This window comes from Sneathiella sedimenti (assembly GCF_017313765.1).
Taxonomy (GTDB): domain Bacteria; phylum Pseudomonadota; class Alphaproteobacteria; order Sneathiellales; family Sneathiellaceae; genus Sneathiella; species Sneathiella sedimenti.
In genome coordinates this window covers 684,864-800,206 of the sequence record NZ_JAFLNC010000001.1, presented here as the reverse complement: position 1 = coordinate 800,206, position 115,343 = coordinate 684,864, and the positions used below count along the sequence as shown (strand labels likewise).

The window sequence follows — 115,343 nt, the reverse complement described above, 5'->3', positions numbered from 1 at the left end:
GACAATCTTCTCTTTCTTGGACGTTCCGCTGGCGGTCGCATATTGGTTGATGCAACGGGTCAGCGCGGCGCGGAAGCCTGCCAGATGGGTCCCGCCATCGCGCTGTGGAATATTGTTGGTGAAACAGAGCACATTTTCATGATAGCTGTCGTTCCATTCAAGCGACGCCTCGACCGTCACACCTTCCTTTTCCGCCGAAAGGTCAATGGTTTCCGTGATCAGTGGGCTTTTTGACCGGTCGAGATATTTCACAAAGGCGGAAATGCCCCCTTCATAATGCAGGTCGACCGTAACCGGCTCGGCAGAGCGCAAATCGTTGATCTGGATATATACGCCGGAATTGAGGAAGGCGAGTTCGCGCAAGCGATGTTCCAGCGTCGCGAAGTCAAACTTGATATTGGTAAAGGTCTCCGGTGACGGGGTGAAGGTGATTTCCGTCCCGCTCTTGCCCACGGCATCCCCAACGATTTCAAGGGCGCCGACAGGTTCCCCATGCTCGAAACTGAGCCGATGTTCCTTGTCATTGCGCCAGATGGTCATGTCGAGACGGGTGGACAGGGCGTTCACCACGGAGACACCCACACCATGCAGGCCGCCGGAAACCTTATAGGAGTTCTGGTCAAACTTCCCGCCGGCATGAAGCTGGGTCATGATAACTTCGGCGGCGGAGACCCCTTCCTCATGCATGTCGACCGGAATACCACGACCGTTATCGCGGACCGTTACCGACCCTTCGGGATTTAGCGCGACATAAATCAGGTCGCAATGACCGGCCAGGGCCTCATCGATGGCGTTATCCACGACCTCATAGACCATATGATGCAGACCCGAACCATCATCTGTATCGCCGATATACATGCCCGGGCGTTTGCGTACCGCATCAAGTCCTTTCAGGACCTTGATCGACTCCGCGCCATATTCCTCAGCTTCCACATGACCTTCTGTGTTACTCATTACGTCGTCTTTCCTTCTAGCTAACGGCCGTCCGGCGAATAGCGCCATCGTCGACCGTTAAAAACTGCGCCCGGTTTCCAAGCTCGGAAAACAGGGCATAATCGGTGCCTGTCATCCAGGCCTGTGTTTTCATTTCCTCAATCTCGTCAAACAACGCCACCCGCCGTTTTGCATCGAGATGTGCCGTAATCTCATCCAACAGCAAAATCGGGGCCTGCCCCTGCATTCCGGCCTGCAATCGCGCATCCCCGAGGATGATCGAGATCAGCAGGGCTTTCTGTTCACCCGTCGAGCAGAGACCTGCCGGAACGCCCTTATCCTTGTGCAGGACACCCAGATCACTCCGGTGTGGGCCGAGCTGCGTACTTCCCGCCAAAGCATCCCGGCGCCGTGACGCCTCCAGCTCTTCGCGATATCTGTCTTCCACCGCCAGCGCGCTCATCTCCCCGAGCCAACCCTCCAGCAAGCCGTCCACACTGACCTCGGCTTTGGGAAAGGCGCTTCTTCCGGCCATTTCCATGGCACCGTTCAGCCGTGCCGTCGTTTCCCGTCGTGCCGCCGCGATGGCTGTTCCGGTTTCCGCGAGTGACCGTTCCAGCGAGGAGAGCCAATGACGGTCATACCGTCCGTCCTTCAACAGCCGGTTCCGGTCCCGCATGACTTTCTCGAATGCCGTCATCCGCTTGCCATGGGCCGGATCGAAGCCGAATGTCAGCCGATCGAGAAACCGCCGTCTGCCCCCGGCTCCTTCCTGAAACAGGCGATCCATCTGCGGGGTCAGCCAGCTGACTTTTATATACTCCGCGAGGGCCGAAGAGCCGCCCATCGTCTGTCCGTCTATTTTAACCGAACGGCGCTCTGCCGTCTCTTTATTTTCCGTTTTATCAGCGGCACCCATCACGCCGGTGCCGAGGGTACTCATCCCGGCGTCGGAGGTAACGTCCGCCGCCACCGCCCAGCCACCGCTGCCCTTGGTATTTGACGCTTCCGTCAGTTTCGCCCGACGCAATCCCCGCCCCGGTGTGAGGAAGGAAATCGCCTCCAGAAGGTTGGTTTTCCCACTGCCGTTGGCGCCCGTCAGGACGACAGGACGGTCATCTGCTTCAACCTTCAAATGCGTATAGTTGCGAAAATCTGTCAAAATCAGGCGCGTAATAACGTAGGCGGACACAAATGGCTCCTCAATGGCGACACCCATCGTTCCGGGCCGATGACTCACGGTGTTGAATTGATCGCCAATTTAGACCCGCATCGGCATCAGGACATAGAGCGCTCCTTCATCAGCGCTGTCCCGAACGATGGTTGGTGATCCCGCGTCGGCGAACAGGAACCGGGCATTCTCCCCGTCGATCTGGCCGGTGATATCCAGCAGATATTTCGAGTTGAAGCCGATCTCCATTTCATCGGCGCTATAGGTCGCCGCAACTTCCTCCGTGGCGCTTCCCGCTTCCGCTCCCGTTGCGGAGAGAGTAATCAGATCATTGCTGAGCGACAGCTTGATCGCACGGGTTTTCTCGGTTGCAACCGTGGACACGCGGTCAACGGCCTGGGCGAAGGACTTGCCATCCAATTCGAGAACCTTGTCATTGCCCGCCGGGATCACCCGCTCATAGTCGGGGAAGGTGCCGTCGATCAGCTTCGACGTCAGGATCGTGTCACCGAAGGAAAAGCAGATTTTAGTCTCCGACAGGGATATCGAAACGGGCTCGTCCCGTTCGTCAATCAGGCGGAGAACCTCGCTCACCGCCTTGCGCGGGACAATAACGCCCGGCATGCCTTCAGCATCAGAGGGGACCGGCGTCTCGACCCGGGCGAGACGATGACCGTCGGTCGCCACTGCGCGCAGCATGGGAACGCCTTCCGTTTCCGCTGTATGCAGGTAGATACCATTCAGGTAATAGCGGGTCTCTTCCGTTGAGATGGCAAACCGTGTCTTGTCGATCAGCCGCTTGAGGATATTACCCGACAGCACAAAATTATGCGGCAGCTGATTGGTTTCCATAACCGGGAAATCATCCTGCGGCAGGCAGGCCAGGGCAAATTTCGATTGTCCGCTGCGCACATAGATCCGTTCTTCCGCCGCTTTGTAGTCCAGCTCCACCTGGCTGCCTTCGGGCAGCTTGCGGATGATGTCATACAGCAGATGGGCCGGAATGGTCGTGGCGCCTTCGGCGTCGATGTTCGCCGCGACCTTTTCATTGATCGCTATGTCAAGATCTGTTGCCGTCAGGCCAAGAAATCCGTCTCGTGCGTCCATCAGGATATTGGCAAGGATCGGGATTGTGTTGCGGCGTTCGACAACGCTTTGCACATGGCTCAGGGACGTCAGCAAAGCGGTGCGTTCTATTGTCAGTTTCATTGGCTCAATCAGGCTTCAAATAGGTTACTCAAAAAGGGCTGTCATTATGCCCGATAAAGGCCGGCTACTTCAATATAATTCTCCCCGGGACCAGCAAATCCGCCGACTACCTAAGAATTTGATTCATAACCTTGAATCGAATTTCGAGCCGGTATGGGAGACCGTGCGCCACTATAGCAGAGTGAGACCAGGAAACCTAGGGTTTTCGCGTGCGCGAGCCAGGCGTAAAATGACCCGAAATTGCCAGTAATATCAGGGCGTTGCGCCGCCCGACCGTCGCCGGGTAAATTGGTAGGTTGCAACCAGCCCAATTGCCGCCGCGGGCAGGCTGGCAAGTGGCAGCAGCCAGGCGACAACATGAATGGTCGAGATGTCCGCCTGTTCCGACAGGCCCGCCGCATTGGCAAGAATGCCGGCATAGGCCGCCCCAAGGGCGAACCCTACCCGCTGAAGGGTCGGAATGGCGCTGGAGACGCGCTCATATTCGTTCGCGGGCGCAAGTTTCATGGCGCGCCGCAGGATGAAGGTCCAGGCCATCCCGAACCCACCGCCCTGTATCGCGGCAAAAACGCCGATCAGCCAGACCGGCCCATTTGGCAGGCTGTAGGCATAACCGGGAAGACTGGCTGTGATGACCAGCATGCCGCTGAAAATCATTCTGGCATCATGCTTTTCCGCTACGCCTGAGGCCAGGAAAGCGACTATCGACCAGCCGATAGACAGGCAGGCCATGACATATCCACCGACGATGGGCGGCTCATGATGAATGACGGTGATCAGATAGGGTCCATAGACCGTAATGGCGATGGTGGTTGTCGAAAAGGCGAGGACCAGGACAAGGGCGGCGCCAAGCGGTGTCAGTAAATTCAGGGGATTGTGGGGAAGCAGGCGGTTCTCCGATTTTTTGCCGTCCAGAAATAGAAAAATAACCAGCGCCATGACGCCAAGGCCCACAAACAGGCTGGTTTGCAGGACAGAAACCTCGATCCCGCCATAGGCAATCAGGAAGACGCCGAGGGAAAGCCAGCTAAGGCGCCAGAAAGGAAACCGGATATGGGGTCTATCTTCCTGCTTTTTGCTTTTCCGAAGGGTAAACTGGATCCAGATCGCCATCAGGATCGCCTGGATGGCAAAAAACCAGAACCCGCCCTGCCAGGTGCCATATTCGACGAAAAGGCCACCCACGAGCGGCCCGATAAAGGCGGAAACGCCCCATAATGTGCTGATGGCCCCCATGGCGCGCGCCGTAAGGCGCCGCGGAAACAGCGAACTTACCGCGACAAACGCCATCGCCATCAATCCGCCGCCGCCCAACCCCTGAAACAAACGACCGACCAGCACCACCCACATTTCGGGCGCAAGCGCACTGACGCCGCAGCCCAGCGCGAATAATAGCGCCGCGAACGTCATTGGTCCGCGCAGGCCATAGTGGAGGGTTAGCAGGCCACTGGAGGCGCCCGCAATGATGGACCCTATGCCATAGAGCGCAACCGTCCAGGCGATCAACTCGGCGCCGCCGATTTCCGCGACAATCTGCGGCACCATGGTGGCGACCAGCAGGCTGTCTGCCGCATGCAGCCAGATGCCGAGGCAGACCAGCGCCAAAGCCAGCCCGTATTGTCGATTGAGGATTTCGCGCCAGCGGACAGTGCCGGTTGGTTGAGGTTGATCCATGAAACGGCCCCTTTTTAATGGAACGAACGGGGTCAGAACCCTTCGGGAGCGAGGCGGCAAACAGTGCGATCTTGCAAATTATGCCGTTTGACGGATCAAAGCTCCCTCTCCCGCTTTTACTCCAGCATCCGCATCAACAGGTCGATATCCTCCGACAGGGCGATATCTTCCTGACGCAGTTCATCGATTTTCTTGAGCGCATGCATGACGGTTGTGTGATCGCGACCGCCAAACTTCCGGCCGATCTCCGGTAACGAGCGGGACGTCAGATGCTTGGCGAGATACATCGCCACCTGGCGCGGGCGGGCAACGGCACGGGCGCGGCGGGCGGAATGCATGTCCGACATGCGGATATTGAAATGCTCGGCGACCTTTTTCTGGATTTCCTCGATCGTGATGCGCCGGTCGTTGGCACGCAGTAGATCGCGCAGCACTTCCTGGGTGCTCTCCAGCGTTACCGCTCGACCCACTAGATCGGAATAGGCCAGCACGCGGTTGAGTGCGCCTTCCAGCTCCCGCACGTTGGAAGTAATGCGATGGGCAAGAAATTCCAGGATGCGGGGTTCGATTTCGAGCTTACCCTGCTCGACCTTCGATTGCAGGATGCCGAGGCGAAGTTCGTAATCGGTCGGGTGAATATCCGCAACCAAGCCCCAGCCAAGGCGGGAGCGCATCCGCTCCTCCATCCCTTCCAGGTCGGTGGGAGAACGGTCGCCGGAAATAATGATCTGGTGGTTCTGGTCGACCAGCGCGTTGAAGGTATGGAAAAATTCCTCCTGTGTGCTGTCCTTGCCGGCAATAAACTGCACATCATCGATCATCAGCACATCGACAGAGCGGAACTGATCCTTGAAGTTCATCGTATCCTTGAACCGGAGCGCTCGGATAAAGCGATACATGAATTTTTCGGCAGAAAGATAGAGAACCTTCTTCTCCGGGCTGTTGGCGGCAATGGCATGGCCGATCGCATGCATCAGGTGGGTCTTGCCAAGCCCGACGCCGCCATAAAGATAGAGCGGGTTGAAGGGAACGGAATCTTTGGCCTCGGCGACGCGACGGGCGGCGGCATGGGCAAGCTCGTTCGATTTGCCGACAACGAAGTTCTCAAAGGTAAAGCGCGGATCAAGCGGCGCCATCAGGGACGGGTCAGGATGAGCCGACTCGGCAATGGTGGCCGTCTTGCTTTTGAACGGTTCGCTCGTGTCAGCCAGGCCGAAACTCGGTTTACTAGCGGCCCCATTTTTCTTGTCGAGAGGTTTGACCCGGATATCGACAGCCGTGACTGATTGATCTATCGCGCTCCAGAGTTGACGAATACGGTTGGCGTAGTTGTTTAGAACCCAGTCGCGTAGAAATCGCGTCGGCAAGGTCATCGAAACCATATTGCCGTCGATTTTGTCCAATTCGATATTCTTCAGCCAGGAATTAAATGTCGCGGCGCCGTATTCGCTACGAAGCTGCTCCCTAATCTGTTCCCATTGCGCATTTCTTGTCATTACAGAAGCCCCTGGTTCCGTCTGCGCTGTCATCAGTTTTGTTTCCAGTCGAGACCGGCGACTTTCCAGCCGCCAACAGTTCCCCGGTGACCGTTGGGATCCGCTGCGCCCTCAAATCCCTCAAGGACATTATAGGCGCGGCTGTATCCTGCCCGTGTGGCGGCCTCGGCAGCGGCGATAGAACGCACCCCCGACCGGCAGAGAAATATCATCGGCGCGTCCTTGTTCGGCTGCAGGGCCGAAATCTCGTCGATAAAATTTTCATTCTTGGACATATCGGGAAATAGGACCCAAGAGACGGGTTGGACTGTTTTACCGAGCGAAGACAGATCGGGCATTCCCACATAAGCCCATTCTGCTGTTGTTCTGACATCTATAAGGACCGCGTTCGGGTCACTTGCAAGTAATTCCCATGATTCCTGAACTGTCATATCACCGGCATAGGTTGCGTTGGTGCCGGGCGTTCCCCCATTCGTCATTCAAATATATCCTTCGTTCCAATATGCAGAGCTTTATCCGGTGAGGTCCGAACATCAGCGCCAAAGAATTTCCGGTGTTCCCCCCTGGAATCACCTCTAAACTGATACACAACGCAAAACTACATTAAACGCGCACGCTACTGGACACAGCATTTCCCAGGCGGTATTTCGCCCCTTCATCAGCTCTTAATCCACTCGATATAAGGATTGGGAGTGCTCCTTTGAGACCGGGCAGAGTAAACTTATCCACACCCCCCATGCAAGGAAAGGGTGACGGGAGACCCGAAATTTATTTCATGAATTGACTGAACAATTTCTTGACCTACAAGATGTTGTAAGCTGTTCCATAGCGGGGAAGTTAACTGGTAAAACGCCGCGAGAAATCACAATCAACGGCACGCCTATAAAGCGCAATGGCACATAAAAAAGCCGCGATCCTTTTCAGGCCGCGGCTTGATTCTGAATCGATTCTCGTCTTATGCGGAGAGTGCTTTTACTTTCGCATTCAGACGGGAGATCTTGCGGGAGGCCGTATTCTTCTTGTATACGCCCTTTACCACGCCACGGGTTAGTTCAGACTGGGCAGCGCGAAGCGCCTCGTTGGCTTTCGCCTGATCCCCTTCTGTTACCGCCAGCTCGACCTTTTTCACATAGGTGCGAATGCGGCTGCGACGGGCCCGGTTACGTTCGGTCCGGACGTCTGTCTGCCGGATGCGTTTCAATGCAGATTTATGATGCGCCATGACAATCCTGTCTTTTAGCTTCGAAATTCGGAAGCCGGGTTATAACCAGCGGGAAATACGCAGTCAACAGAAGAATGGGTATAATTGGCGGGAATTCGTAAATTTCCGCCAATTATGTTGATGTTGCCGGTAAATCCCCGGAAATTCGTCCTGAATTAGCGGTTCTTGAACTCCGGTGTGCGTTTTTCGGCGAAGGCAGACATCCCCTCTTTCTGGTCTTCGGTCGAAAATGTCGAATGAAACAGCCGCCGCTCGAACATGATTCCTTCGCGCAGGGTCGTCTCATAGGCCTTGTTGACGCTTTCCTTGCACATCATGACGATCGGTTGTGAAAGATCGGCAATTTCGCCGGCAACCTTCACCGCCTCATCCATCAGGTCGTCAAGTGGGATGATCCGGCTGACCAGTCCAGAACTTTCCGCTTCCTCTGCGCTCATCATCCGGCCGGTCAGGCACATTTCCATGGCCTTGGATTTACCGACTGCACGGGTCAGGCGCTGGGTACCGCCAAGACCGGGGATGGTGCCAAGCTTTATTTCGGGCTGGCCGAACTGCGCGTTATCGGCGGCAAGGATAAAGTCGCACATCATGGCAAGTTCGCAGCCACCGCCGAGCGCGTATCCCGCCACGGCAGCGATCACAGGCTTGCGAAAAGTGGAAAGCCGTTCTGAATTGTGGCTCAGGAAGTCGCTCTTATAGACATCCATATAGGTTTTCGGCTGCATTTCGAGAATGTCGGCGCCTGCGGCAAACGCCTTTTCCGAGCCCGTAAGGACAACGGCGCCGATATTTTCATCGGCCTCGAACTTATCAAGGGCGTCGGCCAGTTCCTCAAACAGCTCGGCACAGAGGGCGTTGAGGGCTTTCGGCCGATCAAGGCGGATGATGCCGACGGCGCCTTTCGTATCGGTGACAATATTATTATAGGCCATGGGAGTATCCTGTTATTGGTTTCGTTGGGTCATTTGCGCTCATTATCTTCATGGAATATTCTTTGTCCAGCCTAGCGCTGACATTTCGGACAGTAAAAAGTAGAGCGCCCGGATTGCGTGATTCTCCGGATGATGCCGGTGCAGCCCACAGTCGGGCAGGGTGCGTTCTCCTTGTCGTAGGCGAGGAATCGGTGCTGGAAATAACCGAGTTCCCCATCGGTGTGGCTGTAATTTCGCAGCGTTGATCCGCCGGAGGCAATCGCTTCTTCCAGGACGGTTCGAATGGCGGCGGCGAGCAGGTCAGCCCGGCGGCCCTTCACATTCGCCGCCTGGCGTTTGGGCGATATCCCGCTGCGGTGCAGGGCCTCACAGGCATATATGTTGCCGACCCCGGCCACGACCCTCTGGTCGAGAAGCGCGATCTTGATCGGCGTCTTTCGTCCTGCCAGCCGCTCTGCGAGCACGGGCCCATTGAATTCATTGCCGAGCGGTTCCGGACCGATCCCGGCGAGTTGAGGGTGGCTGTCCAGCACCTCCGCCCGTGTCAGCAGCATGAAGCCGAACCGGCGCGGATCGTGATAGCGCACACGAAGGCCGCGCGCTGTCTCGAAAATAACATGGTCATGCTTGTCAAACGGCCTCATTGGATCAGGATCGGGTTCGATTCGAAAGCTTCCCGACATCCCAAGATGGCCGATCATCACGTCCCCACCTTCCAGGCTCATCAGGATATACTTCGCGCGGCGCCGGATGGCCTCGATCCTCCGGCCGGTCAGTGTCTCCGCGAATCCGTCAGCGAAGGGAAAACGCAGGTTCTCGCGCCGCAGCGTGACGGTAGTAAACTGGTCGCCGATCAAGGCCTGTTCCAGACCACGGCAGACGGTTTCGACTTCTGGTAATTCGGGCATGGCGGGACAGTAGCCTTATTTTAAGCCTTGCGCTATGCTCTTATTTCGACCAAACAGGGCGATCAACTCAGTCAATTGACGGAAAGTGCGATGGCAGCTTCGGATAACGCATCGGATAGCACCCATTTCGGGTTTCGCGAGGTCCCAAAGGATGACAAAGCCGGGCTTGTGCGCGGCGTTTTTGACAGCGTTGCCGAAAATTACGACCTGATGAATGATTTGATGAGCGGCGGGGTCCACCGGCTCTGGAAGTCGGCGATGATCGACTGGCTGATGCCGCGCAAGGGGCAGCATCTTCTGGATGTGGCGGGTGGCACAGGCGATATTGCCTTTCGCTTCCTGGATGCCGTGGAAAATGACGGCCGGGTTACGGTACTCGATATCAATCACGCCATGCTGAGCGTCGGACAGGATCGCGCCATCGATCACGCTCGTCTCGCCGGGCTTGACTGGGTGAACGGTGACGCGCAATCCCTCCCCCTTCCCGATAAGTCGGTTGATGCCTACACCATTGCCTTCGGTATTCGCAATGTGACGGATATCCCCAAGGCCCTGCGCGAGGCCTACCGTGTTCTGAAGCCGGGCGGCCGGTTTCTCTGCCTAGAGTTCAGCAAGGTGGAGGCGCCGGTATTGAAGGAGTTTTATGACTTCTATTCCTTCAAGTTGCTGCCCGAGATCGGTGGCGTGGTGGCGAAGGACAAGGCGTCGTATCAGTATCTGGTGGAAAGCATCCGCCAGTTTCCGGATGCCGATCGTTTCGTCGACATGCTGCGCGAGGCGGGCTTCGGGCAGGTCAAGTACCGCCGTCTTTCCGGCGGCATTGCCGCCATGCATTCAGGCTGGCGGTTATAAGGCGGGACCTTTTTAGGAGCGACATTCTGTGATCCGGATCTTCAACAATGCCCTGCGACTGCTCTTCGTTGCCCGGACGCTGGCGCGCCATGACGCCCTGTTCTTCCTCGATAATTTCGAACGGCTGCCTCTATATCTTGTGCTGCTTCGGAAAATTATGCCGCTATTCGCCCTCGGCGCCACCCGAAGCAAGGACTTGCGTGACGGTGAACGGCTCGCCAACGCGCTGCAGGACCTGGGCCCCAGTTTTATCAAGCTGGGTCAGGCGCTCTCCGTACGCGCCGATCTAATCGGCGAGGAAATGGTGCTGGACCTCGGCAACCTGCGTGACCGTCTGCCGCCCTTCCCGTTCGAGCAGGCACGCGATACCGTCGAATACGAACTTCGCAAGCCTTTGGCAGAATTATTTGCCGAGTTCAATCCGGAACCTGTCGCGGCCGCCTCCATCGCGCAAGTGCATTTTGCAACAGTGCGGGAAATGGTCCCTGCCCCGACGGATGACGATCCCGCGGCAACCGAGGAAGTTCTCCGCGATGTTGCCGTGAAGATCCTGCGACCGGGTATTGAGAATGCGTTCGAGCGCGATCTGCGGCTCTTTTACTGGCTGGCCGAACTGGTGGAACGCTATCAGCCGAACATGCGCCGTCTGCGGTTGACCAAGATCGTCGACACCATGGCCGATTCCGTGGAGTTGGAGATGGATTTACGGCTGGAGGCGGCCGCGGCGTCGGAAATGGCGGAGAATTTTGCCGAGGATGCGGAATTTGACGTGCCGGAGATCGATTGGCAGCGAACGGCTCAGCGGGTGATGACCCAGAGCCGCATTGACGGGATCAGTATTTCAAAGAAGGACGAGTTGGTTGCCGCCGGGCATGACCTCAAGGCGCTTGCCGACAATGTCATCCGCGTTTTCCTGCACCAGGTGCTGCGCGATGGCTTTTTCCATGCGGATATGCATCACGGCAACCTGTTCGTGACAGATGACGGACGACTGGTTGCCGTCGATTTCGGAATCATGGGTCGGATGAGCCGGGAAACTCGGCTGTTCATGGCGGAAATGTTGCATGCCTTCCTGACCCGCGATTACTGGCGGGCGGCTGAAATCCATTTCGAGGCGGGCTATGTGCCGAAGCACAAGTCGCTGGCCAACTTCGCGCAGGCCTGCCGGTCGATCGGAGAACCTATTCTTGGTCGTCCGGTGAATGAAATCTCCATCGCCCGGCTGCTGGTGCAGCTTTTCCAGATTACCGAAACCTTCGAGATGGAAACCCAGCCGCAACTCCTTCTGCTGCAAAAAACCATGGTCACGGCGGAAGGCGTGGCCCAGAGCCTGAACACTGAAATCAACTTCTGGGAATCTGCCACCCCGACTGTTGCCCATTGGATGCGGGAAAACATGGGTGTGGAGGCACAGGCCGCCGATGTGGTGAAGGACGGGATCGCACTGCTGCGCAAGATCCCGGCGATCGTTACCAAGGCCGATGACCTGCTGACAGACCTAGAAACGCGCGAGAAGACGCTCCGGCAGGAAATGGACGACGAAAATGCCGCGACGGAGCAGCGTCTCCGTACCGGTTATCTGGCGGGTGGGGTGTTTCTTGGCGCCCTCGCGGCCTATTTACTGATGCTTGCGGTCTGATCTGACCTCAAATCCCGCCTTTATCATGATGCCGGCAAGAAATAGCTTGCGGGATGCCGGGGGAATTATTATTTTTTACAGAAAAGATCAGTAAAATATAGGGAATGGAATATTTTGGGCGCAAATATCGAAAATAAGTCGGTTCTGCTGATCATTGGCGGTGGAATTGCGGCCTATAAGTCCCTCGAGCTTATCCGCCTTCTTTCGAAGCAGGGAATTCGAACCCGCGCGATCCTGACCAAGGCCGCGAAAGAGTTTGTAACCCCTCTCTCTGTTGCCTCACTGACTGGGGAGAAAGTCTATGACGATCTCTTCTCTCTTACCGATGAAGCTGAAATGGGCCATATCCAGCTCTCGCGCAGCGCCGATCTTCTGGTTGTCGCCCCGGCGACCGCCGATTTGATGGCAAAAATGACAACAGGTCAAGCGACCGACCTGGCAACGACAGCCCTTCTCGCAACGGACAAGCCGGTGTTGATCGCGCCCGCCATGAATGTCCGCATGTGGGGGCATCCGGCGACGCAACGTAACCTGAACACCTTAAAAGGCGATGGCATTATGACCATCGGTCCTGATGACGGCGATATGGCCTGCGGCGAATACGGGCCGGGCCGTATGTCGGAACCGGAGGCGATCTGCGGTGCGATTGTCGATTTTTTTCAAGGTAGCGCCAAAAAGCCCCTCCGGGGGCGGAAGATGCTTGTGACCGCCGGGCCGACCCATGAACCGATCGACCCTGTGCGCTATATCGCCAACCGGTCTTCCGGCAAGCAAGGCTACGCGATCGCCGCCGCTCTCGCCGATCTGGGCGCAGAGGTGACTCTTGTTTCGGGTCCGACCCGTCTGGATACGCCGCGAGGGGTGACGCGGAAATCGATCGAATCCGCGAAAGACATGCTGGCCGCCTGCGAGGCCGCCCTGCCCGTTGAGGCCGCCATTTTCGCCGCCGCCGTTGCCGACTGGCGGGTCGAAGCGGAATCGGACCAGAAAATCAAGAAGCGCGAGGGGCAGCTTCCCAGCCTGTCACTCGCGGAAAACCCCGATATCCTGGCAACGGTAAGCGCCCGTAAGAGCGACCGCCCCTCTTTGGTGATTGGTTTCGCCGCTGAAACCGAAACGATAATTGAGAACGGCAAGGCCAAGCTTGCCAAGAAGGGTTGTGACTGGATCCTTGCCAATGATGTCGGCACCGGAACCGGCACCTTCGGGGGTGATGACAACCAGGTATTCCTGTTGACGCGGGACTCGGTCGAGGATTGGCCAAAGCAGAGCAAGGAGGCCGTGGCACGGACGCTGGCGGACAGAATTGCGAAGTATTTTCAAGAGGTTGACGCATGTCTGACGTAACCATCTCCATCACCCGCCTTTCCCACGGTGAAAGCCTTCCACTGCCGTCTTATGAAACTGCGGATAGTGCCGGGATGGACATTCGCGCCGCGGTCGAAACGGTGCTCGAAATTCCGCCCGGCGGCAGGGCGTTGATCCCGACAGGCTTCAAGATAGCCTTGCCACGCGGGTATGAGGCTCAAATCCGCCCCCGCTCCGGCCTGGCATTAAAAAAGGGGATTACCTTGCCCAATAGCCCCGGTACCATTGATGCAGATTATCGCGGTGAGGTTGGCGTCATCCTGATGAACGCGGGCGAGGAAACTTTTGTGGTAGAGCGAGGGGACCGGATCGCGCAGATGGTGGTTGCACCGGTACTGCAGGCAGGCTGGCGCGAAGTGGAAAGCCTTGATGAAACAGTGCGCGGCGAAGGCGGATTCGGGTCCACCGGCGTTGCGGAAGTGGAGGAGGCGGGTTAGCAATGTTACATCTGCCGAAGAAAATGCTGTATGCGCTGGAGGCGGTGGTCGATATTGCCTTTAATGCGCGGCCCGACCCAGTGCAATCCAAGGAAATCACCAAGCGGCAAGGCATTCCCCTGCGTTATCTGGAGCAGGTGATGCAACAGCTGGTTCATGGGGGTATTTTAAAAGGGGTGCGCGGTCCTCGCGGTGGTTATCGTCTCGCACGGGAACGGCGCCGGATCACGGCAGGCGACGTCATTCGGGTGATCAGTGCGGCAGAAGCGGAGGAAGATGCGCAGATATTCACCTCTGAAATCGGGCAGAATGTTGTCGGGCCGCTGTGGAACGAGGCACAGGCCTGCTTGCTGGCAGAGCTGGATAGCGTGACCCTCGAGGATCTCTGCCAACGGGCCATGGCAAAGGGCGAGGTTGAGGCGCCGAGCGACGGCTCGTATTTCGAAATTTAATCGATAAAACAATAAGTTGAGCATAAAATGAAAAATGATGCGCCTCGTGGCAAAATCTATGAGTCCATTGTCGATACCATCGGGGCGACCCCGCTCGTCAGGGCCCGGAGGATCGGAGGAGACTGCCGAAGCAAGGTTGATATCCTGCTGAAGCTGGAATTTTTCAATCCACTGGCCTCTGTGAAGGATCGTATCGCCGCGGCGATGATTGAGTCGATGGAGGAAGCGGGCCTGATCCGGGAAAATACTGCGATTATCGAGCCCACGTCCGGTAATACCGGCATTGGCCTCGCGTTTGTGTGTGCAGCGAAGGGATACCACCTGACCCTGGTGATGCCCGAAAGCATGTCGATGGAGCGGCGCAAGATGCTGAAACTTCTCGGTGCCAATCTCGAACTGACCGATGCGGCGAAAGGCATGAACGGCGCCATCGCCCGCGCGGAGGAGATGAAAGCTGAAATCGGTGATGCCGTTATCCCGCAGCAGTTCGAGAATCCCGCCAATCCTGCCGTCCATAAGGTAACAACAGCAGAAGAAATACTCGCAGATACGGGTGGCAAGGTCGATGTGGTGGTGATGGGCGTTGGCACCGGCGGAACTCTGACGGGTGTAGGGACGGTACTGAAGGCGAAAAAACCCGACGTTCGCATTGTCGCGGTGGAGCCTGAGGATAGCCCCGTCTTATCTGGCGGACAGCCAGGACCGCACAAGATTCAGGGGATCGGCGCCGGATTTTCGCCGAAAAACCTGGATGAAAGCCTGATCGATGAAGTCCTCACGATCGGTAATGAAACCGCGTTTGAGACAGCACGGGAAGTCGCCCGGCTTGAAGGTATTCCTGTTGGCATTTCCTCCGGCGCGGCTGTGGCGGCGGCGCTGGAAATTGCTGACCGGCCCGAAATGGACGGCAAGACCATCGTCGTAATCATCCCGTCCTTCGCCGAGAGATACCTTACCACCGCGCTGTTTGACGGCCTTTAGGTCATGGCGCTCAGCGACGATCAACTCGACCGTTACGCCCGTCATATCATCTTGCGCGAAATCGGCGGCGCGGGGCAGCAGAAACTGCTGCGCTCAAAGGTGTTGATCGTCGGGGCAGGGGGGCTGGGTTCGCCCATGCTGCTCTATCTCGCGGCAGCGGGGGTCGGCACCATCGGGATCATCGATGACGATGTGGTGGATCTGTCCAATCTGCAGCGGCAAATCGCCCATGGCACCGCGGATATCGGCGTGGCGAAGGTGAGAAGCGCAGCAGAGGCGGCGGCGGAGATCAACCCGGATGTCAAGGTTATAGAATATCACGCGCGCCTGACCGCGGAAAATATCGAGGAAATAATTGCTGATTATGATCTCGTGACCGACGGCACCGATAATTTCGAGATCCGCTTTCTGCTTAACGATGCCTGTTATTTTGCGAAAAAGCCTCTTGTTTCGGGCGCTATTTTGCAGTTTGACGGACAGATCACAACTTTCAAACCCTATGAGGAAGGGGCAAACCCCTGCTATCGCTGCCTGTTTCCGGTGCCGCCTCCACCTGATGTGGCGCAGACCTGTGGCGAGGCCGGAGTTCTCGGCGCGCTTGCCGGTGTGGTCGGAACCCTGCAGGCGGTCGAGGTGGTGAAGGAACTGCTCACTATCGGCGAAGGACTCTCAGGCCGTCTTCTTCTTTATGATGCGCTCGCCGCCGAGGTGCGTAAAATCAAAATTCCCCGTGATCCAGCTTGCCCACTTTGTAGTAATAATCCGACAATCACGGACTTATCCGCTCATCGTCACATGAAATAGGCGGCGGCGACGGTAAGGGAGAGCGGCAGGGAGATCATGGAGATCATGGTTTGAATGGTAATGATCCCCGCCATAACCTCAGCGTCTGCGCCGAGCAGCTTGGCAAGGGCATAGCCCGAACTCGCCGTCGGGATGGTGCCATAGATAATCAGGATCATCGCGGCGACCCCCTCCAGCCCGGTTGCGATGGCGACCCCTGTGATTACCAGCGGGAACAGGAGGAGTTTTAGCACGGTGGAGATCAGGACATAGGTTGCACCGGTATGGATGGACTTGATCTTCAGGCCAGCCCCAACACAGAGCAACGCGAAGGGCAGGGACGCCTTGGAGAGCAGACCTGCGAAGTCACTAATGACGGGCAGGGGCCCAATGCCTGTAAAATTAAGGAACGCCCCGGCAGCAATGGCCATAATCAGCGGATTACGGGCAATTTCGCCCACTAACCGTCGCTTGAGAGAATGGGTGCCGGAAGGTCCCTGATAGGCGACCAGTACCGTCACGCAGAAGAGGTTGGTAACGGGGACCAGCACGGCGGTGGCAACCGCGGCGAGCAATAGACCCTCCGCGCCAAAGAGGTAGTCGGCGACGGCAAAGGCGATAAAGGTGTTGTGACGCGCGGCACCCTGAAAGACGGAGCCACCGATACGTGGATCGATCCTGAATATCTTGACGGCCAGCAGGGACGCCAGTCCCGTCACGATAAGTCCGCCAAGCAAGGCAAGGGAGTAGCTGCCGACCAGTTCGTTACTGAAAGGCGCGGTCGTCGTATTATAGAAAAGCAGCGCAGGAAATAGCACCCAATAAACGACCCTGTCCGCATGGTGCCAGAAATCGCCGCCCGGAAAGCCGTTCCGCCGGAGCAGATTGCCGAGCACCAGCAATAAGAATATCGGCAGCACGGAAAGCGATATCGCCCACATGTTCGAATGTCCTTTATTATTATTGGTACAGGCCGGGAAGTTCGCCTGCTTTGTGGTTGATATTGATCCGTTTGACCAGCGGAAATACCTCTGGACTTATTGTTTCGTGTTTTTTGGTATCACGAAAGCTTTCTCCTTGGGGTCATATAACTCCGGGTTGGGATGATATCCGGGACCGATGGTCAACGCAACACCCGGCATGTCCGACTGGTTGATGCTGGATCTATATTCTTTTGAATAGGTGGCGAGAGGCGTAACCGTACCGGGCCTTTGCAGGGTAATGGTGACTTTGTATGGGCGATCCCTGACCACTCCGGAAACCCCCGGTGTCCGCAGCATATATTGCAGCTGGGCAGAATTTGCGGTCGCGGTGACGATCAGCGGCTCTCCTCCTACGGGGTTCTCGAATTCTGCGATGATTTCCGTGCCCTCCGGGATATCGCGAAGGGGTCTTGCAACAAATCCATAGAACGCCTCCCCGATCCGGTAGTTGAAGATAAAGCCACCGCCGGTGAATTCCAGATAGGGCGCGTCTTTGTCCTCACCACAGCCGGACAACAGCATCCCGAAGATCAGTAGACTGGCAGCAAACGCCTTCAATTGAATTCTCCCTGACCAAATTCAGGCCATATGATACGCTTCCCCTCGATTGCTGTCCATTTTCCGGAAGGGAGTGAGGAGTGTCGCTGCTATACGCCTTGCAACAACTGATGAACGCGGTACAGGTGACGGCAATTTATGCGTTGCTGTCCGTGGCCTTCGTGCTGTTCTACGGCGTGACAAACCGCCTTAATCTCGCCTTTGGCGCCATCGCCATGTGGGCGGCCTATGTAACGATCCTGATGATATCCCTGCTGGAAGGCGTAACTTTCTGGCCGCTGTTACTCGTGGTTATGGCAGGAATGGGGATTGCCCTCGCCAATAGCGCGCTGCTGGGATTTTCGCTGCATCATCTGGCGCTTCGGCATCTGGTCAACCGTCGACCGCAGGCGATGCTGATTGCGACTGTCGCTATCGCCATCACCCTCGAAGAAATAATGCGGCTTATCAACAGCTCGCGGGAACTATGGCAGCGGCCGTTTTTTTCTGATCCAATCCGCCTTATTGAGTCTCAGAGCTTCCCCATTCAGGTCACTCCGTTGCAGATCGCCGCGGTGTTGGTCGCCTTCTGCGTTGTCGGGCTGCTGATCATGCTAGTGAAATGGAACCGTTTCGGCATCTACTGGCGCGCCTGTTCTGAGGATCTGCCGATGGCGGCGCTATGCGGTGTGAATATCCCGCTCATCCTTGCGGCGTCCTTTATTCTTGCCAGCCTTTGTGCGGCCCTTGCCGGCTCTCTCATCGCGATGTTGTATGGCAGCGCAAGTTTTGTCATGGGAACGGTCATTGGCCTGAAAACCATGTTTATTGCGGTGATCGGCGGGCTGAGGTCGCTTTCAGGGGCGGTGCTGGCATCGGCCTTGCTGGCGTTGTTTGAGACCTACTGGTCCGCTTATCTCGATCTCGCCTACCGCGATGTTGCCGCGTTTTGCATCCTCACCCTGGTTCTGGTCCTGAAGCCGGAAGGAATGCGGGCACGGACATAAAAAAACCGGCCGGAACAATCAAGCTCCGGCCGGCGGTTCAGGTCTTGACGAGTTGGGTGCTTACGCGATTTTTGGCGCGGATTTCAGCACGTCATCCTCGACATAGTCGGTGAACTGCTCGAAATTCTCGATAAAGCGGGCCACAAGGTCTTTCGCCTTGGTGTCATAAGCCGCCTTGTCCGCCCAGGTGTTGCGCGGGTTGAGAATGTCCGAAGGAACGCCCGGGCAGGAGGTCGGCATGGCCAGACCAAAGAAGGGGTCCTTCTCCGTTTCAACATTGGCAAGCGTGCCATCGAGAGCCGCGTTCACGAGCGCGCGGGTGTGGCCAATGGGCATGCGGTGGCCGATGCCATATTCGCCGCCGGTCCATCCGGTGTTCACCAGCCAGCAGTTGACGCCGTGTTTGGCGATTTTTTCGCCGAGCAACTTGGCATAAACGGCGGGGTGCCGCGGCATGAACGGGGCGCCGAAGCAGGTGGAGAAGGTCGCCTGGGGCTCGTTGCCGAGGCCTTTTTCCGTGCCGGCCAGTTTTGCGGTATAGCCGGAGAGGAAGTGATACATCGCCTGCTCTGGTGTCAGCTTCGAGATCGGGGGCAGGACGCCGAAGGCATCGGCGGTCAGCATCACGACATTGGTTGGATTGCCCGCAACGCCTGTTTCGGAGGCATTAGGGATAAACTCGATAGGGTAGGACGCGCGCGTGTTTTCCGTCAGGCTGTTGTCATCGAGATCAAGCTCGCCGGTGTCCGGGTCCATTACGACATTTTCAAGGACCGTACCAAAACGGCGCGTGGTTTCATAGATTTCGGGCTCGGCTTCCTTGGAGAGATTGATCACCTTGGCATAACAGCCGCCCTCGAAGTTAAAGACGCCGTCGTCTGACCAGCCATGCTCGTCATCGCCGATCAGCATTTTGCTGGCGTCAGCGGAGAGGGTGGTTTTACCGGTGCCGGACAGGCCGAAGAAGACGCTGGAGTTACCTTCCTTGCTGACATTGACCGAGCAATGCATTGGCAGGATGTCTTTTTCCGGGAGGAGGTAGTTAAGGATGGAGAAGACAGACTTCTTGATTTCACCGGCATAGGAGGTGCCACCGATAATCACAAGTTTTTCCGCAAAATTGGGAAGGACGAACACTTCGGAGCGGGTGCCGTCAACGGCAGGGTCGGCCTCGAAGGAAGGAATCTGCAGGATCGTGAATTCGGGCTCGAAATTCTCAAGCTCATTCAGTGCGGGCTGGATGAACATGTTGCGGGCAAATAGATTGTGCCAGGCGCATTCGGTAATGATCCGCACCCGGAGGCGATTATTGGCGTCGGCCCCTGCATAGCAATCTTGCACGAATACTTCTTTTCCGGTGAGATAGTCGCGCATTTTCTTATGCAGACCGGTGAATTTGTCAGCGTCGATCGGCTTGTTGACCGCGCCCCACCAGATATTCTTCTCGCTGCTAGGCTCTTTCACGATGAATTTGTCGTTAGCGGAACGGCCCGTGTGCTGGCCGGTAAGGGCAACAAGGGGGCCACCGGCGGCAAGTGAGGCTTCTCCGCGCAAGAGGGATTCGCGGTAAAGAGCCGGCGTCGATAAATTCCAATATGCTTTGCCCACGTTGCCCAGGCCATTCTTTTCCAGCCCATAGCTGCTTTTACGGGGTCCAATCTGCTCCACTATCATTCTCCAGTGTTGTAAAAGAGATGCCCGGTTCCGGGCTTTTCATTTTAGAATAAGGCGCATGTATAAGGCGCGCAATACAACTGTCACCAAAAAAGCGACTTAAAATCTTTCATTTTTTGCGACTGTTTCATTTTTCCATTGGATTAGTTCCACTTAAATCAGAACAGCTGAATTTTCTATTAATTTCTTGCGTTTTTTAACAGACCGATAATCTGCCGTCGGACGTCATCCGCACTCGTCGCAGGGGTAAAAAAGAGAATCCGTTCATATCGCCAGCCCTGCCGGAGGTCCATTCCCTCTCTATCAATGCCGCAAATTTCCCAGCCATCGGCGGGGGTGCCCGTTGCCGCGGTAACCAGTTCCTGCACCGCGTCCGCGTGATCCGTATTCATGTGATTGACGATATCGGACTCTGCCTTGCCAGTTTGCAGAAATCCCGGATCAATGAGGAACTTTTCCGGATCGAGCCAATGAATTTCGCCAAATCCGGCGACCAGATGGGCGCGGGCAATAGTCATTCGATAAAAGTTGAAATCGGAAAATTCCGCAAAATCGCGTGCTGAGGGGAAACGGCGCAGATAGCGCGCCTTCAGGTTCTTGTCATCAACCACCTGCAAATGGCCTTCCACTGAGATGCGGGGCAGGGTGAGCGGATCGCGATCTCCCGGTTGTTCCGAAATCAACAGCGAGACAGATGCATTACGGGCAATATTCCGGCTGTGCACCGCGAGGTCGGAAAGAAGAAGAAGCGGCTGTCCCGCAGGATCGGTTGCCATCAGCACCAGGGATGCATAAGGGGTCGCGTCAGTTGCCATGCTGGTCGCGAGGGAGGCCGTCGTCGCCTGCCGTAGAAGCCGACGCACCGTTTCCGCTCGGCTGTCGGTATGGGATGAATCTGTCATCGGTCTGTTTTGCGAAAAATTCGAACAAATGCAAAGAAAAATTAAATTCCTGCGGCTAATTCCGCATTTTAGACGGTTTTTGGCGCCTCGAGAGCGGTAATTTCATCTTGGACATTCTGTTGCCTTAATTTGACTAAATGTAGATGGCAATTAGATGCGACAGATCATACAATAAGGTGATGACATGAATCTGGGGACTGATATGGCCACGAAAGTAGCCTTGGTCGATGACGACCAAAATATCCTGACGACCGTTTCGATCCTTCTGGAGAGCGAAGGGTTCGAGGTGGCTAAATATTCGGACGGGGAAGAGGCCCTGAAAGGTCTCGCCGACAACCCGCCGGATCTCGCGGTGCTGGATATCAAGATGCCGCGCATGGACGGAATGGAACTATTGAACCGCCTGCGCCGGACGAGCAGCCTGCCGGTCATTTTCCTGACCTCGAAGGATGACGAGATTGACGAATTTCTCGGCCTCAAGATGGGTGCCGACGACTATATCCGTAAGCCTTTCTCACAGCGCCTGCTGGTGGAACGTATCCGTACAGTCCTCAGGCGCCATGGCTCCGCAAAAGAAAGCGAGAGCGAGAGCGAGGAAGATATTATGTTGCGGGGCAAGCTAAAGCTCGACAGCATCCGCCATGCCTGCTTCTGGGATGGCAAGGAAGTGACACTCACAGTGACAGAGTTTATGCTGTTGCACGCGCTGGCGCTGCGCCCGGGTCATGTAAAAAGCCGTGATCAGCTGATGGACGCGGCATATGACGACAATATATATGTGGATGATCGCACGATTGACAGCCATATCAAACGGCTGCGCAAGAAGATCAAGGCAACGGACCCCGACTTTTCTGCCATCGAAACTCTGTATGGCGTCGGGTATCGGTTCAAGGAAAAATAGTACCGAAACGGTTCAGACTGAATGAATGTGGATCCTAATCTCCATGTAGGAGAGTCAGTTCCTGACGGAAAAAAATCGGAGAACCGGGAGAAAAAGGTAAGGCGAGGCCCCTTTTCCTCTCTTGGACGCCGGATTATGGCGATCAATCTGTTCTCTGTTGTTTTTCTGGCGGGCGGAATTCTGTACCTTGATCAGTTCCGTGATGGCCTGATCGAGGCGCGGTTCCAGGCGCTGACGACCAATGGCCGGATGATAGCGGGCGCCCTTGGTGAGGCGGCGCTGCAAGAGGTCTCGCTTGACGGGCAGGTTCAATATCTGACGCTCGATTCCCTTCCCATTAAACGCGTTCTGAGACGGCTTTCCATCGTGACCAATACCCCGGCGCTCCTGTTCGATCGGGAAGGGGTGCTGATTGCCGACAGCCGCCGCCTGATTTCCGCCGGTCGTAATATCGTGTCGGAAGAGCTTCCCCCACCGGAAGTGAAAAGTCCCGTGCGTCTTTTCTTTGAGGAGCTCTATGACGGCTGGGAAAAGCTGTTCCCGGCAAAATATGACTATCCGCTCTTCCCGACGAACCCGATCCCGAGCGCAGCGGATTTCCAGGAAATTGGCTCCGCCATCAATGGTGACAACGGGCGTATGACCCGCCAGACCTATAAGGGCGAGCTTGTCCTTTCCGTTTCCGTGCCCGTTCAGGGGTTCAAGCATATCCTCGGCGGATTGCTGCTGACGGAAAGTGGAAGCAGTATTGATGACGCCGTCCGCTCAGCGCAGGTGACGACCCTGATTGTCTTCGCGGTCACGTTGGTTATCACGCTGCTCCTTTCCCTCTTCCTAGCGCGTACCATTGCGGCTCCGATCCATGTGCTTGCGGAGGCAGCGGACAAGGTGCGCCGTGGAATCGGGCGGCGCATGGTCATACCCGACTTCTCGGACAGAAAGGACGAGATCGGCGATCTCTCCGTCTCCTTCCGGGCAATGACCACGGCTCTTTACGACCGGCTCGACGCGATTGAGGCTTTTGCCGCTGACGTTGCCCATGAATTGAAGAACCCGCTGACTTCCCTCGGGACGGCAGTACAGGCGTTCGAGCGGGTAAAGGATGAGGAAACGCGCGAAAAACTCCGCGTCGTTATCGCCAGTGATGTAAAGCGGCTCGACCGGTTGATCACCGACATCTCGGCCGCGAGCCGCCTGGATGCGGAACTCTCCCGTGCGGAGGGTGAACCGGTGGACCTGATCAAGCTGGTGGAAGGGGTGCTTGATGGCTATCGCACGACCCAGATGTTCACTGCGATTTCCTTTGATTTCAAGCGGCCTGGAAAAGCGGTTAAGGTCACCGGCCTCCCGGGTCGGTTGGGCCAGGTCCTCAGAAACCTCATAGACAACGCCGTCTCTTTCTCTCCGGAAGATGGCCAGGTTCTGATCCGCCTCAAGGAGGACGACAAATTTGTCGAACTCAGCGTTGAAGATGAAGGGCCCGGCATTCCCGAGAACAAGCTCGATGCCATTTTCAGCCGCTTCTATACGGAAAGACCCAAAGCAGAGGGCTTTGGCCGACATTCGGGGCTCGGGCTCAGCATTTCCCGGCTGATCATTGACGCCCATGGCGGGACAATTACTGCCCGAAACCGGACGGATGAAACGGGTAAGGTGCTGGGCGCCATATTCCTAATAAAGTTGCCAAAATAGGAAGGTCTGGCATAGGGTCGGAATTATGATCACTTGTCATGCCAGTTCAGTCGAGATTGAGGGCAAGGGCGTCCTGTTGCGGGGCCCTTCAGGGTCCGGCAAGTCCGATCTTGCGCTGCGGCTGGTTGATGGCGGCGGCACATTAATATCCGACGATTATACCGAAATTCACATGCGCGATGGCCGGCTTTATCTAAAGGCGCCCGTCGAAATCTCCGGCAGGATCGAGGTGCGAGGTCTCGGGCTGATGCCGTTGCCTGTGACAGGGGATATTCCGCTTGCGCTTGTCTTCGATCTGATGCCCTATAGCCAGATTGATCGGGCGCCGGCAGATGACGTTGCCGTATTTGATGACGTGGAAGTCCCGCGTCGTGCGCTTGATCCGTTTACGGCGTCGTCGGAAGCGGTTGTGCGTCTGGCGCTCCGTCAAAACCCATTACGGACAGGGTATGAGTAAAATGGACCCCGAAGGTCGTCCTCGGAACCAGGTAGTTATTGTCTCCGGCCTCTCCGGTGCGGGCAAAAGTACAGCCCTGCGCCAGTTTGAGGATATGGGATGGGAAGTCGCGGACAACATCCCGCTTTCCCTGCTGCCGGCAATGGTGAATGAGACCGGAGAAGGGGGCATTGCAAACCTGGCGGTCGGTATTGATTTCAGGACACGGGGCTTTTCAACAGAACTGGTGCTGGAAGTGATCGCGTCCCTGCGCGCGAAAGGCCATGACCCGGTCCGTCTTTTGTTCATGGATTGTGACGACGCGGTGCTGCAGCGGCGCTTTACCGAGACCCGTCGCCGGCACCCGCTCGCCACCGACCGTCCGGTAGGTGACGGGATACGCCTGGAAAAACAGCGACTTGCCGGTCTTAAAAATGCAGCCGATCTCCGGATCGACAGCACAAATCTCTCCCAGCCGGAACTTAAACGCCTTCTGACGGGGCATTTCAGCCTGCAGCGGGCGTCCCGTCTTTCCGTGACGGTGATGTCCTTTTCCTATGTCCACGGAATCCCCCGCGAGTCTGACCTGATGTTTGATGTCCGGTTTTTGCAGAACCCTTTCTACGACAACCGTTTGAGGCCGATGACCGGGCGGGATCAGGAGGTGGCGGATTTCGTTGGGCGGGACCCGGCCTATGCTGACTTCATGGATCAGGTGGAAAAGCTGCTGTTATTGTTATTGCCGCGTTATGTCGAGGAGGGGAAATCCTACCTCACCATTGCATTCGGCTGTACGGGCGGTCGTCATCGCTCTGTGTGCGTTGCGGAAAAAATTCATGACCTGGTGGTAAAATCCGGTTATTTTGCTAATTTGGTGCATCGCGATCTGGCAGATGCCGAAATAACAACCAGATAGGAAAAGATACGTCTTTTCAACAAGGAATGAGGGGAAAATGATCGGAATGGTTTTGGTGACCCACGGCCGGTTGGCGGAGGAATTCGTCAATGCGACAGAACATGTGGTGGGCCCGCAAACCCAGGTGCGTGCCATATCGATTGGTCCGGACGATGATATGGAACAACGACGCCAGGACATTCTCGCCGCCGTGGCCGAGGTGGAAAGCGGCGCCGGTGTGATAATCCTGACCGACATGTTCGGCGGGACACCGTCCAATCTCGCCATATCTGTAATGGAAAAGGCAAATGTCGAGGTGATTGCCGGCATCAACCTGCCGATGCTGATCAAGCTGGCAAGTGTTCGCGGGGAGGATAATATGGCCAATGCGGTTGCCGCTGCGCAAGAATCAGGTCGGAAATATATCAATGTTGCCTCTCACCTTTTGGCTGACAAATCCTGAAATGACCGACAGGAGCGCTGATTTTGCGAAGGGCGCGTGGACATGAAACGCGACCTTGTGATTAGCAATGCCCGTGGCCTGCATGCCCGCGCGGCGGCCAAATTTGTCAAATGCGCTGAGAAATACAACGCTGATATCCACGTCATAAAGGGTGAGTACAAGGTTTCCGGCAGCTCGATCATGGGGCTGATGATGCTCGCCGCCTCAAATGGCACGACAATTTCAGTGGAAGTTACCGGGCCGGACGCCACCGCCGCCATCGAGGCATTGTCAGGGCTGGTTGCCGACAAGTTCGGTGAAGAGTGAAAAGCCGACAAAATTCGTCGTTATAACGATATAAATATTTCTTTATATGTATATTGATTAAGCAGGTAAGGGTTGCTATACAGATGGCAATCGGAGCTGGTTCCCGTTCTTACGAGCGCGACCTGACTATTTAGAATTTTATGCGAAAGAGCAAAAAATGACGAAATTTGAAGATTTCAAGGTCGCGGATATGTCGCTGGCCGACTGGGGCCGCAAGGAAATTGCCATTGCGGAAACCGAGATGCCGGGCCTGATGGCACTGCGCGAGGAATTTGGCGACAAGAAGCCGCTGAAAGGCGCGCGGATTGCCGGTTGCCTGCATATGACCATCCAGACGGCCGTTCTGATTGAAACGCTGACAGCCCTTGGTGCGGAAGTACGCTGGTCGTCATGCAATATCTTCTCGACCCAGGATCAGGCGGCGGCGGCGATGGCGGCGGCGGGCATCCCGGTTTTTGCCTGGAAGGGTGAAACCGAAGAAGAAGCCCATTGGTGCATCATCCAGACGATCGAGGGACCCAACGGCTGGCGTCCGAACCTTATCCTTGATGACGGCGGCGACCTCACCCAGGTAATGCATGATGATTACCCGGAACTGATGAAAGACGTTCTGGGCCTGTCCGAGGAAACGACAACCGGCGTGCACCGGCTTTATGAAATGGCCAAAGCCGGCACATTGAAGGTTCCGGCGATCAACGTCAACGACTCGGTGACCAAATCAAAGTTCGACAATCTCTATGGCTGCCGTGAAAGCCTTGTTGATGGCATCAAGCGCGCCACCGACGTGATGATTGCGGGTAAAGTTGCCGTGGTTTGCGGCTATGGCGATGTCGGCAAGGGATCCTCCGCCTCGCTCCGGAGCCAGGGCGCACGTGTCCTGGTCACGGAAATTGATCCAATTTGCGCTCTGCAGGCGGCGATGGAAGGCTATGAAGTCGTTACCCTCGATGAAGCGGCGAAATTTGGCGATATTTTTGTGACGACTACCGGTAATATCGACGTCATCACGCTCGATCATATGCGGGAAATGAAAGATCGCGCGATCGTCTGCAATATTGGTCATTTCGATTCCGAAATTCAGATCAATGCGCTTCGCAACTATGCCTGGCACAATGTAAAGCCGCAGGTCGATGAGGTTGAGTTTCCCGATGGCAAGCGCCTGATCGTGCTGGCCGAAGGACGGCTGGTCAACCTTGGTTGTGCAACGGGTCATCCAAGCTTCGTGATGAGCGCCTCCTTCACCAATCAGGTGCTGGCGCAAATCGAACTTTGGGAACGCCACGACAACTACAAGAATGAAGTCTATGTTCTGCCGAAGCATCTGGATGAGAAGGTTGCGCGGTTGCATCTCGACAAGCTTGGCGCGCGGCTCACGGAACTGAGCCCGGAACAGGCAAAATATATCAGCGTCCCGCAGGCCGGTCCGTTCAAGCCGGATCACTATCGGTATTGATCCTATCCTCAGGCGGGATACTTCCTGATTGAAGAGAATTGACCGGTAGGGCTATCCCTCCGGTCTTTTTTTTTCTATTCTCTGGTAGATGCCGCCGAGCTAGGGGGGTGGCACCATGAGCATCGACACCACCATGGTGTAATAGTTAGGCAAAAGTTTTGAGCCGGCAAGAATGATAGAAGATTTTACCTCAACACAGTTGACGCTTGTTTGGTTGCTATCGCTGGCCGTCATCGGCTTGCTGATGGCATTTTTCGTCATGCGCAAAAAGGCCTTATCCCTTCTCGGTCAGCTCGATCGGGAAACTGAAAAACTACACGGCTATGAAGAAACAATCGATTCCCTAAAATCGGACCAGGAACGGGTGCAATCGGAAATCATTTCGTTGAAATCCTCCCTTGCGACAGCACGCCAGGAACGGGATGATTTCATCGAGCTGCTACATGCTGCGCCAATCCCGATCTGGCGGCGCGACCAGAGTTCGAAGATTATCTGGCGCAACAGGAAATATTCGGAAATTGTCGGTATTGATGATGACGAGGAGACGGCAGTGCCAGAACTGGCGTCGAGCCGGGACCCGGACCAGGCCCGCAAGCTGGCGACGAAGGCGCGGGTTACGGGTATGACCCAGAGCGAGACCCGGCGCTATATTGTCGATGGGGACCGGCTCAGCTTCAAGATTGTGGAAACGCCGCTGGAATTTGATAACCAGTTGGCGGGCTTTGCCATTGATACCACTGGGGAGGCCGAACTCTCCGCTGAACTTAAACGCCATATCGACGGTCACGCTGACGTTTTGGAGAATATGGCAAGCGCCATCGCCATTTACGGTCCCGATCAACGCCTGGAGTTTTTTAATCAGACCTATGCAAAACTGTGGCGAATGAGCGATGACTTCCTCTATGGCAAGCCAACCATCAGCGAGGTGCTGGACAAGCAGCGGGAACTGCGGCGTTTGCCGGAACAGGCGGATTTCGCGTCCTACAAAGAAAAGCGCCGGTCTCTCTTTACCAATGTGATCGAGATGCGGGAGGAACTGGTGCAGCTCCCCGACGAGACAGTGCTGCGCAACATCATCACCCCGCATCCTTTCGGCGGCTTGCTTTTTCTGTCGGAAGATGTGACCGACAAGGTCGTCCTGGAGCGGGCGCGCAACACCCAGATCGCGGTTCAGCGTGCGACGCTCGATAATCTTTACGAAGGTGTTGCTGTATTCGGCTCCGATGCCCGGCTTAAGCTCTTTAACGCGGCTTATTGCGCGATTTGGGAGCTTGAAGAAGAGTTTTTGCAGGAAGATATCCATATATCGCAAATAATTGACCATTATCTGCAAAAGACGAATATCGACTGGGCGAACGATCTTCGGGAAAAATATGTCGCCAATGTGACCCGCCGGGACGCTTCCAGCGGGCGCATCGAGCATCCGGGCGGCAATATAATCGACTTTAATCGTGTGCCGTTGCCGGATGGTAATGTGCTTTTCACCTATATCGATGTCACCCATGAGCTGCGGGCCCAACGGGCACTACAGGAACGTAACGAAGCTCTTGAAGCTGCGGACAAGATGAAAACCGAGTTTGTTGCCAGCGTGAGCCACGAGCTCCGCACTCCGCTCAATACCATAATCGGATTTGCCGAAATTCTGGTGAAGGAATTCTTCGGGCCGCTTAACGATAAGCAGGTGGAATATGGCCAGGGGATCCTGGACAGTTCCGATCATTTGTTGCTGCTGATCAATGATATCCTTGATATGGCGAATATTCAGGCGGGCAAAATGGAACTTGAGAAAGCGCCCGTTGATCTCGCGGCAATGCTCCAGAATGTCGTTGCCATGGTTCAGGACCGCGCGAAAAAGCGCCATCTGGAGATCAAGACGGAAATTGCCGGTGACCTTGGTATTGTCGAGGTGGATGAGCGGCGCATCAAGCAGGTGATCTTCAACCTCTTCAGTAATGCCATCAAATTCACGCCATCAAAGGGCGAAATTATTCTCGGTGCGCAGAAAATCAACGACGGCTACGTGTTGACGGTCCGCGATAACGGTAAGGGCATTGCCGATGATCAGGTTGACCATATTTTTAAGCGGTTCACCAAGGGCGATAGCACGAAGCAGAATGCTGGGGCGGGTCTCGGACTGTCGTTGGTGAAAAGCTTTGTCGAGCTGCATGGCGGTCATGTTGAGCTCACGTCGCAGGAAAATATCGGCACAACCGTCTTCTGCTACCTTCCGGCGACTGTTGCTGCGCAATCGACGCAGCTAGTTGAAAACTCCTGACGGGCGCCATGACACATTCCCTTATTTTCGACAGGCGGGTACCCTCTCTCGCCGCGACAGCGATACTGGCGGGCGAGGTCGCCGATCTTCTCAGGCCTGGCGATATTATTGCCCTTGGCGGCACGCTGGGTGCAGGTAAGACCGCCTTTGCCCGGGCGCTGGTGCGGCATCTCGCACAAGAGGAAATCGATGTGCCGAGCCCGACTTATAATCTCCTGCTGACCTATGATTTTGATGATTTCTGCCTCTATCATTACGATCTCTATCGTCTTGAAACCCCGGAAGAGGCGTTCGAGCTGGATATCGATGAGGCCTTCGATACGGGCGTTTCCCTGATCGAATGGCCGGACCGGTTGGGCAAATACCTGCCTGCGGGCCACCTTTTGATTGAAATTACGTCAGAGGAGGGTGCAAGTGAAGAAGCGCGGATCATCCGCTTTTACGGCAATGCCTCCTGGAAGCAACGACTGACAGCCTTATCGGGGGCGTATGATGCGTGACACGGCATTAACCGCGTTTTTAGAACGTAACGGTCTTGAGGGAGCGTCGCGGTACCCACTCGCCGGGGATGCTTCCGCCCGCCGCTATGAACGGATTGTGGGGTCCGAAAAATCCCTGATCCTGATGGATGCGCCGCCGCCCGAAAATGTGACCAGCTTCGTCGTCATTGCCAGAGAATTGACCCGGCGCGGTTACAGCGCGCCAGAAATCCTCGCCGAAGATGTTGACCGGGGGTTTTTGCTGCTGGAAGATCTGGGAGATGATCTTTTCGCGCGGCTGTTTGAATCTGGCACAGCGGAAACACCACTCTACCGCCTTGCTGTCGATTTTCTTATTGATTTGGCCAAGACACCGCCGCCTTCTTTCCTGCCGGCATTCTCCGACGACTATGTCAGGGCACAAAATGAGATGTTTCTCGATTTTTACGTGACCGATAAGCTTGGTGAGCCGGTTTCGGGAGAGCCGCGCGAATTTTATCAGGATATCTGGGAAAACCTGCTCCCGAGAATGCGCATCGGCCCGGAAGTTATGTTACTTCGGGACTTTCACTCTGAAAACCTGTTGTACTTGAAAGACCAGGAGGGGCTAAAATCTCTTGGCCTGCTGGATTTTCAGGACGCGTTAAGAGGCCCCGCGGCCTATGACCTTGTGTCCCTTCTACAGGATGCCCGGCGGGATGTGGATGAGACAATGGCGGCGGAGATGGTGTATCACTATCTTGATGAAACTGGGTTGGATGAAGCGGATTTTCGGGAATCTTTCGCCATTCTTGGCACGCACCGGGCGCTCCGCATCATGGGCATCTTCTCTCGGCTTGCGCAGGTCGAGGGTAAAAGGCGGTATCTCGAGATGATCCCTCGGATGCAGCAACATCTTGCCGGGAACCTGGCTCATCCGGTTCTCACCGGGCTGCGCAACTGGCTGATGCTTACTGTCGGAGAAGGGAAATCGTGAAACGCCTGCCGGTACTTTCAGACATGCGGGCGATGATCCTGGCGGCGGGACTGGGCACCCGCCTGCGCCCGATCACCGATATAACGCCGAAACCGCTTGTCAAGGTCGCAGGCCGCGCCCTGATTGACTACTGCTTCGATCTGTTACGCCGCGCAAATATCCGTTCTGTTGTGGTGAACAAGCATCATCTGGCGGCGCAGATATCCGACTATGTCGAAACTATCAACGACCTTGAGATTGCGGTTTCCGATGAAACCGCGGCGCTGCTGGAGACCGGCGGCGGGGTGAAAAAAGCTTTATCCCTGTTGGGTGAAACCCCCTTTTTCGTGCTCAACTCCGATGTTATTGTCCTTGATAGCGGGGAAAGCTCCCTTCGGAAGATGCATGATCTTTGGAGGTTCGAAAAAATGGATGCACTATTACTGCTGCATCCGGTGGAAACTGCTGTCGGCTATGCGGGTAATGGTGATTTTCATCTGGACGCCGATGGCCGGCTGACCCGACGCCGGAAAGGAGAGGGGGCGCCTTATCTTTTCACCGGCATTCAGCTCTTGAACCCGGTGCTTTTTAACGGAACGCCGGAGGGGGCGTTTTCACTCAACCTTCTCTATGACAGGGCGCTGGAGAGCGGGCGGCTTTTTGGTCTTGTTCACTATGGACACTGGATCCATGTTGGCACGCCGGAAGCCGTGATTGAAGCAGGGGACAGGATAGGAAGGTTGACATGATTGCGCCCCTGAAGTCGCCGAATGTCCTCAATATTCCGCCGGAATATGCCTTTGTTGATGTGCTGGCGCGGGAACTTTTACGGCGGCACGGCGCATCACTCAGCGAGATTACTGTTCTCACGACCACACGTCGCGCAGCGCGCGCCCTACAAAGTGCGTTCCTGCGGGAAACAGCGGGCAAACCGTTGATGTTGCCGCGCATGCGCCCCATTGGCGACGTGGAAGAGGACGAGTTGCTGCTGGAAGGCGACATTGGAATCGGCGGTCCGGGCAAAAAACTGCTGTCCCTGCCGCCGGCGATTGATCCGCTGCGGCGGCAGTTGCTGTTGAGCCGCCTTATACAGGCGCGCAGTGATCATGCAGGTGGCATCGCGGAGGCAGCGGGGCTAGCGACTGCGCTCGCCCGTTTTCTCGATCAGGTACAGACAGAGGGGCTGGACCTTGCGGATTTGAAAAAACTGGTCCCGGCCGAATATGCCGCCCACTGGCAAATCACGCTGGAATTTCTGGAAATCCTCAGCCTGAACTGGCCGGCAATCCTCTCTGAGGAGGGTGCGATCGATCCGGCCCTGCGCCGGGATTTGCTTCTGCGCGCGCAGGTCGCCCATTGGCAGGAAATACCCCCGGTCGCGCCGATTTACGCTGTGGGCTCCACCGGTTCCATCCCGGCAACGGCATTGCTGCTAAAAACAGTCGCCAACCTGCCCAATGGGACAGTTGTCCTGCCCGGTCTCGATCGTCATCTCGATGCTGACAGCTGGCAGACCTTGCCGCGTGATCCGGCGCATCCGCAACATGGCCTCGCCCTGCTTCTGGACAAGCTTGGGATTACCCGTGAGGACGTGGAGGATCTCACTGATGAAGAATTTCGCACCTCTACCTCGGCGCGGGCGGCTTTGCTTGCTGAAGCCCTGCGACCCGCCACAACCAGTGATCGGTGGCAACAGGCCGCCGCCCCCGCTGAGGCGGCACTCGACGGTATACGCCAGCTGGACTGCCTGGATGCCCAGAGCGAAGCACAATCTATTGCCCTGCTGATGCGGGAGGCGCTGGAAACAGATGGCAAGACGGCGGTTCTGATCACGCCCGATCGTGACCTTTCCCGCCGGGTCGGGTCGGAACTGCGCCGCTGGAACATCGATGTGGATGACAGTGCGGGCATTAGCCTTGATCAATCTCCGCCCGGCGTCTTTTTGCGTCTTCTCGCCCGGCTGATAGAAAGTGAGGCGGAACCGGTCGCCCTTCTCGCCGCCCTCAAACATCCGCTGGCGGCAGGAGGCGTTGCACCGGACGTGTTTCGCCGTCATGTGCGCGCGCTGGAACTGGCCATCCTGCGGGGTCCGCGCCCTGCATCCGGTTTTGCCGGCATCAACCGGGCGCTCGCTACAAGTTCAGCCGACGAATCCGGGAAAAGCTGGTTCCAGGAGTTGGTTGACCTTGCGGCTCCGCTTGAAGACATGGTCAGCTATGGCGACGTGGATTTTTCGGAGTTCCTCAAATGCTTTACCCAGTTTGCAGAAAAGCTGTCGACCCCGGCTGGAGCGGAGGGCTCGGCGCTCTGGCGTGGGAATTTTGGCGACGCGGCGGCAGGCTTCCTTTCTGAGTTGTTGCGCGCGGCCGATGTGATCGACTCGTTCGATCCCAACAGCTGGCCGGCGCTGCTTGACAACCTGATGCGCGGGCGCATGGTGCGTCCGCAATATGGCCTGCACCCGCGATTGCAGATATGGGGCCCGATCGAAGGCCGGCTTGGTCGCGCCGATCTGGTCATCCTGGGCGGGCTGAATGAGGGAAGCTGGCCCCCGGATGCCGGAAATGATCCGTGGATGAGCCGGCCGATGCGCGAGAAATTTGGCCTTCCGCTCCCTGAACAGAAGATCGGCCTCTCTGCCCATGATTTCCAGCAGGCCTTCGGCGCTGCGGAAGTGGTTATGACACGTGCCGAGAAGATTGACGGCACGCCAACGGTTCCATCCCGCTGGTTGCTGCGCCTTGAGACCTTCCTGAAAAAATTCGGAATGGCGCTGGACAAGGGCGCCGCCAGGCCCACTTTCGACTGGCAGCAGCAGCTTGACCAACCCGCAGCAGTGGAGCCGGTTCTGGCACCGCGCCCCACGCCGCCCGTTACCGCGCGCCCGCGCCGACTCTCGGTTACGCGTATAGAGAAATGGATCAAGGATCCCTATTCCATATTTGCCGAGCAAATCCTGAAACTTTCACCGCTCGATGACATCTCAACCGACCCCTCGGCGGCGGACAAGGGGACATTCATTCATGCCGCGTTAGAGCAATTCATAAACCATTACCCCGATGTGCTGCCGCCCGATGCGCGGGACAAGCTGCTGGAACTCGGGCGCGAAGCCTTTGGCGATGTGCTGTCCTATCCCACCGTCTGGGCCTTCTGGTGGCCAAGGTTCGAGCGGATTGCGGACTGGTTTGTCGCCTTCGAGACGGCGCGACGGAAAAAGTTCAGGACCCTGGAGACAGAGGTAAAGGGGACCATAAAAATCCCGGCGCCGCATGCGGAATTTGTCTTGAGCGGTACTGCCGACCGGATCGACATTTCTAAAACGGACGGCAGCCTCTCCATTATTGATTACAAGACCGGTGCGCCACCCTCGATCACTGAGGTGGAAACCGGTGTGTCGCCGCAGCTCGCGCTGGAGGCGGCGATGCTGACCCGCAGCGGCTTCTCCGATATAGCCGCCGCACCGGTGGAGGAGTTGGCCTACATCCGGCTGAGTGGGGGCGATCCGGCGGGCGAGTTCCGCTCGGCAGGTGGAAAGAAGTCACCACCACCGGAAATGCTGGCGGAGGAAGCCTATGACGGGCTGCTTCGCCTGATTGCCCAGTTTGACCGGCAGGCGACCCCCTATTTAAGCTGTCCTCGTCCGGATTTGCCCTACCGTTTCAATGATTATGAACATCTGGCGCGGGTCAAGGAATGGTCGAGCGGGGAGGATCCGGAATGAGCTTAACCGAGCTGGTTAATAGCGGCATTGCGCGGCAGAAGCTGGCGGCTGATCCCGCGAAATCCGTGTGGGTTTCCGCGTCCGCCGGGTCGGGCAAGACGCGGGTCCTGGTGGAACGGAGCCTGCGGTTGATGCTGGCGGGAACACCGCCGGAGAAAATTCTCTGTATTACGTTCACCAAGGCAGCCGCGGCGGAAATGGCGAACCGCCTGAACGCCATGCTTGGCGATTGGTCGGTGATGGATGATACCCGCCTCGCCAAGAGCTTGCGGGAATTGATGGGACGGCCTGCGACGGATGGGGAAACGATCTGGGCCCGGCGGCTGTTCGCCAGCGTCCTTGATGCGCCGGGTGGACTCAAAATCCAGACTATTCATTCCTTTTGTGAATCAGTCCTCGGCCGCTTCCCGCTGGAGGCGCGACTATCGCCCAATTTCGAGGTAATGGATGAACGCAGCGCCGGGGAGATTATGCAGAACGCCCGCGATGAGACGCTGCTTGAATGCCAGAGACCGGAGAATGCCTCTCTTGGTGCTGCGCTGCGGCTGGTCAGTGAAAAGGTGAATGAGGAAGGATTTTCCAAGCTGCTGAAAGACCTCGGCGACAAGCGGAGCAATTTGCTGCGCCTGCGTGCGGAGTTTGGCGGGCCCAATGGGGTAATTACGGCTTTGGCAGCGCGGATCGGCATAGATGCGGAGTTGACGGAAGAACATATCATCTCCCGTGCTTGCCGGGAGACGACCTTCGACGGCCCGGCCCTCCGTCGCGCTGTGGACCGGCTGCTCATGGGCACGCCTACAGATGTCAAGAAGGCTGAAAAGATGGCGCCATGGCTCCTGCAACCGGACCGCCGCCCTGCATTGTTCGAAGATTATGTTTCGGCTTTCTTTACCCAGAAGGGGGACATCGTTGCGCGACTGGCGACCAATGCGGTCGTCGAGGCGATGCCGGAGATACTGGATGTCATGCTCAAAGAGGCGGAACGGCTACAGAAGGTCCTTGAGAGGGTCCGGAAGGCGCGGGTTCTGGCCTCAACCTCGGCTTTGATCCGGTTGGGACTGGCGCTGGTTGATAGATATGAGGCTGAAAAGGCGCGGCGTGGACGGCTTGACTATGATGACCTGATCCTGAAAACCCGTGATCTACTGACCGGTGACGGTGTGGCGCCCTGGGTGATGTACAAGCTCGACGGCGGGATCGAGCATATTCTTGTGGACGAGGCGCAGGATACGAGTGCGGAGCAATGGCAGGTGATTGCCGCGCTCGCGGAGGAGTTTTTTACGGGCGACGGCGCGGTAGAGGCGAAACGGACCCTTTTCGTTGTCGGCGATGAAAAACAGTCGATCTATTCCTTTCAAGGCGCTGATCCTGCGACCTTTGACGTGATGCGACGCCAGTTCGAAGAGCGGGCCAAGGCCGCTAGAAAAGACTGGCGCAATATTCCGCTCGATCTCTCCTTTCGGTCTACGGAGAGTGTCCTCGATCTTGTGGACAGGGTATTTGAGGAGGAAGGCGCCCGCAAGGGGCTGACCGCTTCAGGTGATCTGGTTAAGCATCTGGTTCGCCGGGCGGGAGAGGCGGGTCTTGTGGAAATCTGGCCGACAGTGAAGCCGCCGGAAATCGAAGCGACCGACCCCTGGGATATGCCAATGGCTCAGAACCTCGACATGAACCCGGCGGCCGGCCTTGCCAAGTATATCGCCCTGCAGATCAGGAAATGGCTCGATAATGGTGAGATATTGAGTGCGACCGGGCGGCCAATTGCGCCGAAGGACATCATGATCCTCGTGCAGAGCCGGAATGCCTTTTTCGGCCATGTGGTACGCGCACTCAAGCTCGCGGATATCCCGGTAGCCGGCACAGATCGGATGGTTTTGACCGAGCAGTTAGCTGTGATGGACCTGCTGGCCCTCGCCCGTTTTGTTCTGCTGCCCGAAGATGACCTTAACCTCGCCGTTATTCTGAAAAGCCCGTTCGTCGGCTGCGATGACAATCAGCTGTTCGAACTCGCCTTTGGACGAAAGGGCAGTCTATGGCGCGCCCTTCGTGATAACAAGACAGGATTACCCGTCTTTGATCAGGCCCGGTTGTTCCTTGGCGAATTGCTGGCGCGGGCGGATTTCGTACCTGTTTACGAATTTTTCGCGGATATTCTTGGACGTCTCGGCGGTCGAAAGAAGCTGCTCGGTCGTCTCGGGCAGGAGGCAACGGACCCGATTGAGGAGTTTCTCTCCCTTGCGCTAAATTTCCAGCGGACGGAAGCGAGCGCCCTGCAAGCCTTCCTGCACTGGATTGACGCGGGCGCATCGGAGGTCAAGCGTGATATGGAGCAGGGTCGTAATGAGGTGAGGGTGCTGACTGTCCATGGATCGAAGGGCCTTCAGGCGCCAATTGTGTTCCTGCCTGATACCTGTCAGGGGACACGGTCACAGCCGTCTATTTTCTGGACGGACGAGGAAGCACCCTTTCCACTCTGGCCGGTGAAGACCGAAAATGACGATCCGCTGACCGCCCAGGCCCGCCAGCTCGCAAAGGACCGACAGCTGGAGGAGAAGAAGCGGCTCCTCTATGTCGCACTCACCCGGGCGGAAGATCGTCTCTACATCTGTGGCTGGGAAGGGAAGAAGAGTCGTCCTGCGGATTGCTGGTATGAGCTGATCAATCCTGCCTTCGGTGAAGGGGTGGAAGAGGTTGAGCTCCCTTGGGGAGAGGTGGCGCGCCGTTGGTCGAGCGGCACCGTAACCGAGCAACAGGTCACTCCGGAGAGGGGCCCCACTCAGCCTGTGCCCTTGCCGGGCTGGATCCATCGCCCTGCCCCCGACGAGCCGACCCCGCCCCGGCCACTGGTCCCATCGCGTGATGAGGATGAAACGATTGCGTCTTCGCCGCTGGGGCTGGATGAGGGACGGCGATTCCATCGCGGCCTTCTCGTGCATCGGTTGCTGGAAACCTTGCCGTCGATTGATCCGGCGGAGCGGGAACGCGCCGCCAAAGCCTGGCTTGCCCGGCCAATCCACAGTCTCGAGTTGGCACGGCAGGAAGAAATCCTGCGAGAAACCCTCAACGTGATTGATGATCCGGACTTTTCCGCGATCTTCGGGCCCAACAGCCAGGCGGAAGTCCCTATCAGCGGTGTCATCGATGGCCGGGTTCTCTCCGGACAGATAGATCGTTTGCTGGTCAGTGAAAATGAGATTCTCATCATCGATTACAAGACAAACCGGCCCTCGCCCACGGAAATCGGGGCTGTTTCCGCCTTATATATAAGACAGATGTCGCTCTACCGGCGCGCGTTGATGGCCATGTATCCCGGAAAAGCCGTGAAATGCGCCCTTCTCTGGACAGAAGGTCCGCATCTTATGGAATTACCGGAGGCACTTCTGTGATGTTGTTCACTTGACGATCGGTCAGGGGATACGTAATTATAGGGATAAGAAGTTTCCGCCGGGGTGCCGGAGAGCTTTTAATTTTTTGCCTGAAATGAGGATACTATGACCACTACGAAAGTCACCGACGCTTCTTTTAAAGAGGATGTCCTGGATAGTTCTGGCCTGGTGCTGGTCGATTTCTGGGCCGAATGGTGCGGTCCTTGTAAGCAGATTGCCCCGGCTCTTGACGAAATCTCCCAGGAAATGGGCGATAATCTGAAAATCGCCAAAATCAATATCGATGAGAATCCGAATACGCCGACGAAATACGGCGTGCGCGGTATTCCGACGCTGATGCTGTTCAAGGATGGCCAGATCGCGGCGACGAAAGTCGGCGCCTCGCCGAAAAGCGCCATTGAAGACTGGATCAAGTCAGCGGGCTAACGGAAAAGTCCAGACGAAACACAGAAAAGCGGATCTTTTGGGTCCGCTTTTTTCATAAGAAACGAGGGATATCAAAATGGCCAAGATCATCAGCAATAACCTCTCGCTGGAATATGAGACCTTCGGGACGCCGTCCGATCCAGCGGTAATCCTGATTGCCGGGCTGGGGTTTCAGCTGGTCGATTGGCCTGCGTCCTTCTGCGAAGCGATTGCGGCGCAGAATTTCCATGTGATCCGTTTTGATAACCGGGATATCGGACTGTCCCAGAAACTCGACGAGAAGGGCCTGCCCGACATGGCGCACATCATGCAGCGCGTTCAGGCGGGCGAAGCGCCGACAGTGCCCTATCACTTGAGTGATATGGCGGCCGATGTGGCGGGCCTGATGGACGGGCTGAAGATTGACACTGCGCATATGGTCGGCATGTCGATGGGGGGCATGATCGCGCAGCTGATGGCGATTTTTTACCCCGAGAAGCTGCACTCCCTCACTTCCATCATGTCGTCGAGCGGGAACCGCCATTTACCGCCGTCGACCCCGGCGGCCACCTCCGTGTTGATGTCGGCACCGGCGAGCCAGAGCATCGATGACGTGGTTGAGTTCGGGCTTGAGGTAAATGATGTGATCGGCAGTCCTGGATATCGCTGGAACCGCGATGCACTGAAAGAACATATCCGTTTTTGCGTCACACGTAGTTACTCGCCTGCCGGATATCTGCGCCAATATGCGGCGGTCATGGCCTCAAACCCGCGGGTGTCTGAACTTCCTGGCGTCACGGCGCCAACGTTGGTAATTCACGGTAAGGATGATCCGCTCATCCCTTACGCAGCTGGTGAGGATACGGCGCGGCTGATCCCCGGCGCAAGGCTGGAGCTGGTAGACGGCATGGGTCATGATCTTTCGCCTGCTCTATGTGAACATCTGGCAGGCCTTCTCCTCCCGCATCTTTCCGCCAATCGGTAAGCCCTAGCGGAACGCCGGTTCGTCGAAGCTGCGTAATTTGCGCGAATGCAGGCTTTCGACACCCTGGCGACGAAGCTGTTGCAGGGTGTCGATACTGATATGCAGATGCTTGGCGGTTCGATCCTCATAAAACTTATTGGCCATTCCGGGTAGTTTGATCTCCCCGTGGATCGGCTTGTCGGATACGCAGAGAAGCGTGCCGTAGGGCACGCGAAAGCGAAAGCCGTTGGCAGCAATGGTCGAGGATTCCATGTCCACAGCAATGGCGCGAGTCTGGTTGAACCGGATGGCCAGTTCCTTATGGCGTAATTCCCAGTCCCGGTCATCGGTCGTGTAAACGGTTCCGGTGCGAAAATGCTCCTTGATATCCGCCGTGCCACCCAATCCGTCGGCGGCACGGGCCACCGCCTCGGTCAGCGCGACCTGGATCTCGGCGATTGCGGGAAGTGGGACGGAGGGATGGATATCCTCATCCAGCACATGATCTTCCCGCACATAGGCATGGGCCAGGACAAAATCGCCGAGCCGCTGGGTATGCCGCAGGCCGCCGCAATGACCAACCATCAACCAGCAATGCGGCCGGAGAACCGCAATATGATCGGTGATTGTCTTGGCGTTGGAGGGTCCGACGCCGATATTGACCAGGGTAATGCCCATATGCCGGTCAGCGACAAGATGATAGGCGGGCATCTGCGGCAGATGGTTGGGCGCCGTGCCGGTTGGTGGTGCATCCGTCAGGCGCGGGTTGGGTGTAACGACATTTCCCGGCTCGACAAAAGCGCGGTATTCCTCACCTTCCAACACCTGTTTCTTGCCGTAATCGATGAACTCATCGACATAGCGCTGATAGTTGGTGAACAGCACGAACCGCTGGAAATGCGCCGGCACGGTGCCGGTATAATGCGCCAGTCGCGCCAAAGAGTAGTCCACGCGTTCCGCAGTGAAAAGTGAGAGTGGGCGGGGCTGGCCGTCAATGGGGACATAGGTGCCGTTGGCGATGCTGTCGTTGATATTGGAAAGTTCCGGCATGGTGAATATGGCCTGCAATGCAGGCATATCATTGGCCGAGACATCGGAGGAGGCCGCCTCGATCACGAAGGGAAGGGGCATCTGGCGCATACTCAGCCCGACATAAACCGGCCGCTGATGGTTCTTGAGGATGAGCCGTATTTGCTCCTTGTAATAGCTCTCGAAAAGCTCAGGTTGGGTTATCGTCGTCCCGAAGGTGCCCGCCGCGTCAATCTTGCCGTAGGATCGCTTGCCTGTCCGGTTGATGTCCGTGGATTCGACACTGAGGCCGAGATAGGGATAATAGGCCGGATCGGCGGGGCTGGTTTTATCTCCGGCCTCAAATTCGGTGAAGCGGTTTTTTACCTTTGCGACATTCTCATCATAAAGAAGCCTGATCCGTTCAAAAGCCGCGTTCTCATCAGTGAATTCCTGGAGATCCGTTACATTTCCGTGTGGACCACCTGTGTCGAACAGAAATTCACTCATATTAAGTCTTCCTTTTGCGATGAACTGCCCCTATGACAGTTCCCTGATTTCTATCTTTGTCTTTAAAATTATTTTACCATTAAAATATGACAAGGAAAATAGAGGATAAGGGACCTTGGCAACGGTAACGCTGGCCCCCATGGAGGGGGTAGTCGACGTCTATATGCGCGATATTCTGACACGGATCGGGGGGTTTGACCTGTGTGTTTCCGAATTCGTGCGCGTCAGCCAGCATCTTTATCCGGCTTCAGTTTTTTATTCGCTCTGCCCGGAGCTGAGACAGGACGGGAAAACCGTGGCAGGTGTCCCGGTACATGTGCAGATCATGGGCGGTGAAACGCATGTCATGGCAGAAAATGCAGGATTTGTCGCTGAACTTGGTGCGCCGGGTGTCGATATCAATTTCGGCTGTCCCGCCAAGACCGTGAACCGTCATGACGCCGGGGCAACACTGCTACAATGGCCGGAACGGCTCCATGATATTGTCTCTGCGGTGCGCCGGGCGGTGCCGGACACTATCCCGGTCAGCGCCAAGATGCGCCTTGGCTTTGCGGAGAAATCCCTGGCGCTGGAGAACGCTCTCGCCATCGCCGAGGCCGGCGCAGGCAAGCTTACCATTCATGCCCGCACGAAGATGGAAGGGTATCGTCCACCAGCCCATTGGGAATATCTTCGACCAATTGCCGAAAGGCTCGATATACCGGTTGTTGCCAATGGCGAAATCTGGACGCCAGAGGATTATGATCTCTGCCGGGAGGCGAGTGGGTGCGAGGATATTATGATCGGTCGGGGAGTTATTGCTCGTCCGAGCCTTGGCTGGGAAATTGCCCAAAGACGTGGGGAGTCGACGGGGATGACTGCCTTCAATTGGTCACAAATCCTTGGCACCCTTGCGGAATATCACGACCTTATCGAAGGCATGGCTAATCCGCCGCGGCAGGCAGGACGATTGAAGCAATGGATAAAGCTGCTTGCACGCAGCTATGGGGAGGCCGGGGAACTGTTCACACGGATTCGCCGGCTTGAGGATCCGCGAAGTATTCTGGCGGAAGTCGAGGTAACGAAAGAGCGGGTTCTGGACGTCGCGTAAGAGGGTTATTCGAGTGGGGGACATAAAATTTGGAAGGCGGTTGACCGCGCAAGGGTCATTTGTCCTTGCCGTTGTTGCGGCGATGCTTGTGCTGTTATCCAGCTGCGTCATGCCGCCACCGGTGCCGTCCCTTCATGAGGCGCTACTTCAGGAAACCGGCTATCAACTCGGTGAGAAAAGCGCGAACCTTAATGAAGAGCGGGCGGAGTGCGCGGCAGAGAGCCGGTATGACGGACCAACGGGTCCGGTTCTTGTTCTCGTTTGCGTTGCGCCCCAGAACGGAAATGACAGGCGTATTCGCTATCGCGTCAGCTATACGCCGCCGGAAGCCGGTCACCGGATTTGGAAAATCGATGCTTCCCTTCCCGGCGCGACCTATCAGGATACTGATATTTTGAAGGCGCTAGCGGAGAAATATGGTCCGGGCCGCAAACTGAAGGCGAGTGAAACAAGGCGCTGGACCTTTGACGCGGCGCATCTTGAGGTCAGGGAGGATCAGTACGGCGTGCATTTGATGCTGTGGGACCGCAGTCTGAGGCAAGGCTAGAGGCGAAATTTTCGTGCACGGTAGCGGAAAGTGAGAGCAGCCAAGCCCATTCCTGCAAGGGTACCAGATAAATTTGCAACAATGTCCAAAAGTTCGAAATTCCGGCCTGTAAAGGGTTGCAGAATTTCGATAAGGAGGCTTACGATAAACGTCACGATACACAGCAATAGCCGTTGCTGCCAATTATGGCCCGCATGGCATGCAGCCAAGGCAAGCAGCGCATAGGCAGTGAAGTGCCGAACCTTGTCATTGACCAGATCTGAGAAGGACGGTTCATTGCCAGGCGGCAAAAGGGAGAAGATAGTAATGGCGACCAAGCCAGCTCCCCAAAGGAATAACGCAACTCGGTACCTGTTTTGATTATGATGGCTAGATAGGGTCATAGGTATTATTACGGGCCTGCGGTTTAGGAAAAATTAACGATAAGCGATGTAAATTGCACCCAAGAGATGTATGATTAGTAATATTTTCTGCGGGTGCAGTCGAGACAAGCTTTACCAACCAATTTTTTGAATATCGGTTTTGAAGCAGGATTTACGAGCGCCTGTCGTCGGAGAAATTCGTTGAACAAGATTTCGGAAAGCGGACTGAGCAGCAAAAAAATACCTGCCGAAAAGGGTTCCGCATATAGTGGAGGATACCCTCTTTCCTCGCGTGTACTATCCCCGATTTTCACGGCCCTCGACCTTTTCTGGCTGTTTCTCGCGGGCTATCTCAGCCATTATTTTGTGATCGGCGGCAACCTGATCGCCCATGAAAACTATATGTATGCGGTCGTTCTCGCGTTGATCATATTTTTCTTTTTGGGACATTATGCACGGATTTACTCCTTCTCGACATTGTTGTCACCACTTACCAACCTGCCAAATCTCGCGATTGTCTGCCTGACGACCTTTATGTTGCTTCTGGCGGTAGCCTTCTCGTTGAAGGTATCCGAGGAATATTCGCGGATCTGGATGTACAGCTTCGCCTTCGCCTCCTTTTTTGTCATTCTGATTTACCGGCTTGTTGCCTTTATCATCATCAACTATCTGGCTAGCCGGGGGATATGTACACGGAAGGTCGTCGTTCTTGGTGGCGGAAAACAGACGGAACAGCTTCTACGCCAGCTTGAAAACGAAAAACCGGCGGTCAACAAGGTCGTGGGCATCTTCGATGACCGGATCGGCCGTATGGGGCCAACGGTTGCCGGCTATACCCTGCTTGGGAATATGGAGGCCCTGATAAAGTTCGTCCGCGAAAATCATGTCGACGATATCATTGTCGCGCTCCCCTGGAACGCGGATGAACGCCAGCTGGAAATCGTTAGCCGTCTGCGCGAACTCCCGGCCCATGTCCATTTGGTCTCTGATCTGGTGGGCTTTCGTTTTCCACACCGACCGTCCCCCAACCATTTCGGCGGCCTGCCGATGATCGAGGTGGTGGATTCGCCCTTGTCCGGGTTCAAGGTCGTGGTGAAGGCGCTGGAGGACCGTATTCTGGGCTGGCTGGCCCTGATTTTGTTCTCTCCGCTCCTGCTTGCGGTTGCCATTGCGATCAAGCTGGAAAGCAAGGGGCCGGTGTTGTTCAAGCAGAAACGCTATGGCTATAACAACAAGATATTTGAAATTTATAAGTTCCGCTCCATGTATCATGACGGGGCGGAACGAAAAAAGACTGTCCAGGCGTCGAAAGATGATCCGCGTATAACCCGGGTCGGTAAATTTATCCGCCGGACCAGCCTGGATGAGTTGCCGCAGCTTTTCAACGTGGTTAACGGGACAATGTCGCTGGTCGGCCCACGTCCCCATGCAATCGATCACAATGAAGAGTATTCTGAGCTGATTGAAGGATATTTTGCCCGCCATAAGGTCAAGCCGGGGATTACCGGCTGGGCGCAGGTAAAGGGCTATCGCGGAGAAACGGACACCCTGGAAAAAATGGAAGCCAGGGTGAATTATGATACATATTATGTCGAGAACTGGTCGCTGTTTTTTGACCTGCAAATTCTGGTGATGACAGTCTTTGTTGGCTTTGTAAATAAAAACGCCTATTGATCGTATCAATCCTTGACATTTACCCTCGTGATGCGGAGAAAGAGGGGCGAGATCTATTGATTTCCTCCTATTTTGACTTGCGCGTGGAGGGCGCTGCCTGACCGTGCCGATCGTTGCAGGAACCCTTAAAATTTAGCGCAATGTTGCCAATATATATCAGTTACCAACCATTCCTTAACTCTTTGGGCCTAAAAAGGCAGGTGGCATTTGTTGATCGGCTTGGATGGTTGTAAAATTTTAACCATAAGGACGGGTTACAAGGCGTCCGATATAAACTGATTAAATCGACTGAATTGAAGAAATTCGAGCATTAGTATGAACCAAGATTTTACACTTCCCGAAGAAGAAGGTTCGCCGATTAATTTTGAGCGGATCATTTCAGCCGCTAAGAGACGGTTTCTATTCTTTTTGATCCCGTTTGTGCTGGTTCTTGTGGGCAGCGTAGCTGTCATCTTGATTTTGCCGCCGCATTATACGTCCTTTGGTACCATTCTCGTTGAAACACAGCAAATCTCTCCCGATCTTATTGAATCAACAGTAAACACCGACCCCGATCAGCGGATCAGGATGATCCAGCAGCGGGTAATGACCCGGGAAAATCTTCTAAAAATCATCGACAAATTCAACGTCTATGGTGAAGACCGGAAATTTATGACGGTTTCTGAACTTGTATATAAAATGCAGGAGGAAATCGGGATTGAGGTTATTACATCGTCTTTTTCCGGCAGCAGGCGAGGGGATACGACAATCGCCTTCCTGGTCGCCTTCAGTCATGAGAACCCGCAGATTGCGACCGACGTTGCGAATGAATTGGTTACGCTGTTCCTGAGCGAGAATGTGCGAACGCGGACCGAACGGGCCTCCGAGGCCACGGCTTTCCTGGCAGATGAAGCAAACAAGGTGCGCCGCGAACTGACCAAGATCGAAACCGAGATTGTCGCGTACAAGCAAAAATATGGAAATGCCCTGCCCGAGCATCTTGGCCTGCGCCAGAGTATGCTGGAGAGGTCGGAAGAGCAAATTCGCGATCTCCGCCGGGATTTGCGAGCGCTTGAAGAAGACAAACGCTATCTCCAGATTGAACTGACTTCCGCCCGGTCTGGCCTTACCGCCAGCGGCGGCGAGCAATCCGAACTGGCACAAAACCTGGCTACCTTGAAGGATAGCTTGCTGGATGCCTCCACCCGACTGACGGATTCGCACCCGGATATCATTGCGCTTAAGAAGCGCATTGCGGCTCTCGAAAAGCAGGTGGAGCAGGAAACCTCATCTGCACTCGCGGCAGCGGCTCAGGAACAGTCCGCGTCAAGCGGTGTCTACAACCCTGTTGTTGAGAAGCTCCAGATCCGTATCGCTGCGACGGATGATAAAATTGCGGAAACGCGCCGCCAGATTGCCGCAACGAGCAAGAAGATTGCGGACCTGGAGGGAATCATTCTTGAAATCCCGCAAGTCGAGCGCGGCCTGACTGTTCTGGACCGGACCTATAACGACTTGCTGGAAAAGTTGAATTCACTTGAGTCCAAGCAGGCTCAGGCACAGCTGTCACAGAATCTTGAGGAAGAGAAGAAGGCGGAACGCTTTGTACTTCTGGAGCCGCCGATCGTACCGACGGAACCGGTTTCCCCGGATAGGAAGAAAATTCTTGGTATTGGCGGATTTCTTGCGCTTGTCATCGGCGTGGTCTGTGTTTTCCTGATCGAGCTGATCGACCGCCGAATTCATAGTGCCTCTGAACTGGAAGCAGTGCTCAAGCACCCGCCCATTGTGTCTATACCTTACATTCACACACGTCAGGAAAATGTACAGCATCGGATGAAAATCTTCCTGTACTTCCTCATTCCGATTGTCTTGTTTGCTCTGTTGCTGGTGGCTGTGCACTTTTTATACCAGCCGTTGGATGATCTGTTTTACAAGGTGTGGGTAGCTGTCGATAGACTATTGGTCTCATTTTAAGAGAGGACTGACGTGGAACGTATTAAGGAAGCCATTGCCAAGGCCAAGGAGAAAAAGTCTGGTGGTCTTTCGGAGCATACGAGCACCGCAAAAAAGGCTGCTCGTAACGCGGAGATCGTCGAAGGCCCGATCGTTTATAACCAGACTCGTGTTGTTGATCTCGACATGGCGCATCTGGAAGAAAACAGAATCATTACGCTGGATAGTGAAGACCCCAATTCAATCAGCTTCGATATTCTGAGAACACAGGTTCTCGCGAAGATGGAAGCCAATAACTGGCGGACCCTCGCTATCACGTCGCCAACACCGGCCTGCGGGAAAACGGTTGTCGCAATCAACCTGGCGCTCAGTATTGCCAAACAAACCGACTATACGGCTCTTCTCGTGGATTTCGATTTGCGTCGTCCTCAGGTGGCGGCCTATCTGGGGCTCCCGAAAGATAACTGCTTTGCAGATTTTCTCGACGGCAAGATCGAGTTTAACGACGTACTGATCAATCCCGGCATTCCCCGTTTTGTGGTTTTGCCAAACCGTCGGCCGATCAAGAATTCAACTGAAATTCTGACGTCGCGGAAAGTAAAAGCCGTGGTGGAGGATCTTCGAAACAGGTACGAGAAACGCATCTGTATTTTCGATTTACCGCCCCTGAAAGCGACCGATGACGCCATTGCTTTCCTTCCGCAGGTAGACTGCGTTTTGATGGTAGTAGCGAGTGGGGAGACCAAGCCGAGCGACGTCAAGGACTGCCGCCGCCAACTGCAATCGAACAACCTCTTGGGTGTCGTTCTAAACAAATCACAGGATGTCGCCAAAACTTACTATTACTAGATTTCGATGGCGACCCTGATTGCGGCAAGTTTGTCCGTCGCACGTTGACGTCAGAATTGAGTAAAGGAAGAATAGCGAGAGGATGAATGGAACTGGCCTTACAACGGATTGACCGAACGCGACTGTTGTTGCCAGCCCTCCTGTGCCTGGTTTTCCTGATCTATATACCCGATGGCATGCTGCTATGGGATGCATGGATGAATGTTGAGGAGTTCAGTCATGGCCCGTTGATGCTGGCCGTGGCACTGTATCTCCTCTGGGCGCGACGAGAACTTCTTTCTTCCTTCGATATCCGCGGTAACTGGATCGGTGTTGTTTTTTGCCTGATCGCGGTCGCGGTCTATGGATTGGCGGTCAAGGCAGGGATAGAAAATGTCCGTCACCTCAGCCTTTTTCTGTTGATCCTCGGCCTGTTCGTTGTGTTTGGGGGAGTTACCTATGGCCGCTATGTGCTGCCGTCCCTTATTTTACTGCCGTTTGTGGTGCCACCGCCCGCCTTTCTGAATGCCAACCTGACCTACGGCCTGCAGCTCCTTTCCACGGATATGAGTGTTGTATTGTTGCGTTTCGCAGGACTTTCCGTCTTTCAGGACGGAAATATCATCGATATGGGAACCATCAAGCTGGCAGTTGTCGAAGCCTGTGCCGGCCTTCGATATCTCTACCCGATGATCGGCCTGGGGGTTCTCCTGGCGATGCTGTTCGATATTCCGTTCTGGAAGCGGGCGCTTTTTGTTGCCATTGCCGGCATCGTGTCGATCATCATGAACAGCGTCCGGATATTTCTGACCGGCGCGTTTGCGGAATGGACGGATACGGCGGTGTCGGACGGATTCTTCCATCTTTTCGAAGGCTGGGTTTTCTTTCTGTTTTCTTTTGCGGTCATGTTGGCGGTTTGCTACCTCACGCTCAGCAAACGAGAAAAAGCGACGATCGGGGGCGGTGTCCTCAAGGTTTCCGTTCCTGCCGCACAGCAGTCGGAGAAGCCGGTGCGTCTGGGGCCAATTGTTGGTGCGCTGCTGATTTGCGTCGTGTTTGCCCCCGCCATCATAATGTTCCGGGGGATTGAGCCTGAAATACCCGAACGGCGGATGTTCAACAGCTTTCCCCTGAAAATCAATGACATGATCGCCGAGGAGGATGTGCTTCCCGGGGTGGAGCAAACCATCCTCAATATGAGCGACTATTTCCTCGGTCATTACCGCGGGGGCGAGATTCTGCCGATTACCCTGTTTATTGGGTATTATGATCAGCAATCCGCTGGCAGCACGCCGCATTCGCCGCGCGTCTGCATTCCGTCAGGTGGCTGGCAGATAGAAGAGCTGACAGAGATCTCGCTGAAAAATGGGGCACAGAGTGTGCCGGTCAACCGGGTGCTCGTTACCCATGGCGAAGACCGGTTGCTGGTGTACTACTGGTTTAAGCAGCGCGGGAAATATATTGCGAACGAGTATAAGGCGAAATTCAACCTGCTGTGGGGCGGGCTGTCGTCTGCACGGACAGATGGAGCCCTCATTCGGCTGTCGATGCCGATAATGGCAACAATGCCCGAAGCGCAGGCGGATGCGGAACTTTCTGCTTTTTCTGAAGAGTTGTTTAAGGTTCTCCCGGCATATGTACCGGACTAGACGATCAAGTGAATAACAATTGGTAAGTACAAAGTAATGTCGGATAACAACAGATCAAAAATCAACATCGGGTTGTTCGGTGCGGCGCCGGATACATCGAACATGGGCGTTTCTGCTCTTTTTGCGTCGACTGTTGAAGGGATCACAGAACGGCTGCCCAATGCCCGATTTTCCGTCTTTGACAATGAGCTCGGTAAACGGTCCAAAACCCACCAATTCTCGGACGGGAATTATTTTGACGTAGAGCATATCGGCATTCGCGCCGGCCATCGCTATTATCTGCCAGAAAATATCGTCACCGTTTCGGTAGCGTCCCGATTGGGTGCGTTTGGTGCAATGATGAACTCTGTCGTGCGGGATATTGACGGTTTTGATGTTGTTCTCGATATTTCTGGTGGCGATAGCTTTAGCGACATTTATGGGGTGAAACGTTTTATGAGCGTTGTCCGCCCCAAGCTGATTTCCCTTAAAAGGAATGTGCCGCTCATTCTGTTGCCCCAAACCTATGGACCTTATTTCGATTCAAAGTTGAACCGGATTGCAATTGAGGCGGTGAAGGGGGCGGATATGGCCTGGGCGCGTGATCCCCACAGCTTCGTGATCCTGAAGGACATGCTGGGGGATGATTATGATGCAACAAGGCACAGAAGCGGTGTCGATTTCGCCTTCGCCCTTGGCATTCGCAGTGCGGTGGACCTGATCGACGACGCTCTTCGTCAGGCGGTACTGGAGAAAAAGCCGGAAAAACCGGTTGTCGGCCTGAATGTGAGCGGTCTTATATATAATGATCCCAATGCCGCAGTGTCCCAATATGGTTTTAAGGCAGACTATAACGACATTATTCACGCATTTTGCGACTGGTTGCTTGCGGAAACAGATGCAAACCTGGTTCTTATCCCGCATGTTATGAGCGACCGCCAGTATACGGAATCGGACTTTGCAGCCTGCGAAAAGGTGGCCATGAGGGTTGAAGAGAAGCATAAAGACCGGGTATTTGTCTCGCCTGACACGCTTGACCAGAACCAGGTGAAATGGCTGATCTCCAAAATGGACTGGTTTTGTGGAACCCGCATGCACTCAACAATCGCGGCACTTTCAAGGGGGGTTCCCACGTCCGCCATCGCGTATAGTGACAAAACCAAGGGGGTATTCGAAACCTGCGGTCAGGGCGATGAAGTCTTCGACCCTCGCACGCTGGACACCCAGGCTGTCATCGAGGGACTGAAAGATTCGTACCTGCGGCGTGGCGATCTTCTTGCCTCGCTGGAAAAATCCCTTCCTGAAGTGAAGCAACGGGTTGATGACCAATTGTCGATTATCTCGAATTGCATTCTGGATATTGTAGCCAACAAAAATAATTAGCTCGAAAGGCCAACCGAATTGTTGATTAAGGGCCATCTAAGAAGCGGACTGTTTCTCTCGTTCGGTGGCGCCGTCGGCGCTTTAAGCACGTTTGCGCGTAACATCATCATTGCACGCCTGATCAGTGTGGAAGATTTTGGTATCGCGGCTACATTCGGGATCACGATGGCGCTGGTGCAGATGTCGACCGGCCTCGGGGTTGATCGGCTGATTGTACAGGCGACTGACGGGAACGAGCCTAAACTCCAGGGAACTGTGCAGGCGTTCAATATTCTGCGCGGGGTGGTGCTGGCGGTCATTATGTATGCGGTGGCAAGCCCGATCGCTCATCTTTTTGACCTGCCGGAGCTTATCTGGGCGTTTCAGTGGCTGGCCGTTCTGCCGTTGATAACCGGGTTTGTTCATATGGACGCTGCCCGTTTCCAGAGGGAAATGAAGTTCGGTCCCTCGGTCCTGGTTGAGAGCGTACCGCAAATAATCGCAGTCGCATTGTCTGCGCCGCTTGCGCTTTATTTCAAGGACTACCGGGTCATGCTGTGGATCATCACTGTGCAGGCGGCTTCCACGGTCGTTCTTTCCTTTCTTGTTGCGAAGCGGCGGTATTCCGTAGCGGTTGACCGGGAATTCCTGAACAGGATCTTGTCCTTCGGCTGGCCCCTGATGCTGAACGGAATATTGCTGTTCGGAATTTTCCAGGCAGACCGCGGCATCGTCGGTATCGCCTACAGCATGGAAGATCTCGGCTGGTTCAGTGCCGCCTTCACCCTGACCCTGTTTCCATCGATGGTATTCGCCAACGCCGCGCAGTCCTTCTTTATGCCGATGCTCTCCAAGGTGCAGGATGATCCGGAAAAACTGGAGGCCGGTTCTATCGCGACAATCAAGGCCTGCCTGATGATCGGGATCACCATCAGTGTCGGGTTGTCGCTCGCGGGACCGGCGTTCCTTCTCCTTTTGTTCGGAAATGACTACATCGGAGGGGTGCAGATTATCGCCTGGCTCGCCCTGATGCAGGGCATCCGGATGGCCAAGGCGGGCCCGACGATCGTTGCCATATCCTGCGGGAAAACCAAACTTCCCCTTTATGCGAATATTGTCCGGAGCTTTGCGCTTGTTTTCGCCCTTGTGGCGGTATGGCAGGGTTGGGGCGTGCTGGGCATCGTCATCGGTGGCATTATTGGCGAGACGATGGCAGTCGTTTACTTCCTGTTCCTGCTGACGCGAAAATTTGGCATTGATTTATCTTTGCTTTACAAATCTGTCGTAGTTTCAATGGTCCTTGTCGCAACGGCAATTTTTCTGTCGGCCAATTTTGCTACGGGTCAGGACCCCGTTTTCGAGATTGTCGGATCGATTTTGCTGACGCTGGCTGCGCTGGGCATATTTTTGCTATCGGCGCTGGATCTTGTGAAATGGCTCAAGCAGTCTGGCCATGGAAAAGTCGAGGCGCAGGTCTAGAATGTTAAACTCATTAATCAGAGTGGATTGTGGTATATGAAGGACAGATTTTCAGCCGAGAAGATCAGATGGGCGGAGCGTCAGCATGACCGGTCCCTCAGCTCTTTATCAACCCTGATCCTCCGCGCCTACAAATTTCGCGCATTACGTCGGGTTTGTCTATCCTTGTGCGACCGGCTTGAAGGCGGGTTTTTCTATTCTCAGACACGCCGGGAAATCATGAAGCAATATTATGGCGTCACGGTCGGCCGGTACAGCTACGGTCCCTGTCTTGATCCCGGTGTTTTTCCCTATGGGTCTGAAATCGGCGCTTATTGTTCCTTCGGTAGCGAGTTGATGGTTTTCCGGCGGAACCATCCGGCCGAAACCCTGACGCAACATCCGTTTTTCTATAATCGGTATCTCAATATCGTTGACCAAGACACCATACCGCTTGATCAAGACAACCCCCTCTCTATCGGGAACGATGTCTGGATTGGTAGCCGGACCACAATATTGCCGGGGTGCAAAAGGATTGGGGACGGTGCGATCATCGGAGCCAATTCCGTCGTTACAAAAGACGTCGATGATTTCGCGATTGTCGCCGGCAACCCGGCGAAAGAATTCCGCCGGCGTTTTACGCCCGAGGTGGCGGAACTGGTTAAGAAATCCGAATGGTGGAATCTCAGTCTTCCCGAGCTCATGAAAGCCAACGATCTTCTTTTCGATCCGGTCACAAAAGACGGGATAGCGCTGTTTATCCAGAATATGGAGAATACGGATAGGACTATGCCGCCGGAAGTAACCTTGAAAATGGCTGAACGCGAAAATGCAAGGGTTTGAGTTGTGAGTAAGAGTATCAAGGAAATTACTGACGTTACCAGCCGACAACTGTGTACTGGTTGTGGCGTTTGCGCGTTCATGGAGCCGGAGCGGTTTCAAATGGGTGATGCGCTGGAACTCGGGCGACGGCCTTTTGTCCGCGCAGATGCGGCGGCGGAAACCGGGAAGGCGCTTCAATCCTGCCCCGGCACAAACCTGACACATGCTTTTGACAAGAACGCTCCGGGCCTCAAGGTGGAACTCGCGGATGGATGGGGCCCTGTCCTCGACGTCTGGGAAGGATTTTCCGCAGATGAGAGCATCCGCAAGGGCGGCTCCAGCGGGGGCGCGGCAACGACCCTTGCCGTTTTTGGGATTGAGAAAAAGAGCTATGCCGGTGCCTTGCACATAAAAGCCCGCGGGGATATTCCTTATCTCAACGAGACCACCTTAAGCCGCAGCCGCGAAGAACTTGCGGCGGCCACCGGATCGCGTTACGCCCCGGCCAGCCCCTGTGACAGACTGGACCTGATGCTGAAAGAAGACGCGCCATCGGTTTTTATTGGCAAACCCTGCGATGTCGCCGCGGTCCAGAAGGCTCGTAAGCTGGACCCTGAACTTGATAAGAAGATCGGTGTGACGATCGCGTTTTTCTGCGCCGGGACGCCGTCGACAAAGGGAACTCTGGATTTGCTGAAAAGAGAGGGCGTTCCCGATCCGGCAAACCTCAAGAGCTTGCGGTTTCGTGGAAACGGCTGGCCCGGCATGTGGACAGCCGTTTATAATGATGACGCAGGTGAAGAAAAGTCTGTCGAGATGACCTATGCGGACTCATGGGGCTTTTTGCAGAAATACCGGCAATGGCGCTGCTACATCTGTCCGGATCATACGGGGGAATTTGCGGATATTGCAGTGGGTGATCCCTGGTACCGGCCGATCGAGGAAGGGGAACCAGGCAAATCCCTGATCGTTGCAAGAACTGAAAAAGGACGGCAATATATACTCGATGCGGCTGCTGCAGGCTATATCACGCTCGAAAATCACGATCTGTCGCTTTTTCCGCGTTCCCAGCCAAATTTGCTTGGGTCTAGAGGGAGCGTCTGGGCAAGATTACATATGCTGCGCCTGTTTGGGGCGGCCGTTCCCAAATATATTGGGTTCAAGATGGCGCGCTTCTGGTGGAGCGATTTAAGCCTGAACGAAAAAAGACAATCGATTACCGGGACAATTCTCAGGATTTTCAGAAAGCGCCTGAACAAGCGGATTGATGTGGAAAGCTGGACCCCGCCAGCAAAGGAAAAGGGATAATGGTCGGTATAACCGCCTTTGTTACTGTTGCCCTGGGCCTGCTTGCACTATTTGTGCGGCCGGGTACGGCCATCGGCGTCCTAATCGTTTCCATGCTGATTTGGCCGGAATTTCTCCGTGTGCCCATAGGGCCGGCGGATATGTCGGCGCCCCGCCTGATCGCCCTTGCATTGTTGGTTCGCTTTATTATTCAGGGCCGACATATAAAGATGAATGTCTGCTCGGTTGATTACCTGGTGTTCTTTCTCTGGGCCTGGACCGTCTTGGCTACCGTTCTTAGCGGTGCAGAATCCGGTAAAACCATCGAAATGATCGGTTATGGATTTGATACCGTCCTGATGTATTTTGTCGCAAGGCTGGGCATTCGGTCCATTCAGGATGCCGGTGGTATGGCGTTTCCCTTATTTTGCATTGCCGTCTTTATGTGCATCATGGGCTGGCAGGAATCCTATACTACCAATTCACCCTATGTCGGGCTGGACAGCTACCGGACCTGGGTCTGGATCGCGAAGGAACCGGAATTTCGTCTTGGCATGATGCGGGCGAAGGTCAGCACCTCCGTGCATATCTATTTTGGCATGGCAATGATGCTGATCGCCGGAATTGCCTGGGCGATCCGGAGCAATCCGCGGGTACGCAAGATGAGCACATTCACGGCCCTCTTCGCGGCGGTAGGTGGCCTCGCCTCCATGTCCAGCGGTCCCTGGCTTGCGATTGTTACACTTATCATCTGCAATATGTATATTTTGCGTCCGAGTTTGATCAAGCCAACGCTTTATGTGATGTTGGCGTTCGCCATATTCCTGGAGTTGGCTTCGAACCGTCATTTTTACAATCTCATCGACTATCTCGCACTTAACTCGACGACGGCTTGGTACCGGACCCGGTTGCTAGAGGTCGCAGTGGCGCAGTGGCGTGACTACTGGCTTGTTGGCTCCAGCGGAATAGACATTAACTACTGGGGCGGCCTGCTGGATGGTCGGCGCCATATCGATCTGGTCAATCATTTTGTGATTGTGGCTGTTAATGGCGGCATTCCGGCCTTCCTGATGTATATTTTCTCCCACGTCAATGCCGTGCGTTACGCGGCAAAGGCCAGGAAAACGTCGAAGGACCCTTATCGTCGGAAGCTGATTTTCTTCCTGATTTCCGCGCTTATTGCGCTGGATGTTTCCAGTATGTCAGTCGGATTGTATGAGCAGCCGTTGCTGCTGACCAATATCCTTCTGGGCATGCTGGTGAGTGCTGCTGTCGGGTGGAACGAAGTCACGGTAAGGGCGCGGCCCGCAGCTGCGTCGCAAATGCCGCAGGAAACGGCCCAAACGGCCCAACAATCGTCGAATGTGTCTAAGCCGTTATAACTGAATGAATTTTGAGGCCTAAAACTGGCGTGCCTTTTAATAAAAATTAACTCGAGATGATCTAGGTTTGCATCGAAGGGGATTTAGGCCGAAATGGAAGAACTCGAGCTAAGCGTCGTTATACCGCATTATAATGATCCGGCCGGCCTGGCGGCATGCCTGGCAACGCTGGAAGCGCAGACCTATGACAAGAGCCGGTTCGAGGTTATTGTCTGTGACAATAACTCTGTCGATGCGGTTACTGGTCTGGATGCGTATGATTTGAATGTTACCCTCGTCGTCGAGACCGCCCGCGGTGCCGGGCCCGCCCGCAATGCCGGCGCAAAGCTTGCCAAAGGAAAATTTCTCGCCTTTACGGATTGTGACTGCCTCCTGGATCCCGATTTTGTGAAAAACGGCCTCAAGCACATGCAGGACGAGGGCGAACGCAGTGTGATGGCCGGGGAAATCATCATCTATCCCGAACATGACCGTCCTAACGCCGTTGAGGCCTTCGAGATTACCTATTCCATGGATCAGGAAGGCTATACCAAGAAAGGTGATGCGGCGACCGGTAATATGTGGACGAGCCGTGTGCTTTTTGAAGAAGTCGGCCCCTTCCACGCGGATGTTGCCGAGGATACGGATTGGTGCCAGCGCGCCTACGCTATTGGCGCGAAATTCCATTTCGGCGGCGATTGCATTGCCAAGCATCCGGCACGCGCCACGCTGGAGGAATTGCGGGCAAAATGGAAACGCCAATCGGCGATGACATTCAATATGTGGAAGAAGGAGTCGGGTTTCGCGCTTAAATGGCCCGCGCTATGTGTGGCGACGGCGGCCTCCGCCGCACCGCATAGTATCCGCGCCTTAAAGGACCGGAAGCTTCCATATTTTTCAGACAAGCTGAAGTCGATTTTGATATTGTTTTGGTGTCGGTTCTTTCGCGCGAAGATCATGCTGGGATTTTACTTCAGTGGACTTGACCATATAGATCCCAATAAATATTGGACCAACACGTAAATTTACTCAGCGATACGCTGATTTTAGGATTTTAGCCATGTGCGGTTTAGCCGGATTCTTGAATTTCCCGAACCATGTTGATCATGCGAAAGCCGCATCTGTTATCCAGCAGCATCGCGGACCGGACTCACAGGATGTCTGGTCTGAGGAGAATATTTCGCTTGCTCATCAGCGGCTGTCGATCATCGACGTTGATCCGCGGTCGGACCAGCCGATGCAGAAGGATAAATATGTCATCGTCTATAATGGCGAGATCTATAACTATAAAGAGCTTAAAAAGACGCTTGAGACGCAATATGGGGTCCAGTTCAAGACGAATTCCGATACCGAGGTGGTCCTGGAGCTGTTCCGACTGAAGGGGCCGAAATGCCTTGAAGAGTTTATTGGCATGTTCGCCTTCGCGATCTATGACCGTGAGAAAAAGGAACTTTTTCTGGCCCGTGATCATTTCGGCATCAAACCCCTGTTTTTCTTTAAAAAGGGGAAGAATTTCTGTTTCTCCTCCGAGCTGAAGACAATTGCGAAAATCATTGATGAACCGTTCGCGGTGAATTTTTCGGCCCTTGCCGCCAGCATGCAGCTCCTCTGGCTGCCGGATCATTTCTGCATTTTGGAGGGCGTTCAAAAGGTACAGCCCGGGCAATATCTGGTTGTCGATACGGATGGGAGTATCAAGGAGACCACTTATTGGGAGCTGCCGGATTATCAAGCAGGCCCGATAGATGAGCGGGATGCGGTGGAAGAGCTGACAAAAAGCTTCGAGAGTTCCATCGACCGGCATCTGGTGTCCGATGTTGAGGTCGGCAGTTTCCTGAGTGGCGGCCTTGATTCATCACTGGTCAGCACCATCGCGCGGCGCAAGCTGGGTAAGCTGAAAACTTTCACTATCGGCATGTCGGAAGCGGACAAACGCGTTGAGCAGATGGCCGATGACCAGAAATATGCGGAAATGCTAGCCGAAAAAGAAGGGTTCGATCACGAGTCAATTGTCGTCAATCCCGACCTGATGTCGCTGCTTCCAAAAGTCATCTACAGCCTGGATGAGCCCATTGGTGATCCTGCCGCGCTCAATACCAAGTTGATCTGCCAGTCGGCGAAAGATATGGGAATCAAGGTTCTTTTGTCCGGTATGGGTGCCGATGAATTGCATTTCGGGTATCGCCGGCAGAAGGCCTGGCTGATGGCGGAAAAATACCGCAAACTGCCAGGAATTATACGCGGTCCCATTCGTGCAGTGACGGATGCCCTGCCGGTTCAGGTCGGCGGGCGGGGTTTTCGCCTTGGACGCTGGGCGAAGAAATTCCTCTCCTTCGCAGAGCTTCCTTCCAATGAAGCCTATCTCAGGAGTTATGCGCAGTATGACCAGCAGTCCCTGTCCGCGCTTATGCCGGATGTCGCGGAGAGTTCACTCGGCGCGCTCGCCGACTATCATGATGGCGTGATGGAATCCGCCTATCAGGACGACCCTTATAACAAGCTTTGTCAGACAGATATCAAGCTCTTTATGTGCGGCCTTAACCTCACCTATACGGACCGTTCCTCGATGTCGGAATCAGTAGAGGTGCGGGTGCCTTTCATTGACAGGGAATTTGTCGCCAGCAGCATGAACCTGCCGGGGCATATGAAATACACCAACGGCACCTCAAAATACCTGCTGAAGAAAGTGGCGGAAAAATACCTGCCGCAGGAGATTATTTACCGTCCCAAATCAAACTTCGCCGTTCCGATCCGCAGCTGGATTTCCGGCGAACTATCAGAAATGGTGGGAGATATGTTAAGCCCGGCGCGGCTGAAGGCTCGCGGCTGGTTTGATGCCGACTATGTGCAGCAGCTCATCAAGGACCATAAATCAGGGCGTCTTGATAATTCCGCACGGATCTATCAACTTCTCACTGCCGAGATATGGGCAGAACAGATGATGGACGGATAGGTTCCCGATGCCTATGGACTGGTAATTACGCGGGGGCCAATGGGCCGCGCCTCTTTCCAATAGCTGAAGTCATAGGCCTTGAACTGATCGACGGGCAGGAGGTCATAAATATTGTCGCCCATCCCGCGCGCGACGTTCGCCTGTTTTTTGGAGAAGAAGCCCCAGACCTCGTCCGGAATACCCTTATTGATATCGCCGCCGGGTTCCAGGCTCCAGCCATATTTCGAGGATTGCAGCCAGCTCAGGCCCGAATAGATATTGTGCGAGAAAACCCAGTCTTCCGGCGCCGGGGCAACGATCAGTCCGTCTATAATATTGTTTTTGATGATCGTTGACGGTTCTTCGCCGGGAATCTGTATGGATTTACCGGGCTCCACTTCCGCCAGCATCATGTTATGTAGGAAGTGCATGGAGCCGAACTGGCTTCCCCAGCTGCGAACGCGCCCAAGAAAGATATTGCTCAGGAGCCACATGCTGTTGGCTTCGTCAATATTCCCTGTGCCGTGGTAGGTAAAGGCGAAGGGGACATTATCGAACATATTCTCGGCGACAAGGATTGTCTTGTTCTTCAAGTAAACGGACATGCCGTTGCCATGGACGCCGAGAATGTCGGACAGCGTGTTGCCGGTAACCTGGATATTCTCCGTCTCGATAAGCCGGATACCAGTCCGCCCGATCTTGTGAATGACGTTGTCGCGAATGATGATGTCTTTCGAATACCCGAACCGGATGCCGGAGCTTTTCTGGCTATTGGTGATCGTATTATTGCTGACAATTACATTTTGGGCCTTATGAAGCTGTATGGCGCCTATCCCCTCAACCGACCGGAGGTGATCAATATAGTTATCGCGAATGGTAATATTTCGAACCGGATGTTCTGAATTGATGATGGCAGTTCCGCTGGCCCAGCCGTCATGGTCGCCAAAATAGTGTTTGATATGAAACCCCTCGATGACGAGGTTGCTTTGTCCGTTGATATTAAAGCCCGCCGGCAATTCGTTGATATAAAGGCGGCTATTCGCCATCGCCCCAGGGTTTTCGGGCCAGATCAAAATCTGTCCTGCTTCGTTATCGATAAAATACTCACCGGGCTGGTCGACATCCGATGGCCGGTTAAACAGTGCATAGTATGATTCGCGGTCGGTATAGGGGTCGTTGCCGGGCGGGTTAAACTTTATCGTACCCGTTGTTTTGTCAATCCCGGTCACTTCCGTCAACAATACCAGATTAGGTTTCATCCAGACCGCAATTCTCGCGTTCCACCAGTTGGACTCGTCTGTGTTATCGAGGCCACTGCCCAAGGTGATATAATCCCGACCCATGACAGAGGCGGCTCCGTCCCCGCCGACCACATTGTAATGCTCATAATCGTCAAACCAGAAGGGATCGGGCTGATTCGGTTCGCGCGCAATCCATACGCGTTCCTTGGAGAGGAACATGGGCGTAAACGGATTGACGTCGTCCTCCAGGCTGGACTTGAACAGTTTTTTCCAGTTGGGGTTATTGTAACAGTCACTGGCGGACGCGCAGGGCTTGAAGGCGGTTTTCAGTTCCTTGGCGCCACTCAGGATGGCGCGTTCCTTCCCCCAGCCATTGCCCCTGTAGGTGACGGGTTGGGTCTCCGAGCCACCCGCCGGAACAAAGATCTGGCCAAAATATTCACTCCCGCCCTTGAAATTGACGACGTCTCCCGCGCGCAGCTTGTAACTGCCGGCTTTTGATCCTGCGTTCGGGTCGCCGGGTGCGTGCTGCCAGGGGGTCTCCTTTGAAAGACCACTGTTGGCGTCGCTGCCCGTTTCAAAATCGACAAACAGGTCCTGCGCGACGGCAAGGTTCGCTGAAATGCAAACAACCGCGGTGAATGAATATATCAGATGCCGAATGCCCACGTTCCTGCTGCCCTCCCGTAATATGAATTGATGTTATTATAGTGCACGCTTGGCACAATTCCTTAGAAATTTGAGTGGCGGAACAGGTGGCCTTATCCTTAGTCGCTCACATTTGTCCAGATATTCCGTCGATCCCAGACACTCTTCCAGACCGCAACCGAGTCTCTTGAGCTTTGCCGACCGATCTTGCTAAGAACAAGATGTGCCATATACCGTGACAGCGGCCAGAGTTTCATCAACCACATGGCCATGCCCCGCGTAGCGGCGGGAAAATGCTTGTAGATGAGTGTCATTTTTGCCTTGATCAGGCGAACGAGTTTATCCGACTGCACGGTTTCAGATGCGCCGCCATGGTGAATGATTGTCGCGGCTGAAGTGACCATGGGGGTCGCCCCCGCCTTGGCGGCGCGGGCACAGAGGTCCGCTTCTTCGGCATACATGAAAAAGTCCTTGTCGAACCCGCCAAGGCTATTCCAGAAATCGCGGCGGATTAGGAAGAAACAGCCGGTCACGATATCGACCTGCCGAATGCCGTCGCGGTCCCAGCTGCCCATGCCCTCTGGATTAAAAAAACTGGAGTTGCGGAACATGGAGGAAAAGCCGAGCGCCTGGCTCGTAAGACTCCAGAGGCTCATATTCGACCAGCAGGAGGTTGGGTTGAGGCTTTTATCGGCGAACACGGTCCGCCCTCCCCAGATACCGGCATCCGGATAAGTTTTGGCGAAGGCCATCAGCTTATCGATCGCACCGTCAAGCACTTCCGTATCCGGATTGAGCAGCAGTAAAAACTCGCCTGTCGCCTCCTTGGCCGCGAGATTGTTGGCGGCAGCAAACCCAAGATTTTCATCCAGGCACATCACCTTTGCTTTATCCGCATACTGTTCGGTGAGGGCTTCGGCCGATCCATCTGTTGACGCATTATCGATCACGATAACCTCGAACGGCGTTTCCCGGGTTTCCGCAAAAGTCGTTTCAAGGGCTTTCAGTGTCATGTCACGGGTATTGTAACTGATGACGATAATCGAAATTGCGGGTGTCGTTGCCAACTCTGTACTCTGCTGCGATGAAAGGCTCATTAACTCCAGATCCTAAAAAATAACTTATGTATTGTAACGGAAATTCGATATGACTTTCCGGTAAATCTCGCCAGGACGGACAAACTATTGCCGAATTTAATTAAAATCCTGTTGCAAAAAATGAATTCCGTCTGATTAAAAGTAATTGCTTCACTGCAAATTTAAACAAATTAACTAATTATCGAGATTCTGTTACCTATATTGAAGCTTGTCGTCAGGAATAAAGAAAATTTGTCAGGGTTCGGGAATGTTTGCAGTCACTACGGTTGGTTTGTTGATAATTGCCGCTTTGGGGGTCTGGATTGTTCTTCCCTATTTGTACCGGCTCGGCAATGTCCGAAATCTCCAGGCACGCTGCCGTGAATCCAAAACGGTTGTGCTGACCTATGATGACGGGCCAAGTGCGAACTTCACTCCGGAACTCCTTGACTTGCTGGCCGAGTATAACGCGTCCGCTACATTTTTCGTGCTTGGGGTGCAGGCGGACAATAATGCGGAAGTTGTCCCGAAAATTATCGCGAATGGCCATGAGATCGGCAGCCATTCCTATGCGCATCTGAATGCGTGGAAAGATCTTCCATGGAAGGTGGCAAATGATATCGAGGCAGGAATAGATTGCCTCAGCCGCAACGAGGTGGACATTACCTATTTCCGGCCGCCAAATGGAAAAATCACGCTTGCGACGCTTTTGCAGACATTGTTCAAGGGTCGCCGCATGGCGTGGTGGACAATCGATTCTACGGATACCTGTCCGGAAACCATCCCGGCGGAGAAGCTGGCGGAGACCGTCAAGAACGCCGGTGGGGGCGTTGTCCTCCTGCATGATTTCGAACGCAAGACCGACAAGGACCGAAACAGGTTTGTGCTGGAGGCGACCCGGCAGCTGCTTGAGATGGCAAAGGCGGAAAATTTCTCTGTCCGGACATTTGGACAGCTGCAGCAGCAAGCCTGACGTAGATTATTTGAAGTAAAGAGATTGAGTATTCATGTCTGAAAAACCGAAAGTATTGGCGATATCCTCGGCGGGAGGCCACTGGGTTCAGCTGCAGCGGCTTCGCGCGGCCTGGGACGATTGTGATGCTGTCTATGTCACCACGAAGGAAGGCTACCGGGAAGACCTGGTGGCTGATGCGGAACGCCGGGGGCAATCCATTCCGAAATTTTACCGGGTGGTGGATGCCAACCGGTGGCAGAAGTTCCGTCTTCTGCGGCAGTTGGTCGGCATATTGATGATCCTGATCCGCGAACGGCCCGACGTGGTTGTCTCGACCGGTGCGGCAGCAGGGTTTTTCGCTCTTAAGATTGGCCGGCTTATGGGTGCGCGCACCATCTGGGTAGACAGTATCGCCAACGCCGGAGCCTTATCCTTGTCCGGCCAGAAAGCCGGCGGTTGCGCCGACCTCTGGCTCACGCAATGGGAGCACCTGGCCACCGGCGAGACGGGTAAAAAAGGTCCGGAATTCAAGGGGTCAGTCGTATGATATTTGTAACCGTTGGCCATGAGCTTCGCTTTGACCGCCTGATCAAGGGACTTGATAACTGGGCGCTGGACTCTGGCTATAAAGATATATTCGCACAGGTCGCAGAACTTGGTGAGGAAGGGTACAAACCCCGCAATTTCGCCTGGCAGAGCTTTCTCGATCCCGATAACTTCAAAAGCAGGTTTGAGGGAGCGGACCTGATTGTCGCCCATGCCGGCATGGGAACAATCATTACCGCTCTGACGATGAAGAAACCACTGCTGATCATGCCGCGCAAGGGAGCGCTTAAAGAGACTCGCAACGATCACCAGATTGCTACGGCGGAACAATTCGCCCGGCGAAGCGGGATTTATGTAGCCAAGGATGAGACGGAACTGGGTCCTGTTCTTGATGAATTGATTGCCAATCCTCCCTCCAAAATCAATGAGGCCGCCAGCGAGTTTGCCGAGCCGCAACTGCTTCAGTCCATCCGCAATTTCATTTATGACGGACGGGCACCAAAAGGCTTGTAAACTCGGAAAATACCGAGGGAACCATTAAACATATCTTGAGAAATCGCCGATAAATTGGTGGCTATCACGAACCGACTTATCCATGCGCTTGCTTTTGTACCATGAGCTGTTTGATGGAATGTGTAGCGGTAAAATGAAATTGCCTGATTGAAGCAACAATTCATTTTATATATGTGTAATACTGGTTATCCAGCGTAAATGAAAAGGGACAGAAGGTTTAACAATGACACTTGGAAGTATATTCGGGTCTTTTAAGTCACGACTAACAAGTGTTGCCGCACTAGTTATAATCGTTTTCACCCTTTCCGCCTGCGATTCGCCTGAGGAAAAGGCGCAGGCTCATTTCACCGCCGGAATGACATTTGTCGAGCAAGGTAACTTCGTTAAGGCGGGAATTGAATTTCGGAATGCCCTGCAACTCAAGGAAAACTTCGCTGACGGCTGGTATGGGCTCGCCCTCGTCGAGGAGAGCGAGGGAAACTGGCGGAAATATGCAGGCGATATCCTCAAGGCGATCGAGATTGATCCAAAACATCTGAAGGCGCAGGTACGTTACGGCAAGATTATGCTGCTGTCGGGCAAATTGGAGAATGCGCTGGAAACCAGTGGCCTTGTCATGGAGCTGGCCCCGGACAACCCGGATGCCCTGGCCTTGAAATCTGCGGTCATGTTCCGGTTGGGCGATAAAACAGGGGCAATCGCAGCCGCGGAAAAGGCGTTGGAGATTGACCCGTCAAATATTGACGCGATCCTTATTCTATCAGCGGAAAAACTTTCTACAGGAGATGCAACCGCCGCCGTAAAAATTCTCGATGAAGGCCTTGTCCACAACAAGGGGAATGCTCAGCTGCAGGTCGTAAAGATCCGGGCACTCGAAAATCTCGGGCGAACGGAAGACATTATTGAGGTGTTTTCCCAGCTTATCGCTGATAATCCGGATAATGCCGCCTTTCGCAAAAGCCTTGTCCGTTTCTATCTGAAGAATGACCGACAGGAAAAGGCAGAAGAAGAAATTCGCAAAATTGCAATGGAACATCCGGAGGATGTTACCGCCAATCTGGATGTCGTCCGTTTTGTCAAATCAACGAAGGGCGATGATGCGGCGGCCCACGAGTTGGAGCAGCTGATCGAGAAATATCCGAATGTCGTCGACTATCGCTTTGCGCTGGCGGCGCTTGCGGAGGCAGGAAAAGACGACGAGCGGGCCATGGTCATTCTCGGATCAATTATTGATCGGGCGAGTACGGTTGAAGATGAGATTGCTGCCAGAAACAAGCTGGCACAGCTTCATTTCTCGCGAGGGGATTACAAGGAAGCAGAGAGCCTTGCCGGGGATGTGCTCAATATTGATCCATCCAGTACGGATGCGCTGGTCCTTGTTGGTGCCATGCAGATTGATCGGGGTGAGATAGACGCGGCTATCGCGAACCTGCGTTCTTCCATGCGTCAGCAGCCACGTTCTGTCCGGGCTTCACTTCTTCTTGCAAAGGCTCATGAAATCAACGGCAGTATGGAACTTGCTGAAGATCGCTTTGCGGCGGCGTATCGCTTTAGCAATCAGGCGCCACGGGTCGGCACGGTCTACGCCCAGTTTTTCATTCGTCATGGTGAGATGCAGAGGGCTGAACGGCTGCTTGAAAAGATCGCAGAAAATAACCCGAATGAAACGGGCGTCTTGAAGATGTTGGCCGAGGTAAAGCTGAGAAAGCAGGATTGGGTTGCGGCGGAGGAAATCGCCGAACGCCTGCAGGCGCTCGATGGTGCGGATTCGGCAGGATATCAGATTAGCGGTGCGGCGCTGGCAGGCTTGCAAAATCTCGAGGAAAGCCGGAGCGCGTTCGAGAAGGCTTATGAAGTGACACCCGAAGCAGGGCAGGCGATGAAATCGCTGGTCCAGGCCTATCTTCGCGACGGGGATGTTGAGAAGGCGGAAAATTTTCTCAGCAATGTGCTCGCCAACAGCCAGAGGAACTATCTCGCCAGCAGGTTTCTTGCCGAAATAAAATTTAGCAAGAACCAGCCTGAGGAGGCTGTGAAGCTGATCCGGGATGCCATCGCCGGCGACCCGCAGGAGGAATCGGGTTACGTCATTCTGGCAAAGTATTTTCTGTCGGTCGGCAAAAAGAAAGACGCCTCTGAAGTCCTAAGTGAAGGCCTGAGGGCAATCCCTGACGGGTTCATGCTGAATATGATGCAGGCGGGCATTTATGAAGTGGACGGCGACATTTCCGCCGCCATCGCAGTTTATGAGAAGCTGCTAGAAAGCCGGCCGAACTCGGAAATTGTGGTCAATAACCTCGCCAGCCTGATTGCAGAGAATGCCGAGAATGAAGTGGAATTGCAGGGGGCTTACACCCTTGCGAAGCGGTTCAGAAACTCTAAAGTACCTTATTTCCAGGATACGCTCGGTTGGATTCACTACCGGCTGAAAGAATATGACATGGCGACCCCGTTGCTACGGAGCGCGGTCGAAAAAGAGCCAAATATGGCGATCCTGCGCTATCATCTCGGGATGGCCTATAAAGCGGAAGGCAATCGGGGCAAAGCTATAAAGGAGCTTGAACAAGCGCTAGCGTTAGGTAAGTCGCAACATTTTCCGGAGAACGTGGATGCGGAAAAAGCGCTTGTGGAACTCCGTGCGATGCCAAAAACAAACTGATTTGTAATAGTATATTGATTACGCCGAATTAACGGGTGAAAGCAGATTTAAATGTATAGAGAATTCTACGGGTTAGAGCAGAAACCCTTTTCCATCCTGCCCGACCCAAATTACCTGTATTGGGGGCACAGCCACTCGCTCGCCTATTCGATGCTCGAATACGGGGTGATGAACCGGGCCGGCTTTACGGTTGTCACTGGCGAAATCGGGTGCGGGAAGACAACGCTTATCCGTCATCTTCTCGACCGGCTGGATGAGGAATTCACCGTCGGGCTGGTGTCCAATATACAGGATGGAGACCTGTTGCAGTGGGTTCTGATGGCTTTTGGTCAAACCTATGAGGGAAAATCCCACGTTGGACTGCATGATGAGTTGCAGCAGTTCCTGATCCGCGAATATGCGGAAGGTCGCCGGACAATCCTTATTGTGGACGAAGCCCAGAACCTTGGCCCAAAGCTCCTAGAGCAGCTCCGGCTGCTTTCCAACATCAATGCCGACAATGACCAGCTCCTCCAGTTAATTCTGGTGGGCCAGCCGCAGTTGAAGGGATTGTTGCAGGCACCAGAACTTACCCAGTTCGCGCAGCGTATCGCCTCGGATTTCCACCTTGCGCCTCTGACAGCAGAAGATATCGATGCCTACATCAAGCACCGTCTTTCCATAGCGGGGCGGGATTTGCCATTGTTCACCATGGATGCCTGTGAAGCACTGTTTGAAGCGAGCCGGGGTATTCCGCGTATTATCAATATCCTGGCCGATACCTGCCTGGTGTATGGATTTGCCCGTATGGCACCGGAAATCGACGGCGGAATTGTCGAAGAAGTGATCCGGGACAAGCGAACCCATGGCATTTTCGATGTCGGCGCGCCGAAGGGCGCGGAGGACACACGCCGCCTGCCCGTTCAGTCAAGAGAAGAAGTGGAAGAGGAGAAACCGGCACTCGTGATTCACGACAAAGAGCTTGCGAAGCTGATCGTCAAGAAATTACAAAACCTCGGTTAAGTCTCACAAAGAAAACGCCCGGAGCAACCTGGCGGCAAGGACCGCAAATTTGCTTCGGGCGTTCGTTCTTGTAGAGCCTAGAATTCTTTTCTGACAGAGACGGAAACCGTGTTTTCCCGAAGGTCGTTGCCATCAGTGTCGCTATCACGGTTGTAATAGCCGTAGGAAAGCTCCCCGATCAGACTGGCCGAAAACTGGTAGTTAATTCCTGTCTGGCCGTAATATGCTTTTTCCTTACCGCCGGAAACCTGTGGATCAAGGATTTCGGAATAACCGCCGAGCAGGGACCATTCAAGACGGCGCGACAGCTGTCTTGAATATCGGCCGTCAAATGAGACCACCTCTTCATCCGTGCCATCATCAAGAAAATCGCGGACGATATAGCTGGCGGCGGCAGTATAAGTATTGCGGCCCTTTTCTCCGGTTAAGCCTAACGATGCTGTTTTCGACTTGGTAATGGCATCCGTATAGCCGCCCGGGAAATAGTTCGGATTGACGAGACGGCCGTTTGTATCAAGAACGCGCGTATTGGCGAAGGAGTCCCCGGAGCCCGCGACATCAACATGGTATCCACCGATCAGGCTTGCTTCGCTTGAGATCTGATACGTCAGATCCGCATCCACGATGCCACCGCCGAAGCGATGGCCGACCTGAACACTTAGATCTGTTCTTGGACCGGGTGTCAGGCGGACGCCACCGCTGTAAAAGGCGCCACTGATTTGCTCGTTATCAATATTCTCGCCGTCAAATTCATCCCAACCGGCTGACGCGAGCAGTGCCACATACCGATTAATCGGCATCTGTCCGGAGCCCTTGAAAGTCGCGCGTTTAAGATCGTCACCGTTTTTGACCTGGTTGTCGAGAGCAAAGGCTTCCGCCGCCCATTTCGTGCGGGCAAATTCGCGACCGCTCAGCAGGCTGAGGTCAACTCGGTGGGTTTGGGTATCAGATGGTTCAGAAGAGGCGATATCGGAATTCGTATCCGTAAAGTCAACCAGGCTGTAGCTATAGCGCGCGACACCGGTCGCAAAACCGCCAAAGTCATGCTGATAATAGGGGCTGATCCGCGCGTTCAGAACGCGGGTACTGTCGCCGGATGTCGTCCGGTCAGAAAAGGACGTATCCCCGTCGCTGGAAAAGCGTTCTTCCGTCAGGGCGATTTCCGTATCGAGGAACAGATGCTCCTGGAGGAGTTCAGTGTTTGCGGACGCCAGCAGGTTATGCGTAAATCCGTTCAGGTCTGAATAGCGCCCATATATATCGTAACCAAGGTCATAGGAAGCGGTGAGTTGCAGGCGTCGTCCCACACCTTCGATCATAAAACCGGCACTCAGGTTTGTTATAAAGTCATCTTTTCTGTCTGAAGAGGTGCCGAAAGCATTATCGGTGTATGTTTCACTCAAGCCGATATAAGGACTGAACATCCATTCCGCGGCCTGGGCGTTTCCCGATGAAACCAGCATACCGCCGGCGACGATACACCCGACCGCCAACGACATGCGTGATTTTTTTCCGAAAACTAGCTGGTTTGCATTTAGCACAATGCGACTACCTTCTATTTGATTCCACCCTCAACAAACGGCAATCAAAATTGCCGTCAATCCTAGAACCAGCTTTGCGGGATGATGAGAATATCGCCGGGCAACAGCGGCACGTTTGCCGATACATCGCCATCGATAATCAGGTCATCAAGGCGAACGCCGTAGGATTTCTTTTCTCCACCCTCATTTCTGACAATAACCGCGCGGTTCCCGGCGGCAAATTCAGTCATACCGCCGACGGCGATAATGGCGTCAAGAACCGTCATGTCATTGCGGTAAGGAATGGCTTTCGGTTCAGCCGCCTGTCCGACAATGCGAATCTGCTGATCATACGGGCCGTTAAAGGACCTGATCGTTACAGTTACAAGCGGATCCTTAACATATTTGGCGAGGACCTTTTCCAGATCACGAGCAAGCTCCTGTGACGTTTTGGAGGCCGCCATCATATCGTCAACCAACGGAGTTGAAATGCGGCCATCGGGGCGAACCGGCACAGTGACCGATAGATCCGGATTCTGCCATACGAAAACATCCAACTCATCCTGCGGTCCAATAACATACTGGGGCGCAGTCCCTAAAGACGCGGGAGCGTCAGAGGCAGCCTGGTTTTGTGCCGCACAAGCTGAAACAAACAGTGCCAGTGAAATCAAGATTGTCCGGGTGGCAACGGACTTTATCTTTAGAAGTGTAAACACGTAAGTGCCTCCCCCTTATCAAAATGCTTCTGATATGGTTATCAGAGTCGGTTGAAATCTACAATAACGCTTTGTAACATAGCCTTTACGCTATTTCTAAGGGTAACGTCATATTTTTTTCCAGTATTTCCCTAAAAATGGCCATAATGCAACATTAGTTTATACGCTCCTTGCCGCGGTAATATCACAGCAACTCGGTTTAGGACGTTTACCAGTTAATATTTTAATCCTAATTTCAGCATTTTTATGTACGATGGTGTGCCATCGGGCATTGGCAAAGACGCTGTCAATCAATATGATCCAGCAAGAGTTGGTGACGACTTACTAGAGGGACGCGTGAGCATACAAAATAACCCGCTTCTGAAGGAAACTTTGGATAGATGTTCCAGGGTCTTCATAATCCTGGCGGTGTTCGGCCTTGCCATTAACCTTCTGCTGTTAACGGCGCCACTTTTCATGATGCAGGTGTTTGACAGGGTCATTACCAGCCGCAATACCGATACGCTTATGCTATTGATGCTGATCGCGGGCCTCGCGTTGTTAACAATGGCAATCCTGGAAGGGGTTCGCACATTCATTCTCGTGCGCATGAGCCGCTGGCTGGATGGCCAGATTGGCGGCGCGGCTCTCACCGCCAGCATCATGTCGACTTTAACCACGGGTCGGGAGGCCAGCATTCAGGCGCTCCGGGACCTGGGTAATTTCCGGTCCTTTCTGACTGGTCCCGGTATCTTCCCCATTTTGGATGCGCCTTTTGCACCGATTTTCCTCGGCGTTATGTTTCTGCTTCATCCGGTTCTGGGCTGGATCGCCCTTATCGGTGCGGTCATTCTGTTGACGCTGGGCATCATAAATGAACGGGCGACACGAAAGTTGCTCGCTGAATCGAACGGCCAGCAGATGGTGGCGATGAAGCAGGCGGAGACTGCGTCCCGCAATGCCGACGTGATCGAGGCAATGGGCATGATGCCGCAGCTGATTAATCGCTGGAATGTCCGCCACGCGGACTCACTTGCGCTGCAGGCCCAGGCAAGCGATCGCGGCGGTGTTATCTCGGCGGCGTCCAAATTTGTGCGTGTTATGCTGCAAATCGGCGTAACCGGTGCGGGAGCCTGGCTGGTAATACAGGCCGAAATGAGCCCGGGGGCAATGATTGCCGGCTCGATTATCATGGGCCGTGCGCTGGCTCCGGTTGAGCAGGCAATTGGGTCCTGGAAAGGATTTCTCGGCGCGCGGGCAGCCTATAGCCGACTGAAAGCGCAACTGGAACAGAGCCCGCCACCGGGAACGGATCTGATGCCGCTTCCCCGCCCGCAGGGCGCTGTGTCGGTCGAAGGCTTGAGTTATACGCACCCGAACACCAAGGAACCGATCCTCCGTAATATCAATTTCCGGATTGAGCCCGGCGAAATTCTTGGCATTATCGGACCAACAGCTGCGGGCAAAACCACACTCGTACGGTTGCTTGTCGGAAACCTGAAGCCTCGTTTCGGCCATGCCCGCCTTGATGAAATGGACGTGGCCGAATGGAGTGCGGATGACCGCGGCCAGTATATTGGCTATCTGCCGCAGGATATCGAGCTGTTCTCCGGCACCATACGCGAGAACATCGCGCGGATGAATGACGGCGATCCTGCGCTGGTTATTGCCGCGGCGAAGAAGGCCGGCATTCATGACATGGTCCTGCGCATGGACAAGGGGTACGAGACGGAAATCGGCGAAGGGGGCGCGGCACTTTCTGGCGGTCAGCGTCAGCGTATCGCGCTTGCCCGCGCCCTATACGGAAACCCCAGCCTTCTTGTCCTGGACGAACCGAATGCCAATCTCGACAGCGTCGGCGAGTCGGCACTGATGCGCGCGATGGACAATCTCCGGGCAGAAGGCATGACTATTGTTGTCATCGCGCATCGACCGAATATATTGAAACATGTCGACAAGATCCTCGTCCTGAAAGACGGCGTGATGCAGGAATTCGGACCGCGTGACGACGTGATGATGAAGCTGCAGGGCGTACAAAGAGCGTTACCGGGACCTGGTAACAAGGCGATACAGGTCAAGAAGAATGCGGAAAAAGGCGCACCCCCCACTATGGCGAGGGCGAGGAAAACGGAACAACCGCCCTCTTCCGATATCAAGGTTTCAAAGAAATTTACGCCGCCATCCTATCGCGAGCCGATGATGGCTTCGACGCCACAAAAGGCGAATGGGACGCATGTAAATGGCAAGTCAAAAACGCCAAAGCGGGCGGCTGTTCTGACCATGGGGCCGAGCGAGAAAATCAAGGCCAAGATCCAGTCTCTGACTCCGCAACCTCTAACCGACGCAGATATTTCGAAAATATACTCTCTTTTCGTCCAGGGCGATCAGGAAGGTGCTTTGAAATATATTGAGGAAATCAAACAATGATGAATGTACGCGGGCCAATACTTTTTGGCCTGGTGATAATCTTCCTGTTCTTTGGTGCATTTGTGGGATGGGCAGCCTTTGCGCCTCTCGGCAGTGCGGCCATTGCACAAGGCGTGGTCAGTGTTGAAGGAAACCGTAAGTCGATCCAGCATCTTGAAGGTGGCATTGTGTCGGAAATCAAGGTCAAGGACGGTGACTTCGTTAAGAAAGGCGATGTACTGATTGTGCTGGATGAGGTGCAGTCAAAAGCATCGGTGGAAATCGTTCGTAGCCGCCGGGCAATTGCCCTGGCGCAGAAAGCCCGGCTTATCGCCGAGCGGGACGGATTGGACGAAATTGAATTTCCAGAATGGCTTCTTGAACGTAAGGACGAGCCTAATATCAAAGAAGCGATGGAGGGCCAGAAGAATATCTTCAAGTCCCGCCGCATATCGCGCGATGGGCAAATTACCATCCTGAAACAAAAAGCTTCACAGCTGGAAGAGGAAATTAAGGGGCTGGAAGGACAGATTACCTCTTCTGATCGGCAGATCGCACTTATCAGCGAGGAAATTAAAGACGTCGAGAGTCTCGTTAAAAAGAACCTTGCGAAACGGCCCCGTCTTCGCGCCCTGCAACGCAATCTTGCGGAACTCAGCGGCAACCGCAGTCAGAATATTTCGAGAATTGCGCAAACCCGGCAGGCCATTGGTGAGGTGGAGCTCCAGATAAACGAGCTGTCCAATGCCATGATCGATGAGGTGGTTTCGGAACTCAGGGATGTCCAGGCTCAGATATTTGATCTGGAGGAACAGACCCGCGCCTCGGAAGATGTGTTCGATAGAACGGAAATCCGGGCGCCGACGGACGGATATGTCGTCAACCTGCAGGTTCATACGACCGGGGGTGTGATTAAGCCCGGGGAGACAGTCCTTGATATAGTCCCGGATAATGTGCAATTGATTGTGGAGGCACAGGTCAATACCAAAGATATCGACTCGGTGTACATTGACGCCCGTGCCCAAATTCGGTTTCCAGCTTTCAGCCAGCGGTTTTCCTTGCCGGCAGAGGGCAAGGTTCTCAGCGTATCGGCTGACAGTCTCGAGGATGAGCGCACCGGAAATTACTATTATTTAGCAAGGGTCCAGATCGAAAACCTGGAGAACGCGGAAATAAAGGTCACTCAGCTGCGCCCTGGAATGCAGGCGGATGTTATGATCCTGACCGGTGAGCGGACGGCGCTTGATTACTTTATCAATCCGATTATTCTCAGCTTTAATCGAGCGTTGCGGGAAGATTGATTGGCAATGGAGGAGAATTTGTCTTTTATCAGTTGAAAGGCCGTAGTTTTTCTCGCAATGTAGTGGTCGTAGTTTCGTGTGTTTCTGACGTAAGGCCGTGATCTTTATGTAACATTGGCTTGCCTGAATGGCCCGATAACGAAATAGACACGTACCGATTTTACCCTTTTTAAATAGAAAGCTTCTAGGTTGTGCTTTGCTGAATCTAGAATTGAAAGCGTCAGTAATGAAAATCGCGATAGTTTCACGCCATGACCCGACGAACGTTTCCGCATGGTCGGGGACGCCATATTTTATTACGCGTGAAATACGGAAAATTTCTGATGATGTAGTCATTGTGAGGGCGACAAAGCTTTCGTGGGTCTTGGCGCTGACGAAGGTATGTCGCTACATCTTCAAGCAACTCGGATCGAGCATTGATTTATCCGTCACCGAGGCCTACAGCAAGGCGGCTGGTAAGGAAATCCAGAAACAGCTGGATCGTGTAAATCCGGATGTTGTTGTCGGGATTGCTGCTTCGCCCGAGCTTGCCAATGTGAAAGTATCTGTCCCTATTTTGCACATCTCCGATGCGACTTTCGCCATTATGACCGATTATTACCCGGAAGTGAGTCGCGTCCCGCAGTGGCTCTTGCGGGAGGGCAATGAGATCGAGCGTAAGGTAATTGAAAATTCTTCCTTTTCCATTTTTCCCTCTGACTGGGCAATGGATTCCGCGCGAAAGGATTATAATGCAAATTCGGAAAAGCTGCGGTTTATCCGGCTCGGGGCAAATGTCGGTACCCTGCCGACAGTGAATGAGGAGTATCTGGCAACCAAGTTTAATACCAGATGTAATATTCTGTTTATGGGGAAAGAATGGGGTCGCAAGGGTGGCGATATTATTCTGTCTGCGTATAAGCATATTCAGAACGCTGGCGTGGATGCACATCTATATATCGTGGGCTGCAATCCGTTTTCGGGAAGTCCGCCCGAAGGTGTAACGGTTCACGAATTCATCAAAAAAAGCGATCCGGAGCAGTTCGCCCTCTATAACAAGCTCTTTTCAGAGGCCTCTCTATTTGTACTGCCAACCCGTGCGGAGGCTTATGGTCTGGTGTTCGCGGAGGCGGCCGCTTTTGCGACTCCGGTGATTGCGCCGAATACCGGCGGGATCCCGTCCGTCGTCGATGATGGAAAATCAGGGGTCCTGTTGCCGCTTTCGGCAGAGGGAAAGGAATATGCAGAAACGATCCTTGCTTTATGGAAAGATAAGGAAAGGCTGCAGGAGATGGCGACCTACGCCCGCGGCAAATTTAAAGATGAATTGAACTGGGATAAATGGCGGGAGGATTTTGCTTGCCTACTCGAAACTTTACAAACGGTCCCGCCAAAAAAGGCTTCTGTGGGTTAAGCGGTGACGCGCGGCAGATCACGGAACAATTAATTCCTTAAACCAGATTATTGGGCAGTTAGAAAATGTCGAACAACCGGATTTCTGTTGTAATACCGGCGTATAATAGTGAGGCAACGATCTGCATGACGCTTGATTCCCTATTAAATCAGCAGCGGACGCCGGACGAAATTATCGTTGTCGATGATCATGGTATCAAGCCTGTAACGGAGGTCCTTGGGGATCGCTATCCAGACGTGCGTGTAATCCGTCATGAAACGAACAAAGGCGTTCAATATGCCCGCAATACCGGCTTTTCTGAGGTGAGCGGCGACTATATCTTCTTTCTGGACGCAGATGATATCCTGTGCCCGGAGTTCCTGAAAGTGATGCTTGGCGCCCTAGAGGAGAATCCGGATGCGGCGGCGGCCTTTGGGAGCTTTTACAAATGTTTCGATGGAAATGCCGCACCATTTCTGGAACGGCATAGGGAAATACCGCCCGAGATTACGGCGTTTTCCAAGCCCGAAGGCCTCACCTTTTATTTGAATAATACCGGCGCCTTTATCCCTTCCTTCAGCATTTTTCGCAGATCTGCGCTTGAGGCTATATGTCGGGACGGCGAGCTGTTTTCGACAAAGCTTGTCAGTAACGAGGATTTTCAGATGTTTGCGCGTGTTGTTGCAATGTTTGATATTCTCCACATCGAAAATCCGATGGGGGTCTATTTTTTGCAACCAAACAGTATTTCGCGAGATCAGGCCAAAATATGGTCGTCCCGCGCAGATGCCGTTGATTCATTGATTGAGATTTCGGATGAGCTCAAGCTTTCGGGTTTTCATATTGCCTTTCTGAAGAAGATGAGAGCGTCTGCCGCCCGGCTGTATGCAAGGGTTCTTGCGAATAATGGTGCGCGGAAACAGGCCTCGGAACATCTGTTCAATGAGTTCAAGCGATCACCGGAGATTAAAACGTTGGCCCTTATGTTTCTAATTTTCTTTGGCCTGCAAAAAAAGAAGATTGAATATGGCGGCGCGGAATATTAGAGCTAACCAATGAGTACAGAAACAATTTCCGTCGTTATCCCCGCGTATAATTCCTCGGCGACCATTTGCGAGACGGTTGATTCCGTATTGAATCAGACGCGCGTCCCTGATGAAATCATTGTTGTTGATGACTGCGGGCCCGATGACGTTGTCGCCGCACTTGGCGGCAGGATGGGACGGGTTAAATATATCCGTCATGAAAGAAACAAGGGCGTTGGCGGCGCGCGTAATACCGGCTTCCTGGCATCAACAGGTAGCCTGGTAGCTTTTCTTGATGCGGATGATGTTTACTTTCCGCAGTTCATCGAGATTGGAGCCCGTCTCCTGAGCGAAAGGCCGGATGTTTCGCTCTGCTTTGGCGCATTTCATAGTGCCTACGATCATCAGTTCTCTGATATTAAGGATCGGAGTATTCCCATTTCACCGGATGTCCGTTTCTACAGGCCAGAAGAAATTTTACCCGCATATTTGTATGATGCGACGTCACCACTGATTAATTTTGGGATAGTCCGGCGCCAGGCGATTGAAAAAATCCTGAAAGATGGCCTTGTCTTCGATCCAACCATCAAACTGACTGTAGATTTCAATTACCTGCTTGAGCTGTTCCTTCAGTTCAACCTTGTTACTATTGAAAATCCGTGCGGGATCTGGAGGCTCAGGCCGAACAGTATGTCCCAGGATCAACTTGCACTATGGGAAAGCCGTGTGGACAGCCTGAAAGCGGTGCTGGAAACATCATCCGCGAAATCGTCCTCTCCGCGGGCACGAAAGCTGTTGAGGAATAACCAGCACGCGTCGGTACGATATTGCGGTAAAATTCTCGCGAAGTCCGGAAGACGCATGCAGGCGATAAAGGTACTTGCGAAGGAATTCCGGGATTGCCCCAGTCTGAAAACGCTAGCCCTGTTGATCCTTATTGCGCTCGGTATTTCTTACCGGAAGCAAGAGCAAAATAGCGATGACTGGCGGGGCAGTATCATCAAATAACAATAATCCAAAGAAAAACGGCCCGGTGAACAAACCAAAACCTGGTGTTCACCGGACCGCCTTTTACAGTCTCTTGGCCTGTTGCTGCGACTTAGGCGAAGTCTAGCGAGTCTTCCGTCAAGGCGACGCCAATGACGTCGAGGTTTGAGCTATTGTGTTCGTCGAACGAGTCGATATAGGCTGTCCGTTCGTAAACTGACTGGCTTCCATCGATATAAAGGGCTTCGTCGATAATTGAATAATCGGCAATCTTGCCATGGAACTCGTCCGTGTTCTGGAACTCGGTTCCACCAACTGTGACATTCCACCATGAGGCGTCGGCAATACCGCCGGTTACAGCGTCGTCAACCCTCAGGGCTTGTCCATCCAGATAGATGGAGAAGGTATCCGCATCGTCATCAAGGACGAGCTGAACATCGTGCCAGTCCGTGTCGGTAATGGCATTTTCAAAGGTATAAACCTTCAACTGTCCACCTTCTTCGGCAAAATAGACAACGAGGTCATCGTCCTCAATCTGAACACCGTAGTTGGTATGGTTCCAGAGCAGCCTCTGGCGTCCGTCATCCAGGCTATCGAGCGCGAAGGTGATACTCGCCGTGAAATCATCCATCCCGAAATAGTCATCTTCCATCCCGAGGTTGATGATGCCGTCGCCAATATTGGCTGCGGCCACATTAAGAGCGGCAATTTCAAGTTCTTCATCCAGTGATGGATCGTCATTGTTGCCGCCATCACCGTTTGTCGGCTCTTCTGGTGTTTCGTCGACTGGGTCGGTGGGCACTTCCGGTTCTTCCGGGGTCTCGTCAACCGGATCTGTCGGCTCTTCCGGCGTTTCGTCGACCGGATCGTCATTTGGCGACTCGGTGCCGCTGACCATGGCTTCATATGACTCTGCTGCCTGATCTGCCGTGATGGCGCCCTGCGCAAACATTACGTTGTCGATGAGGCCATCGAAGGAATCCCCGAACTCTCCACCAACGTAAAAATCATGCCAGGCACTTCCGGTCTGGGTTGTCCCTTCAAGGCCGGAGACCGTCGCGACTTCATCGCCATCGACGTAGAAGACGGCTTCGCCGGTTTGCCCGGAGAAGGTCAATGTCATCTGATGCCAGTCGGTGTTGTTGATATCGACGTCGTCCATGGTAACCCAGTTTGTACCCTTCGACGTTACTATCGCGGCCATGATCGAGTCGGCGTTGATTTTAACAACGAAGCTGGAGGAGTAATAGATCGCATATCCGGATGCATCCTCTGCGCCGGCTTCTTTTTTGAAGTCGAACGTCAGGGTGTAGGCATCGTTGTTGATAAATTTATCGTCAGCGTCATAGATAATGACCCCATCGTTTAGCTTCGCCGCAGCCCGGTTGCCGACCTGTTCGAAGGAAACACTGTTCGAAACAGTGTCGTCATCGCTGTTCGCATCGGCCGAGTTCGCCGCGGAACCGTTCATCGCCGCCTTGATAAGAACAGTCGTTTCAACAGGTGTTGTCGGTTCTGTGTTATCGTCGGTCGGCTGGTTGGGGTTGCTAGGCTCTTCAGGGGTTTCGTTCGTGGGCTCTTCCGGAGTCTCGTTAGTAGGTTCTTCCGGTGTTTCGTTCGTGGGTTCCTCAGGCGTTTCGTTCGTGGGTTCTTCCGGCGGGTTGTTGTTGCCGTTAGACGACCCGGTGCCAGCTTCGGTGAGGTTTGCGCCTGTGTTCAGGTTCCCTGACTGGAGCAGATCGAGGAGGCTTGGGTTATAGGCCAGCGCATTTTCAAAAAGATTGCCAACATAGTTGGCGCCGTTTGGGTTCGTGTTCTGAACAATGATATTGTTCGACTCCGAGACAATCTGAATATCGTTGGTAAGTTCTGCGATCGGGGCGGAGAAAATATTGTTGTTGATAACCGCGTCTTTAACACCCAGTGACAGGACAACACCTGGTGCGTCATTCGGTGCGCCACTGCTTTGCAGCAATGTGTTGTTTGTAATGTCAATGCCTTGCGCCCCTTCGACCAGAATGGTCTGGTGGTCGGCAAGGTGGAAAACATTGTTGTCAATCACGACATCTTCGAAAGAAGCGCTCTCACCCCAGTGGTCTTCAAGATAGATGCCCATCATCCGGTCACCTTCGGCTTCAGCAAAGAAGTTGTCGGTGATGACGATATCGCTGCTGTTCTGCGACTGTCCGGTGTTGATCCAGAAATGGATGTAGTCGCCATGGTCTCCCGCACCGCCATAGTTGTATGGCGTTACGGCACCAAGATAGTTGCCGTCGATATTAACGTCATGAACATCGGCACCGGCGATATGCGACAGGCGAAGGTTCTCGATCGAGTTATTGAGAATATCGATGTTCACGGCTTCGATAAGGATAATACCCTTCTGGAAGTATGAAATATCGTTATTTTCAAAGGTGATATTCTGGGAATATTCTGCCGTTATACCGCGTGCAACCGGATACCCTGCAACGCTGCCGACACCGTTCTGGGTGGCGACGTCGCCTTCGATATGTGAATTGCGAACCGTGATGTCTGACGAATTCGATATCAGCACGGAGCTTTCATGCGAGTAGGTATTTACTGTGGGGTTGAAATCAACCTCGATGGTATCAAACGTAATGTTTGAAGAATTGTTTAGCGTAACTGTCTCGAAAACCGCCATATTATCAGGGTTGGCGGAAACGATAGTTACTTCCGAATTGAAATTCGCGTTATAAATATTCAAATCGCCATAATAGCCACTATTCAATACAATAGTTTCACCGCCGGTGGCGTTATTAAGTGCGGCACTGAGCTCTGCACTACTTGAGACTGTAATTGTCGTATTTGCCATTTTGTTTTTGCTCGCTCTTTACCAGAATAGTCCGGAATTAATTAAATCTGAAAATCAGCAGCACTTTTACTATAAATCGTTAATAGATCAGCTTCATTTGCGGTGCTTCTAATAAACAGTATATTTATTAACATGAAATTAATTTTATAACCTTTACTTGAGCGTTCTACTCAATATTAATAAAAACTTCATAAATGTTTCTGTTTTTTCTTCTTCCCGAAATTACTGTCACTTATACGAAGTTGAAAACATCAGATAGATTTAAGATTTTGCCAGTATCTCTATGAATAAGGCTAGAATATGGCACTTCAGGGGGCTTTTTAGGGCTCCTTGTTTTATAAACCTTTTGTTAATATAATGATTTCTTCTTAAAAAATTAGTTTTTTATTTAAAGAATTGTAATTGTAGGTAAATTTTTTGTTAAAATATGAACTTTTTCACTGTTACAGGAATACTTTTACAAGTAAGTTGAATCAAATAAAATTTTTGATTTCGGGGATTATTGTTCTATTTCTTGAATTTTTTTGCTGAATATATAGTAGGGCTTCAAACATAAATTTTTTTACGTTTCTGGCGCTGAAATATGGCTAAAACTATTGAGCTAGACTGGGCCAGACTATATGACGTCTGCGCCTCATTTCGCGGCAAAAACCAGAAATATTTTTTGGTTTTTATGAATTCGGGAATTTAGGCGTTAACTCGTTGGTTGCATTTTTTTTATTCCCATCCCCCATATGAGGGATGCGTGATCTAGCACGCCATCATATTCATATACCTAATTGGAATTAATCCTATCCGCCGGACGACCATGAACCGGCCTAGAAACTGGGAGTGAAATGGTGGTATTTCGTAAAGTAGCAATTGTCATGCTGACCATGTTGTTTGCTTATATGCCTGTGGCCGTTGGAGCGCCGCTAGCACTTGATGGAACTGTGGCTGAAAAAGCCGTCGCGGGCGTCACCAGTGTCAAACAGCCAGTCGATAAGAACATCGCGTCAACGCATCAGGCGTCGGCCTTTGCTCTTCTCAACGACAAACCAACCAGCAATCTCGTCGAGAGTAAGAACGGTGGCGGACTTATGAACTCGATTCCACTGTCACCGGCGCTATTGCTGTTCGGCGGTGCACTGGGCGCAATTTTGTGGCTCGGTCGACGCCGTAAAGCGGAAAACCCGGACTGGGAGCAATGAATTTCGATACAGACGGAATTTTAAAGAAGTAAATTTTCAATAGGAAGCAAGCCTTTGTCGGGTGATGCTTCAAAAGTACCATTTCAGTACCTATATAAAGTGGTGGTCGTGAGGCCACCACTTTTTTTTGTTGTTCACAATCATGTAAGTGGAATTCTATATAAGATAGCGCTAGCCTAGCGGTTTGGACACGAATGGATAAAGACAATTCTCACTGCTGGAAAACTGAAAGAAGAATTGAATGCCATTAACCCGGCTTAACAGATTTATTTCAAGACGGTCGACGGAGGAGACAGAGCCCGCCCTACCCGTGCAGGTCTCTGTTTCAGCCGCGGGAATGCCGAATGGGCAGCGGGCCTATGTAATTGGCGATGTTCATGGCCGTCAGGATCTGTTGGCCTCCTTGTTGGCGCGGATAGCCAAAGACCGGACGCAGCGCGAGGACGCGGAAACGCATCTTATTTTTCTGGGCGATTATGTGGACCGAGGCCCCGGCAGTTCGGATGTCATCGACCTGCTGCTGGACCTGAAGCGATCGGAAAAGAATGTCATCACGTTGAAGGGAAACCATGAGTCGGCGATGATGTCCTTTCTCCAGGACCCCATGAAAGGCAAGCGCTGGCTTCATTACGGGGGCGATGCGACTCTTAGAAGTTACGGCATTGATCTGGTGCTCGCGGAACTAACGGAAGAAAAAATCAGGAAAGCCGGACAGAAACTCAAAAAAAACCTGCCCGATTCCCATTTGCAGTTTATCAGCTCTCTCGAGGCGAGCCATGTAATGGGCGATTACTTGTTTGTTCATGCGGGAATCGAACCCGGACGGCCGATAGATGACCAGAAGGAGCACGACCTCCTGTGGATACGCGACGATTTTCTGGAGCACACCGGCCTGTTCGAAAAGGTCATCGTTCATGGGCATAGCATCATTCCGGAACCTGAATTCAAGGAAAACCGTATTGGTATCGACACGGGGGCTTTCTACTCGAACGTTCTCACCTGCCTTGTTCTGGAAGGGGATTCCAAGGAAATCCTATGAGGGTGCGGCTTTGTCTTATTGTGGCATTGAGCCTGCTCTCCTTCATTGCATTCACGTTACAAGCACCGGCATCGGCACAGGACGATGCGTCTCTCCCCGCCGGGTTTCTCGATCAGCCAGACATCTTCCCTGTAGGGGTTTGGCTGCAGGATCCAGAAAATGCGGTCCGTTTCAAAGCCATCGGAATAAATTTTTATGCAGGCCTATGGGATGGCCCGACAGAACGGCAACTCAAGCAGCTACAAGCGGCAAAGATGCCCGTTTTCGCACCTCAGAACGATCTCGCGCTGGGGAAAAGGTATAACGACATTATCGCCGGATGGATGATGCCGGACGAGCCTGACAACGCACAGACGCGCGCCGGAGGCGGGCTGGGTCCTCCAGTTTTACCCGATGATCTGATCCACCTGTATCGAACCATGAAAGAGCGCGATCCAAATAGGCCAATCCTTCTCAACCTCGGACAGGGTGTCGCCTGGGATCAATGGCACGGACGTGGGACGCGTACCAACCATCCGGAGGATTATGAAGACTACGTCAAGGCAGCGGATATTCTTTCCTTTGATATTTATCCGATCACGCATCCTGACGGCGGTATTCGCGGCCGGCTGGATTATGTCGCCCGTGGTGTCGACCGGCTGATTGGCTGGACAGATGGAGCCAAGCCGGTATGGAGCGTGATCGAAGCAAGCCGGGTATCTAGCGCCCACATCCTGCCAACGGGGGACCAGGTGCGGAATCTGGTTTGGCTCAGCATCATCCATGGCGCAGAGGGTATTATCTATTTCGTACACCAGTTTACGCCGGGGTTTGTGGAAGCGTCTCTTTTGGAGAATGACCCCCTCCGTGCCGCCGTTAAAGCCATAAATCAGCGCCTGCAAAATCTGGCCGGCGTCCTGAAAAGCGAGAGCTTGCCGGGAGTCGTCTCCATTGAGCCCAATGCCGAGTCTGACAATGCGGTGTCGGCGCTGGTAAAACAGGATGACTGCCATCTGTATATTTTCACGGGCTCACTGAGTAAATTTTCCACTGAAGTCCAATTCGGCATCCAGGATGGTGTCGACACAGGCCATGTTGAAGTGCTTGACGAGGCTCGCGTCCTTCCTCTCGTTGAGAGTAGCTTTCGGGATAATTTCGGGCCATACGCGACCCATCTTTATAAAATATCACGCAGCAAGCCGGGCTGCGAATAACGATCTATTTAGCTTGACCCCTGACCTGAATGCAGGGTGTCGCAATCGCCCATTTTGGGATGACCTCAATAGCGATGATTTAAAGCAAACGTTCGTTATTTTTATCGAACAATTCTCTTATGTAAGGGCGGACACTTACTGATCTGCCGAATCCAATATGATACCCTTTCCATAAATAACGCTTGATGCACGATTGCCTTAACCGTGTGGGAACGGCAAACCCTGGCATGAAAAATTAAGGACATAGTTCAAATAACGTATTGAAAAAAATACAAAATTTATTCAGCTATAATTCTTTTCAAATTAACTCTTAGGAGATAACTTAAGCGTATATTGTCACACTCTGTTAAAGTAACCGCAATATCTGAAGAAGTGGGATTCAGGAAATGGTCACAAAGGCGCAAGAGCTCAAATCAGAGCATATAGAAAAAGTTCTCGCAATAGTTGAGAGCCGGCTGGACAAGAAGACAGCGGAAGATGCTGTAAATTTCGTGCGCCTCTTCTATGAGCGTCCGGCGCCAGAAGACCTTCTCGGGACCCCACCGGAACATCTCTATGGCTCAGGTGTCTCGCTGTACAAGTTTGCATCCGTCAGGGTGCCGGGAACGGCAAAAGTCCGGGTTTTCACGCCCGATATAGAAGAGCATGGGTGGAAGACCACCCATTCCGTGATTGAAATCGTCAATGACGACATGCCCTTTCTTGTCGACAGTGTTACGGCGGCATTGAACCGCCGTGGTCTCAACGTTCACCAGGTTATCCACCCGGTCGTCTATGTGGAGCGTGACAGGGACGGAAACCGTATTCGCACCTATGCGGGTGAGCCAAAGGGTAAGCAAAAGAACATTCGTGAAAGCATCATGCACTTCGAGATTGATGAGCAATCAGATCCGAAAGTGCTTTCTGAAATTGAAAACGGACTTCTGGAGACCCTCGCTGATGTCCGCGTATCGGTTGCCGATTGGAAGCCGATCCTGGCCCATGTGGATTCGATTAGCGCCAACTTGAAGAAGAACCCGCCACCGCTGCCCAAAGAAGAAATTGATGAAGCCCTGGCCCTGCTGCACTGGATGTCGGACAATCATTTTACTTTTCTGGGTTACCGGGAGTTTGAATTTGCTGACGAAGGCAAGGGCCGGTCAGATAAATGGAAACTGGTAGATGGATCCGGGCTTGGAATCCTGCGTGATCCCACGCGCAGGATCATGTCCGGCGGGACGGAAATGTCACCGGAAGTAAAAGATTTTCTGCGCCGCCGTGAACTGATCATCGTCACCAAGGCCAATGTCCGTTCCACCGTACATCGGGCGGTCCACCTTGACTATGTGGGGGTGAAAAAATTCAATGACAAAGGCGAGGTCATCGGGGAACACCGCTTTACGGGCCTATTCACGTCGGCTGCCTATAACCGGATTCCCCGGGATATTCCTTATTTGCGCCGAAAGGTGAACCAGACTCTGGAAGTGGCTGATTTTCCGAAAAACAGCCATGATGAAAAAGCTTTCACCCATATACTGGAGAGCTATCCACGGGATGAACTGTTCCAGATTTCGGTCGAGGACCTGTTCGAAAATGCAACCAAGATCAAGTCATTGCAGGAACGTCCACGCATTGGTGTCTTGTTGCGACGCGACCGGTTTGAGCGGTTTGTCTCGGCCATCATTTATATCCCGCGGGAAAAATTCAATACGGACCTCCGCCGGAAGTTTGGCGAATTGCTCGCCGAAGAACATAACGGGTCGCTATCCTCCCATTACGCGCTTGTCGGCGACGATCTGCTCGCACGGATTCACTATATCATCGCCCTTAAAAGCAAGCATAAGCCGGTTGTCGATGAAGAGGATCTGGAGCGGCGGCTGATTGAGGCCTCCCGCGACTGGGCGGATGACCTCATGGATGCGCTGCTTGAAAAATGGGGCGAGGAAAAAGGCCTGCATCTGCGGACGCGCTACGGCAATGCATTTCCTGCCGGCTACAAGGAACGCTTTAATGCGGACCTCGCGCTTTACGACATTGAAAAGATAGAAGCGGTTTTCAGGTCAAAGGAACTGGGTCTCAATCTCTATCGCTGGGTTGAAGATCCGGAAAACAAGGTCCGGTTCAAGGTATATAGCCGCGAGACCCCTTTGACACTGTCCGATTGCCTGCCGATGCTTGAGAACATGGGATTGAAGGTCCTTTCCGAGAATCCCTATCTCGTCGCGTCGGAGGATCTCAATGGTAAGGTCTGGATTCATGATTTCGAACTGATTGAGCCTGGCGGCTACGCCCTGGATCTGCATGACCTGAAAGCGAAGTTTGAAGAAACCTTCCGCCGTGTCTGGACCGGCAATATGGAGAATGACGGCTTCAACCGGCTGGTGATGCGGGCGGGACTGGACTGGTCTAGTGTAGTCGTCCTCCGCGCATACGCAAAATACCTGCGTCAGGCTGGCATCACCTTCAGCCAGACCTATATGATGAATACGCTGTCGGGTAACCCGAAGATTTCCCGACGGTTGATCGAGCTGTTCCACGCCCGATGCAATCCTGCACAAGAGGATAACCGTGATGAAAATGTCGTCCGCATCGTCGATGAGATTTGGCAACTGCTTGATGAGGTTTCTAGCCTGGATGAAGACAGGATCCTGCGCCGTTTCGTCAACCTGATCGTCAATACCCTGCGAACAAACGTTTTCCAGAACCGTCTGGATGAGCAGGAAAAGCCCTATTATTCATTCAAGCTCGATAGTCAGAAGCTGGAGGAACTCCCGCTGCCACGACCGTTTGTCGAGATATTTGTTTACAGTCCACGGGTGGAAGGTGTGCATCTGCGCGGCGGCAAGGTGGCCCGTGGCGGGTTGCGCTGGTCAGACCGGAGAGAGGATTTCAGAACAGAAGTTCTTGGCCTGATGAAGGCCCAGATGGTAAAGAACACGGTAATTGTGCCGGTCGGTTCGAAGGGTGGCTTTTATCCCAAGAACCTGCCGTCGGCGGGATCGCGCGAAGAGTATCTTGCCGAAGGTATCAACTGCTACAAGATTTTCATTTCCGGCTTGCTGGATATCACGGATAACTACGTTGGTAGCGAAGTGGTGCCGCCGAAAAATGTCGTCCGGCATGATGGCGATGATCCCTATCTTGTCGTCGCGGCGGACAAGGGGACAGCGACTTTCTCGGATATCGCAAATGCTGTGGCCATCTCCTATGGTTTCTGGCTTGGGGACGCTTTCGCCTCCGGCGGTGCAGCGGGATATGATCACAAGAAAATGGGCATTACCGCACGCGGCGCCTGGGAGTCCGTAAAACGTCATTTCCGCGAAATGGGGATCGACACCCAAAGCCAGGAATTCGATGTTGCGGGCATTGGCGACATGTCCGGGGATGTCTTTGGCAATGGTATGTTGCTATCGAAGAAAATCCGGCTTGTCGCGGCCTTCGATCATCGCAATATATTTATCGACCCGACGCCGGACACCGCCAAAAGCTATAAGGAGCGAGAACGGATATTCGCACTGCCCCGCTCCTCCTGGGAGGATTACAACCCAAAACTGATCTCTGCGGGGGGCGGCATCTTTGACCGGAAAGCAAAGTCCGTTTCCCTCACGCCGGAGATCAAGAAGCTTCTCGATATCAAGGGGGACACCGTCACGCCGAATGAGTTGATTACCTCCATTTTGAAGATGAAGGTTGATTTGTTGTGGTTCGGCGGGATTGGCACCTATATCAAGGCCACGCACCAAAGCAATGGCGAGGTGGGCGATCGCGCCAACGACGCCATTCGCGTAAATGGCAAGGAAGTGCGCGCAAAGGTCATTGGCGAAGGCGGAAATCTCGGGGTAACCCAGCTGGGCCGTATCGAATATGCACTGAACGGCGGCCGGTTGAATACAGACGCTATCGATAACTCCGCGGGTGTTGACTGCTCGGACCATGAAGTGAATATCAAGATCCTGCTGCGGGCTGTTCTCGACGATGGGGAAATGACGGAAAAGCAGCGTGATCGTCTGCTCGTCGAAATGACGGATGATGTCGCGGAGCATGTCCTGATAGATAACTACCTGCAAACACAGGCGTTGACCACGGCCGAACGGCAAAGTGCCGATAATTTCACCGACAATGTTCTTTTCATGCGTGATCTTGAAAAAAAGAACCGGCTGAACCGGGCTGTAGAAAACCTCCCGGATGACGAGGAGATTGCCCGACGTCAGGCGGCCAATATTGGCCTTACCCGGCCAGAGATATCGGTAGTCCTGGCATACGCGAAGATGACGCTCTATGAGGATATCCTGGAGACGATCCTGCCCGATGATCCTTATTATGATATCTGGCTGGCCCAGTATTTTCCGCCGCAACTGCGCGTCAAGCATGCGGCATATGTGGCAGGACATCGGCTACGTCGGGAAATCATCACCACCATCATTGTGAATCAGCTGATCAACCGGGGCGGACCCACATTTGTGTTCCAGATGCGGGAAGAACAGGGTTGCGAGGCGCAGGATGTGGCGCGGGCGTTCGCCATCGTCTGCGCGGTTTTCGATCTTGAAAAGATCTGGTCCGGGATTGAGGCGCTGGACAACAAGGTCAGTACGGATGTCCAGGGCCGGATGATCGATGTTATTCAGAAACTTGCCCGGCGGGCGACGCTCTGGTGCCTGCGGCATCTCTCACAAGGCGACAATATCGCCGACGAGGTCAAGGCGCTGGCCACCGACATGCGCAAGCTTGAACAAGGCCTGGAAGGCTTGTTGAGTGAGGAGGGCAAGAACCGTTTCGTTTCCCGTACCAAAGAGCTTGTCGCTGACGGGGTGCCTGAACCGCTGGCGCGGCGGGTGGCGGCACTCGGTCCGTTGCGCTCCTCCCTTGATGTCATTCAGGCCGGCAAAGTGTGCGGCCAGAAAATCACGGAGGTTGGCGAGGTATATTTTGCTGTTGGGGCGGAGCTTCACCTCGATTGGCTGCGCAGCGCCTCAGAGTCGATCGAGCCCGGAGACAATTGGGACCGGCTCGCGATCACGGCGATCATCGATGATCTTTATGGTCAGCAGCGGGCGATTACCACCTCGGTCTTTGCCGGTTCAAACGGTTATAAGGGGCGGGAGGCATTTGATTTTTGGAGTAAAAACAATCAACTGGCAATCAAGCGTACCGCTGAACTAATAAAAGAACTGAAATCGACCGGCGGCCTGGATATTTCGAAGCTTGTTTTCGCCATTCAGCAGTTTCGATCCATGATTACGTGATTGTCTATTCCGCCTCGTTGTCGTAGCTTGACGACATCTACAGGGTGAAAGATGAGGGGGAAGGCATGAGCGCAATCAGCGAGGGGATGCCGCAAGAGACCGGAAAGCTCGGTAAGTTTTCCTGGGCCTTGTTCGACTGGGCGAACCAGCCGTTCTTCACCGTGGTGACGACTTTTATTTTCGCGCCCTATTTTACCTCCTTCGTGGCGTCAAGCCCGGCGGAAGGGCAAGCCTATTGGGGGTATACCCAGGCCATAGCGGGTGCGTTGATTGCGATATTGAGTCCGGTTTTCGGCTCCATTGCCGACGCTGGTGGCGCCCGAAAGCCCTGGATCCTGTTTTTTTCCATCCTCTGCGCGATTGGAGCCTTCTCTCTCTGGTGGGCAGTGCCGGGTATGCAGGGCGGCATATTCTGGATATTGGCGGGCATTGTCATCGGCACGATCGGTGTCGAGTTCAGCATCGTCTTTAACAACGCCATGTTGCCGACGCTTGTGTCACCCCAGCGAATGGGTCGCCTCAGTGGTTTTGGCTGGGGTCTGGGCTATATTGGGGGGCTCATCGCGCTGTTTATTGTGCTGTTCGGGTTCTCTATGCCGGAAGTTCCCCTCTTAGGCCTCAGCAAGGAATTGCATGAACCGGACCGCATAACTGGCCCGATGTCCGCCATCTGGCTGCTGGTCTTCATAATTCCGATGCTGCTGTTCACGCCGGACCGGGCAGCAAGCGGCATATCGAAGACTGCGGCGGTGCGGCAGGGCTTGTCGGCACTGATGGTAACGCTGCGATCCCTGAAGGACTATCGCAACATTGTTTACTTCCTGATCGCCCGAATGTTTTATAATGACGGCATTCTTGCCCTCATCGGTTTCTCCGGCATTTACGCGGCGGGACTCTTTAAGTGGGGGACAACAGAACTTGGTATTTTCGGCATCCTGATCAATTTCTTTGCCATTGCCGGGTGCTTTATTGGCGGAGCCCTGGATGACAGACTTGGTTCTAAGCCGACAATTGTTATTTCCGTTCTGGGGCTCGCCTTCGCGTCTGTAGGTGTGCTGTCGATCAGCAACGGTCAGGTCCTGTTCGGGCTTCCTGCTGCCATGCCGGTTGAAGGGGGGGCATTATTCGCCAGCCCTGCAGAGATGGTCTTTTTGGTTTTCGCGTTTATCATGGGGTTTTTCTTCGGACCGGCGCAGGCCGCCAGCCGGACCCTGATTGCCCGCATGGCACCGCCGGAAAAGGCCGGCGAGTTTTTCGGGCTGTTTGCATTGTCAGGGAAGGCAACGGCATTTTTGGCACCGCTCCTGATCGGGATTGTTACCTCGCTGACCGGGCAGCAACGCCCGGCGATGATCGTCATTTTCACCTTATTGATGATCGGGGCGGCGCTGATGAGTTTCGTGCGCGAACCAGCGCACGACTAGGCATTAGGCGAGCTTGACCGCGGTACCCGCGACTGTGACCATCAACATGCTGTCGCCGATAACCTCGACATCTACGCTGATCCCGACGATGGCGTCGGCGCCGATATCGGCGGCTTCTTCCTTCATATCTGAAAGCGCGTGTGCGCGGGCGTTGCGAATTTCCTTCTGGTAGGCATCGGACCTCCCGCCCAGTGTATCAGTTACCCGCGCGAAGAAATCGCGGATAAAGTTGGACCCCATGACAGCCTCGCCGCCAACTACGCCCAGATAGGACGCAATGGAATGTCCCTCAACAGACCCGGTAGTGGTAATAATCATCGCCGCGCTCCTCTCACTTGAAATATCAATGGCGGAAATGTCGCATGCCGGTAAAGACCATGGCAAGCCCGGCGTCATCAGCGGCAGCAATGACTTCATCGTCGCGCATGGAACCACCGGGCTGGATCACCGCGGTTGCCCCTGCTTCCGCTGCGGCGAGCAGACCGTCCGCGAAGGGGAAGAAGGCGTCCGACGCGACGACCGAGCCCTTGGCCCAGGCGGTGGTCTCTCCGGCATTTTGCGCGGCTTCAAGTGATTTGGCCGCAGCAATCTTGGATGAATCTACCCGGCTCATCTGCCCGGCGCCGACGCCCACTGTGGCACCATTTCGGACATAGACAATGGCGTTCGATTTCACATGTTTTGCGACGGTGAAGGCGAATTTGAGATCTTTCATTTCCTGATCGCTCGGGGCCCGCTTGGTGACAACTTTAAGCTCGGGGGAGGCAGTCAGGGCATTGTCGCGATCCTGGATGAGATAACCACTCGCCAGTGATTTCACGAGCCGTCCTGGAACGCTCGGATCGGGCAGGCCCCCGGTCAGCAGCAGACGCAGGTTTTTTTTCGCCGCGATGATCGCTTTCGCGGCATCATCCGCGTCCGGCGCAATGATTACTTCTGTAAAGATTTTCACGATTTCCTCGGCGGTCGCCGCATCCAGCGTCTGGTTGAGGGCGATAATCCCGCCGAAAGCCGAGGTGGTATCGCAGGCGAAGGCAGTTCTATAGGCATCTGCGAGGGTTGGCGCCGTGGCAACACCGCAAGGATTGGCATGCTTGATGATGGCGCAGGCCGGACCACTCACTTTCGGGTCGAATTCAGCGACCAGCTCGAACGCGGCATCCGTATCATTGAAATTGTTGTAGGAAAGTTCTTTCCCCTGCACCTGAACCGCCGTTGCAACGCCAACGCGTTTCTCGTCATTCGCATAAAACGCCGCGGACTGGTGGGGGTTCTCTCCATAACGGAGAAGCTGCTGGCGCGATCCGGCAAGGACCAGGCGATCCGGATAGGTCTCGCCCAATTGCGCGGCATACCAGTCGGAGATGGCGGCGTCATAGGCACCGGTACGTGCATAGGCCTTTGCGGCAAGCTTCTTGCGAAGCTCAAGGCTCGTCTTGCCGCCGGTCTCGTTAAGTTCGTCAACGACCGTCTGATAGTCCCTCGTATCGACGACGACATTGACGAAGCCATAGTTCTTGGCGGCGGATCGGATCATTGCGGGTCCGCCAATATCGATATTCTCGATGCAGGTATGGAAATCCGCACCCTTGGCAACCGTTTCCTCGAACGGGTAGAGATTGACCACGACCAAGTCGATACCACCGATATCGTGATCCGTCATCGCTTTTACATGATCGGTGTTGTCACGAAGTGCAAGAATGCCGCCATGAATTGATGGATGCAGTGTCTTGACCCGGCCGTCCATCATTTCGGGAAAGCCGGTGTGGTCAGCGACTTCTGTCACCTTTATCCCTGCTTCCATAAGCATCTTGGCGCTACCGCCAGTGGAGAGAATCTCTACATCCAGCGCAGCCAGCGCCTTACCAAGATCGATTAGGCCGGATTTATCAGAAACGGAAATAAGGGCGCGGGAAACGGGTTGCAGATCGGTGCGGGACATCGACGGAATATATCCTCTGAAACAGGTGTTGCGGGAGTAAGCGCCCTATAGCACGCAAGGCGAATTAGCGGAACCTTTTAACGAAAAAAAAACTTGGACAAACTAATATCCCGGCGTTACCAACAACGGACGTAATTTTTACAGGACAAAATATCCTATGGCGAATTCAACACCGGCGGCTCTTAAAGAGCATGACAAGGTTAGCGGCAAAACCAAAATTTCGATTGTGGGTCTCGGTTATGTCGGACTTCCTCTTGCTGTTGCGCTGGCGAGAAGCTTTGACGTGATCGGTTTCGATGTCAATGAAGGTCGGGTCAAGGAGCTTCGCCATGGTCATGATCGGACGATGGAGATCGATACCCCGGCCCTGCGGGCCAGCAGTGTGCGCTTCACAACGGACATCAATGATACGCGCGATGCCGATATCCATATCGTGACTGTACCGACACCGGTCGATGAAGAGGACAAGCCGGATCTTGAGCCGTTGAAAGGCGCGTGCAAGGCGGTCGGCCCGGTTTTGAAAAAGGGCGCGATCGTTGTCGTTGAAAGCACGGTTTACCCGGGCGTGACCGAAGATGTCTGCGGCCCGATCCTGGAGGAAACCTCGGGGATGACATCGGGCGTGGATTTCTATCTCGGCTATTCGCCGGAAAGGATCAACCCCGGTGATAAAGTTCATACGGTGGACAAGATCATCAAGGTCGTTTCCGGCCAGACCGAGCAAGTGACCGACATTCTCGCTGACGTTTATGGCAAGGCGACGACTGGCGGAACCTATCGCGCCCGCAATATCAAGACCGCCGAGGCGGCGAAGGTAATCGAGAACGCACAGCGTGACATCAATATCGCCTTCGTCAATGAAGCGACGATGATTTTTCAGAAGCTTGGCATTTCCGCCTATGATGTTCTGGAAACGGCGGGCACGAAATGGAATTTCCTGAATTTCACACCGGGTCTTGTCGGGGGGCATTGCATTGGTGTTGATCCTTTCTATCTTGCGCATCGGGCCAATGAAGTCGGTCATTTCGCGGACCTGATTTTGACCGGTCGCCGGATCAATGAGAATATGGGCAAGTTCATCGCTGACAGTGTCCATGAAAATCTAAATGGAAAAAGCAAGATTCTTGTTCTCGGCGTGACCTTCAAGGAGAATGTTCCGGACCTTCGTAATACAAAGGTTGTCGATATCATCAGCGTGCTGCGCGAACATGGCCATGAGGTTGATGTGCATGATCCGCTAGCCGACAAAGACGAGGCGCAGCAGTTTCTGGGAATTGACCTCATCGAGAGCCTCTCCGACCTGAGCGGTTATGATTCCATTGTGTGTGCGGTTGCCCATTCAGTCTATCGAGACCTTTCTCCTGCGGCACTAGAGGAGATGATAGGAGGAGAAGGCCTGCTTGCTGATGTAAAGGGGATCTGGCGCAATACGGAATTTTCCCCGAAAATCAAGCGCTGGCAGCTTTAACTCTTAGTCTGAAAGACGAGTCAGTGCCCACTTGATCAGGATCGGTTCCTGATCAATGAGCTGGCCTGTGATGACAATCTGCTGATTATGGCGGCGCTCTCCCAGCTCGCTGCAATAGACGCTTTCTTCCAGTGAAAGCCGTGGGGCGGCGGTCAGAAACTTCCATCCCGTCCCGCTCGCTGTGCGGATTAGGATATTCTTTCCGCTGGCGCTCCGGGAAATGCTCAGATCCGGGTGCAGATGAAACCGCAGGCTGAAGTGTGACCGGCCCGAAGGCGGCATTCTTTCTGGGATGATCTGGTCTTCGCCGCGTAAGGCAAGGCCGCTGGCATCGAGATAGAGGCGTCGCCGATGGAGTACGCCGACTGTCTCGAGATAGCCATTGCTTTCAAGATCGAGCCAGATATTCCCGTCGTCCTCATTACGGATCACTTTGCTCTGTTCCTCAACCGATGTATTGCGCGGCGGGAAAACAGCATTGATATTGTCAAACCCGAGAGTAGAGTGCGCGGCCGTCGCCGCGAGGGCCTTGCCCCAGGCAGATTCGGGATCACTTACGCCCCCGCAGTTCACGATCAGCCGTTCCCGCCCATAACTGAACTCGAAACCCATTAATCCGGCATGGGATAATTCGTCCGTACGACGGCCCCCCTCGCCACTTTCGAGAATAAGCAGGGCGCGGCCCGCCTTCATCCGTTCGAACCCGCCCTGCGGAAAGCGCTGTGGTGCGCGTCCCGTCGCATCCGAGAGGGAGAGAATATTGTCGCAATAGCCTTCCGGCAGCTTGAGACCACCATTAAAGAGCGCGAGCCGACCGTCGCCATGCTGGAAAAACCGGATTGCCGGTGCGAGCCGGTCTATGGCGTTGTTGATCGCGACAGGCACCATCTCGTTCGCTGCCATCAATGTATTGCGGATACCGATAAGATCACCAAGCAGCAACAGATGACGTTCCGGGTTGCGGGAAATATGACAGCCGTCTGCCAGAACGACGCGGTTGAGCTCAGTCTCGAGGGAGGCAAGATACTTTCCGCTGTTTTTTCCCATATCTGGAAAGGAGAGCGCGCCATACAACAAGGCCTGCCAGCTCGTCACCCGGTCTACACCCAACTCCTTGTTTTTCGTGATACGGCTTAAATGGACATATTGACGGCGCAGCGAGCGTAGAAATCTGAAATTGAACTCGCTTTCCTCTTTTTCGAGAAGGAAACGACTGTAGCAGAACCAGGCAACGAGGCGCCGCGCGATCACAAATTCATCCCAGACATAGGGCCGATAGGCATCGAATTTTTCGATCCAGGAAAGAATTAGCGCGCGGGAATGACGCCGCGCTGCCTCTGTGCCATTTGCAGAAAAATCGCGAAGCCAGGCGAATTCGTGCAGCTCCTTATGCCAGGCGAGGGGCATCCCTTCGGCATCCCACGGCTCCTGATTGCTTTGTTCGAGACTAAAGCCTGCAAATTCGAAATGTCCCTGATAAATATTGTCGGCACGTTCTCCGTTGCCGGGGAAAATATCAATGGGTGAATGGGTGAGGCGCTTCGGCACCCGGCTTTTCAGCAGGGCCTGATAGGCGCCGCTTGCATAAATCACATCGGAAATAAGTCGCCGCGACGGTAAGCCTCCTTTCGCAGGCGTTATCGCCGCTTTGCTCATGTCCGACCCAGCACCGCGTTGATGTTAGCGGCATATTGTTCCGGCCCGCCCTTGAAGACGGCACTACCTGCGACCAAAAGATCCGCGCCCGCTTCGATCACCTTTGGGGCGGTCTCGGCATTGATCCCGCCATCGACCTCAAGATCGATATCCCGGCCCGAAGCATCGATCATTTCGCGAATGGTGCGGATTTTTTCAAGCTGGGAAGGTATGAACTTCTGTCCACCGAACCCGGGATTGACACTCATGACCAGAATTAGGTCCACCTCATCCAAAACATGTTCCAGCGTTGAAGCCGGGGTGGAGGGGTTCAGCGAGACACCAGCCTTGATGCCGTGGGATTTGATCAGTTGCAGGCTGCGATGAAGATGCGGGCCTGCTTCCTGATGCAGGGTGATGATATTCGCGCCCGCGTCAACAAATTCGGCGATGAACGGATCGACCGGTGTAATCATCAGATGGCAGTCGAAGGGTATATCCGTATAGCCGCGCACGGATTTGGTTGCCGCCGGGCCAAAGCTGATATTCGGCACGAAATGACCATCCATGACATCTACGTGGATAAAATCCGCCCCTGCTCGCGCTACATTGCTGACTTCCTCGCCGAGCTTTGCAAAATCGGCGGCTAGGATGGAGGGGGCAATTCTGACCGGTTTACGCATAGGGGGTCCTTCAAACCAAAATTTCTTTTTCAGTGGCGCCAGTTAAACTAGTGTTTACCACGACAAAATAGGGCGCTCAAGCGGAGGGCGTAGATATTTTGCGAAGACGCGCTGCATAAAACCCATCCATGCCGCCAAGATGAAATGGCAGGGAGCGAAGATCACCCTCGGGGTTTAGAAGATCGCCGACGCCGCCGATCTCATTCGCCTGGACTGGTTCCCGCTTCAGAGCCGGGTTCCGGCTAAGCAGAGCCGCGATCTGTGCCTCTCCCTCTTCTGGTTGCAAGGAACAGACACTATAAACCAGCAGACCTCCGGGTTTTAGCGCTTGCGCCGCGCTGTCCAGCAGGCGGGCCTGTAACTGGCTCAGCTTGTCAACATCCGCCTGGGATTTGAGATAGGCAACATCAGGGTGACGGCGGAGCGTACCGGTACTGGAGCAGGGTGCATCGAGTAGAATGCCGTCCGGCTGCCGCTCGGGCGCAAAATTTTCGGCGTCGCCCACTTTGACTGTAACGGGCAGGCGCAGCCGCGCCATATTCTCTTCAAGCCGCTTCAGACGATTTTTGGAGCGGTCAAGGGCGATGACTTCCGCGCCTGCCGCGGCAAGTTGTGCAGTTTTGCCTCCCGGCGCCGCGCATAGATCGACGATTAGTTTCCCGGTAACATCGCCAAGAAGCGCTGCGGGCAATGCCGCCGACGCATCCTGGACCCACCATTCTCCCTCATCAAAACCCGGAAGGTCGGCCAGAGAGGTTATCGTTGCTCGCCGGAGCGTGCCCGTCGGCAACACTTCCGCATCGAGGTCCGCAGCCCATTTTTCCGGATTGCTTTTGACGGATATATCAAGTGCAGCTTCGGTCAGGTGTGCTTCGGCAATCCGCCTTGTGGCTTCCTCGCCATAATGGCCTGTCCATGACTGCCAAAGCCAGCTTGGCGTGTTGGTCCGCGGAATATCGATTTTTGAAAGCAGCTTTTCGCCCTGCCGGTCAATCCGGCGGAGGAGTGCATTTACCAACCCCTTGTGTTTGCTGCGGTCCGGCACGAGGGCGACCGTATCATGGACAGCCGCATGGGACGGGATGTTCAAATAGAGAATCTGCGTGATGCCGATCCGTAATATATGACGGACATCCTGTGCTTTTTCAGGCAAAGGCCGATCCAGCATTTTATCTATCAGCGCGTCGATCACACCAAGATGGCGGAGTGCCGTTGACGTGATGGCCCGGGCCAGTGCCCTGTCACGGGGTGGAAATCCGCGCAATACGGGATCGAGCGCCTCTTCCAGTGGTTGCTGCTTTTGAAGCACGCGAGAGAGGAGCCGGACAGAGGCGGCGCGTGAATTGGCTGATGGTGTTGTCATCTGCGGCTTCTAGCTGAAAATTGCCTTGCGGTCTATAGATGGTTCCGAAATACTAAAAGGTAAGCAAATCTATTTTAGTGCCACCCTACAACCGGACGATAGACCCAAATGACCGAGAAAAAGACAGATCGCGATCTTGAAAAGAAAGACAAGAAAGATCCTGCCATCAAGCAGAAACAGGCAAAGGGAGAAATCGGCGGACCGTCCGGGCTGGAGCCGACGCGCTATGGTGATTGGGAGCGTAAGGGTATCGTCAGCGATTTCTAAATGCGGCGCCTGTCAGGCGGGCTTCCCTTTTTCCGACAGCCAGATTCCAAATAATACAAGCGCAAGCGCTGCGCCATGAAAGAGCTCGAACGGTTCATTAAGGAATGTAACGGCGAAAATTGACGCAAAGATCGGCACCAGATTGACAAATATACCGGCCCGCCCGGGCCCCAGGATTCTTACGCCGGCAATGAAGGAAATCTGGGCAATGATGGATGGAAAGAATGATGCGACAGCAACGATTATCCATCCTTCAAATGTCGGGGCGAGAAAGTGATCGAGCCCCATTTCAATCCAGACAAAGGGAATGGACGTTAAAAATGCTGAGGTCGCCATTACTGTAAGGAAGGACAGCGCCGAGATTTCGGGCCGGTAACGGAGTGCTACGGTGTAGCCCGAATATAAAACACAGGCGAGAAGCATCAGGGCATCGCCCTGATTGATCTCAAAGGTTGCCAGACGTGCGAAAGAGCCTCCAGATGCAACAATCCCCACGCCGATGATTGTGACGGATACCCCAACAGACTGCAAAAGTGAGACTCGGGTCCGAAACACCAGAAAAGCCCCGATCAGGACAAAAACGGGGATGGATCCCTGCAGAATGCCGATATTCACGGCGGTTGTCGAATGGGCGGCAAGGTAGAACAGCATATTGAAGCCAGTAAAGCCGAATGCGCCCATTGCCAGCATATAACCGATGTATTTCTTGATGACAGCCCAGTCGTTCCGAAGATGGCGATATGAGACCAGGGACAGAATTAGGACCACAAGGAGCCAGCGCATGCAGACCAGCATCATTGGGGAAATCTCCCCAACGGCGAGCCGACCCAATACGGCGTTCATCCCCCAACATGTCGTCGTCAAGGTCAAAAGCAGATAGGCGCGCATGTTCGAGGCCTGGTTCGCCATGGGTTCTGTTGGGGGCATGTGACTTCCGGTGAATACCAAGGATGGAGATCGACCTTAAGCGATAAGGTTGCGATCGCCAACCGCTTTTAAGAGGGCTTGTTTTCTAGAGGATATGTGAGCCGGAGAGATCGTCCTGATCTACTTCTGTCTCCTGCTTTTTGTCTTTCTTCAGGGCAAACTTGATACTTGGCTTTATCTGGCCCGCGCCAATCTGCACCGTCGCTTGCGGAATTTGAATGCCGCCTGGTTGAGCGCCGAACGCCGCAGCATTAAATCCGCCGAAGGAAGCACCACTATGCTGGGCCGGTATATCGTCCTCGCCGCGTATTTTCCGAAGCAACTCATAGTGATTTGGCAGCCCGGCGAGTTCCTTTTGTTCGTAACGGATAAATTCTGCCATGCGTTTGTCCCAGTCTTCGCGGGCGATAAACCTTTCCGCAGGGTACTGAACGTCCTTCAGATAACCTTTTGCGAAGAGGACCACGTTATAGCTGAAATAATTGAACAAATAAACGCCGTCGAAATCCGTATTGATTGGCAGGGTATGGCGGTATTCCTCGAGCAGGTCCTTGAGGCTGTCGGGGATTACCATTTCCTCCCGTGCGGTTCGCCAATAGTCGCTGTCTTCCCGGTTGTTAGTGCAGTAATGCAGGATGATGAAGTCACGGATAGTCTGCATCATCTTCTCGGTCGTCTCATTGAATCGCTTGGCGAGGACGGGTGCGAAGCTTTTGTCGGGGAAATTGAGCAAAAGAAGCTTTACAAAATTATCGATCATATAGATCGCCGTTGATTCAAGCGGTTCTATAAAGCCGGCGGAAAGACCAATCGCGATACAGTTTTTCTCCCAGGCCCGTTCCATGCGGCCAATACGGATCGGGATGACGCGAGGGTCGGCGTCTTTGACTTCATCGCCTAGATGGTTGAGAAACTCCTCACGCGCCTCGTCATCGGTGCGGAAATGACTAGAGAAGACGTAGCCTGTCCCAATCCGGTTATAGAGCGGGACCCGCCAGACCCAGCCTGCCCCGAGCGCGGTTGAATTTGTGCAGGGTTCGATCTGCCGGACATCCTGATGCGGAATCTGGACCGCCAGTGCCCGGTTGTTCAGGAGATACTTGCTGTAATCCCGGAAGGGAACGCCCAGCACCTTGTTGATGATAACGCCTTTGAATCCAGTGCAATCAATGACCAGCTCGACGGGACGACGACCCTGCCGCTGCAACTTGAGGGCAGAAATAAATCCCCGTTCGTCCTGTTCCACCTCCTCGACATCATCGAGTACATGATTGACACCGCGTTCAATTGAAACCTCGCGCAGGAACTCTGCAAACTTACCGGCATCGAGATGATAGGCATAATTCAGTTTGGATTCGTAATCGCCATGTGTGAGCAATTTAGGACCCAGCTTTGCCCTGATGGCGGAACCGCAGAACGCCATGCAATCATCAAGGTTTTTGCGACCTTGCGGGCCGCCATATTTATGGAAATGATAAGCAGGATTTTGGCCGCCGAGTTGTGTCCGGATGGCTTCGAACGGGTGTATAAAGGACGTTGCACGTCCCTTGTCATCATGGTTCCAGTTAGTAAATCGCACCCCAAGCTTGAAGGAGGCATTACACCGAATAAAAAACTCTTTCTCCGAAATTCCAAGGCTTTTCAGCAAGGCCGGCATTGTCGGTACCGTGGCCTCGCCGACACCGATGGTAGGCACGTTCGGAGATTCAATCAGGGTGACTTTAGTAGGATTATCTTTGTTCCGCAGGTTCATGAAGCGGACGAGAAATGCGGCCGTCAGCCATCCCGCTGTCCCTCCGCCAACTATCGTAACTTCGTTGATCTGGTTGTCCATCCCAGCTCCCCCCGCGCGATTATGCTTGGAAAATACTATGGGTTGCCCATAGCTCCGTCAAGCGCGACGGGGAAAAGCCGGAATGGATGACTGGTTAGAGGCCGCCCATCTTGCAGATCAGATTCCAGGATGGTTCATCCACCGGAACCACGGAAAGGCGGCTCTGGCGGACCAGTGCGAGATTCTCCAGACGCGGCTCCGCCTTGATATCCGCGAGCGTTACTGGCGTTGGCATGGATTTGACCGCCTTGACATCCACCATGCCGAAACGACCCTTCTCGTCCGTGTGATCGGGATAATATTCCTTGATCACCTCGACGATGCCGACAATCTGCTTTTCCTTCACTGAATGATAAAAGAAGCACTGATCGCCGAATTTCATTTCCTTCATGTTGTTCGACGCTTGATAATTCCGCACCCCGTCCCAGAAGGTACCCTCTTCTCCAGCGTCAAGTTGGTCCTGCCAGGACCAGGTTCCCGGTTCCGATTTTACAAGCCAGTATTTCATTAACTCTCCTTTGACGGCAGTTAGTTTCTTTTTCCCGGATGGATTCCCATCTGTTTAGCGATAATTTCGAGCATAATCTCGTTGGCACCGCCACCGATACCGGTCAGACGCAGATCCCGATAGGCACGGGAAATCCAGTTCTCCGACATAAAGCCTTGTCCGCCCCAATATTGCAAGCAGGCGCTTGGGATTTTATTGGCAAGTGTTCCCATCATGAATTTGGTCATGGAGGCTAGTTTGGTAACATCCTCTCCCGAGACATATTGCTCGGTTGTCCGGTACAGCAATGCCCGGGCTGCTTCAATCTCGCTCTGCATCTCCGCCATCTTGTGATAAACGACCTGGTTATCGAGGATGGTGCCGTTGAAGGCCTTTCGCTGGCCCGTATACTCGATCGTATCTTCGATTGCCATCTCCATACCGCGAAGGGCCCGCGCCGCAACGAACAGCCGTTCTTCCTGGAATTGCTGCATCTGGTAGGTAAAGCCCTTGTTCTCCTCGCCGATCAGATTGCGGGCAGGTACGCGGACATCATCGAAGAACAGCTGCGCCGTGTCGGAGCAATGTAACCCGAGCTTATCGAGTTTGCGAGCGACGGAAACACCTTTCGTTTTAAGCGGGACGATAATCAAGGATTTGTTGCGATGCGGTCCGCCTTCCTGTGAGGTATTTACCAAAAGACAGATCCAGTCGCCTTGTACCCCATTCGTGATCCACATTTTCGAGCCGTTGATAATGTAGTCGTCTCCGTCTCGTTTCGCGAAGGTACGGGTATTGGCGACATCCGAACCGGCCGATTCCTCGCTCACGCCGATACAGCCGACCAAATCGCCTGCGATAGTCGGTATCAGGAATTCCTGTTTCAACTCCTCACTTCCAAATTGGGTGAGGGCGGGAGTGCACATGGTGGTCTGCACACCGATAGACGTGGAAACGCCGTTCGCGCGGATACTGCCAAGGGCTTCTGCGAAGACCATTTCATAGGAGAAATCAAGATCCAGTCCGCCATACTGAACAGGCTTTCCGATGCCGAGTAATCCCGCGTCCGCCATGCGTTTCATGACCTCATGGGCAGGGAACATCCCCTCTTTCTCCCATGCATCGACGTTCGGATTTATATGCTCGTCAATTATCCGGGTGACGGTATTTTTGAGCGCGATATGCTCTTCTGAAAACTGCATGTGACCACCTTTTTGGTTTTTTATTATTATTCATGGTGGCCACTACATCATAATATATTGTGGAACGCAATCATCGCTATGGTGATTAAAGACCACCGCCGATTGCGTGTTTCCAAGGCTTTACAGTCACATTCTCAAAAAGCCCTGCGGCGGCGTAAGGGTCGCTTGCTGCCCATGCTTTTGCTGCTTCCAGGTCTTTATCCTCGAATATCAGCAAGCTGCCATTCGGCGTTTCCCCGTCCGCGTCCAATGTAGGTCCTGCAATTTTTAGGGCGTCGCCTTTCGCCTTGAGAAACTCCAGATGATCTGGCCGGGTATCGAGACGGACCTGCAAATGGTCAGCCTTATCCGTGCAATGGGCAATGAACAGCATTATTTTCTCCTTCTATAGTTTCTAAAAGCCCGCAAGCCGCTCGTCCCTGAACGGTCGGGCCAGTAATTCTTCAACTGCGCTGGAGACGGCAACGCCTCCATTAAGAATTTCGTCAACCGCACAGCAAATCGGCATTTCGATATTGAATTTTTCTGCGAGGCGGCAAATGGCAGAGGCGGTGTAAACACCTTCGGTCACGGCAGTGCGCTGTTGTAATATCTCGCCAAGGATATCGCCCTGGCCGAGGGCAGCCCCGAGGGAAAAGTTTCGGGAGGCGGGGGAGCTGCAGGTCAATACCAGGTCGCCAAGGCCGGAGAGCCCCATCAGTGTTTCGGCGCGCGCGCCCAGCTTTTCACCCAGCCGCAATATTTCCGCCATGCCGCGCGTGATCAGGGCGGCGCGGGCATTTTCACCGAGCTTGCCGCCGGAGACGACGCCACAGGCAATGGCCAGCACATTCTTCACTGCCCCGCCGATCTGGGCGCCAACAATATCATCGGTAAGATAGGGTCGAAAAGTCGGCAGGCCGATTGCCTTGACCAGGTTTTCGCCGATCTCTCTGTCACTGATCGCAAGGGTGGCTGCAGCGGGTAGCCCAACCGCAATTTCCTTTGCGAAATTGGGCCCGGACAGGATCGCGAGAGGATTGTCGGGGGTTACATCCTGTATCACCTCGCTCATCAGGCGTCCGCTGTCCTGCTCAATCCCCTTGGCGCACATGACTAGGACTGTCTCGCGCGCCAGCGACGGCTTGAGCTGTGTCAGGATTCCACGGACCTGTTGGGCCGGTACGACCAGCAGGAGGATATCCGCATCCCCGGTCCGGGCGAGATCGCTAGTTGCCACTATACCGGGCGTAAGCGGGACATTTTCAAGATACTTCCGGTTGGTTTTTTCCCGATTGAGCGCATCTGCATGGTCTGGGTGCCGCGTCCAGAGCTGCACATCATTGCCGCCCTTCCTGGCGACTATCGCCAACGCCGTACCCCACGCGCCCGCGCCAATAACACTTACCTTAGTCATCTACCCAGCATGTCCTGACATGTCAGCATTCAAGATAGGGATTGATTAACATGAACCGCACGCAACAAGAAGTGCTGAATAGCGGTCTTTGGCCGAAGCCTGCCATTGTCAACTGGACGGCTCGCCCGCGATCTCGATGACCTCAACGCCTGCATCCGTTCCGATGAGGACTATATCGGCGAAACCGATAAACAGGCCGTGCTCGACTACGCCCGGCATCGTACTGAGGGTCAGGGCCAGATCTTCTGGCTCGTCAATTTTTCCAAAATCGCAATCATAGATGTAGTTGCCTTCATCCGTAGTGAAGGGAGTGCCGTCTTTTGCGAGGCGGAGTGTTGGGGTCGAGCCGAGCGCTTCGAGCCGTGGTTGCAATGCGGGCGCGGCAAAGCGGATCACCTCTACCGGCAACTTGAAAGCGCCGAGTTGTGCGACTTTCTTTTTGGCTTCGGCGATCACAACCATCCTGTCTGAGAGGGAGGCGACAATCTTCTCCCTAAGATGCGCACCGCCGCCACCCTTGATCAGGCGTCCTTGCGGATCCACTTCATCGGTGCCGTCAATTGTGAGATCAATGACGTTTACCTCGTCAAGACCAACGACAGGAATACCAAGGCTACGCGCCTGAGCGGTTGTTGCTTCCGAAGTCGGTACGCCAGTGATCTTCAAACCCTTTGCAACCATTGCGCCCACGAGGTCGACCATCTTTGCCGCGCAGGATCCTGTGCCGAGGCCGACGACCATGCCATCCTTGATATATTCAACGGCTTTTTCTGCGGCGGCCTGTTTCTGTTCGTCTTCAGTCATTCTAAAATTCCAGTTTTGTGTTTTAGGCTTTATAGCCTGCAAAGGGTGCGGGTTCTGCATCGGGATCCAGCGGCCATCGGGCGCGGGCCATGAGGTCCAGACCATCCGTAAATCCGGCTTTCAAACGCTCGATACCCGCCCAGGCAATCATCGCGCCGTTATCGGTGCAAAGTCTCGGCGGGGGTACTTTCAACTGTATGCCCTTGTCATGTGCGAGCCGTTCCAACGCGCCTTTCAAATATTGATTGGCGGCAACCCCGCCCGCGACGACCAGCGTCCCGCCATTGCCGTGATCCTCAACGAAGAGGTCAAGAGCCTTGGCTACGCGATCCATCAGGCTTTCCACAGCAGCCTTCTGAAAGCTGGCGGCGAGATCGGCGATATCCGTTTCGCCCGCCTCTTCCCCCAGTTTTTCGCGTGCCTGTCGAACCGCCGTCTTAAGTCCGGAGAAGGAAAAATTACATCCTTCACGTCCTTTCATGGGCCGGGGAAAGTCGAATCGATCTGGATTTCCAGATGCCGCAGCCTTTTCAACAGCCGGGCCGCCGGGGAAACCAAGTCCCAGCATCTTCGCGGTTTTATCAAAGGCCTCACCGACCGCATCGTCAATGGTAGTGCCGAGGCGACGGTATTGTCCCACGCCTTCGACCACCAGCACTTGCGAATGCCCGCCGGAAACCAGTAAAAGGAGATAGGGAAACGCGACATCGTCCGTAAGCCGCGCTGTCAACGCATGGCCCTCCAGGTGATTGACACCGATCAGCGGCACGCCAGCGACCGAGGCGATTGCCTTTGCCGTCATCAGCCCGACAAGAACGCCGCCAATAAGGCCCGGCCCGGCCGTTGCGGCCACGGCGGACAGGTCTGAATAGGACACCCCGGCCTCCGTCATTGCCTGATCGACCAACCTGTCCATTTCCGTTACATGAGCGCGCGCAGCAATTTCTGGCACAACGCCGCCAAAGGGGGCATGGGCGTCGTTCTGCGACAGCACGACATTAGAGAGAATTTCCTTCTCCCCTGTCACGACCGCGGCCGCTGTTTCGTCGCAGCTGCTCTCCAGCCCGAGGACGATGACTTGTTTGTTTGGCATTTGTTATCTATTACAAGGCGGTGCAAAATTGCATATGGCTCTAACATCTGACGGAATATCCCGCAACATGACCTTTGTCAAAAAATACAGGATTGGAACCCGGGGAAGCCCTCTTGCACTCGCGCAGGCCGAGGAGACACGCACGCGGCTTTTAGAGGCGCACAAGGACGCCCTTGATCCGGCGCAGCTGGAGATCGTAGTCATCAAGACGACGGGGGATCAGATTCAGGATCGCGCGCTCAGGGAAGTCGGGGGCAAAGGATTATTCGTTAAAGAGATCGAAGAAGCTTTGCTCGCAAACAAGATAGATTTCGCCGTGCATTCCATGAAAGACATGGAGACGCGGCTGCCAGCAGGCCTTGTTATTGATTGCATCCTGCCACGTGAAGATGCGCGTGACGCTTTTATTTCCGCGACCGGTAGGAGCCTCGCCGAGTTGCCGGCGGGAGCGCTCGTTGGCACATCCAGCCTTCGCCGTCAGGCGCAGGTTCTTAACCGGCGCCCCGACCTTCGGGTGGGTATTTTCCGCGGCAGCGTCCAGACGCGACTTCGCAAGCTTGCGGAAGGTCAGGCAGAGGCCACCATGCTGGCGCTGGCAGGTCTCAAGCGGCTTGGCAACGAGAGCGTCATCACGGAACTTCTCAATGTGGAAGATATGTTGCCTGCCGTGGCACAAGGTGCGATCGGGATTGAACGTCGGGAGACGGCTGAGGAGGTGGCCACTTTGCTCGCGCCGATCAATGATTCGGTCAGTCGGTCCCGAATTTACTGTGAACGCGCCATGCTGGAGGTGCTTGACGGTTCCTGTCACACGCCTATTGCAGGCTATGCGGAACTTGTAGACGGGAACAGTCTTTATTTACAGGCAAGCCTCCTTGCGGAGGATGGCTCTATCCGGCTGGATGCCAGCGGGCGGGGAGATATCGCTGATGCCGTTAGACTTGGCCAGGATATTGGCCATAATCTAAAGAATCAGGCAAAGGGTGCCAATTTGTCTTTTGGGTTGTAAACTGAACTGTAATGAAAATACTGATTACCAGACCCGAACCGGACGGCAGCCGTCTAGCCCGCATTTTGAAGAAAATGGAGCACGAAACACGCCTTGCGCCGATGATGCATATCGAAAACCTACGCGGAAAGCAGGTGGATATCACCGGCGCTCAGGCGCTCCTGGTGACAAGCGCAAATGGCGCACGGGCATTGGGTCGGGCTTTGAAGCCCCGGGATATAAAGGTTTTTGCCGTTGGTGCCGCGACGGCCGAAGCGGTTCGCCATGAGGGCTTTAAAGATGTTCACGCCGCGGGTGGGGAGGTCAACTCACTTGCCGCCAAGGTGATCGCTGAATGTCTGCCGGAAAACGGCCGGCTTATTCATGTTGCCGGTTCCGAAGTTGCCGGGGATCTAGCCGGGATGCTTTCGGAAAAGGGGTTTCAGTGCGCGCGCGTCGTCCTATATGAAGCATTGCCTGTAACGTCTTTGGACGGAGAGGTTGTGAGGGAATTAAAAAGTGGCGTCATTTCGGCTGTGCTTTTCTATTCCCCGCGTACAGCGGCGATTTTTGTCGACCTGGTAACGACGGCGGGTCTCACGCCGTATATGAAAGAGATAACGGCTTACTGTTTAAGTCAGGCCGTTGCCGACAAACTTGAACCACTGTCATTTGCGGGTATCCATGTTGCGGCGGAGCCCGATCAGGAAAACCTGCTTGCCTTGCTTGCGGCTGTCAGCCAAGCTAGGACTCAGGAAAATACTGCCGATATGCCAAGGGAGCGAAACATGTCCGATAAAAAGTCTGGCAAGACCGAGGATGAAGGCAAAGCTGCTGTACCCTCTGCCGGTACGGATAGGAAAAAGACCGGGGACGCACAAGCGGACAATAAGGATACTGCGCGAACGGAATCCCCTGTAACACCAGAACCTGCGGCGCCGAAATCCCGCGCCGGACTTGTGTTTCTGCTGTTGATCGTTGTGTTTTGTCTTGGTCTTGCAGCATGGCCCCTTCTTTATCCGAAGTTGGAGCCCTATCTGCCGACTGAAACGGCGGCAATTATTTCCGGTCAGTTTGGAAAGTCGTCCGGCTCGGATATGTCAGATGCGACGGCCGCGATTGAGGCGATCCGGGACAATCTGAAATCGGACTATGCTTCCCTGTCAGAGCGGGTCTCCAAGATTGAAAATTCAGCTCCGGTGGTGAATACAAGCCCTGGGGTAGATGACGGCAAGCTAACGGCGCTATCGGGGTCATTAAAGGAAGAGCTTAGCGGGCTATCCAGTGAGCTTGCAGAACAACAGAAAAAGCTTTCCGCCGCGCTGGAAGAGCTTAACCAGCAAAAGGAAAACCTCGGAAAGCTTGAAAATGCTGATCCGGTTGTCGCTGATCCGAGTCCGGAAATACAGAGCGAGATCGTCGACCTCAAGACAGCGCTGCTGGATATAAAAAGGCAGATTACCAGCCTTGAAACGACAATCACGAGTGATCGGGAGGCAGTTAAATCACAGGCGGCGCAGCTGTCCTCGCTTGAGGGCACGCTGAAGGCGGAGATCGCAAGCAAATCGGAAGGGGAGGCGGAAAACCAGCGCACCCTGATGCTGCTTGCCATCAGCCAGCTTCAGCGGGAAACCCGCGGAAACGAACCGTTTGAAAATGGCCTGAAGCAGGTGGCCGCTGTTGCCGATGATAAGTTCAACGGGCTAATCGAAAAGCTGCAGCCGATTGCCCCGGTTGGCGCGCCGACGCTGGCGAGCTTGCAAAAGGATTTCACTGTAATTGCTTCAGATATCAGCCAGTCGGCACGGCTTCCGTCGGAGGAGACCTGGTACGGAGAAGCACTTCACCGTATTGCATCTGCCGTCAAGTTCCGGCGGGTCGATGATATGGAGGGGAATGACGTGGATGCGGTGGTCGCTCGGGCGGAGCAGGACCTTGCTGAGAACGATCTCGATAACGCCGTTGCGGAAATTGAAAAGCTTTCGGGCGCCCCGGCAGAGGTGGCGGCGTCCTGGCTCGACAAGGCCAAAACCCGCCTGACGGTCGAACAATCCATTGCCGGATTGCTGCAGGAGGCAACCACGACGGCCATTTCCCAGCCAACGTCCAACTAGAGGGGCCGACATGATACGCACAATCTTTGTCTTCGCCCTGATTGTTCTGATAGCGATCGCAGCGGTCTGGCTCTCGGATTATCCGGGAGATGTCCGCCTGACCTGGGGCGGTTATGTCGTCGAGACTTCAGTCGTCGTCGTCGGGGCGGCGGTGCTTGTTTTTGCCGTGCTGGTCGCGCTCTTTTACCGCTTCTGGGTTTGGTTGAAGCATGGTCCCGGGCGGATAGGCGCTGTTTTTTCGGAACGCCGCCGCAACAAGGGGCTCGAGGCGATCTCAAGCGGTATGGTCGCCATTGCGGCCGGGGATGCGGTTGAAGCCCGTCGTCAGGCAGTCGCTGCGGAAAAGCATCTTTCGGGGGAACCCATGACGCTTTTGCTCGCAGCGCAGGCCGCTGAGCTAAATGACGATAATCGTGCGGCGAGCATATATTATGATCGGATGATGTCGCGTCAGGATACAGAGTTCCTGGGCCTGCGCGGACTGATAAATCGGGCGATTAAGGAGGGCGACGTTGAAAAAGCGCGAAGCCTTGCCAAAAGAGCGGATGAGTTGCGTCCTGGCACGGACTGGGTGACAAAGGAACTCTATGAGCTCTCCTTGAAACTCCGCGATTGGGAAGGGGCAGAGAGTGCGCTCACACGGCTTGCCCGAGGGAAAGCTGCAAAAGGGGAGGCAGTCCGCCGCGCCAGAACCGTGATTACCTATCAGCAGGCCCTTACGGCGGTAAAAGAAAAACGCGAGTCGGATGCCTTGTCCCTTGCACAGCAGGCCCATGAGATCGACCCGTCTTTCGTCCCCGCCGCCGTGCTTGATGTGAAACTGACGGCCGAACAGGGATCAACACGCAAATTGCATAAGCTGATCGGGGAGACCTGGAAAAATGCGCCACACCGTGATTTGGCGGAAGCAATTCGCAACACGGTCTCCGGTGAACAGCCCTCCGACTGGTTCCGTCGCGCAAAGGAGACTGTGGCACCGCATAATCCTGATCATGTCGAAACACACCTAATGCTGGCCAAGGCGGCGCTGGCGTCCAACGACTGGGGCCCGGCGCGCGAGCATCTGATGAGGGCGGGAGGAGATAATCCTTCTGCAAGTATTTTGCGGATGCTGGCGGAGTTGGAGGAAAAAGCCAATGCCGATGCATTTGCTGCGCGTGAATGGATCGTCAAAAGCTCGGTCGCGCCGCAGGATCCACTATGGATTTGCAACGCCTGCGGCAGGCAGGAAGAAAAATGGCACGCCCATTGCCCGGCCTGCGACAGCTTTGACAGTTTCTCTTGGCGGACAGCAGATCGCGGGCCCCATAATCCGGACGTGATCGAGGCGGAGATCGTCCGCGAGATCAGCACGGGCAGCTAATTGCGGGACATGTGAGAATAGCCGCACGAAACGCTTGCTCTTCTTTTCGGGACAGACTATATGTTGCCGAAATTCACGATGTGCCGCTGTAGCTCAGTTGGTAGAGCACCGCATTCGTAATGCGTAGGTCGGGTGTTCGAGTCACCCCAGCGGCACCATTCTTTTCAGTTTTCGATCCAATTTGTTACCTTCCGACGCTGAGTCTTTGTATCAGGGTCGCCGCAGGTCCTCTCAAGAAATTTTAACGACGTACCCATTTGCTCGGCAAGAGTAGGCGGTTGTTGATGCAGCCAATCCTGTTCTTCTCGAAAGAACTTGAACTTGGCGCAATGCTCAGGCAGGTTGGTATTCACTTCTGAATAACTGACGAGAAGCCCAATGCCATCCCATGCAAAACACGCTGTCACCCCGTTTTTTGAAGCGCAGATGGAAGCTGTCTTCGAGGCCATGGCAGATGGTGTTTGGGTATGTGACGCCACTCCTAAACTGCTCTGGATCAATTCGGCGTGCGAAGAACTAAATGACATCCGGCGGGAGGAAGTCTGCGGGAAGACCGTGGAGGAGCTGTTAGGCCAGGGGAACTTCGACACTGATGTTACCCATCGCGTCTTGAATAGCAAGAAACCTGTGGCGATTATTCAGAAAGTAAAATCCGGTCGAACCCTTTTGGTCAATGGTGTTCCGGTGTTCGATGAGAAGGGGGACGTTTCTCTTGTTGTCGGGAGCGAGCGAGACCTGACCGAGCTCAATCTTTTGCGCATTGAACTTGAGGAAAAGGAGAAACTGCATTCTCGCATGCAGTCAGAACTGCTGGCGATGAAACTCCGGGACCTTAAAATGAAGGAGATCGTAGCGGTCAGTGAGGCCATGGAGCAGGTCATGGATACTGTTTTCCGTGTTGCTGACTTCGATACGACTGTTTTGTTGAGTGGCGCTTCCGGTACGGGGAAAAGTATGATTGCCCGTGTCATCCACGAAGGATCTTCGCGGCGGGATCAGGCGTTTCTCTCCCTAAATTGTGGCGCGATTCCGTCGTCACTGATGGAAGCAGAGCTTTTTGGATATAAGGGGGGTGCATTCACTGGCGCGCTCGCAGAAGGCAAAATCGGCCTGATTCAGGCGGCCCATAACGGCACTCTTTTTCTCGATGAGATCGATGCGTTCCCACTGGAGATGCAGGTAAAGCTCCTTACCTTTCTTGATACTCAGGGCTTTATCCCTGTCGGAGATACACGGGTCAAACAAGTGAATGTTCGTCTGATTGCCGCTACCAATAAGAACCTGAAGGAAAAGGTGGTGGCCGGTGAATTTCGCGAAGACCTGTGGTTCAGGCTAAATGTAGTGCCAGTCCGGCTGCCTACATTAGGTGAGCGGCGACAGGACCTGCCAAATTTGATCCGGCAGTTTATCCAGTCCCTTTCCGAGCGATATGGAGTACGAAAGCAATTGGACCCTGAGGCGATGGCTCTCCTTAACCGGTATGCATTTCCGGGAAATGTTCGGGAGCTGGATAATATACTGGAGCATGCCTTCGTTATGAGCGGAACAGAAGACGTGCTGACCGCCCTCCATTTACCAGAAGCAGTCCGTTTGCAGGCTGTACCGCCACGGCAGTTTGGATATGACGGGATGACATTAGATGCTGCCGTAAGTGAAATAGAGTATCTGTTCTTGAAGCGGGCCTGCAAGCAACACCGCCGGCAAGTGGATATTGCGGCGGAAATCGGGGTGTCGCAGCCGACGGTAGCCAGGCTGTTGAAAAAACATGGGCTGAGGCCCGGCGGAAACATTCAAAAGTGAATAAAAAGCAAAAATTATTCAATATAGAATAATTCAGGCTATGCTAAAATTCCATAAACAATTGTTTTAATTAGATTATTTCAAACTCCGAAACTGGCATTAACCTTGCTTCTTACTTAGATCAGCGGAAGAGCTAATGAAAAACCTGAACCGCGTCGCAAGGAGGTAAAAATGAAATCATTGATGAAAGTGGTGCTGGCCGTGACTATGGTCATGGCGGCGTCACTGACCAGCCCCCTCTCACAAGCGGAGGCAAAGACGAACACGGCAACCTATGCCATGTATGGCGATATAAAGGATTGGGATCCTTCAATCGCCTTTTCCCTGGAAGTTATGATGCTTGCCAATGTCTACGAACCACTTCTCTGGTACAATCCGCCGGAAAGCGAAGAGCAGTTTTCTCCTGCACTTGCGACCAGCTGGTCTGTCAGCGACGATGGCCTTACATGGACATTCAAGCTTCGCGAAGGTGTAAAATTCCATGATGGGGAGCCGTTTAACGCCGCCGCTGCGAAAGCGTCGATTGAACGGACCAAATCCATGAAAAAGGGCGCGTGGTACATCTGGGCATCTGTAGACTCGATCGAGGCCCCTGACGACACGACGCTGGTCATAAAGACCAAGAAACCACAACCGATTGACCTGATTGCCTCTTCCCAATATGGCGCCTACATGTTTTCACCAAAGGCCGCAGAAAAAGGCACCGACTGGTTTAATGAGGGAAACGCGGCGGGAACGGGCCCCTACAAGTTGCGTCAATGGGTAAAGGACCAACAGGTTGTTCTGGAGAAAAACCCGGAATTTCACGGTGGATGGAAAGAAGGAAACTTTGACCGGATTATCCTGAAAGTCGTGACCGAAAATGCAACACAGGTACAAATGCTGAAGAGTGGTGAAGCGGATTTCATCTCGCTGGTGCCGGCCGATATCGTCGACAGCTTGAATAAGGAAGAAGGAATCAGCGCATATACTGTTCCGTCTTGGAAAAACTCTCAGTTCCTGATCAACACCCAGAAAGCGCCAACCAACAACAAGAAATTTCGACAGGCACTTACCCATATCTGGGATTACGATACAGTGGTGAATGATATTCTTGCGGGCCATGCAGAAGTAGCCCGTGGTGCCGTACCCGCCACGATGTGGGGCCACAACGCCAATATCGAGCCACCGGCGTTTGATCTTGAACTCGCCAAAAAGCTGATAGAAGACTCCGGCGTACCCGAAGATCAGCGCAAAATAACGATTGCCTATATCGGTACTTCAGAAGCCTATAAAAACTCGGCCCTCCTGTTTCAGGAGAATGCACGTCAGGTTGGCGTGGAGGTTGAACTGCTGCCGGGTGAATGGGGGGTGATCTGGGATCGGGCAAAGAACCTGGAGACGGCGCCCAACTTGCAGTCTATGACATGGTGGCCAACGTACCCGACGCCAAATGACTGGTTGATCGGCCTTTTCCGAACCGAAGATAAAGCCCTGTTCAATCTTTCGCATTATTCCAATCCGGAATATGACAAAGTACTGGACGCTGGCGTTGAACTGGAAGGGTCCGATCGGGATGCTGCCATCAAGAAGTATCATGAAGCCCAGCAGATTCTGATAGATGACGCCGTCGCGATTTTCTATGCGGATATAATGACGCGTATTGCCCGCCAGTCAAACCTGGAAGGCCTTGAGGCAAATCCGGCTTATGCCGCTGTCTTCTTCCACAAAGTCACGCGCAAATAGGCGAAAGGTTAATATCCCGGCATGATCAAATATGTGGCTCAGCGTCTGGCGTTGATGATTGTAATACTCGCAGGAGTAATGGTCGTCACCTTCGCGCTGAGCCGCGTCTTGCCGGGATCACCCATAGAAATGATGCTGGGCCACCGGCCCACACAGGAGCAGATCGATCTTGCCAGGGCCAAGCTTCATGTCGACGAGCCTATCTATACCCAGTTCAGCTATTATGTCGCCGACATGGTGCGCGGAGACTTCGGAGAAAGCCTGAGAACTGGCCGCCCGGTACTGGAAGATGTACTGGAGCGTATGACCGCAACGTTTGAAGTCACCACGCTGGCCGTAATCCTCGTTGTCCTGGTTGGCGTGCCTTTGGGCGTTCTTTCTGCGGTCAAGCAGAATCATCTGGTCGATCATGGGGCCCGAAGTTTCTCGATTGCCGGTATGGCCCTGCCGGTATTTCTGATCGGCATGATGCTGCAAATGCTTTTCTATGGCGAGCTTTCATGGCTGCCCCTGCAAGGTCGGATGAATAGTGAGATTCTTCTGGATTACGAATTTCCCCGGGTAACCGGTCTGTATCTGATTGATACCCTGTTGGCAGGCCAGTGGCTCGCCTTTAAAAGTGCCGCCGCGCATCTGGTGCTTCCCGTTCTTACGCTCAGTATTGCCTCCCTTGCTGTGGTTACACGAATTACCCGCAACACCATGGTGGAGGTACTTGCTCAGGATTATATCCTTACCCTAAAGGCCTATGGCATGAGAAAAAGACGGATCTATTTCCTCTATGCGCTAAAAGCCACGCTAATCCCCATGCTGACTGTTATCGGGTTGACTTATGGCTTCATGCTCGGCGGATCTGTCGTCGTGGAGTATGTGTTCGATTGGCCCGGCCTTGGAGGTTACGTTGTCGGGGCCATTACCAAGAACGATTTCCCCGCAGTAATGGGAGTAACACTCTTTCTCTCGACCATATATCTGTCCGTCAATCTGGTGATTGACCTTCTGTACTATCTCGTTGATCCGCGATTGAGGGCGACATGAGCAGTCTTGACGGATTTCAGGCAAACCCCGCTCTCCAACCGAGTTGGACACGCCGCATTTCCCATTTTGCGTCAACAAACACTCTGTTGTTCGTCGGCGGAGGAATTTTTCTTCTGATTATTCTGGCGGCGCTATTCGCTCCCTGGATCGTACCGTTCGAGCCCAACAAGATAGATTTCAGCCACAAACTGCTCGCTCCTAGTCTCGAGCACCTGATGGGAACGGACGCACTGGGGCGGGATATATTTTCCAGGGTTGTTTATGGCGCGCAAACTTCCCTGATTATCGGCATTACTGTACTGGCGATTTCGATGGCTATCGGGGTGCCCATTGGTTTGGCGGCGGGATACTTTGGCGGCAAGGTCGATATGCTGCTAATGCGTATTTCCGATATTTTCCTTGCCTTTCCACCCCTGTTGCTACCGATAGCGATTACGGCAGCCCTAGGAGCCGGCCTCTTCAATGCGATGCTTGCTCTCGCGATTTCATGGTTTCCCTGGTACGCACGCATTGTTCGCGGCTCGGTAATGGCGATCCGCAAGGAACTTTATATTGATGCCGCAAGGGCAATGGGTGTCGGTTCACTCCGTATTATGTTCCGTCATGCCCTTCCCAACTCCTGGACGCCCGCCATTGTGCAGGGATCTATGGATTTCGGGTATACCATTCTTGCAGCTGCCTCCTTGAGTTTTATCGGCATAGGCGCCAAACCGCCAACCATAGAGTGGGGTCTCATGGTCGCGCTCTCTCGCTCAAAATTCCTCGATTACTGGTGGACGGCAGCATTTCCGGGCCTCGCTATTTTTGTGACGGTTCTTGCGGTCAATCTGCTGGGAGATGGCATTCGCGATATGCTCGATCCGAAATACAGGAGCGGGCGATGAGTGACAAAGTGCTGGAGATCAGAAACCTGAATGTCACTTTCCCGTCTCTCGAGCGGAATGTACATGCGATACGAAATTGTACGTTGCATGTAAACCGGGGTGAAATTCTGGGACTGGTCGGGGAATCTGGTAGCGGCAAATCCGTAACCAGCATGGCAGCTCTCGGGCTGCTCGGTTCGTCAGCGCGTGTGAAAGGCAATATACGTGTTGTCGGCCGTGAGATAATTGACCGGAGTGAGGCGGAGCTCCAGGAAATTCGGGGCCGTAAGGTCGCGATGATATTTCAAAATCCGTTTACGGCGCTCAACCCATTCTTCCAGGTGGGCAGACAGGTAATGGATGCCTTGCTCAATAGCCATTTCATGTCGAAAGAGGAAGCCAGGAAACGGGTGTTTCAGGCCTTTAAGGACGTTCGCCTTCCTGATCCCGAGATTGCCTTCAATAGATATCCCCATCAAATGTCGGGCGGCCAGCTTCAACGGGTAATGATTGCGATGGCTCTGGTCTGTGAACCGGAGTTGCTGATTGCGGATGAGCCGACGACTGCACTCGACGTCACTGTTCAGGCTCAGATTATCCTGTTGCTGAGGGAACTGGTGGCGAAGAAAAACTTGAGCATCCTCTTTATCACCCATGACCTCGGGGTCGTTGCCGCCCTTTGTGACCGGGTCGCCGTCATGTATGCGGGCATGGTTGTCGAAAGTGGGCCTGTTGTGGATGTATTGGCTACTCCCTCGCATCCTTATACTTCAGCTCTGATGAAAACTGTGCCTGCGCTTGGACAGACAAAAGACGACCTAAGCTATATTCCAGGTCAGGTACCAGATATGTCTGTTCCGATAATCGGCTGCGCTTTCGCGGAACGTTGCACAAAGGTCAGTGAGGTTTGCCATAAGCAGGCGCCGCCGCGGCGGGCCGTGCTTACCGATCAATTTTCTTTCTGCCATAATGCCAGCGGTCCGGTCGCTCTTGATGAAATCGTCGCGGGAGGCCGGTTATGAATGCACTGCTTTCGGTAAAAAACCTGCAGAAAGTCTATCCGACAAAAGTCGGGATGATCAAGGCGGTGGATGATGTTTCATTTGATGTCGCTGCCGGCGAGACAGTTGCGCTCGTTGGGGAAAGTGGTTGCGGCAAAAGCAGTATTGCTCTTTCCCTACTCCAGCTCATTTCGTCGGACGGTGGGAC

General features: G+C 54.1%; 94 protein-coding genes, 1 tRNA gene and 1 pseudogene (2 of these 96 cut by a window edge). 63 read left to right on the top strand and 33 right to left on the bottom strand.

Going from position 1 to position 115,343, the window contains the following annotated elements:
* From gyrB to mutM, 9 genes are all read right to left on the bottom strand, one after another.
* A protein-coding gene (gene gyrB, locus J0X12_RS03770; RefSeq protein WP_207042410.1) for a DNA topoisomerase (ATP-hydrolyzing) subunit B crosses the window boundary here: on the bottom strand, positions 1-954 show its 5' end (the start). 1,473 nt of this gene lie to the left of the window's left edge; the window shows 954 of its 2,427 coding nt (coding positions 1-954); it begins with the start codon at positions 952-954; its stop codon lies off the left edge, out of view.
* A 16-nt stretch (positions 955-970) separates the two neighbouring features.
* Complete coding sequence (gene recF / locus J0X12_RS03765) at positions 971-2,125, bottom strand: DNA replication/repair protein RecF (protein ID WP_207042409.1); 1,155 nt, start codon at positions 2,123-2,125, stop codon at positions 971-973.
* Positions 2,126-2,194: 69 nt separating this feature from the next.
* Positions 2,195-3,313, bottom strand: a complete 1,119-nt coding sequence (gene dnaN, locus J0X12_RS03760; RefSeq protein ID WP_207042408.1) for a DNA polymerase III subunit beta — start codon at positions 3,311-3,313, stop codon at positions 2,195-2,197.
* Positions 3,314-3,565: 252 nt separating this feature from the next.
* Positions 3,566-4,987 carry an MFS transporter gene (locus J0X12_RS03755; protein ID WP_207042407.1) on the bottom strand — a complete coding sequence of 474 codons (1,422 nt, stop codon included), beginning with the start codon at positions 4,985-4,987 and terminating at the stop codon, positions 3,566-3,568.
* 116 nt (positions 4,988-5,103) lie between these two features.
* Complete coding sequence (gene dnaA / locus J0X12_RS03750) at positions 5,104-6,483, bottom strand: chromosomal replication initiator protein DnaA (RefSeq protein ID WP_207042406.1); 1,380 nt, start codon at positions 6,481-6,483, stop codon at positions 5,104-5,106.
* Between the two features lie 32 nt (positions 6,484-6,515).
* A complete protein-coding gene (locus J0X12_RS03745; RefSeq protein ID WP_207042405.1) occupies positions 6,516-6,962 on the bottom strand; it encodes a rhodanese-like domain-containing protein in 447 nt (148 codons plus the stop codon).
* A gap of 476 nt (positions 6,963-7,438) precedes the next feature.
* Positions 7,439-7,705 carry a 30S ribosomal protein S20 gene (gene rpsT / locus J0X12_RS03740; RefSeq protein ID WP_207042404.1) on the bottom strand — a complete coding sequence of 89 codons (267 nt, stop codon included), beginning with the start codon at positions 7,703-7,705 and terminating at the stop codon, positions 7,439-7,441.
* Positions 7,706-7,860: 155 nt separating this feature from the next.
* Entirely contained in the window at positions 7,861-8,637 is a 777-nt protein-coding gene (locus J0X12_RS03735; RefSeq protein WP_207042403.1) for an enoyl-CoA hydratase, read from the bottom strand.
* A gap of 71 nt (positions 8,638-8,708) precedes the next feature.
* Positions 8,709-9,545, bottom strand: coding sequence for a bifunctional DNA-formamidopyrimidine glycosylase/DNA-(apurinic or apyrimidinic site) lyase (mutM, locus tag J0X12_RS03730; RefSeq protein ID WP_207042402.1), 837 nt, complete (start codon positions 9,543-9,545; stop codon positions 8,709-8,711).
* 90 nt (positions 9,546-9,635) lie between these two features.
* Between mutM and ubiE the strand changes: the two genes are divergently transcribed.
* The 7 genes from ubiE (at position 9,636) to J0X12_RS03695 (ending at position 16,078) form a co-directional block, all read left to right on the top strand.
* A complete protein-coding gene (gene ubiE, locus J0X12_RS03725) occupies positions 9,636-10,397 on the top strand; it encodes a bifunctional demethylmenaquinone methyltransferase/2-methoxy-6-polyprenyl-1,4-benzoquinol methylase UbiE (protein WP_207042401.1) in 762 nt (253 codons plus the stop codon).
* Positions 10,398-10,425: 28 nt separating this feature from the next.
* Positions 10,426-12,036 carry a 2-polyprenylphenol 6-hydroxylase gene (gene ubiB, locus J0X12_RS03720; RefSeq protein WP_207042399.1) on the top strand — a complete coding sequence of 537 codons (1,611 nt, stop codon included), beginning with the start codon at positions 10,426-10,428 and terminating at the stop codon, positions 12,034-12,036.
* Positions 12,037-12,147: 111 nt separating this feature from the next.
* Positions 12,148-13,383, top strand: coding sequence for a bifunctional phosphopantothenoylcysteine decarboxylase/phosphopantothenate--cysteine ligase CoaBC (coaBC, locus tag J0X12_RS03715; protein WP_420497041.1), 1,236 nt, complete (start codon positions 12,148-12,150; stop codon positions 13,381-13,383).
* Positions 13,371-13,841 carry a dUTP diphosphatase gene (gene dut / locus J0X12_RS03710; RefSeq protein WP_207042390.1) on the top strand — a complete coding sequence of 157 codons (471 nt, stop codon included), beginning with the start codon at positions 13,371-13,373 and terminating at the stop codon, positions 13,839-13,841. The genes coaBC and dut overlap by 13 nt, the downstream gene beginning before the upstream one ends.
* A 2-nt stretch (positions 13,842-13,843) precedes the next feature.
* The gene (locus tag J0X12_RS03705; RefSeq protein WP_207042389.1) at positions 13,844-14,293 is read left to right on the top strand and encodes an RrF2 family transcriptional regulator; all 450 of its coding nucleotides are present in this window, start codon (positions 13,844-13,846) and stop codon (positions 14,291-14,293) included.
* Positions 14,294-14,320: 27 nt separating this feature from the next.
* Complete coding sequence (gene cysK, locus J0X12_RS03700) at positions 14,321-15,274, top strand: cysteine synthase A (protein ID WP_207042388.1); 954 nt, start codon at positions 14,321-14,323, stop codon at positions 15,272-15,274.
* Between the two features lie 3 nt (positions 15,275-15,277).
* Entirely contained in the window at positions 15,278-16,078 is an 801-nt protein-coding gene (locus tag J0X12_RS03695) for a HesA/MoeB/ThiF family protein (protein WP_207042387.1), read from the top strand.
* Here the strand turns inward: J0X12_RS03695 and J0X12_RS03690 are convergent.
* Positions 16,066-16,998, bottom strand: a complete 933-nt coding sequence (locus J0X12_RS03690) for an AEC family transporter (RefSeq protein ID WP_207042386.1) — start codon at positions 16,996-16,998, stop codon at positions 16,066-16,068. The two genes, J0X12_RS03695 and J0X12_RS03690, sit on opposite strands and share 13 nt — an antisense overlap.
* 96 nt (positions 16,999-17,094) lie before the next feature.
* Positions 17,095-17,598, bottom strand: a complete 504-nt coding sequence (locus J0X12_RS03685; protein WP_207042384.1) for a hypothetical protein — start codon at positions 17,596-17,598, stop codon at positions 17,095-17,097.
* A gap of 80 nt (positions 17,599-17,678) precedes the next feature.
* On the opposite strand from J0X12_RS03685, the gene J0X12_RS03680 reads away from it, so the two are divergent.
* The gene (locus J0X12_RS03680) at positions 17,679-18,584 is read left to right on the top strand and encodes an ABC transporter permease subunit (protein ID WP_207042382.1); all 906 of its coding nucleotides are present in this window, start codon (positions 17,679-17,681) and stop codon (positions 18,582-18,584) included.
* Between the two features lie 60 nt (positions 18,585-18,644).
* Here the strand turns inward: J0X12_RS03680 and J0X12_RS03675 are convergent, their stop codons facing one another.
* Positions 18,645-20,258, bottom strand: coding sequence for a phosphoenolpyruvate carboxykinase (locus tag J0X12_RS03675; RefSeq protein ID WP_237687939.1), 1,614 nt, complete (start codon positions 20,256-20,258; stop codon positions 18,645-18,647).
* Between the two features lie 179 nt (positions 20,259-20,437).
* On the bottom strand, positions 20,438-21,160 hold the full coding sequence (locus J0X12_RS03670; RefSeq protein ID WP_207042378.1) for a HugZ family pyridoxamine 5'-phosphate oxidase: 723 nt from the start codon (positions 21,158-21,160) through the stop codon (positions 20,438-20,440).
* Positions 21,161-21,362: 202 nt separating this feature from the next.
* Between J0X12_RS03670 and J0X12_RS03665 the strand changes: the two genes are divergently transcribed.
* From J0X12_RS03665 to J0X12_RS03595, 15 genes are all read left to right on the top strand, one after another.
* Positions 21,363-22,061 (top strand): response regulator transcription factor, encoded by a 699-nt coding sequence (locus tag J0X12_RS03665; protein ID WP_207042943.1) that lies wholly within the window; start codon positions 21,363-21,365, stop codon positions 22,059-22,061.
* A 21-nt stretch (positions 22,062-22,082) separates the two neighbouring features.
* Positions 22,083-23,753 carry a sensor histidine kinase gene (locus tag J0X12_RS03660; RefSeq protein ID WP_207042377.1) on the top strand — a complete coding sequence of 557 codons (1,671 nt, stop codon included), beginning with the start codon at positions 22,083-22,085 and terminating at the stop codon, positions 23,751-23,753.
* A 25-nt stretch (positions 23,754-23,778) separates the two neighbouring features.
* Complete coding sequence (locus tag J0X12_RS03655; protein WP_207042376.1) at positions 23,779-24,210, top strand: HPr kinase/phosphorylase; 432 nt, start codon at positions 23,779-23,781, stop codon at positions 24,208-24,210.
* Positions 24,203-25,105, top strand: a complete 903-nt coding sequence (gene rapZ / locus J0X12_RS03650) for an RNase adapter RapZ (protein ID WP_207042375.1) — start codon at positions 24,203-24,205, stop codon at positions 25,103-25,105. Before J0X12_RS03655 ends, rapZ begins: the two co-directional genes overlap by 8 nt.
* A gap of 37 nt (positions 25,106-25,142) precedes the next feature.
* A complete protein-coding gene (locus tag J0X12_RS03645) occupies positions 25,143-25,547 on the top strand; it encodes a PTS sugar transporter subunit IIA (RefSeq protein WP_207042374.1) in 405 nt (134 codons plus the stop codon).
* Between the two features lie 42 nt (positions 25,548-25,589).
* The gene (locus tag J0X12_RS03640) at positions 25,590-25,853 is read left to right on the top strand and encodes an HPr family phosphocarrier protein (protein WP_207042373.1); all 264 of its coding nucleotides are present in this window, start codon (positions 25,590-25,592) and stop codon (positions 25,851-25,853) included.
* A 157-nt stretch (positions 25,854-26,010) separates the two neighbouring features.
* On the top strand, positions 26,011-27,306 hold the full coding sequence (ahcY, locus tag J0X12_RS03635) for an adenosylhomocysteinase (protein WP_207042372.1): 1,296 nt from the start codon (positions 26,011-26,013) through the stop codon (positions 27,304-27,306).
* Between the two features lie 172 nt (positions 27,307-27,478).
* Entirely contained in the window at positions 27,479-29,581 is a 2,103-nt protein-coding gene (locus J0X12_RS03630; RefSeq protein ID WP_207042371.1) for a sensor histidine kinase, read from the top strand.
* Between the two features lie 8 nt (positions 29,582-29,589).
* Positions 29,590-30,081 (top strand): tRNA (adenosine(37)-N6)-threonylcarbamoyltransferase complex ATPase subunit type 1 TsaE, encoded by a 492-nt coding sequence (tsaE, locus tag J0X12_RS03625; RefSeq protein ID WP_207042363.1) that lies wholly within the window; start codon positions 29,590-29,592, stop codon positions 30,079-30,081.
* The gene (locus J0X12_RS03620; protein ID WP_207042361.1) at positions 30,074-31,036 is read left to right on the top strand and encodes an aminoglycoside phosphotransferase family protein; all 963 of its coding nucleotides are present in this window, start codon (positions 30,074-30,076) and stop codon (positions 31,034-31,036) included. Before tsaE ends, J0X12_RS03620 begins: the two co-directional genes overlap by 8 nt.
* Entirely contained in the window at positions 31,033-31,764 is a 732-nt protein-coding gene (locus J0X12_RS03615) for a sugar phosphate nucleotidyltransferase (RefSeq protein WP_207042357.1), read from the top strand. Before J0X12_RS03620 ends, J0X12_RS03615 begins: the two co-directional genes overlap by 4 nt.
* Positions 31,761-34,736 (top strand): double-strand break repair protein AddB, encoded by a 2,976-nt coding sequence (gene addB / locus J0X12_RS03610; RefSeq protein ID WP_207042355.1) that lies wholly within the window; start codon positions 31,761-31,763, stop codon positions 34,734-34,736. Before J0X12_RS03615 ends, addB begins: the two co-directional genes overlap by 4 nt.
* Positions 34,733-38,122, top strand: a complete 3,390-nt coding sequence (addA, locus tag J0X12_RS03605; RefSeq protein ID WP_207042353.1) for a double-strand break repair helicase AddA — start codon at positions 34,733-34,735, stop codon at positions 38,120-38,122. The genes addB and addA overlap by 4 nt, the downstream gene beginning before the upstream one ends.
* 105 nt (positions 38,123-38,227) lie before the next feature.
* Positions 38,228-38,548 carry a thioredoxin gene (gene trxA / locus J0X12_RS03600; protein WP_161340458.1) on the top strand — a complete coding sequence of 107 codons (321 nt, stop codon included), beginning with the start codon at positions 38,228-38,230 and terminating at the stop codon, positions 38,546-38,548.
* A gap of 76 nt (positions 38,549-38,624) precedes the next feature.
* The gene (locus J0X12_RS03595) at positions 38,625-39,512 is read left to right on the top strand and encodes an alpha/beta fold hydrolase (RefSeq protein ID WP_207042351.1); all 888 of its coding nucleotides are present in this window, start codon (positions 38,625-38,627) and stop codon (positions 39,510-39,512) included.
* A 3-nt stretch (positions 39,513-39,515) separates the two neighbouring features.
* Here J0X12_RS03595 and J0X12_RS03590 read toward each other — a convergent pair whose 3' ends face one another.
* Entirely contained in the window at positions 39,516-41,009 is a 1,494-nt protein-coding gene (locus J0X12_RS03590; protein ID WP_207042349.1) for an AMP nucleosidase, read from the bottom strand.
* 139 nt (positions 41,010-41,148) lie between these two features.
* On the opposite strand from J0X12_RS03590, the gene J0X12_RS03585 reads away from it, so the two are divergent.
* Both J0X12_RS03585 and J0X12_RS03580 read left to right on the top strand, forming a co-directional pair.
* Positions 41,149-42,099, top strand: coding sequence for a tRNA dihydrouridine synthase (locus tag J0X12_RS03585; RefSeq protein ID WP_420497040.1), 951 nt, complete (start codon positions 41,149-41,151; stop codon positions 42,097-42,099).
* Positions 42,100-42,139: 40 nt separating this feature from the next.
* Positions 42,140-42,646 carry a hypothetical protein gene (locus tag J0X12_RS03580; RefSeq protein ID WP_207042345.1) on the top strand — a complete coding sequence of 169 codons (507 nt, stop codon included), beginning with the start codon at positions 42,140-42,142 and terminating at the stop codon, positions 42,644-42,646.
* On the opposite strand, the gene J0X12_RS03575 is transcribed toward J0X12_RS03580, so the two are convergent.
* Positions 42,643-42,963, bottom strand: a complete 321-nt coding sequence (locus tag J0X12_RS03575) for a VanZ family protein (protein ID WP_207042343.1) — start codon at positions 42,961-42,963, stop codon at positions 42,643-42,645. The two genes, J0X12_RS03580 and J0X12_RS03575, sit on opposite strands and share 4 nt — an antisense overlap.
* 246 nt (positions 42,964-43,209) lie before the next feature.
* Between J0X12_RS03575 and J0X12_RS03570 the strand changes: the two genes are divergently transcribed.
* The 11 genes and pseudogenes from J0X12_RS03570 (at position 43,210) to asnB (ending at position 58,316) form a co-directional block, all read left to right on the top strand.
* Entirely contained in the window at positions 43,210-44,682 is a 1,473-nt protein-coding gene (locus J0X12_RS03570) for an undecaprenyl-phosphate glucose phosphotransferase (protein WP_207042341.1), read from the top strand.
* Between the two features lie 315 nt (positions 44,683-44,997).
* A complete protein-coding gene (locus tag J0X12_RS03565) occupies positions 44,998-46,638 on the top strand; it encodes a GumC family protein (RefSeq protein ID WP_207042331.1) in 1,641 nt (546 codons plus the stop codon).
* Between the two features lie 12 nt (positions 46,639-46,650).
* A complete protein-coding gene (locus J0X12_RS03560) occupies positions 46,651-47,466 on the top strand; it encodes a P-loop NTPase family protein (RefSeq protein ID WP_207042329.1) in 816 nt (271 codons plus the stop codon).
* 86 nt (positions 47,467-47,552) lie between these two features.
* Positions 47,553-49,094: a VPLPA-CTERM-specific exosortase XrtD gene (gene xrtD, locus J0X12_RS03555; RefSeq protein ID WP_207042327.1), complete on the top strand. Its 1,542-nt coding sequence runs from the start codon at positions 47,553-47,555 to the stop codon at positions 49,092-49,094.
* Between the two features lie 36 nt (positions 49,095-49,130).
* Positions 49,131-50,456, top strand: a complete 1,326-nt coding sequence (locus tag J0X12_RS03550) for a polysaccharide pyruvyl transferase family protein (RefSeq protein ID WP_207042324.1) — start codon at positions 49,131-49,133, stop codon at positions 50,454-50,456.
* A gap of 18 nt (positions 50,457-50,474) precedes the next feature.
* Positions 50,475-51,914, top strand: a complete 1,440-nt coding sequence (locus J0X12_RS03545) for an oligosaccharide flippase family protein (RefSeq protein WP_207042323.1) — start codon at positions 50,475-50,477, stop codon at positions 51,912-51,914.
* Between the two features lie 453 nt (positions 51,915-52,367).
* Positions 52,368-52,482, top strand: a pseudogene (locus tag J0X12_RS17555) (DapH/DapD/GlmU-related protein); the annotation flags it as partial.
* A gap of 257 nt (positions 52,483-52,739) precedes the next feature.
* Positions 52,740-54,023 (top strand): Coenzyme F420 hydrogenase/dehydrogenase, beta subunit C-terminal domain, encoded by a 1,284-nt coding sequence (locus J0X12_RS03535; protein WP_207042321.1) that lies wholly within the window; start codon positions 52,740-52,742, stop codon positions 54,021-54,023.
* The gene (locus J0X12_RS03530) at positions 54,023-55,384 is read left to right on the top strand and encodes a hypothetical protein (RefSeq protein WP_207042320.1); all 1,362 of its coding nucleotides are present in this window, start codon (positions 54,023-54,025) and stop codon (positions 55,382-55,384) included. Before J0X12_RS03535 ends, J0X12_RS03530 begins: the two co-directional genes overlap by 1 nt.
* A 93-nt stretch (positions 55,385-55,477) precedes the next feature.
* Positions 55,478-56,386, top strand: coding sequence for a glycosyltransferase family 2 protein (locus tag J0X12_RS03525; RefSeq protein WP_207042318.1), 909 nt, complete (start codon positions 55,478-55,480; stop codon positions 56,384-56,386).
* A gap of 37 nt (positions 56,387-56,423) precedes the next feature.
* Positions 56,424-58,316 (top strand): asparagine synthase (glutamine-hydrolyzing), encoded by a 1,893-nt coding sequence (gene asnB / locus J0X12_RS03520; protein WP_207042317.1) that lies wholly within the window; start codon positions 56,424-56,426, stop codon positions 58,314-58,316.
* Between the two features lie 11 nt (positions 58,317-58,327).
* On the opposite strand, the gene J0X12_RS17550 is transcribed toward asnB, so the two are convergent.
* Both J0X12_RS17550 and J0X12_RS03510 read right to left on the bottom strand, forming a co-directional pair.
* Positions 58,328-60,205, bottom strand: coding sequence for a right-handed parallel beta-helix repeat-containing protein (locus J0X12_RS17550; RefSeq protein ID WP_207042316.1), 1,878 nt, complete (start codon positions 60,203-60,205; stop codon positions 58,328-58,330).
* A 98-nt stretch (positions 60,206-60,303) separates the two neighbouring features.
* Positions 60,304-61,281, bottom strand: coding sequence for a glycosyltransferase family 2 protein (locus J0X12_RS03510; RefSeq protein ID WP_207042315.1), 978 nt, complete (start codon positions 61,279-61,281; stop codon positions 60,304-60,306).
* Between the two features lie 247 nt (positions 61,282-61,528).
* Between J0X12_RS03510 and J0X12_RS03505 the strand changes: the two genes are divergently transcribed.
* From J0X12_RS03505 to J0X12_RS03485, 5 genes are all read left to right on the top strand, one after another.
* Positions 61,529-62,233: a polysaccharide deacetylase family protein gene (locus tag J0X12_RS03505; RefSeq protein ID WP_207042314.1), complete on the top strand. Its 705-nt coding sequence runs from the start codon at positions 61,529-61,531 to the stop codon at positions 62,231-62,233.
* Positions 62,234-62,267: 34 nt separating this feature from the next.
* Positions 62,268-62,762, top strand: coding sequence for a glycosyltransferase family protein (locus J0X12_RS03500; RefSeq protein ID WP_207042309.1), 495 nt, complete (start codon positions 62,268-62,270; stop codon positions 62,760-62,762).
* Positions 62,759-63,274, top strand: a complete 516-nt coding sequence (locus J0X12_RS03495; protein WP_207042306.1) for a glycosyltransferase — start codon at positions 62,759-62,761, stop codon at positions 63,272-63,274. Before J0X12_RS03500 ends, J0X12_RS03495 begins: the two co-directional genes overlap by 4 nt.
* Positions 63,275-63,497: 223 nt before the next feature.
* Entirely contained in the window at positions 63,498-65,933 is a 2,436-nt protein-coding gene (locus tag J0X12_RS03490) for a tetratricopeptide repeat protein (protein ID WP_207042305.1), read from the top strand.
* A gap of 51 nt (positions 65,934-65,984) precedes the next feature.
* Positions 65,985-66,935 (top strand): ExeA family protein, encoded by a 951-nt coding sequence (locus J0X12_RS03485; RefSeq protein ID WP_207042302.1) that lies wholly within the window; start codon positions 65,985-65,987, stop codon positions 66,933-66,935.
* Between the two features lie 77 nt (positions 66,936-67,012).
* On the opposite strand, the gene J0X12_RS03480 is transcribed toward J0X12_RS03485, so the two are convergent.
* Both J0X12_RS03480 and J0X12_RS03475 read right to left on the bottom strand, forming a co-directional pair.
* The gene (locus J0X12_RS03480; protein ID WP_207042300.1) at positions 67,013-68,434 is read right to left on the bottom strand and encodes a TIGR03016 family PEP-CTERM system-associated outer membrane protein; all 1,422 of its coding nucleotides are present in this window, start codon (positions 68,432-68,434) and stop codon (positions 67,013-67,015) included.
* Between the two features lie 104 nt (positions 68,435-68,538).
* Entirely contained in the window at positions 68,539-69,171 is a 633-nt protein-coding gene (locus J0X12_RS03475; RefSeq protein WP_207042299.1) for an XrtA/PEP-CTERM system exopolysaccharide export protein, read from the bottom strand.
* Between the two features lie 336 nt (positions 69,172-69,507).
* Between J0X12_RS03475 and J0X12_RS03470 the strand changes: the two genes are divergently transcribed.
* The 5 genes from J0X12_RS03470 (at position 69,508) to J0X12_RS03450 (ending at position 76,262) form a co-directional block, all read left to right on the top strand.
* Complete coding sequence (locus J0X12_RS03470) at positions 69,508-71,577, top strand: type I secretion system permease/ATPase (protein WP_207042297.1); 2,070 nt, start codon at positions 69,508-69,510, stop codon at positions 71,575-71,577.
* Positions 71,574-72,857: an HlyD family type I secretion periplasmic adaptor subunit gene (locus tag J0X12_RS03465; protein ID WP_207042295.1), complete on the top strand. Its 1,284-nt coding sequence runs from the start codon at positions 71,574-71,576 to the stop codon at positions 72,855-72,857. Before J0X12_RS03470 ends, J0X12_RS03465 begins: the two co-directional genes overlap by 4 nt.
* 226 nt (positions 72,858-73,083) lie before the next feature.
* Positions 73,084-74,250 (top strand): glycosyltransferase family 4 protein, encoded by a 1,167-nt coding sequence (locus J0X12_RS03460; RefSeq protein ID WP_207042293.1) that lies wholly within the window; start codon positions 73,084-73,086, stop codon positions 74,248-74,250.
* A 65-nt stretch (positions 74,251-74,315) separates the two neighbouring features.
* Positions 74,316-75,275 (top strand): glycosyltransferase family 2 protein, encoded by a 960-nt coding sequence (locus J0X12_RS03455; protein ID WP_207042291.1) that lies wholly within the window; start codon positions 74,316-74,318, stop codon positions 75,273-75,275.
* 9 nt (positions 75,276-75,284) lie between these two features.
* Positions 75,285-76,262: a glycosyltransferase family 2 protein gene (locus J0X12_RS03450; RefSeq protein ID WP_207042290.1), complete on the top strand. Its 978-nt coding sequence runs from the start codon at positions 75,285-75,287 to the stop codon at positions 76,260-76,262.
* A 91-nt stretch (positions 76,263-76,353) separates the two neighbouring features.
* Here the strand turns inward: J0X12_RS03450 and J0X12_RS03445 are convergent, their stop codons facing one another.
* Entirely contained in the window at positions 76,354-79,074 is a 2,721-nt protein-coding gene (locus J0X12_RS03445) for a LamG-like jellyroll fold domain-containing protein (protein ID WP_207042289.1), read from the bottom strand.
* A gap of 836 nt (positions 79,075-79,910) precedes the next feature.
* On the opposite strand from J0X12_RS03445, the gene J0X12_RS03440 reads away from it, so the two are divergent.
* From J0X12_RS03440 to J0X12_RS03420, 5 genes are all read left to right on the top strand, one after another.
* Positions 79,911-80,264: a hypothetical protein gene (locus J0X12_RS03440; protein WP_207042288.1), complete on the top strand. Its 354-nt coding sequence runs from the start codon at positions 79,911-79,913 to the stop codon at positions 80,262-80,264.
* A 241-nt stretch (positions 80,265-80,505) separates the two neighbouring features.
* Positions 80,506-81,303 (top strand): metallophosphoesterase family protein, encoded by a 798-nt coding sequence (locus tag J0X12_RS03435; RefSeq protein ID WP_207042287.1) that lies wholly within the window; start codon positions 80,506-80,508, stop codon positions 81,301-81,303.
* 2 nt (positions 81,304-81,305) lie between these two features.
* On the top strand, positions 81,306-82,496 hold the full coding sequence (locus J0X12_RS03430) for an alpha-amylase family protein (RefSeq protein WP_207042286.1): 1,191 nt from the start codon (positions 81,306-81,308) through the stop codon (positions 82,494-82,496).
* Positions 82,497-82,882: 386 nt separating this feature from the next.
* Entirely contained in the window at positions 82,883-87,718 is a 4,836-nt protein-coding gene (locus tag J0X12_RS03425) for an NAD-glutamate dehydrogenase (protein ID WP_207042285.1), read from the top strand.
* Positions 87,719-87,783: 65 nt separating this feature from the next.
* Complete coding sequence (locus J0X12_RS03420) at positions 87,784-89,142, top strand: MFS transporter (RefSeq protein WP_207042284.1); 1,359 nt, start codon at positions 87,784-87,786, stop codon at positions 89,140-89,142.
* 3 nt (positions 89,143-89,145) lie between these two features.
* Here the strand turns inward: J0X12_RS03420 and J0X12_RS03415 are convergent, their stop codons facing one another.
* The gene (locus tag J0X12_RS03415) at positions 89,146-89,460 is read right to left on the bottom strand and encodes a YbjQ family protein (protein WP_207042283.1); all 315 of its coding nucleotides are present in this window, start codon (positions 89,458-89,460) and stop codon (positions 89,146-89,148) included.
* Positions 89,461-89,485: 25 nt separating this feature from the next.
* The gene (gene purH / locus J0X12_RS03410; RefSeq protein ID WP_207042282.1) at positions 89,486-91,084 is read right to left on the bottom strand and encodes a bifunctional phosphoribosylaminoimidazolecarboxamide formyltransferase/IMP cyclohydrolase; all 1,599 of its coding nucleotides are present in this window, start codon (positions 91,082-91,084) and stop codon (positions 89,486-89,488) included.
* 157 nt (positions 91,085-91,241) lie between these two features.
* On the opposite strand from purH, the gene J0X12_RS03405 reads away from it, so the two are divergent.
* Positions 91,242-92,552, top strand: coding sequence for a nucleotide sugar dehydrogenase (locus J0X12_RS03405; RefSeq protein ID WP_207042281.1), 1,311 nt, complete (start codon positions 91,242-91,244; stop codon positions 92,550-92,552).
* Between the two features lie 3 nt (positions 92,553-92,555).
* On the opposite strand, the gene J0X12_RS03400 is transcribed toward J0X12_RS03405, so the two are convergent.
* From J0X12_RS03400 to J0X12_RS03390, 3 genes are all read right to left on the bottom strand, one after another.
* Complete coding sequence (locus J0X12_RS03400; RefSeq protein ID WP_207042274.1) at positions 92,556-94,208, bottom strand: heparinase II/III family protein; 1,653 nt, start codon at positions 94,206-94,208, stop codon at positions 92,556-92,558.
* Entirely contained in the window at positions 94,205-94,870 is a 666-nt protein-coding gene (gene rpe / locus J0X12_RS03395; protein ID WP_207042264.1) for a ribulose-phosphate 3-epimerase, read from the bottom strand. Before rpe ends, J0X12_RS03400 begins: the two co-directional genes overlap by 4 nt.
* A 76-nt stretch (positions 94,871-94,946) precedes the next feature.
* Complete coding sequence (locus J0X12_RS03390) at positions 94,947-96,233, bottom strand: RsmB/NOP family class I SAM-dependent RNA methyltransferase (RefSeq protein WP_207042263.1); 1,287 nt, start codon at positions 96,231-96,233, stop codon at positions 94,947-94,949.
* 108 nt (positions 96,234-96,341) lie between these two features.
* Here J0X12_RS03390 and J0X12_RS03385 point away from each other — a divergent pair, with 108 nt between their 5' ends.
* Positions 96,342-96,500, top strand: coding sequence for a succinate dehydrogenase assembly factor 4 (locus tag J0X12_RS03385; protein ID WP_207042261.1), 159 nt, complete (start codon positions 96,342-96,344; stop codon positions 96,498-96,500).
* 12 nt (positions 96,501-96,512) lie between these two features.
* Here the strand turns inward: J0X12_RS03385 and J0X12_RS03380 are convergent, their stop codons facing one another.
* The 8 genes from J0X12_RS03380 to tsaD all read right to left on the bottom strand — a co-directional run bounded on the left by J0X12_RS03380 (position 96,513) and on the right by tsaD (position 104,243).
* Entirely contained in the window at positions 96,513-97,427 is a 915-nt protein-coding gene (locus tag J0X12_RS03380; protein WP_207042258.1) for a DMT family transporter, read from the bottom strand.
* 85 nt (positions 97,428-97,512) lie between these two features.
* Complete coding sequence (locus J0X12_RS03375; protein ID WP_207042256.1) at positions 97,513-99,261, bottom strand: tryptophan halogenase family protein; 1,749 nt, start codon at positions 99,259-99,261, stop codon at positions 97,513-97,515.
* Positions 99,262-99,355: 94 nt separating this feature from the next.
* Positions 99,356-99,769, bottom strand: coding sequence for an EVE domain-containing protein (locus J0X12_RS03370; protein WP_207042254.1), 414 nt, complete (start codon positions 99,767-99,769; stop codon positions 99,356-99,358).
* A 20-nt stretch (positions 99,770-99,789) separates the two neighbouring features.
* Complete coding sequence (locus J0X12_RS03365) at positions 99,790-100,950, bottom strand: acyl-CoA dehydrogenase family protein (RefSeq protein WP_207042252.1); 1,161 nt, start codon at positions 100,948-100,950, stop codon at positions 99,790-99,792.
* Positions 100,951-101,035: 85 nt separating this feature from the next.
* Positions 101,036-101,323 (bottom strand): YciI family protein, encoded by a 288-nt coding sequence (locus J0X12_RS03360; RefSeq protein ID WP_207042242.1) that lies wholly within the window; start codon positions 101,321-101,323, stop codon positions 101,036-101,038.
* A 21-nt stretch (positions 101,324-101,344) separates the two neighbouring features.
* On the bottom strand, positions 101,345-102,346 hold the full coding sequence (locus tag J0X12_RS03355) for an NAD(P)H-dependent glycerol-3-phosphate dehydrogenase (protein ID WP_207042240.1): 1,002 nt from the start codon (positions 102,344-102,346) through the stop codon (positions 101,345-101,347).
* Positions 102,347-102,454: 108 nt separating this feature from the next.
* Positions 102,455-103,150 (bottom strand): ribose-5-phosphate isomerase RpiA, encoded by a 696-nt coding sequence (gene rpiA, locus J0X12_RS03350; RefSeq protein ID WP_207042237.1) that lies wholly within the window; start codon positions 103,148-103,150, stop codon positions 102,455-102,457.
* 22 nt (positions 103,151-103,172) lie between these two features.
* Positions 103,173-104,243, bottom strand: coding sequence for a tRNA (adenosine(37)-N6)-threonylcarbamoyltransferase complex transferase subunit TsaD (tsaD, locus tag J0X12_RS03345; protein ID WP_207042230.1), 1,071 nt, complete (start codon positions 104,241-104,243; stop codon positions 103,173-103,175).
* Between the two features lie 67 nt (positions 104,244-104,310).
* Here tsaD and hemC point away from each other — a divergent pair, with 67 nt between their 5' ends.
* From hemC to J0X12_RS03295, 10 genes are all read left to right on the top strand, one after another.
* Complete coding sequence (gene hemC / locus J0X12_RS03340) at positions 104,311-105,252, top strand: hydroxymethylbilane synthase (protein WP_207042228.1); 942 nt, start codon at positions 104,311-104,313, stop codon at positions 105,250-105,252.
* Positions 105,253-105,263: 11 nt separating this feature from the next.
* Positions 105,264-107,345 (top strand): uroporphyrinogen-III synthase, encoded by a 2,082-nt coding sequence (locus J0X12_RS03335; RefSeq protein ID WP_207042226.1) that lies wholly within the window; start codon positions 105,264-105,266, stop codon positions 107,343-107,345.
* 10 nt (positions 107,346-107,355) lie between these two features.
* Positions 107,356-108,708, top strand: a complete 1,353-nt coding sequence (locus J0X12_RS03330; protein ID WP_207042224.1) for a heme biosynthesis protein HemY — start codon at positions 107,356-107,358, stop codon at positions 108,706-108,708.
* An 82-nt stretch (positions 108,709-108,790) separates the two neighbouring features.
* Positions 108,791-108,866: transfer RNA gene (locus J0X12_RS03325), tRNA-Thr, on the top strand.
* Positions 108,867-109,086: 220 nt separating this feature from the next.
* Positions 109,087-110,508 carry a sigma-54 interaction domain-containing protein gene (locus J0X12_RS03320; RefSeq protein ID WP_207042222.1) on the top strand — a complete coding sequence of 474 codons (1,422 nt, stop codon included), beginning with the start codon at positions 109,087-109,089 and terminating at the stop codon, positions 110,506-110,508.
* 171 nt (positions 110,509-110,679) lie between these two features.
* Complete coding sequence (locus J0X12_RS03315; RefSeq protein WP_207042220.1) at positions 110,680-112,233, top strand: ABC transporter substrate-binding protein; 1,554 nt, start codon at positions 110,680-110,682, stop codon at positions 112,231-112,233.
* Between the two features lie 21 nt (positions 112,234-112,254).
* Positions 112,255-113,271 carry an ABC transporter permease gene (locus J0X12_RS03310; protein WP_207042218.1) on the top strand — a complete coding sequence of 339 codons (1,017 nt, stop codon included), beginning with the start codon at positions 112,255-112,257 and terminating at the stop codon, positions 113,269-113,271.
* Positions 113,268-114,155, top strand: a complete 888-nt coding sequence (locus J0X12_RS03305; RefSeq protein WP_207042216.1) for an ABC transporter permease — start codon at positions 113,268-113,270, stop codon at positions 114,153-114,155. Before J0X12_RS03310 ends, J0X12_RS03305 begins: the two co-directional genes overlap by 4 nt.
* Positions 114,152-115,156 (top strand): ABC transporter ATP-binding protein, encoded by a 1,005-nt coding sequence (locus tag J0X12_RS03300; RefSeq protein ID WP_207042215.1) that lies wholly within the window; start codon positions 114,152-114,154, stop codon positions 115,154-115,156. Before J0X12_RS03305 ends, J0X12_RS03300 begins: the two co-directional genes overlap by 4 nt.
* Positions 115,153-115,343: the beginning of an ABC transporter ATP-binding protein gene (locus J0X12_RS03295; RefSeq protein ID WP_207042213.1), read on the top strand. Its footprint extends 769 nt past the window's final position; 191 of the gene's 960 nt are visible here — the first part of the coding sequence; the start codon lies at positions 115,153-115,155; the stop codon falls past the right edge of the window. Before J0X12_RS03300 ends, J0X12_RS03295 begins: the two co-directional genes overlap by 4 nt.

What these genes read in the sequence shown, in the direction of transcription:
- J0X12_RS03670 (WP_207042378.1), bottom strand. Translation starts at nt 21,160, where the DNA reads ATGACAGATTCATCCCATACCGACAGCCGAGCGGAAACGGTGCGTCGG.
- J0X12_RS03375 (WP_207042256.1), bottom strand. Translation starts at nt 99,261, where the DNA reads ATGGACAACCAGATCAACGAAGTTACGATAGTTGGCGGAGGGACAGCG.
- J0X12_RS03630 (WP_207042371.1), top strand. Translation starts at nt 27,479, where the DNA reads ATGATAGAAGATTTTACCTCAACACAGTTGACGCTTGTTTGGTTGCTA.
- J0X12_RS03450 (WP_207042290.1), top strand. Translation starts at nt 75,285, where the DNA reads ATGAGTACAGAAACAATTTCCGTCGTTATCCCCGCGTATAATTCCTCG.
- addB (WP_207042355.1), top strand. Translation starts at nt 31,761, where the DNA reads ATGATTGCGCCCCTGAAGTCGCCGAATGTCCTCAATATTCCGCCGGAA.
- J0X12_RS03335 (WP_207042226.1), top strand. Translation starts at nt 105,264, where the DNA reads ATGAAAATACTGATTACCAGACCCGAACCGGACGGCAGCCGTCTAGCC.
- dnaA (WP_207042406.1), bottom strand. Translation starts at nt 6,483, where the DNA reads ATGACAAGAAATGCGCAATGGGAACAGATTAGGGAGCAGCTTCGTAGC.
- J0X12_RS03455 (WP_207042291.1), top strand. Translation starts at nt 74,316, where the DNA reads ATGTCGAACAACCGGATTTCTGTTGTAATACCGGCGTATAATAGTGAG.
- rpe (WP_207042264.1), bottom strand. Translation starts at nt 94,870, where the DNA reads ATGCGTAAACCGGTCAGAATTGCCCCCTCCATCCTAGCCGCCGATTTT.
- J0X12_RS03495 (WP_207042306.1), top strand. Translation starts at nt 62,759, where the DNA reads ATGATATTTGTAACCGTTGGCCATGAGCTTCGCTTTGACCGCCTGATC.
- J0X12_RS03665 (WP_207042943.1), top strand. Translation starts at nt 21,363, where the DNA reads ATGGCCACGAAAGTAGCCTTGGTCGATGACGACCAAAATATCCTGACG.
- J0X12_RS03420 (WP_207042284.1), top strand. Translation starts at nt 87,784, where the DNA reads ATGAGCGCAATCAGCGAGGGGATGCCGCAAGAGACCGGAAAGCTCGGT.
- J0X12_RS03590 (WP_207042349.1), bottom strand. Translation starts at nt 41,009, where the DNA reads ATGAGTGAATTTCTGTTCGACACAGGTGGTCCACACGGAAATGTAACG.
- J0X12_RS03440 (WP_207042288.1), top strand. Translation starts at nt 79,911, where the DNA reads ATGGTGGTATTTCGTAAAGTAGCAATTGTCATGCTGACCATGTTGTTT.
- J0X12_RS03370 (WP_207042254.1), bottom strand. Translation starts at nt 99,769, where the DNA reads ATGAAATACTGGCTTGTAAAATCGGAACCGGGAACCTGGTCCTGGCAG.
- J0X12_RS03525 (WP_207042318.1), top strand. Translation starts at nt 55,478, where the DNA reads ATGGAAGAACTCGAGCTAAGCGTCGTTATACCGCATTATAATGATCCG.
- J0X12_RS03490 (WP_207042305.1), top strand. Translation starts at nt 63,498, where the DNA reads ATGACACTTGGAAGTATATTCGGGTCTTTTAAGTCACGACTAACAAGT.
- J0X12_RS03405 (WP_207042281.1), top strand. Translation starts at nt 91,242, where the DNA reads ATGGCGAATTCAACACCGGCGGCTCTTAAAGAGCATGACAAGGTTAGC.
- J0X12_RS03595 (WP_207042351.1), top strand. Translation starts at nt 38,625, where the DNA reads ATGGCCAAGATCATCAGCAATAACCTCTCGCTGGAATATGAGACCTTC.
- J0X12_RS03640 (WP_207042373.1), top strand. Translation starts at nt 25,590, where the DNA reads ATGAAACGCGACCTTGTGATTAGCAATGCCCGTGGCCTGCATGCCCGC.
- J0X12_RS03735 (WP_207042403.1), bottom strand. Translation starts at nt 8,637, where the DNA reads ATGGCCTATAATAATATTGTCACCGATACGAAAGGCGCCGTCGGCATC.
- J0X12_RS03465 (WP_207042295.1), top strand. Translation starts at nt 71,574, where the DNA reads ATGATGAATGTACGCGGGCCAATACTTTTTGGCCTGGTGATAATCTTC.
- xrtD (WP_207042327.1), top strand. Translation starts at nt 47,553, where the DNA reads ATGGAACTGGCCTTACAACGGATTGACCGAACGCGACTGTTGTTGCCA.
- J0X12_RS03645 (WP_207042374.1), top strand. Translation starts at nt 25,143, where the DNA reads ATGATCGGAATGGTTTTGGTGACCCACGGCCGGTTGGCGGAGGAATTC.
- J0X12_RS03510 (WP_207042315.1), bottom strand. Translation starts at nt 61,281, where the DNA reads ATGAGCCTTTCATCGCAGCAGAGTACAGAGTTGGCAACGACACCCGCA.
- J0X12_RS03320 (WP_207042222.1), top strand. Translation starts at nt 109,087, where the DNA reads ATGCCATCCCATGCAAAACACGCTGTCACCCCGTTTTTTGAAGCGCAG.
- asnB (WP_207042317.1), top strand. Translation starts at nt 56,424, where the DNA reads ATGTGCGGTTTAGCCGGATTCTTGAATTTCCCGAACCATGTTGATCAT.
- J0X12_RS03445 (WP_207042289.1), bottom strand. Translation starts at nt 79,074, where the DNA reads ATGGCAAATACGACAATTACAGTCTCAAGTAGTGCAGAGCTCAGTGCC.
- purH (WP_207042282.1), bottom strand. Translation starts at nt 91,084, where the DNA reads ATGTCCCGCACCGATCTGCAACCCGTTTCCCGCGCCCTTATTTCCGTT.
- J0X12_RS03380 (WP_207042258.1), bottom strand. Translation starts at nt 97,427, where the DNA reads ATGCCCCCAACAGAACCCATGGCGAACCAGGCCTCGAACATGCGCGCC.
- J0X12_RS03660 (WP_207042377.1), top strand. Translation starts at nt 22,083, where the DNA reads ATGAATGTGGATCCTAATCTCCATGTAGGAGAGTCAGTTCCTGACGGA.
- dnaN (WP_207042408.1), bottom strand. Translation starts at nt 3,313, where the DNA reads ATGAAACTGACAATAGAACGCACCGCTTTGCTGACGTCCCTGAGCCAT.
- tsaD (WP_207042230.1), bottom strand. Translation starts at nt 104,243, where the DNA reads ATGCCAAACAAACAAGTCATCGTCCTCGGGCTGGAGAGCAGCTGCGAC.
- dut (WP_207042390.1), top strand. Translation starts at nt 13,371, where the DNA reads ATGTCTGACGTAACCATCTCCATCACCCGCCTTTCCCACGGTGAAAGC.
- mutM (WP_207042402.1), bottom strand. Translation starts at nt 9,545, where the DNA reads ATGCCCGAATTACCAGAAGTCGAAACCGTCTGCCGTGGTCTGGAACAG.
- J0X12_RS03695 (WP_207042387.1), top strand. Translation starts at nt 15,278, where the DNA reads ATGGCGCTCAGCGACGATCAACTCGACCGTTACGCCCGTCATATCATC.
- rpsT (WP_207042404.1), bottom strand. Translation starts at nt 7,705, where the DNA reads ATGGCGCATCATAAATCTGCATTGAAACGCATCCGGCAGACAGACGTC.
- J0X12_RS03620 (WP_207042361.1), top strand. Translation starts at nt 30,074, where the DNA reads ATGCGTGACACGGCATTAACCGCGTTTTTAGAACGTAACGGTCTTGAG.
- addA (WP_207042353.1), top strand. Translation starts at nt 34,733, where the DNA reads ATGAGCTTAACCGAGCTGGTTAATAGCGGCATTGCGCGGCAGAAGCTG.
- J0X12_RS03415 (WP_207042283.1), bottom strand. Translation starts at nt 89,460, where the DNA reads ATGATTATTACCACTACCGGGTCTGTTGAGGGACATTCCATTGCGTCC.
- J0X12_RS03355 (WP_207042240.1), bottom strand. Translation starts at nt 102,346, where the DNA reads ATGACTAAGGTAAGTGTTATTGGCGCGGGCGCGTGGGGTACGGCGTTG.
- hemC (WP_207042228.1), top strand. Translation starts at nt 104,311, where the DNA reads ATGACCTTTGTCAAAAAATACAGGATTGGAACCCGGGGAAGCCCTCTT.
- J0X12_RS03360 (WP_207042242.1), bottom strand. Translation starts at nt 101,323, where the DNA reads ATGCTGTTCATTGCCCATTGCACGGATAAGGCTGACCATTTGCAGGTC.
- J0X12_RS03755 (WP_207042407.1), bottom strand. Translation starts at nt 4,987, where the DNA reads ATGGATCAACCTCAACCAACCGGCACTGTCCGCTGGCGCGAAATCCTC.
- ubiE (WP_207042401.1), top strand. Translation starts at nt 9,636, where the DNA reads ATGGCAGCTTCGGATAACGCATCGGATAGCACCCATTTCGGGTTTCGC.
- J0X12_RS03305 (WP_207042216.1), top strand. Translation starts at nt 113,268, where the DNA reads ATGAGCAGTCTTGACGGATTTCAGGCAAACCCCGCTCTCCAACCGAGT.
- tsaE (WP_207042363.1), top strand. Translation starts at nt 29,590, where the DNA reads ATGACACATTCCCTTATTTTCGACAGGCGGGTACCCTCTCTCGCCGCG.
- J0X12_RS03300 (WP_207042215.1), top strand. Translation starts at nt 114,152, where the DNA reads ATGAGTGACAAAGTGCTGGAGATCAGAAACCTGAATGTCACTTTCCCG.
- J0X12_RS03705 (WP_207042389.1), top strand. Translation starts at nt 13,844, where the DNA reads ATGTTACATCTGCCGAAGAAAATGCTGTATGCGCTGGAGGCGGTGGTC.
- J0X12_RS03550 (WP_207042324.1), top strand. Translation starts at nt 49,131, where the DNA reads ATGTCGGATAACAACAGATCAAAAATCAACATCGGGTTGTTCGGTGCG.
- J0X12_RS03400 (WP_207042274.1), bottom strand. Translation starts at nt 94,208, where the DNA reads ATGAGCAAAGCGGCGATAACGCCTGCGAAAGGAGGCTTACCGTCGCGG.
- J0X12_RS03655 (WP_207042376.1), top strand. Translation starts at nt 23,779, where the DNA reads ATGATCACTTGTCATGCCAGTTCAGTCGAGATTGAGGGCAAGGGCGTC.
- cysK (WP_207042388.1), top strand. Translation starts at nt 14,321, where the DNA reads ATGAAAAATGATGCGCCTCGTGGCAAAATCTATGAGTCCATTGTCGAT.
- J0X12_RS03505 (WP_207042314.1), top strand. Translation starts at nt 61,529, where the DNA reads ATGTTTGCAGTCACTACGGTTGGTTTGTTGATAATTGCCGCTTTGGGG.
- J0X12_RS03460 (WP_207042293.1), top strand. Translation starts at nt 73,084, where the DNA reads ATGAAAATCGCGATAGTTTCACGCCATGACCCGACGAACGTTTCCGCA.
- ahcY (WP_207042372.1), top strand. Translation starts at nt 26,011, where the DNA reads ATGACGAAATTTGAAGATTTCAAGGTCGCGGATATGTCGCTGGCCGAC.
- J0X12_RS03365 (WP_207042252.1), bottom strand. Translation starts at nt 100,950, where the DNA reads ATGCAGTTTTCAGAAGAGCATATCGCGCTCAAAAATACCGTCACCCGG.
- J0X12_RS03435 (WP_207042287.1), top strand. Translation starts at nt 80,506, where the DNA reads ATGCCATTAACCCGGCTTAACAGATTTATTTCAAGACGGTCGACGGAG.
- J0X12_RS03480 (WP_207042300.1), bottom strand. Translation starts at nt 68,434, where the DNA reads ATGTCGTTGGCGGTCGGGTGTATCGTCGCCGGCGGTATGCTGGTTTCA.
- J0X12_RS03330 (WP_207042224.1), top strand. Translation starts at nt 107,356, where the DNA reads ATGATACGCACAATCTTTGTCTTCGCCCTGATTGTTCTGATAGCGATC.
- J0X12_RS03425 (WP_207042285.1), top strand. Translation starts at nt 82,883, where the DNA reads ATGGTCACAAAGGCGCAAGAGCTCAAATCAGAGCATATAGAAAAAGTT.
- J0X12_RS03485 (WP_207042302.1), top strand. Translation starts at nt 65,985, where the DNA reads ATGTATAGAGAATTCTACGGGTTAGAGCAGAAACCCTTTTCCATCCTG.
- J0X12_RS03675 (WP_237687939.1), bottom strand. Translation starts at nt 20,258, where the DNA reads ATGATAGTGGAGCAGATTGGACCCCGTAAAAGCAGCTATGGGCTGGAA.
- J0X12_RS03310 (WP_207042218.1), top strand. Translation starts at nt 112,255, where the DNA reads ATGATCAAATATGTGGCTCAGCGTCTGGCGTTGATGATTGTAATACTC.
- J0X12_RS03385 (WP_207042261.1), top strand. Translation starts at nt 96,342, where the DNA reads ATGACCGAGAAAAAGACAGATCGCGATCTTGAAAAGAAAGACAAGAAA.
- J0X12_RS03585 (WP_420497040.1), top strand. Translation starts at nt 41,149, where the DNA reads ATGGAGGGGGTAGTCGACGTCTATATGCGCGATATTCTGACACGGATC.
- trxA (WP_161340458.1), top strand. Translation starts at nt 38,228, where the DNA reads ATGACCACTACGAAAGTCACCGACGCTTCTTTTAAAGAGGATGTCCTG.
- J0X12_RS03390 (WP_207042263.1), bottom strand. Translation starts at nt 96,233, where the DNA reads ATGACAACACCATCAGCCAATTCACGCGCCGCCTCTGTCCGGCTCCTC.
- J0X12_RS03315 (WP_207042220.1), top strand. Translation starts at nt 110,680, where the DNA reads ATGAAATCATTGATGAAAGTGGTGCTGGCCGTGACTATGGTCATGGCG.
- J0X12_RS03500 (WP_207042309.1), top strand. Translation starts at nt 62,268, where the DNA reads ATGTCTGAAAAACCGAAAGTATTGGCGATATCCTCGGCGGGAGGCCAC.
- J0X12_RS03690 (WP_207042386.1), bottom strand. Translation starts at nt 16,998, where the DNA reads ATGTGGGCGATATCGCTTTCCGTGCTGCCGATATTCTTATTGCTGGTG.
- J0X12_RS03530 (WP_207042320.1), top strand. Translation starts at nt 54,023, where the DNA reads ATGGTCGGTATAACCGCCTTTGTTACTGTTGCCCTGGGCCTGCTTGCA.
- rpiA (WP_207042237.1), bottom strand. Translation starts at nt 103,150, where the DNA reads ATGACTGAAGACGAACAGAAACAGGCCGCCGCAGAAAAAGCCGTTGAA.
- rapZ (WP_207042375.1), top strand. Translation starts at nt 24,203, where the DNA reads ATGAGTAAAATGGACCCCGAAGGTCGTCCTCGGAACCAGGTAGTTATT.
- J0X12_RS03745 (WP_207042405.1), bottom strand. Translation starts at nt 6,962, where the DNA reads ATGACGAATGGGGGAACGCCCGGCACCAACGCAACCTATGCCGGTGAT.
- J0X12_RS03565 (WP_207042331.1), top strand. Translation starts at nt 44,998, where the DNA reads ATGAACCAAGATTTTACACTTCCCGAAGAAGAAGGTTCGCCGATTAAT.